Source organism: Acinetobacter sp. FDAARGOS_494 (assembly GCF_003812225.1).
Taxonomy (GTDB): Bacteria; Pseudomonadota; Gammaproteobacteria; order Pseudomonadales; family Moraxellaceae; genus Acinetobacter; species Acinetobacter baumannii.
In genome coordinates this window covers 57,672-173,014 of sequence record NZ_CP033866.1, presented here as the reverse complement: position 1 = coordinate 173,014, position 115,343 = coordinate 57,672, and the positions used below count along the sequence as shown (strand labels likewise).

Sequence of the window (115,343 nt, the reverse complement as noted above, 5' to 3'; positions counted from 1 at the left end):
TCATCAGGGATTCATCTTGTTTCATCATGTGCAAGCTTCATTGAGTTTTATAAAAAAATGTGACGGAGTGTTAATTTGCATCTAAAACCATGTATGATATTTTTAACGCTTGATTAAATGAAAAATCAATGGTTTTGAGTGAGTTTTGTCCTCATATTGGTGCGTTTATTAAAAAATAAGTTTAGAGTTTTTCATGCCTTCTAAAATTAAGTTTAAACAGTCAACTCTTTCTCACTCTATGCATTTAATCTTAAAAATGCAGAGTATACCTAAACTTATTTGTAGCAGCTTATTATTAAGTTTATGTGTTCCTCCTTGTTATGCTCAAAGTTCGGCTGAGACCGTTACACCAGAAGCAAACCAGACGGTAACAGATTCATTGGTACAACAAACTAATACAAATAACCCAAGTGATGTTCCAATTACCGATGTCGCTACTCTTGTAACTCAAGCACAGCAACAACAAGATAGCTTGGCTATATTGCAACAACAAGAACAATTTCCGAATCAGATTGAAGAATTTAAGCCAATTACGCTTGATAATCTTGAAGACTTACCGGTTATGCCTGTTGACCAGAATATGGCAAATGAAATTTATCGGGTAGCAGAAGAGGCAAAAAACGAGGCTCAAAACTTCCAAAATGGTACGCAAAAACAACCAGAAATGGTGGTGAATGACGCATCACAAGCAGAATTACATGAAATTAATCAGGCCCCTGTAAATATTGACCAGCTCATGCATGAGATTCAATCTGATAGTAAGATTGTGGTTGAAGCCAATGAAACAGGAAAAACTTTACCTGAGCTTACTGCTGCCGTTGAAGAGCCACCCGAAGAAAAAGGTTTCTTTAGACGTATATTCAATAAAATCCGTCCACCTCGGGTAATTCCAATGGAGCAGATACCCCGTATTACTGCTGAGGTTACGGGTGCGCCAGATGATTTAGCTAAAAATATCAAAGGTAAATTATCTACATTTACCCAAGAATCATTTGAAGATTTTAATGCAGCGCTACCGCAACTTAGGAGCTTAAGTAATCAGGCTGCTCAAGCTGTAGGTTATTACAATGCTGAGTTTCGTTTTGAAAAGTTAAGTGCCAGTCGCGTACGCGTTAATGTAACGCCAAATGAACCAGTACGGATTAATGAACAAAACATTGAATTTACTGGTGCTGGTGCAAAACAGCCACAATTTCAGGTCATTCGTTTAGTTCCTGATCAAGATGTAGGTGATATTTTTAATCATGGCCTTTACGAAACCACAAAAAGCCGAATTGTCGATGCTGCATCGGATAATGGTTATTTTGATGCGTATTGGCGTTTACATGACGTAAAAGTGAGCCAACCTGAAAATAAAGCGGATATTAATCTCAAGTATGAGACTGGTGAGCGTTATAAGCTTGGTAAGGTTGAGTTTCGCATGAGCGATCCATCAAAACCATTACCTTTAAATATGAATATTCTTGAAAGCATGGCACCGTGGAAAGAGGGTGATGACTATGCTTTTTGGCGTGTAAATGTTTTAGCAAATAACCTGACTAACTCACGTTATTTTAACTATACCTTGGTCGATTCAATTAAACCCGACCCAATTGAAAAACCACTTGAGTTACCACCCGATTTACAAGCGTTGGTCGATCAGCAGAATGTTGATATTGACGAATCGAAGCTACTTCCTTTAGAGCAACAACAACTTGCCAAAGCACGCCAGTTGGCTTCCTCAAGTAAAGAAGTAACACAAAATGTGGTAGATGAAAAACAATTTGCCGGGACTGAAAGTGTACAAGCCGCACCCGCATCTTTAAAAGCTGCGACTGTACAGCATGAAGAACAAGAGTCTGAACAAGACCGTTTACAGGCTCAAGCTCGGGAAGAAAAACGTATACCAGTGATTGTGACGTTAAATGCCGATAAACTAAATAGTCTGGAAACAGGTATTGGTTACGGTACCGACACTGGCGCCCGTTTACGTAGTCAATATAGACGTTCGATTGTAAATAAATACGGTCATTCATTTGATGCAAACTTGGAGCTTTCCCAAATTCGTCAATCTATAGATGGGCGCTATAGTATTCCTTATAAACATCCTTTAAATGATTACTTTAATATTGTGGGTGGTTACGAACGTGAGACGAGAGATGATATTGGTCCGGATGTAAGCTTACTTACAGAATCGGCAGTTTTAGGGGGTGAGCGAGTTATTAAAAAACCACTCGGAAACTGGCAACATACTATTGGGGTACGTTATCGTCTCGACCGCCTAACTCAAAAGGGGAATGTAGATATCTCTGAGCTACCAGATGCATTTAAAACTGCTGCATCAGAGCAAGAAGCATTATTATTTAGTTATGAGACCTCTAAAACCTCAAGTAATACACGCTTAAACCCAACCAAAGCTTTTAAGCAAACTTATAAATTAGAATTAGGTAGCGAAAGTTTACTTTCAGATGCCAATATGGCGATTGCAACAGCCGGTTGGAGATTTATTTATTCTTTAGGTGAAAATGATGACCATCAGTTTGTTGGGCGGTCCGATTTTAGTTATATTTTTACCGATGAGTTTGATAAAGTTCCATACAATTTAAGATTCTTTACTGGTGGTGACCAGACAATTCGTGGTTTTGATTATAAAAGTCTTTCACCAGAAGATAATGGATATAAGATTGGTGGACAGGCTCTAGCAGTAGGCTCTTTAGAATATAACTATCAATTCAAAGAGGGTTGGCGAGCAGCTGTTTTTTCTGATTTTGGTAATGCTTACGATAAGAGTTTTAGTAATCCGACGGCCTATAGTGTGGGTGTTGGTATTCGTTGGAAGTCCCCAATTGGACCAATTCGTTTAGACGTGGCTTCTGGTATTTCTGATGATAACCATCCGATTCGTTTGCATTTCTTTATTGGTCCACAACTTTAAAAATAAAATTTTATTAGGTTTATTTTATGGCGGAAGTAGAACAGCAGCCCACTTCGGCACCTAGCTCTCCTAAGAAGCGACGTATTTTGCGTAGCTTCTTGCTGACAATCTTGATCATACTTTTATTACTTGTTGCTTCCATCATTATTATGATGTCGACTGACCGTGGAAGTCGTTTTTTATTAGATCGTGTTTTACAAGCTCAGCAAGTCATTAAATACGAGTATGAGGGGGGTAATTTACTCAGGGGAATTATTCTTAAAAATATTATTGTTCAGTTAAAAGAAGTTGACGTTACTTTAGATAGAGCTGATGTCCGTTTAGGGTGGCGTTCTTTAATATTAGAAAAAGAAGTGCATTTGAGCAATGCAGATGTCCGTAACTTAGTTATTATTAACAAAGCTCCGCCATCGGATAAGCCATTTGAGTTTAAACCCATTAAATTACCATTTGTGCTTCGTGTAGATGTTGGAGATGTTGATCATTTAGAAATTAAAAATTCAGGTTCTGTCGTAAATTTCCATGATGTTCATTTAAATGATGCTTTGTGGTCAGAGACAAAACTGAAATTTGAAAATTCAAGTATGGATATGGGGTATCTTTCTGTTCATAACGCAACAGGAAATATGGACTTTAGCGGCAAATACCCACTGAATGCGACTGCAGATTTAAGAATTCCTTCTTTAAAAAGTTTAAACATCCAAAATATTAAGGTGGCAGCGCGGGGTAGTTTAGATACCTTGCAAGCCGGTGTAGCAACGACAACACCAGATTTATTAACAGGTTGGGTTGTTTTACATCCTGTTCGTCATGAAGTGCCTATGCAAGGTGCATTGTTACTCAAAAATTATCACTTGCCTTTACTGGTTGAGCAAAAATTATTTGCTAAAAACGGTGTAATTAAATTTCAGGGTGATATTAAGCAACTCAACTTAGCACTTGAGACAGATTTAAAAGGGGAGAATTTACCTGAAGGCCAGTACAACGCCTTAATGAATACTGATCTGGTTCATCAGTTGAATATTACTGATTTTAACGGGCAGGTCATGAAGGGTGCAGTTAATCTTAAAGGATTAGTGAACTGGAAAGATCATGTCACTTGGGACATCAAAGGTCGCCTAGATCATGTTAATCCTAAAGACAAAGCTATTCCACAGGTCGTTCAGGATTTCTTGCCGCCAAGTCTAGATGCAGCCGTTTCTTCAACTGGTTCTTTGGAAAAAGGTACGGAAGTATTTGCCAATGTAGACTTTGACCGCTATGAATCTTGGAAACTTAAACTAAACCAAGCACCTGAAAAGAATAAGAAGCCACAACCTATGTTTATGAATGTGGCTTGGGCAAATATAGATCGTGCTATGCCATATATAGGTTGGTTAAGTAGTGATAGTGGTCAAGTTGATTTGACTTTGCGAGATGGTCAGCAAGATATTAAAGTTTCGACAAAAGTATATCAGCATGAACAGACCTTATTACCGGCTGGACAATATTTAGCAACTTTGAATGTTAAAGATAATATTCTTAATGTTCCTAGTTTTAGTTTTGCGGCTCAAAAGGGTAGCCTCACAGGTCAGGCCAAAGTCTTATTACCAAGTGAAAAACGTCAGCTGGCATGGAATGCATTATTAAATGCAAAAGACTTTAATCCACAAAGTATACATACAGCGGCGCCAGTTAACTTGCTCAACGGATCAATTAAAGCCAGCGGTTTTGCAAAGCCAAATCAACAAATTATTCAGCTTGAAAAAATTGATTTAAAAGGTCGCTTGGCTCAAGCAGGTCAAGAAATGGTTGCGCTAGCTGGAAAAAGTACAGCAGCTTTATTATTTAATGATGTTAAAGCTGGTGGCGGTTTTAAAGGCTTTGCGGTCAATTATGACGGATCTTTAAAAGCGCTTAATCAAGCTAATGGACTATTAAAGTTTTCTATTGCAGGTACCCCAGAATTTATCCGAATTAGTCAGTTACAACATGATGGTGTTGCTGGGAAAATCTATGCGACTGGGGCATTAAATTTAAAAGACCGTATTGCTTGGGATATTAATAGCTCGTTAGTACGCTTTAAACCTCAATATTTTGCCTCTAGTGTAAAAGGCGAAATTTCAGGAAATGTAAAAACACAAGGCATCTGGTCTGACAAGTTAAAGCGTATTGATATTCAACAATTGAACCTTGCGGGTTATTTGAATAATAAGCCAGTCAGAGGTAAAGGTAACTTATCCATACTTATGGATTCGAACCAAAAAGGTTTTTTACCTCAGCAATTTGAGGCAAATAATCTATTTTTAGTTTATGCACAAAACCAGTTGCAGGCGACTGGTAATGCACAGAATTTAAAAATTAAGCTGAATGCACCTGCGCTTTATGAGTTGTATCCGGGTTTAAGTGGACGTGCATATGGAGACTTGAGTGTCCAATCTCAACCGCGTTTGAAAGCTACGGCTAATATTGCGGTTGATAATTTTGCATTTAATACATTAGTCAGTATTAAAAAACTTCGTATCCAGGGTGAATTGCCTACTTCCGAAACAACACCAACTCAGTTAACAGCAAAATTAGACAATTTACGTAGTGGTAGCCGTCAAATTCAGTCTGCTGAGGTGAATTTAACAGGAACAAGAAAAGCACATTTATTAAAAGTGCAAGGAAATAATAATGTTTCTAAATTCTATGTTCAGTTAGCAGGTGGATTTAATGCGAAGAATGATTGGTTAGGGCAAATTCAAAAAGGAAGTTTTGATTCACGCCGAATTCGTCTAGCACAAAATCAAAATGCACCAGTTGTTTTCTCATCGGCACGTTCTGAATTATATGTTGGACAACATTGCTGGCAAAGTACAAATAGCCAGTTGTGTCTTGACCAGCCTGTGCGTGTGAGTAAAGCGCAAGGCAATATTTCATTTGTTACTCAGAATCTAGATTTAGGCGATTTTGCTGCGTTCATGCCGGAAGGTTTGGCTATGACTGGTCAACTTAATGGTTATGCTAAAGCTTCTTGGGTAAATGGTGGGCATCCTAAGCTTGATGCACGCTTAGTGACAAGAAAAGGTGAACTGGGCTTAGCAGCGGAAGACCCGCAAGATCCACCGACTACTTTGGCTTATGATGAACTGAGTGTAATTGCGAAAAGTATTTCAGAAGGCTTATTGTTCCGTGTCGATGTAAAAACACCTGATATTGGTACAGGATATGCGAATGTTATTATTAATCCTTACCAATCATCTATGCCGATGCATGGAGAGGTAGCTTTTAACGATGTACAGTTAAAAGTGTTAAAACCATTCATTCAAGATGTACGTTCAATGAGTGGTACCTTAGCCTTAGCTGGCAAAGTGAATGGTACTTTGACCCAGCCACAGTTTACGGGCGAAATGCGTTTGAAAAACGGGGCAATCAGTATGATTTCCCTGCCGGTTAATTTAACCAATGTACAGGTGTATTCATCTATTCATCAGGACATGGCAACAATTGATGGTGCATTCAATAGTGGACAAGGTGTAGGGTTACTTAAAGGTAGTTTTGACTGGAAAAATGCACCGCGTCTACAGTTAAACTTAAAAGGTGATAACTTACTTGTACGTCAAGCTCCATTAATTACGGCCATTGCAAATCCGAATTTGACACTTGATATGTATCCTTTTGATAAGCGTTTAAGCTTGAAAGGATCAGTAGATGTTCCTCGTGCACGTATTTCAATGCCTGAAACAACTGCACCAGTGGTTAACACATCTTCAGATGTTCGTATTGTTCGCCAAGGTCAGGACCCACTTGCAATTTTACGTGCGGCAAAACCGTGGGATATCCGTGCAGATATTTCGGTAAATATTGGCAATCAAGTCATCTTCCAAGGCTTTAACAGTAATATTCCTTTAGTGGGGCGTTTGAATTTAACCCAACGCGGTTATGAAACAGCAATGCGAGCAATGGGTGCTATTGGTGTAAGTCAAAAAGTGAAAATTGAGGCCTATGGTCAAAGCCTAGATTTAAACCGTGCAATTGCCCGTTTTAATGGCCCATTGGCAGACCCGACGTTAGATATTGATGCGAATAAAAATGTTCAGGGTAGTATGGTTGGGGTTCGTGTCACTGGTACTGCTTCATCACCAAACATTCAAGTTTATAATGATGCAGGCCTTTCTGAACAAGAGGCATTAAATGCACTCGTGACAGGGCGTATTAATGAAGGTGCCAGTGGTTTAAGTAATGCAGAAGGCTTTAAATCTGATGTGAACAATACAATTGCTGCTGCCGGTATTAGTATGGGCTTGGGTGGTACTCGTGCTTTAACGAATCAAATTGGTCGTACTTTTGGTTTGAGTGGTCTTGCATTAGATGCTCAAGGTACAGGAGATGATACTCAAGTAAGTTTAACTGGTTACATTACACCTGATTTATTTATTCGTTATGGTGTGGGTGTGTTTACTCCAGTCAATAAACTGACGTTGCGTTATCAAATGAACCGCCGTTTGTATTTGGAAGCAAGTCAATCTTTAGAACGAGCAATAGATTTATTCTATAACTGGCGATTCTAAACGCTTTAAGAACACTAAAAACCGAGATGAAAACATCTCGGTTTTTTATTGAAGTTGGGCAAAAATAAAGACATATAAGTAGAATTTTTGCAAAGTCTGCCAGATTCAGTATGATGTGGGCAGCATAGTCTGTGTAGAGTAATGATGAAAAAAGTTTTATTTGTTTTAATGGGCATGTTAATAGTCGGCTGTACAGAAAAAAAGCCTTTAACACCTGAAGAGCAATGGCATGGCTATTGTACAAGTGTGGGGAATGCAGCAAGAAGTATTCTGTTTGATCGTCAGCAAGCAATTGAAAAGTCTCAAGCCATTGAGCATGCTAATAAAATTGAAGACGAAATTACGAAAAAATTCATCTTTAATATTATTGAAAAAGTTTACGCCATTCCACAAGACGAATTAAAAACGAATCCAGAAGCCTTGCAAGAAAAGATTAGAAAACAAATGACAGATGAGTGTTTGGTTACCCCACATGACAAAATGCCAAACTACAAAAAATTCTAAGTGTATAAGACATCGTCAAACACTCCACTAAGGTGGAGTGTTCTTTTAACTTAAAATACCGCATGATAAATCCATCATTAAGATCATTATTTATACACGGGTATTTAGTTACAAAATAATGGGCATCACGGAGAAACACCCCGCGCTCATTAACTTTTGGCTTGAACTCTAGTAAAATTTTGTAGTCCATATTACTTGTGAAGCTTTGTGAAAGCTGGAATTTACAAGTAATTTTTTAAAAAAAGAGGAATGAACACCGTGCTAGAAGCTTACCGCCAACACGTTGCTGAACGTGCCGCACTCGGAGTCCCACCGAAGCCACTTGATGATGCTCAAACTGCTCAACTTGTTGAGTTATTAAAAAACCCACCGGCAGGTGAAGAAGCATTCTTGGTTGATTTGCTTGAAAACCGTGTTCCTGCAGGTGTTGACCAAGCAGCTTACGTAAAAGCAGCTTTCTTGGCAGCGATTGCAAAAGGCGAAGCGACATCTCCGCTAGTTTCTAAAGAACGTGCAGTTTATTTACTAGGTACGATGCTTGGTGGCTATAACGTAGCGCCTTTAGTTGAGCTTCTGGATGATGCTGAATTAGGTAGCTTAGCTGCTGAAGCTTTGAAAAAAACATTACTTGTATTTGATGCGTTCCATGACGTAGCTGATAAAGCTAAAGCTGGCAATGCAAATGCAAAAGCTGTTTTACAATCTTGGGCTGATGCTGAATGGTTCACTAGTCGTAAAGATGTACCAGAAGAAATCAAAATCACTGTGTTCAAAGTAACAGGTGAAACAAACACTGATGACTTGTCTCCAGCTCAAGACGCATGGAGCCGTCCAGACATCCCATTGCATGCAAATGCAATGTTGAAAAATGAGCGTGATGGTATCAACCCTGAAAAACCAGGTGAAGTTGGTCCATTAAGCCAAATTAAAGAACTCATTGCTAAAGGCAACCAAGTTGCTTATGTTGGTGACGTTGTTGGTACAGGTTCATCTCGTAAATCTGCAACAAACTCTGTTCTTTGGTTCTTTGGTGATGAAATCGCTCACATTCCAAACAAAAAAGACGGTGGTGTGTGCTTAGGCGGTAAAATTGCTCCGATCTTCTTTAACACAATGGAAGATGCTGGTGCATTACCAGTAGAGATCGATGTTTCTAACATGAACATGGGTGACGAAGTTACTCTTAAAATCGATCATGCTGCTGCAAAAGTAACTGCGTTCAAAAATGGCGAACAAATCGCTGAGTCTGAACTTAAAACTCCAGTACTTTTAGATGAAGTACGTGCTGGTGGTCGTATTAACTTGATCATTGGTCGTGGCTTAACTGCTAAAGCGCGTGAAGCTTTAGGTTTAGCTCCATCTACATTATTCCGTACTCCAGTACAACCAGCTGACACTGGCAAAGGTTTCACTTTAGCTCAGAAGATGGTTGGTCGCGCATGTGGTCTCCCAGAAGGTCAAGGTATCCGTCCAGGTACTTACTGTGAACCTAAAATGACTACAGTGGGTTCTCAAGATACAACTGGTCCTATGACTCGTGATGAGTTAAAAGACCTAGCTTGCTTGGGCTTCTCTGCTGACTTAGTAATGCAGTCTTTCTGTCACACTGCTGCTTATCCAAAGCCAGTTGACGTACAAATGCAACATACACTTCCAGACTTCATCATGAACCGTGGTGGTGTATCTTTACGTCCAGGTGACGGTATTATCCACTCTTGGTTAAACCGTATGCTTCTTCCAGATACAGTAGGTACTGGTGGTGACTCGCATACTCGTTTCCCAATTGGTATTTCATTCCCAGCAGGTTCTGGTCTTGTAGCTTTCGCTGCTGCAACTGGTGTAATGCCACTTGATATGCCTGAATCAGTTCTTGTTAAGTTTAAAGGTAAAATGCAGCCTGGTATCACTTTACGTGACCTTGTACATGCGATTCCTTACTATGCAATCAAAGAAGGCGATCTTACTGTTGAGAAAAAAGGTAAGAAAAACATCTTCTCTGGTCGTATCTTAGAAATCGACTTAACAGAAATGGAAACTGACTTAACAGTTGAGCAAGCATTCGAACTTTCTGATGCTTCTGCTGAACGTTCAGCTGCTGGTTGTGCAATCACACTTTCAGAAGAGAAAGTTGCTGAGTACTTACGTTCTAACATCACAATGCTTAAGTGGATGATTTCACAAGGCTATGGTGATGCACGTACGATGGCTCGCCGTGTTGAAAACATGGAAAAATGGTTAGCAAACCCAAGCTTACTTAAAGCTGATGCTGATGCTGAATACACTAAAGTGTATGAAATTGACTTGTCAGAAATCAAAGAACCTATCCTTTGCTGCCCGAACGATCCAGATGATGCGAAACTTCTTTCTGACGTTCAAGGCGACAAAATTGATGAAGTATTCATCGGTTCTTGTATGACTAACATTGGTCACTTCCGTGCTGCTGGTCAGTTACTTGAGAAAGTACCAAGCGGTTCATTAACAACTCGTTTATGGTTGGCTCCACCAACACGTATGGACGAACATCAGTTAATGGAAGAAGGCTTCTATAACACTTATGGCCGTGCTGGTGCGCGTACAGAAATGCCTGGTTGTTCATTATGTATGGGTAACCAAGCACGTGTTGCGCCGAACACAACTGTTGTTTCGACTTCTACACGTAACTTCCCTAACCGTTTAGGCCAAGGTTCTAACGTTTACTTAGCATCTGCTGAGCTTGCATCTGTTGCTGCTGTACTTGGTAAATTACCAACTCCAGAAGAATACCAACAATATGCAGCTCAAATTGACAGTATGTCTGCTGACATCTACAAATATTTGAATTTCGACCAAATGGGCGAATATACAAATGCTGCTGATAAAGTAGATACTAAGAAAATTGCTGCTGCTCAGTTGACTTAATAGGTCGATTTAGTACAAAAAAGGAGCTGATTATTCAGCTCCTTTTTATTTTAATGAGAATTGGTACATATTTTAATTATTAAAATAATAAATTAATCATGTTTTATTCTAATAAAATGTAAAAATAAATATAACGCTAGATATTAAAGAAGATTTTGTTTTAAAATATTTGTATGAACTTAAAAATAATTAAAAAGAACATGGGTATTTTATATATGGAATTTAAAAATGCTAAAGACAATTGTTGAATTTAAATTTGATGATTATCAGCTATATGATCAAAATTTATCAGCAGAAGACGGGAATACTTTAGTACAGAAAACTGAAGATATTGCACAATATATTTATAGTATATTAAAAAATAGATATCACTTAAATATTGAGTTAAATGCTGAGCGTTGGGGCTGGGAAATAGAAGTGCCATTACCTGAGATTACGATGTATATCGGTATTAGCGTTTATGAAGAATACAGTAATGGTTTTGCAATATTCATTTCACCAAATACACCAATTTTAAGAAGATTTCTTTTTAGAAAGTTAGATATTACTCACCATATTATGTTGCTACAAAATTATATTAATGTCATTTTGAAGTCCCATGCCGGTATATATGATGTGCAATGGTGGGAGGAAAATGAGTTTAGATATGTTGCAGCGCATTAAAATATAATTAGTAAATATGAAATATTATTTATGATTGTTTAGCTAATACAATTAATAAAATATTTTATTGGCTGCTATAGTGGTGAATTTACGTATGTGAGCTTAATATATGTTCAATATAACGTGGTTCAGATCCGTATGCGAATTTTAGCATGGAAGACAGTACGTCGGTTCTTCTATAACAACCTTCATAATCATGATTACGAAACGACAGTAAGTAGATGTATTAACTACTTTTTAGTTTTCTTAATTATTGGGAATGTAGTTGCTGTATTACTAGAAACAGTAAATGATCTGTATTACAGCTACCGTATATGGTTTGACTACTTTGAAAATGTTTCAATTGCAATTTTCAGTGTTGAATATCTCTTACGGCTCTGGAGTATAGTCGAGCGTGATTCGACACAAGCTGCATGGAAGCAACGTTTCGCATGGATGAAAAGTGGTGAAGCACTGATTGACCTCATGGCAATTTTGCCTGCGTATCTAAATTTCTTTGTACGAATAGATCTTCGTATGTTAAGAATTTTACGATTACTTCGACTATTAAAATTAACTCGTTATTTCATCTCATTGCAAATATTGTTATGTGTGATTAAGCGAGAAAAGGGTTCTTTTCAGGCAGTGATTTTTATTTTAATCATTATGATTATTATGACTGCCTCTGGTATTTATGTCGTTGAGAATAAAGCGCAACCGGAAGCTTTTAGCTCTATTCCTAAAGCAATGTGGTGGGCGGTTGTGACTTTAACTACAGTCGGATATGGCGATGTCACACCAGTAACTAGTTTAGGAAAGCTATTGGGAGCCTTAATTACAATTCTAGGGGTAGGGATTGCTGCTTTACCGGCTGGTATTTTAGCTTCTGGTTTGGCCAATGAACTTAACCAGCGTAATCAGCGCCTTGAACAAGAGTTCCGTGAGTTACTTCAAGTGCGTGGTATTGATATCATGCATGATGAAGTTGAAATAGAACGTATTCGACAAAAAGTAGGGCTACCAAAAGAACAAGCGCATAATCTGATTATTCAAATTATGCGCGAAAAAGTATTAGAAGAGAAAGAAGCTGTTAGAGAGAAGAAATGTTATTGCCCGCACTGTGGTGAAAAGTTAACAGATTAGAGATTCAACGAAAGCCTGATCATACTCAGGCTTTTTGAGTTGCTTTTTCTACAGCAAATGCAATAAGTAAGATAATAAGGCCACCAAGGCTCAGTACAAAACCTACCCAGATTGGTGCAATCCAACCCATCTGATGGCTCAGTACCCAACCACCTAAAAAAGCGCCTAATGCATTAGCAAGATTAAAGGCGGAGTGGTTAAGTGAAGCTGCTAGCGTTTGTGCATCACCTGCAACATCCATGAGGCGTGTCTGTAAAGCCCCACCTAAACCCATAACGGTTAGGCCAATTAAGAATAAAGAGCCAATTGCGCTATAGATATTACTCATTAGAAAGCTTGCGACTACAAATGCGATCGCTGAGCTGATGAGTACGCCTACAATAGTTTTATTGAGGTTTTTATCTGCAAGCCAACCCGCAGCTAAACCACCAATCACCATCCCGATGCCCCACAGCGCTAATGCAATAGGAACAATCTGGATATTAACTTTGGTGTATTCAGTGAGAATTGGTGAGACATAGCTATATACCGAGAACATGCCCCCAAAACCAATTGCGCCGACTGCAAGGGTTAACCACATATTTATATTTTTAAGCCCCGCTAATTCTGTTTTTATGCTGGCAGTAGCTTGAACTGGAATATTCGGTACAAAGCAAGCTACAGCAATTAAAGTAAAGAATGCGATCGTTGCTGAAAATTCAAAACCTGCTCTCCAGCCAAAATGTTGACCTAACCATGTTGCTAAGGGTACGCCAATAACGGTAGCAACGGTTAGTCCCATCATCATTTGCGCAACTGCTGAAGCTCTTCGTGAAGGGCCTGCTAGTTCAGCCGCTACTAAAGCGCCGACACCAAAATATGCGCCATGAGGTAAACCTGCAATAAAACGAGAGACTAAAACGGTTTCTGGGGTATGTGCTAAAGCTGTACATGCATTGGCAATACCATAAAACAGCATGAGGCAAAGCAATAGGGTCTTTCTAGGCACTTTGGCACCCAAAATGGCAATAATAGGGGCACCAATAACAACACCTAATGCATAAGCACTAATAAAATGCCCAGCTTCAGGTACTGTAATCTTTAAATTGTGTGCAATTTCCTGAATAAGACCCATTGCGACAAATTCTGTAGTGCCAATACAGAAACCGCCTACTGCGAGAGAAAAAATTGCCAAGAAGAGTGAGTAATGTCGAGGGGAAGATGAAGGGGATTGGGGTGACGCCATAATAAATTAATAAAAGGAAACTCAAAAAAGAAAGTATAAGGGAAAAGAGACCAAAATAATAAAAAACTAGAATCTCGAGAGGAAGTTTGCATATTTAAAACCGGAATATTTTATCTTTATATTGAATAATTTATCGAATTCTTTTATCAAATTGGATATGATGAGCGCGTAATACTTTAAGCATTACAATAAGTTGTATAAATACTTAAGAAATAGAGAAGTTAAATCGTGAGAAAATTATGTATTGCCTGCCTTATTGGTATGGCTATGTTATCTATGTCTGGTTGTGCCGTATTTATGGCTGGTAATCAACCAAGTAAAAAAAATTTAAATGTTTTAAATCCGGGTAGCTCTCGTAATTATGTTATTGCAGAGTTTGGGGCACCTGTCTTGTCTGAGTACCGTGATGGGACAAGAGTTGAAATCTATACATTCCAGCAAGGTTATTCAAAGTGGGTAAAAGTAGGTCGTGCATTTGGGCATGGGGTTGCAGACGTTGCCTCAATAGGTTTATGGGAAGTATTTGGAACTCCAGCTGAAGCATACTTTAATGGTAAAGAAACAACTTATGAAGTGACTTATGGTGAAGATGATTTAGTAAAAAGTTATAAGCTCATTGACTTTAATCAAGCTTTTCCAAAAGTAAAAGAACAATGAGGTAATGAAAGAGGCCACTTGGCCTTTTTCTTTTTATATAAAAATCTTTAACTTAAATTTATTAATGATAATAAGAATTATTTTTATTTGTGTATAATACATTTGCTTATGATTTGTCTGTAAAAATTTAAATTTTCCTAATAAGGATCCAGAAATAATGAATAGATTATTAGTAACATCACTTATTTTTGTATGTAGTTACAGCCTTGCTCATGAACCTTATGTTGCGCCATTAGCGTATAAAACTGAGCAGACGCAAGTACCGGTCGTTGCTGGTTATGCTGAAGAAGCACTAAATAGTGAATACGCTTTAAAAGATGCCAAGCTTACCGTCATTACCCCTAAACAAGATCCTAAAGTTATTAATGCTGAAACTCTACATAAATCTGTAACTGTTTTCGATGTTCCTTTACCGGAAGACGGTACATATATTCTGCAAACTCAGGCAAGTTACCCTTTAAAATATGTATATGATCAAAAGGAGTGGCATTTATTTTTTGATTTACCAGCTGATAAAGCTCCGCCAAAAAAAGAGCGTGACTATCTAATTCCTGCTGATCTTAAAACTAAAAAAATTAAAACAGAGGAAGTAACAAGAGAATGGGTGTTACAAAGTTATCTTTCAAAAGGTAAAGTTTCAGATATTCAACTTCCAAATACACCAGTTAAAGTTAATTTTTCTGTTCATCCTAACCAGCTTAAAGTTACTCAAGCAGTTCAGCTAACCATAAGTGAAAAAGGCAAGAACCTACCTTATGCTGAAATTAATTTAAGAGAGAAAGGTGCAACTGATAAACAAGTACTACATTTTAAAGCTGATGATAAAGGACAAGTTGAACTTAAATTTCCAAAAGCTGGAGAATATTTAATGGAAGTCACAGCTCCAGTGGATTTAAAGTTAAAGCCTAAAAATCAAAATTATATGATTGTTAGCTTACAAGTGACCGAGTAAGAATATTTCATTTTATAAAAAATAGATCTGAATGGGTCTATTTTTTATTTGTTAGTAAAGTCCATATCTAATAAACAAAAACTTATGTTGAGACAAATTAATTAATTTTGTGATAAGATGAATAGTATTCATTGGTGATGATTTATCTCCGTAACTCTGTTTAGTAATAAACAAGAGATAACTTAAAAATTTATAGATAAATTTATGTATTCAGGCTTGTGCCCATGTTAGAAATTCGACACCTTAAAACTTTAGTTGCTTTACGTGAACATGGTTCACTGGTCGCTGCAGCTAATGACCTATGCTTAACGCCCTCGGCTATTTCTCACCAATTAAAAGAATTAGATCATTGGTATGGGGTAGAGGTGGTTAATCGCCGCAGTCGACCTGTTAGTTTTTCTAATGTAGGACAGCGCCTACTTAAGTTAGCTGATGATGTATTGCCGCAAATTCAGATTACTCAGAGTGATATTACACGTATTGTGCACGGACAAACGGGCAGAATTATTTTTTCATCTGAATGTCATAGCTGTTTTGACTGGCTAATGCCTTTACTCAATCAGTACCGTCAGCAATATCCAGATGTCGATTTAGACTTTGCTTCGGGGTTTGAAGCGAACCCACATGAACTTTTACAAAATGCTGAGTTTGATTTACTTATTACAGCCGATCCGATCGCGCTAAAAGGAATCGAATACTTCCCGATTTTTGAATATGAATCGCGTTTGGTTTTATCAAATACTCATCGATTGGTTCGTGCTGAAAATATTACTGTTCAGGATCTCGCAGAAGAGGTTCTTATTACTTACCCGGTTGATAAGCACCGTTTAGATATCATGTCGAAACTGTTTATACCTGCAAATATTCAACCAAAACAAATCCGAACAACAGACTTAACGCAAATGCTTATTCAACTTGTTGCGAGTGGCCGAGGTATTGCTGCTTTGCCAGATTGGGTAGTCAATGAATACGAACAAAAGGGATGGGTGACTAGCCGCCGTCTAGATTGTGTTTCTCCAACAGGTTTAAGACGTACATTGTATGCAGGTTATCGAACTGAAGAAAAAGAGAAGAGCTACTTTGAAGGTTTCTTAAAGCAGCTAGAAAAGTTTTCTTTAAAACGCACTTCTTACTATTCAGGCTAAAAGTACTTATTTAGCCTAAGCATTTATTAAAAGGTACCTTCGGGTGCCTTTTATTTACCTATAAATAAAGATAATAGACCTGCTGCAATCAGCGGGCCAACAGGTACACCACGGAGTAACGCTACACCTGCAACCGTACCAATAAGTAAGCCTGCCACAACATCAGGTTGGCTCGACATAAGTTTTACACCACGACCACCTAGCCACGCGACGAGCAGACCAATTGCAATAGCGACTAAAGATTTAAAACTAATAAAGGATTTTAAAATACTCTCTCCACTAAGCTTGCCACTTGCAATAGGGGTGAGTACGCCAATTGTTAGAATAAGTATGCCTAAGTTTAGTCCATGTGCCTGAATATAAGGAAAAAATTGATTTAATGGCGTAATTTTTATGACGATTAAAACGCCTGCTGCGATAGTTACAGCTGCATTTTGACTTAGTAAACCGCAGATAAGTAAAACTAATAAAACAACTAAATTAACATCAAATTGGGCAAGCATGAGAAGCGGCAAGAAAAGCAAATAATTTGAATTGTATAATAATTGAGAGCCAAAATGTCAGAGCTTTTAAGGTTAAAAAAGATCAAACAAAGGCTTTTTAGTGGAAATTTTCTTGTATATGACTCAATGATAAAGAGTTTTATCTGTGGTTACGCTTGGAAACAATGTTATATAAATTAACAACTTAAAAAGTATTCTTTTGAGAGAGTGTGATATAAAAATAATCACTACTCATGAGTACAGGATTAATCTTATGGATATTATAGATATCAAGATCAAAGACCAATTTGATCAAATTCATGATGCGAAAGCTCAATTAAAGAAGAATTTAGTTGAACATGAAAATGAGCCTTTAAAGCTAAGTCAGCGTATCGAACATATTATTGTAGATAATGAGGTGATCTTACCCACTACAGAATTGCTATTTGAAAGTGAACAAAACGAAAAAATTTATCGTGTTATTGAAGAATAATTCAAAGTTAATGAAGTTAAATGCGAAGATGATAAAGCAGAAGGTAATAAAACACTAAAATTACGTTAAAATAATGGTTTCGTTTTAAAGAGAAAGCTTTATGCTGCTGGAAAAAATTTTACAATCACAAGGGTTTGGTTCACGTAAATATTGTCAGCAGTTAATAAAAAATGGTTCAGTAAGTATTGATGGGGAGGTTGTGAGTGATCTCAAAAAGCAGTTCGCCCCAGAAAATTTTGAGTTTTCCGTTTTTGGTCAAAATTATCAATATAGAGAAAAAATTTATATTGCTCTAAGAAAACCTCAGGGTTTCGAGTGTTCTCATCATCCTCAGCATCATCAAAGTGTTTTTAGCCTACTGCCTGAGACCATGATTCATCGTGGTGTGCAGGCGGTTGGACGCTTGGATCAAGACACAACGGGGCTGCTTTTACTTACTGATGATGGTAAATATCTACAAGCTTTAACTCATCCTCGTAAACATGTACCAAAGGTTTATCACGTTACAACTTACGACCCCGTAACCCCTGAGCAAATTGAAATGCTTATTCAGGGAGTTAATTTACACCAAGAAAAAGGGGTATTTGCTGCCACAGATGTAGCACTACTAGAAACTCATCAATTAACGATGACTATTCATCAAGGTGTTTATCATCAAGTCAAAAGAATGATTGCAGCCGTAGGCAATAAAGTCGAGAAATTACATCGACATCAAATTGGTCAATTGGTTCTACCTGAAATTGAGGACGGGGATTGGGTATATTTGTCGGAGCAGGAAAAACAACTCGCTCAAAATATTATTTAAGAAAACAATGAAATGTCTGGAACTCACTGTCTCTAATAAACCCCATTTTTTCATAGAGGCGGTGAGATTCATGATTATTCGATTGGGTTTCTAGGCTAATACGTAAAGCATTTTCTTGTTTTGCAAATAAAATCGCTGTATCAATGAGCTGTTTTGCTGAGCCTTGACGACGGAATAGGGGAGTAACATATACATCATCTAAGATGTAGTAAGTTGAACAAGCAACTGAAGAAAAACCTAAATAAAGCAATACGAACCCAGTAATTTTTTCGTCCTTAATATGGATGAAAAATACGCTCTCTTTATTCTCAAAACGTTGTTTTAAGAAATGATGGGATTCTTCGAGATTAGAAGATGCACCATAAAATTGACGGTATTCATCAAATAGGACAGCGAGTTGGCTTAGATCTTCATAGGTCGCTCGTCTTACAATCATTAGGCGCTCCTTGTATTTATGTTTATATTTTTACAAAGAGAGCATAACTAAAAAAGAAGCGAATTGACGTTAAAAGTTGTTTAAAAATGCAACACCGTTAAGTTTTGTCACTTTCACCTAATAGTGCATTTAACTCTTCAAATAAATCTTCATGGTCATCATCTTCATTTAAAGTTGAAGCGTTCTGATTTAATGAAGATGCTTTTGCTTTTCTCAGTTTTAATAATTGTTCCATATTAATATTCTGGTTTTCGATCGCAAAAGGAATAGATTTGGTTAAGACGACTTGTTTAAAGAACAGTCGTACTGCTTGGGCAGGGGTAATCCCCAATTGTTTAAAAACAGCAAAAGCCTGTTTTTTCTCTTGGGAGTCAAGTCGAACCTGATAAACTTCTGTTTTTCGCATGAATAACAAAACCAAATGATTTTTAATTTTTAGGGATTTATTTTAAACCATCGGAATGTAATTTCAATGTCTTTCAGCATAAAAAATAATCTTTTTGTCATTACGATGCGATTACAGTGTCAATTCAAGCTGTGAATTGAAAACCATTTCCTGTTTTGTTAGCGGGTCTATAAAAGAAATTTGCTTAGCTAGAAGCTGTAAGGGCTGAGAAAAATCATCATCGGCTTTATGTTGAACTATTGGATAAAACGGATCATTTTTAATCGGAATTCCCAAATGATTTAAATGGACGCGGAGTTGATGCTGTTTTCCGGTGGTTGGCGTTAAACAATATTTAGCCCATGAGTGATTATGTTCAATCAGCTCAATTTTAGTTTCGGTATTGGTTTTTGTATGTGCAATCACCTGCATTGTATAAAAGGGTGTACCTTTATCTAAATACAGTTTTAAATTCTGAGGAAATTTTAATTCAGCTTTATATGCAGCGATTGCATGGTAAATCTTATTGACTTGACGATCTGCAAATAACTGTTGGTAAATTCCACGTGACTGTGGTCGTTTGCAAAATAAAACGACACCGGCAGTTTCACGGTCTAATCGATGGATCGGGGTTAAAAACTCATTGCCAGTTTGCTTTTTTAATCGGACTAATAAAGTTTCTTGTACATATTGCCCTGTTGGGCTAATCGTTAAAAAATGGGGTTTATCTACAACAAGCAAGTCATCATTTTCAAATAAAATCTGATGCTCAAAGGGAACATGTACTTCGTTAGCAAGGAATCGGTAATAAAAAATATGCGTGTTTGCTATATAAGGGCTGTTTAATGTTAATTTTTCGCCATTTGCCGCGTAAATAAGCCCATCTTGAAAACGCTGCTGCCACTCTGTTGCTTTTATATGTGGAAAATTTTCGCAAAGAAATTGATAGATGGTTTGTGCTGTCGTTTGTGGAGGAAGATAGACTTGGCTTGCGCTTACGCCATCAATCATAGGTGGGAAAAATTCAATCGGACTAGACATAAAAGTGTGTCAATAGTTAATAAATGTGATGTAAAAAAAAGCCAACTTTAAGCACTTAAGTAGGCTTTAAAGCAGGGCAATGGTATCATATCGATTATTTTGAATCATGTTATGTGTGTTATGTCGTATTCATTGAAAATGGTCTTAAATCATGAAGAAGATACCCAGCGTTTAGCTCAGGCATTGGCGCAGCATGTTCAAGCTGGCGTGATTTATCTGATTGGAGATTTGGGCGCCGGTAAAACGACATTGACCCGTTATTTTTTGCAAGCTCTAGGGCATAAAGGCTCGGTTAAAAGTCCGACGTATACGTTGGTTGAACCATATAAAATCAATAATAAAGAAATTTTTCATTTTGACTTATATCGTCTCAATGATCCGTACGAACTTGAATTAATGGGAATCCGTGATTATCTAGATATTCAGGATGCACTATTTTTATTTGAGTGGCCATCGAAAGGTGGAGACGAAATCCCTGAAGCAGATATCGTCATTGATATTCAAAAATCAGATGATGAACTCAATCGTTTCGTCACCTTAACTTTACCAACAGAGCATTTATACCAGACTTTGCAGGAACAGCTTCATGACTGATGAAAAGCTAACACAACGTCGTATTCATACATTAGACGCCGCGTTAGCGAACCAGATTGCTGCCGGTGAGGTGATTGAACGTCCTTCATCGGTCGTAAAAGAATTATTAGAAAACTCAATTGATGCAGGTGCAACCGAATTAATTGTGCGGATTGCACAAGGCGGCTCAACATTAATCGAGATTATTGACAATGGACATGGGATTCATCCTGATGATTTACCATTGGCAGTGATGCGCCATGCAACCAGTAAAATTAAAACAGCAGAAGATTTACATGCCATTGTTAGCTTAGGTTTCCGTGGTGAAGCACTTGCTTCTATTGCAGCAGTTTCACGATTGACTTTAACCAGTAGCCAAGATGAAAGCGGAATTGGTCATCAGGTTGAGGTGAATGGTACCGCCTTTGATCATCAACAAGTCCAAGCTGTTGCTGCACAAAAGGGCACCCATATTCGAGTTCAGGACTTGTTTTTTAATGTGCCCGCTCGCCGTAAATTTTTAAAAAAACCAACCACTGAATTTGGGCATATTGAAGAAATTGTACGCCGTTTAGCTTTAACGCATTTTGATATACGTTTTGTACTTGAGCATAACGATAATATTCGAATTAATTTACCAATAGCAGATAGCGGTGAATTAAGATTTCAGCGTGTACAGCAATTATTGGGTCAACAGTTTGTTCAAAATGCTTACTGGATCGATGCCGAAAGTATTAACATGCGTTTGTCAGGTTGGCTAGGGCATCCTTCAGATGCACGTGCCCAAGCAGACTTACAATATGTGTATGTAAATGGCCGAATTGTGAAAGATAAAACCATTTCACATGCTTTAAGAATGGCATATGACGGTATTTTACATGGCCATCAGCATTCATCTTATTTACTTTTCTTAGAAGTTGATCCTGAAAATATTGATGTTAACGTTCACCCGACGAAACATGAGATTCGTTTTCTAAATCAACGTGAAGTACATGAGTTTGTAAGACATTATGCTAAAGAAACGTTAGCACAATTTCAGACAGCTAGTGCTGATTTAGCACAAGCCATGAAAGTGGATGATACTCAAAATCTTTCGGTACAACCTCAGCCTAAATACCAAGAACAATTTACATTGCACCGTACAGCGCAAGCCGCTGATACAGCAGTAGACAAGCCAAATGGTTATCAGCCTTCTACTGAGCTTTTAACTGATTTTAATAATAGTCGTCCCCAATCTGTTCATTATGCGGAACAAACTCCAAAATATAATGGTTCTGCGCAGTTAAATAATGCATTAAAGACTTACTTGGCACCATTACGTGATCAACCTGCTAATTTTTCAGTTGATGAAAGTATTGAGCCTGTCGCTAAGGTAGATGAATTTCCACTAGGTATCGCAATTGCCCAGCTTCATGGAATTTATATTTTGGCGCAAAATACTGAAGGCTTGATTATTGTTGATATGCATGCAGCACATGAGCGTATTTTGCTGCAACAAATGAAAAATGCTTGGGATAAACCTGAGTTTTGGACATCTCAACAGTTGCTTATCCCTAAAGTGATCTCAATTAGTCGTATGCAAGCTGTTCGTGTTGAGGATTTAAAACCTCAGCTTGAACGCTTAGGGTTAGAGATTGATTTATATGGCGATGAGCAAGTCATTGTGCGTGGTGTGCCGGCTATTTTGCAAAAAGCGGATTTTGAAAATCTTATTCCCGAACTTCTCAATGACTTAGATCCAAATGATGAAGCACAAGGTTTATTGCAAAAGCGTGATGAACTGTTAGCTGGTATGGCGTGTCATGGTGCAGTACGTGCTCATCGACAACTTAGTCTCTCAGAAATGAATGCTTTACTTCGCCAAATGGAACAAACCGAATTTGCGAGCCAATGTAACCATGGTCGCCCAACTTGGCGTGCATTTCCATTATCTCAACTAGATAAATTATTTGCTCGAGGAGAGTAGTTTTACATGTCAAACCAATTGCCCGTCATCAATTTAATGGGACCGACTGCAAGCGGAAAAACCGCTTTGGCATGTGAACTCTATGAACGTGGAAATTTTGAATTAATTTCAGTTGATTCTGCACTTGTATATAAAGATATGGATATTGGTACGGCTAAGCCAACGCGTGAAGAGCAGGAGCTATATCCGCATCATTTAATTGATATTATTACTCCACTTGAGGTCTATTCGGCTGCTCAGTTTGTTGAAGACGCTTGTGCTTTAATTGATGAGATGCATTCACGTGGTAAAACTCCTATTTTGGTAGGAGGAACCATGCTGTATTTCAAAGCTCTTTTAGAAGGATTATCAAGTAACTTGCCAAGTGCAGATGCAAATGTTCGCGCAGCAATTGAAGAAAAAGCAGCAAATGAAGGGTGGCAAGCTGTTTATGATGAGCTGGTAGCAGTAGATCCGGCGGCTGGAGTGAAGTTTAAGGTTTCTGATAAACAAAGAATTATTCGGGCGTTGGAAGTTTACCGTATTACAGGTCAACCAATTACCAAATTGCAGGCAGAACAACCAAAAAATGTACCATATCGATACACATTTCATAACTACGCTTTACTTCCAGATCGGTTAGAATTACATCAACGCATTGAGCAAAGATTAAGCAAAATGTGGGATATCGGTTTTTTGAGTGAAGTCGAGTCTCTAATTGAAAAATACGATTTAGATGAAAATTTACCCTCTATGCGTTCTGTTGGTTATCGACAAGCTCTAGAATTTCTATTAAAAAGTGATATGAGTCTCAAAAAAAAGCAGGAAATGGAGGATAAAGCCTTATTTGCAACACGACAACTTGCCAAACGTCAATATACGTGGTTACGTTCTTTGCAAGAAATACACGATTTTAAAACTTACTTGACGATAAAGCAGGCGAAAGAAGACTTGCGAAACTCTTATGGATAAAGCAAAATTTGCACACTGTCTTTTTATAATTTTTAGTTGAAAAATAAAGATAGTTTTTTTGCGCTGATTTAAAAATTTTTTTTTGGAGTTAAAAATGTCTAAAGGTCAAACTTTACAAGATCCGTTCTTAAATTCTCTCCGTAAAGAACGCATCCCAGTTTCTATTTTCCTTGTTAACGGTATTAAATTACAAGGTCATATTGAATCTTTTGACCAATATGTTGTTTTATTAAAAAATACTGTAAGTCAAATGGTTTACAAACACGCAATTTCTACAGTTGTTCCAGCTCGCAACCCACGTCCAGCAGGTGCACAAGGTGCAGGTTTCCCAGCTCAGGGTGGTAGTCAAGGTGGCTTCGGTGGTCAAGGCGCTGGCTTTGGTGGTGCTCAAGGTGCTGGCTTCGGTGGTCAAGGTGGCTTTGGTGGTCAAGGCGGCTTCGGTGGTCAAGGTGGCTTCGGTGGTCAAGGTGGCTTCGGTGGTCAAGGTGGCTTCGGTGGTCAAGGCGGCTTTGGTGGTCAAGGCGGCTTCGGCGGACATCAAGGCGGTTTTGATAACGATTCTAAATTTGAAGATGGTCAAGACGACGAAAACAATCGTTAATTGATTAGCTTGAAAAAAACCAGTCAGTGATGACTGGTTTTTTTATGGCTTTAAAAATATAAAAAAGCATATTAAAGCTACCTGCGGTCCATCTCTGTTTCATAAAATTTAGATTAATAGGTTCTTTGCAAATGGTATTAATATTTGCTGCAGCATTGTGCAGTGTTCTGGTTTCTGTACTACTTAAAAATTTAAAGAAAAAGGGATATCAACCCATGCAAATGATTGCATGGAATTACGCAAGTGCCAGCTTGCTATGTTATCTGTGGTTTAAGCCAGATATTCAGCATATTTCTATACAACATACACCTTGGTGGCTAATAGCGGCTTTAGGCGTCATTCTACCGAGTATCTTTTTATGCCTTGCTAAATCTTTAGAGTACGCAGGTATTGTCAAAACCGAAATTGCTCAGCGGTTGTCCGTGGTACTTTCTTTATTGGCAGCTTATTTCTTTTTCCAAGAGCAGTTTAATTCACTTAAATTATTAGGGATAGGTTTGGGAATTTTTGCTGTTCTCTTAATTTTATTAGGTCATTTCAACGAGTCTTCCGGATCTCAATCAAAAAAAGCAATTTTTGCTTTGATGAGTGTCTGGTTTGGATATGCCGCTGTAGATATCTTGTTAAAATATACGAGTAGCTTAGGCCTACAGTTTACTTTGACTTTAAATCTAATTTTTATAACGGCCTTTGTTTTATCGATTATTTATTTAATATTTCAAAAAAATTCAGCATGGCATTTTAAAAATACTTTTGCTGGGTTAATGCTAGGTGTACTAAATTTTTCAAACATTGCCCTATACGTTAAAGCGCATATTTTACTCAAAGATTCTCCGGCCATTGTCTTTGCGAGTATGAATATTTTGGTTGTGTTACTTGGAATAGTTTGTGGCGTAGTTTTATATAAAGAAAAATTAAAACTCCCAACGATTTTAGGAACGATTTTGGGAATAAGTGGATTGGTTTGTTTAGCCTTAGCTATGAAATAGGAGTTCAAAAGACTGTTCTTTTGAACTCCACTAAATTCTTATAAATGTGTAAAAATCACTTCATCCGGCAGACGAGATTTTGGCAATTTCGCATTGAAGTCATTTTCGCTTCTATAACCCAGTGAAACAATTACAGAGCTACGCAAACCTTTTTCTTTTAAGCCAAATTCTTCATTTAAAACATCTTCGTCAAAGCCACCCATTGGAGTTGCATCTATGCCTTCAAGACCAGCTGCAAACAGTAGTTGTCCTAAAGCGATAAAAGTTTGATTTTCCATCCAGCCGAATAAGTTCTTTTGCTCATTACGGTAAAACTCAACATAGCCATGACGAGTATCCTTTTGACCGAGTTTGGCTTTCTCATCTTTAAAACGACCACTTAAATCATCTTGTTCAAGTAACTGGTTTAAATATTCGGGTGAAATATCTGTTCTTGTACAAAATACAAGGGTGTGTGATGACTCAAGAACCTTGGGTGCATTGTAGGCATATCGTCCTGTTAAGGCTTTGGCAATGCGTTCTTTAGCAGTAGGATTGTCTGCAACCAAGAAATGCCAAGGTTGAATATTCACTGAAGAAGGGGTAAAGCGTAAAATTTCTAATAACTTATTGAATTTTTCTTGAGGAATTTTTTTCTCGGGATCGTACGCTTTGGTAGTGTAGCGACTTTTAACCGTATTTAATAAATCCATACTTTACTCCATATCAATCTTATTACAATGGAAGGGTTCTAATCTTTGGCATCATACGCGATTTTAGAGAAAAACATCTGCATTTTAATGTGATAAAGAAATATAATACTTATATAAATTTTTTACTAATTTATTGAAAATGTTTGAATTAATACCAATTAATCGAAAAAGTAAGCTGCGAGAAATTAGAATTATTAAAGCCTTTCTAATTTCTGCATTTGTATTGTGTCTTTTAATTTTATATATCGAATATCAAAAGTATGCACATATAAACTGGAAATTTGTATTCATTAGTTGTCTATGTATGATTTGGGATTTTGATTTAAATAGAAAAATTAAAGAATTGAAAGTTCAAATAAAAAGTGATTAATTTCTAGCTAATAATTCCAGACAATCAATTCGAGCTGTTGCGTATTTGAAGATGGATCAATTTCCAAAATATAAGCCTGATCTTCACGCCAATCGCCAAGAACAATCCGCTGTTTATGTTGTAATTGATGAATTGCTGGACGGTGAGTGTGTCCATGAATAAGTATATCTACATCTGTTAGGGCAGAGAGAACAGCTTGTTCATTTACATCCATAATTTCATAACTTTTTTGCTGTTTGTCTGAATGACTTCTTTTGCGAAAACCATTGACCAGTTTTGTACGGAAACTCAAGGGGGTACGGCGTAAAAAAGCAACTAGGAAGGGGTTTCGGATAATTTTTTTAAATTTTTGATAGGAAATATCATCAGTACATAACGCATCGCCATGTTCCAAACGGTATTGGTGACCTGCAATGTTGAGATAATAAATATCAGGAAGTAATACACCATTAAACTTATCTAGGAAAACCTGATTTAAAGCAAAGTCTCGGTTACCCACTTGGAAATAAACGCGATTACCTTTTTGGTTAAATACTTTTAAAGCCTCGACAATTTCGTCGAGCCAAGGCGCTGAATAGTCATCACCAATCCAAGCATTAAACCAATCACCTAAAATATAAAGCTGTGTTTGTTTATTTTGATAATGTACCAACAAATCTAAAAACCCTCGAACGAGTCGAGGGTGTTCAGGTGACAAGTGTAAATCTGAAATAAACAGATAAGTCACAGCTTTATCCTAAAATTATTCAGAAATAATTTTAGCAGATTCGATAACAACGTTTTCTAAAGGAACGTCAGCGTGATAACCACGGTTACCTGTACGTACGCCTTTGATTGCTTCTACAACGTCCATACCTTCAACAACTTTACCGAATACAGCATAACCCCAACCTTGTGCAGTTTTTGAAGTATGGTTCAGGAAAGAGTTGTTTTTTACGTTGATGAAGAATTGTGCAGAAGCAGAGTGTGGAGCTTGAGTACGTGCCATTGCAATGGTACCTACATCGTTGCTTAAACCATTGTCAGCTTCATTTTCAATCGCATCACGAGTTGCTTTTTCTTTGAAGTTTTCGTCAAAGCCACCACCTTGGATCATGAAACCGTCAATAACGCGGTGGAAAATCACGCCATCATAGAAACCGTCACGTACGTATTCTAGAAAATTAGCAGCCGTTTTCGGTGCTTTTTCAGTGTTAAGCTCAAGAACAATACGACCTTTGTTGGTGTTTAATTCGACTTGAGGAAAACTCATTACATTAATCTCCTAAACATGGGCAAATTGACCATGGGTTTTTGGTTGAGAGAAGCATAAGCAAACTGTAAACTACAAGGCAAGTAAAAAACGTTAAAATCTTTGTGAAAAATGAAGATAGCGTTTATTTTTTCGAAATTTTATCTACAAAGAAGTGATTGATACACTATGAAGCCTAATGATGTTGTCTCGAACCTGCCAAACAACCCGACACCGAATACTCATGCCTCTGTCGATTCTGCGCAGCAAGAACAACAGGCTGGATTAGATTTTGTTCGCCAAGTCATTACCGATGATTTAGCTGCCGGACGTGCCAAACAAATCGTAACGCGTTTCCCGCCAGAACCAAATGGTTATTTACATATTGGTCACGTAAAAGCAATTTGCCTCAACTTTGGCGTTGCTGAAGAGTTTAATGGTCTTTGTAATTTACGTTTTGACGATACTAACCCCGATGCGGAAGAACAAGAGTATGTTGATGGGATCGCCAATGATGTGAAATGGCTTGGATTTAGCTGGAATGGCGAACCACGTTATGCTTCCGGTTATTTTGATCAGCTTTATGCTTGGGCAATTCAGTTGATTGAACAAGGCGATGCATATGTTGATTTGCAGTCTCCAGAAGAAATCAAATTAAATCGTGGTAGCTTTGTTGAGCCAGGTAAAAATTCGCCATATCGTGATGCTTCTGTTGAAGAAAACCTTGCTCGTTTTGAAAAAATGCGCAATGGTGAACTTAAAGAGGGTGAAGCTGTTTTACGCGCCAAAATTGATATGGCAAGCCCGAATGTACATATGCGTGACCCAATTTTGTATCGTGTTTTACATTCAGAGCATCACCAAACAGGCGATAAGTGGAAAATCTACCCAATGTATGACTATGCTCATCCATTGTCTGATGCAATCGAAGGAATCACACATTCACTTTGTACATTAGAGTTCCAAGACCACCGTCCGTTTTATGACTGGATTGTTGAAAAAGTTAAGTCTAAAGCTGTGCCGCACCAGTATGAATCTTCTCGCTTAAACGTAGATTACACCATTACGTCTAAACGTAAATTACGTAAATTGGTTGAAGGCGGTTATGTGAATGGATGGGATGATCCTCGTATGCCAACGGTTGTGGGTATGCGTCGCCGTGGTTTCACACCAGAAGGCCTACGTGATTTCTGTAAACGTGTAGGTGTGTCTAAAACTGACGGTATTGTAGATGTCGCAATGCTTGAGTTCTGTATTCGTCAATCTTTAGAGAATACGGCAGCGCGCGGTATGGCAGTGTTAAATCCATTAAAAGTAACACTTACGAACTTATCGGAAGATTTAGACCTTACCCATGCTCGTCATCCTAATGTCGATATGGGTGAGCGCGTGATTCCATTAACTAAAGAAATCTATATTGACCGTAAAGATTTCGAAGAAGTACCGCCAAAAGGCTTTAAACGTTTAATTCCTGATGGTGAAGTTCGTTTACGCCATGCATATGTGATTAAGTGTGATGAAGTCATTAAAGATGCAAACGGTGAAGTCGTTGAGCTGAAGTGTTCGATCGATCCGGATACTTTAGGTAAAAATCCTGAAGGCCGCAAAGTAAAAGGCGTAATTCACTGGGTATCTGCAACTAAAGGTATTCCTGCTGAAGTACGTATTTATGATCGATTGTTTACAGAAGCTGACCCTGAAACTGGTGATGATTTCTTAGCAAACTTAAATCCAGATTCCTTGAAAGTGGTTCAAGCTGTGATCGAACCTGCTTTAGCTCAAGCGAAGCCAGAAGATCGCTTCCAGTTTGAACGCGAAGGTTATTTCGTTGCTGATCAATACGATCATACTCCTGAGAAGCCTGTGTTTAACCGTGTTCTTGACTTAAAAGATAGCTTCAAGCCTGAGAAAAAGTAAGAGATTGATTATCTCTTACTTTTTCTCAAGACGAATATCATGTGGTGAGTAAACAGAAAATATAAAAAGCCCAACTGTAAAGTTGGGCTTTTTATTCAGGTGTCTTCTCATATTTTCTTTTTCTTTATGATTAACGTCCTTGGCAAAGTAGCTTAGGCCGGGTTAATCACATAAAAATAAAGAACTAAGATGATGAGGAGAACGCATGAAAGCAATAAATAAGTATTGACCGTATTAAAGCTTTTAATAAATTTCCAGATATCCATAGTAATTCAGCGTATATTTTATGTTACAAATTAATAATACACTGAAAATTTTAAGAAATGTTTCCAAAGATAGAATATAAACTTTCCTTTGCTTGAAAAATAAACAATTAATACCAAATGGTAAACTCTAACCTTTGTAGATATTAGAAAATTTCTAATTTAACCACTATATCCGATTCGTTTTAGAAACTTTTGAATAACTTCAAATGCAGCATGTTCAAGTGCTTGAGCATATTGTAAGTTTTCTACTCGTAGTTTCGGAATTGAAATTTTGGCATTACGAAGTTCACATGTATGGCCAATTAACCATTTCTCAAAATTTTCTTCTGTTGTTTCAATATGAAACTGCAAGGCAAGAATATTATTTCCAACTTCAAATGCCTGATTAGTATAAATCTCTGAACTAGCTAATAACACTGCGTTTTCAGGCAAGTCAAAAGTGTCGCCATGCCAGTGTAAAACATGCACATTATTAAGCAAAGGCGATAATACCTGATTAGGACGTAAACTTAAGCTTAAGGCTCCCCAGCCAATTTCTTTTTGATGGCCTGCATATACTTTGGCGCCAAGTGCATGCGCAATAAGCTGTGCGCCTAGGCAAATACCAAGTGTAGGTTTATCTGCTGCCAAGCGTTGTTTAAGTAAAGCGATTTCATCTTTTAAAAACGGATAATCTTCGGTTTCATAAACTCCGATTGGGCCGCCTAAAATAATAGTTAAACCGTCATGTGTAAAAGCAGGGGTTAAATCATCCACACCTGCTTCAAAATAGCGGACACGAAACCCAAGTTGATAAAAAACATCTTCTAATGAACCTAGGTCTTCGAAAGCAAGATGCTGAATGGCATAAATAGTTTTAGGGAAGGCGTTTGTTGTGTTCATACAAATGATTTAGAGAAGATCAATAGGTGGAGTATAGCGATAAATATAAAGAAGAAAATATCCATACAAATCGTCAATACCTGAAAATTGCTATTTTTCGTTAAGATAATCTTGTTACGCATAAATATTTTGTAGGGAAGAAATATCTACGCGTAACTGCTATTTAAAATAAAAGCTTTGCGTTTTCATTATGGTCGATATTTGAAAGTTGATGTTCATCTTTTAAATTCACTCCTGAAAAGCCAAGCTGTTTCGATTTTCTCATTAATGCCATTAAACGTTGTACAGCAACCGGAATACTTAAACCTGCTGAGCGAACATTTGAAATACAGTTGCGTTTGGAATCGAGACAGCCTGAATATGCATTCCATGTGTAGTAAATCCCCATACTGTCAGGAGAGCTTAAACCAGGGCGTTCTCCAATCAGCATGACTAACATGGATGCTTTAAAAATTTCTGCAACTTCATCGCCTAAAGCAACTCTGCTTCCTGTTGCAAGTACAATTGGGGCAAGGCTCCAATTTTCTTGCTGAATATGTTCACTTAGCGCTGCAATAAATGCGATAGCATTTGCTTCAATCGCTCTTGCAGAGAGACCGTCACCTACCACAATACAAACATCATACTGTTGCGGGTTTTCTGCATACTTCTTAATTAAGGTATCTTTTGATGGATTTGAAAGTTGGCGCCCCAAATCTGGACGTTTAAGATAAATTTCTTTATTAGGTGCATTACTTTGTATATGAAAACTTTGCAGCTGCTGCTGTGCTAATTGCTCCGAGAGGTAGGAAACATCCATCTCTTGATAAACTGCATCTTTTGCTTGCGCATGAGACAACTGAAACTCAAGTAAGGCGCGTGTTGGGATACTACAACCTGCACGACCCAGAGCAATACGGGCATCGGTAAACTGTTTGAGCTTTTCCCACTGATCCTGATGGGTAGAGGATGGATATTGAATATCACGATTAAGTTTCATAGTGTTCTCCCTAATTCATGAGCAGACGAGAGAATTGGTCAGGCATATGGTCTGCCCAACAAATTTGAGAGTTTTGCTGTTTAAAAATCCCTTGTTGTTCAAGCCAAGCGGAGAACTCAGGAGCGGGTTTTAAACCTAAGAGTTGTCTTAAATAGAGAGCATCATGAAAGGAAGTGGTTTGATAGTTGAGCATGACATCGTCTGAACCAGGAATCCCCATAATAAAGTTAATGCCTGCGGCGCCAAATAGAGTAAGAAGTACATCCATATCATTTTGGTCGGCATCGGCATGGTTGGTATAACAAATGTCGCAGCCCATTGGCACGCCAAGTAACTTACCGCAGAAGTGATCTTCCAGTCCTGCACGTATAATTTGTTTACCGTTAAAGAGATATTCGGGGCCAATAAAACCAACGACTGTATTCACTAAAAGCGGATTGTATTTACGGGCCACCGCATAGGCACGAGTTTCTAATGTTTGTTGGTCAACGCCGTGATGAGCATTGCTTGATAGGGCACTACCTTGACCCGTTTCAAAGTACATGACGTTTTGTCCAATGGTTCCGCGTTTAAGTGCGAGGGTGGCTTCATATCCTTCTTGTAGTAAATCAAGTGAAATTCCAAAACCTTCATTAGCCAGTTGGGTGCCGGCAATTGATTGGAACATTAAATCAATCGGTACATTTTTTTCAGCCAGTTGAATGCCTGAGCTGATATGCGTAAGTACACAAGATTGCGTTGGAATTTGATATTCCTGAATGACATGATCAAGCAATTTCAGTAGCTCTGACAAATTATGCAGGTTATCCGTGGCAGGGTTAATGCCAATTACGGCATCACCATTGCCATACATCAACCCATCTAAAATACTGGCTGAAATACCGAGCACATCATCGGTAGGGTGGTTCGGTTGTAAACGGGTAGAAAGATGTCCTTTTAAACCAATTGTGTTGCGAAATTGGGTGACCACTTCACATTTGCTAGCGACATAAATCAAATCTTGATTGCGCATAATTTTGCTGACAGCAGCCACCATTTCTGGGGTTAAACCCGATGCTAATGCTTTTAAGCTTTCTGGAGTGGCATCTTCTCCAAGTAGCCAATTTCTAAAATCGCCTACTGTAAAGTGTGAAATAGGGGCAAAGGCTGCCAGATCATGTTCATCAATAATCAGTCGTGTAATTTCATCAGTATCGTAATCAACCACAACTTCATTTAAAAAGGTTTTTAATGGCACATCAGCCAAAGTCATTTGTGCCGCAACATGTTCGGTTGCATCTCTGGCAGCTACACCGGCTAACTCATCGCCTGAACGTAACGGTGTAGCTTTGGCCATTAACGTTTTTAGGTCAGCAAAGTGATACTGTTGATTGGCGACAATATTGCGATAACTCATAGTTACATCCTTTTATTTATAGTTCTTGTTCTGCGGCTTTAATATTTGCAAACTCTTCTTCTGGTGTTCCTTTCACTAAATGATAGCGGCTGTAGAACAAAAAGTAAGCAATAAATACGACATAGATACCGGCAGCAATAAACCACACTTTCGGATTAACAACAAAACCTGCGACCACAGCAGCGACTGCTAAAACTAGTGCAATGCTTGAAGTGATGATTCCTCCTGGAGTTTTATAAGGACGAGGCATGTCGGGTTTAGATAAGCGCAGTTTGATGTGGGATAAAAGAATCAGCACATAAGAAATAGTTGCACCAAAAACCGCGATTAAAATGAGTGAATCGCCTTCTTTTGTGAGTGAAAGTAAGAACCCGATAATGCCCGGAATAATAATTGCAAGATAAGGAGCTTTATTTTTATTGGTTAAAGAGAGTGACGTCGGTAAGTAACCAGCTCGTGACAATGCAAAGATTTGACGCGAATAGGCATAGATAATTGAGAAGAAACTTGCGATTAAACCAGCTAAACCCACAAAGTTTACGAATGTCGCAAGCCAAGTGTTGGTGCCATAAACTTTAACCAAAGCATCTACCAGAGGGGCGCCTGAGTTTTGTAAAGTACTTGCACCTGCTGCGCCTGCACCCAAGAACAAAATAAGCATGGCAAATGCTGTTAAGATGAGCATTGCACCGATTAAACCGCGTGGCAGAGATTTGGCTGGATCTTTTGCTTCTTCTGCTGCTAACGGAACACCTTCTACTGCAAGAAAAAACCAGATAGCAAAAGGAACCGCGGCCCAGATGCCCAAGTAGCCATGAGGTAAAAAAAGACTTGCGCCAACACCTGTACTAACTGGAATATCAAATAAATTTTGTGCATTAAAGTGTGGAATCATTGCCCCAATAAACACGACAAGGGCAACAGCGGCGACAAGTGTAATCGCAAACATGATTTTTAAAGCTTCGCCAGCACCTTTGAGATGTATACCCATAAAAATGGCGTAACAGGCGAGGTAAATCATCCAGCCATTAATACCAAATAGAGATTCGCAATAACCACCAATAAATACGGCAATAGCAGCAGGCGCAATTGCGTATTCAATTAAAATCGCTGTGCCTGTTAAATAACCACCAAAAGGCCCAAAGGCAGCACGGGCAAAACTATAACCGCCACCTGCTGTCGGCATCATGGTGGACATTTCTGACATAGAAAGACATAGACATAAGTACATAAGCGCAGCAAGAGCAGTGGCAATAAACATACCACCCCAACCACCTTGAGCAATACCAAAGTTCCAGCCGGCAAAATCACCTGAGATCACATAAGCTACGCCTAAACCAATCAGGAGTAACCAACCCACGGTACCTTGTTTAAGTTGGCGCTGAGCAAAATATTCTGCTGATGAGACTTCTGCACTTGAAGAAATAACGGAAGCTGTTTCTGGTTGATTCATACAATACTCCTGCGAGTTGGTTTGTATGAATGAATGCAAAAGCAATGCCTAAATGACGTGCTTTAAATATTAGATGACGCTTTTTTATTCCGGATAGTAAAAATCTGAGAGCTGACTGTACTAAATAAAAAAGCCAGCAATTTAAATTACCGGCTTCTTATATAATTAATGAGCTTGTTTCCTTCTAGCGTTGATAGTTTGGTATCAACTTGGTGCGAAACTTAGAAGAAGCCCATTGGTTTGGTTGAATAACTCACCAACAAGTTTTTGGTTTGTTGATAGTGATCCAGCATCATCTTATGGTTTTCACGACCAATACCAGACTTCTTGTAACCACCAAATGCAGCATGAGCAGGGTAGATGTTATAGCAGTTTGTCCAGACACGACCCGCCTCAATAGCACGACCAGCACGGTAAGAAATATGTGCTGAACGTGACCAAACACCTGCACCTAAACCATACATGGTGTCGTTGGCAATTTTGATTGCATCGTCAAAGTCTTTAAATGTTGTCACAGCCAGTACAGGTCCAAAAATTTCTTCTTGGAAAACTTGCATGCTATTGTGGCCTTTAAAAATAGTCGGATCAACATAGAAACCATCACCTACTTCTTTACGGCCACTACCACCAAGTAAGAGTTCTGCACCTTCTTCTCGGCCCGTATTAATACAACGTAAGATTTTCTCTTGTTGTTGCAAAGATGCTTGAGCACCAATCATGGTTTCAGTATCGAGAGGATGACCAGTTTTAATACGTTTTACACGTTCGACGGCCAACTCTAAGAATTGATCAGCAATACTTTCTTGTACTAAAGCACGAGAAGGGCAAGTACATACTTCACCTTGGTTTAAGGCAAACATGGCAAAACCTTCCAGCGTTTTTTCTAAGAAGTCATCTTCTTTATCCATGATGTCTTCAAAGAAAAGGTTCGGTGACTTGCCGCCAAGCTCTAGCGTGACTGGAATAATATTTTCGGTCGCATATTGCATCACCATTTGCCCAGTTTGAGTTGAACCTGTGAACGCAATTTTTGCAATACGTGGGTTTGTCGCTAACGGACGGCCAACTTCTGCACCGAAACCATTCACAATATTAAGTACGCCCGGCGGTAAGATATCTTGGATGAGTTCGGCAACCAACAAAATACCTACCGGAGTTTGCTCAGCTGGCTTAATCACCACACAGTTACCAGCCGCCAAAGCGGGAGCGAGCTTCCATGCAGCCATTAAAATCGGGAAGTTCCATGGAATGATTTGACCAACCACACCTAGTGGTTCATGGAAATGGTAGGCAATGGTATCTTCATCAATTTCAGAGATGCCGCCTTCTTGAGCACGAATACATCCTGCGAAATAACGGAAATGGTCGATTGCAAGTGGAAGGTCAGCTGCTAAAGTTTCACGAACTGCTTTACCGTTGTCCCAAGTTTCTGCAACCGCAAGCATTTCAAGATTTGCTTCTAAACGATCAGCAATTTTTAAAAGTATATTAGAACGTGTAGTCGGTGAAGATTTATTCCATGAAGCTTTCGCTTTGTGTGCTGCATCTAAAGCAAGTTCAATATCTTCAGCACTAGAGCGTGGAATGCGTGTGAAAGCTTTTCCATCCACTGGTGACACATTATCAAAATATTCACCCTTTAGAGGTGCAACCCATTCACCGCCAATAAAATTTTCATATTGTGATTTAAATTGAACTTTTGAACCTGGTTGATTTGGATCGATATAGCGCATATAAATATTCCTTTGCTTTTTTAGGACTAAAGACTAACAAGAACCCTGTCAGTAAGTACTTTCGTACTTTGTATAATTAGGATATAAAGAAGAAGGTTGGAGAAAGGTTGGAATAGAAATGTGAATATATAAGGAATTTACAAATGTTCACAAAAAAGGATTTATTGCAGCAACGGATGTTGATTGATCAACTGCGCACGCAAAATAGTCTCTCTCCTCAGAACGCTGCCAAACTCGGCCAAAGTATTGCGAGCTCGTGGGAACGATCAGCTTCTGCTGCGATTCCTAAAGAACGATTTGCAGCACCTCTACTTGAAAGAAAATCTGCTTCACAAAATGCTTTAGATCTGGCACTAAGCCAGTGTGCTGATGACTTACGTCATATTGCAGAGCAGTCTTCTATGGTTATTGCTGTGGGTGACATCGGTAGTACCATTATCTGGACAGCCTCAAGTGCTCAAATGCAGAGCGCTGCTGAACGTGTACATTTTGTACAAGGTGGTCAATGGCGTGAAGAATTTGTAGGTACGAATGCATTGGCGTTATCTTTAAAAACTCAACAATCAAGCTGTGTTTTTTCCAATGAACATTATATGGAGTCGATTCACGATTGGGTTTGTTATGCGGCACCCATTATCGATCCCTACTCAAAGCAAACCTTGGGCGTGGTAGATTTATCAACCACATGGAAAAACCATAATACCTTGGGTATTTTGGCCGCTGAGCGTTGTGCCTCCATTATTCAATCTGCTTTGTTAGAACAACAGCGCCAGCACTTACACATCCGGGCATTTTCGACGCCGCAAGTTAAATTTAACGGGAAAAGTTTATTATTGACGCCGCGTCAAATTGAAATTTTAACGATATTGGCACTATGTCCGCATGGTTTAACCTTAGAGCATCTCTATCAGGCACTTTATGGTGAGCGTAAAGTAAGCATGGGTACGCTTAAAGCTGAAATGTCTCAATTGCGAGATATATTGGGAGGTTTGCTTGGTTCACGTCCATATCGGTTACTTGTGCATGTTGAGGCCGATTTTTTACAAGCTGAACAAGCGCTTGATGCTGGATATGTCGCCTCTGCATTGCAGCTTTATACAGGCGTATTTCTGGCAAAAACCGAAAGTCCGTTTCTGTGTGCATGGCGTGACTGCCTTGAGTCGCGCTTAAGTGATGCGATTTTTAAAACACAAGAAACAGATTTATTACTTAAGCATTTAGCTCATTTTCCCGAAGCAATCGATGCGGTAGAACGTCTTATGGAGTTATTACCGAGTGAACATCCTGCGCATCAATTGCTGGTGAAATATATTGACTCACCTAAGCTAAGTTAGGTGACTTTTTGATCCAGCCATTGGAATAGTTGCTGATAGACTTGTTCCCGTACTGGCTGGGCCGAAAGGACTAAATCGTGTAAACCATTGTGAATAGAGACTACAGAGACATCGCCTTTCATTTTTTTCCCAAATTTAGCAATGTCTTTAACGTCTAAAATGACATCGCTTTGAGTTGCATCGGGTCCCCATTTGCGTGGGTTTTTAGTTTGGTGCGAATGCATAATCAGGGCTGGAATATTCAATTTAACACCGCGGTGAATTTCTTTTTGCGCAGTATGAATTGCATGTACAAAGCTGAGTTGAACTGTAGGGGCAGAGGTTGGTTTCCAATCGAGGTTGAAATCCCATTCACCTTTAAGCTGCTTATGAAGACTGGTGGTGTACCATTTGTTCAGTTGGCTTGGAAATTTAACTTTTGGCAGATATTTTCCTACTCGACTGAGCATTGGAATACCAAACTTCTTTTCGACTAAGCTTAAATTAAAATCGTAAAACGGACTATTCGCCCAGAGTGCTTTAATGAGGGGATGATCAGGATGATGCGCAGCATAAAGCGTTGCCGTTAAGCCGCCTGTTGAGTGACCTGCAAGTAAAACTTGTGTATGTTTTTCTTGGCCAATAATCTCTAATGCTTGAGTAATTTCGGCATCATATTCATTTAAATCGAGCACATTATAGAAAATTTGATGAGGCAGTTTTGAGCGGCCATATTTTCTTAAATCGAGTGCATAGAAGTCATAACCATGGGCATTAAATTGCTCGGCCATTTCGGTTTGAAAGAAATAATCTAAAAAACCATGAATATAAAGTACCGCTTTTTGAGTTGGTTGAGTGGCTTTTTTACGAACTAAGGTGGCTACAACTTTACCTTCATAATCATCTGGAAAGTTGAGCGTTAGCTGCTCATAGCCGGCACCTAAAATATCTGGGGCATAATTGTGTTTAGCTATAGATGTATTCATTTTTATCGAGCTATTGTCATTAAGTCATGTTGAGTATCCTTCAATGAAATGGGCAAATTGTCAATCAGGTTTAGAGAAGGTTGGAGTATAGGTTTTAAAAAAAGGGAATACCGCTGGAGCTAAGTATTCCCCAAAAAGTAAGTCAACGGTCGGAGGGATTTGACTTACTACAGGAACATAGCGTTACATCAGTATTAAAGTGCTGCTTTGAAAATCTCCACAACTTGTGCATGGTTTGCTTTACGTGGGTTGGTGAGCATACATGCGTCTTTTTGAGCGTTTTCGGCCATCACCGCAAGGTCTTCGGTTTTTACGCCAAGTTCTGTTAAGCCAGATGGGATACCAATTGAAGAAGACAGTTTACGAATGGCATCAATTGCAGCATACGCAGCTTCTGTTACGGTGAGACCGTGCGTATTTACACCCATTAATTCTGCGATTTTTGCATAACGATCTGGACAAGCAATTAAGTTAAATTCACATACATGTGGTAGCAAGATTGCGTTACATACACCATGAGGTAGGTTGTAGAACCCGCCCAACTGGTGTGCCATTGCATGAACATAACCTAAAGATGCATTGTTAAATGCCATCCCAGCCAAGTACTGCGCATAGCTCATCGCATCACGCGCTTCGATGTTTTCGCCATTTGCGACAGCAGGTTGTAACCATTGACTAATCATGGTGATGGCTTTTTCAGCACAAGCATCGGTAATTGGGTTTGCCGCCGTAGATACATATGCTTCAACTGCATGGGTTAATGCATCCATACCTGTTGCAGCGGTTAAACCAGCCGGTTTTGCAATCATAAGTTTCGGGTCATCGATCGCAATGAGAGGGGTACAACGCCAGTCCACGATAGCCATTTTTACGTGAGTATCGGTATTGGTAATAATACAGAAACGAGTCATTTCAGATGCCGTACCAGCCGTTGTATTCACTGCAATCAATGGCGTCATTGGGACTTTACTTTTATCGATGCCTTCGTAGTCACGAATATGACCACCACCCGCAGTTACTAAGCCAATCCCTTTTGCACAGTCATGAGATGAGCCACCGCCTAACGACACAATAAAGTCACAGCCATTTTCGTTATAGGCATTCACACCGTTGTGGACATTAATATCGGTTGGGTTAGGTTCCGCGCCCGGGAAAATATGGCTCGCTACGCCTGCTTCGGTTAAATAGCTTGCGATAAGATCTGCAACGCCAAATTTAAATAGCCCTTCATCGGTCACAATTAATGCTTTTTTTGCGCCGAGGTTCTGCGCCTTTGTTCCAATTTCTTTGGCACATCCTGGTCCAAAGAGTGATACGCAAGGAATATAAAAACCGTTTGTTTGATCTGCAATATTTTTAAAAGCCATGGAGTGATTCCTTTTTCCATAAATCCATTGTTTGTTATTACAGGTGAGCCTCACCATGGCCTTAGTATTGTGATGTGTAGATTATTTTCCTACCTACCAAAAACCTACCAAATACCAACTTGATATTAGTTATTGATTTATATTGTTTTTATAGAAAATTTGGCTCATTCATTTAAATTTTTCGGGAAAATCGTTAAGCTATGGGCTGTTGAAGATGTACATATGAGATTATGAAACAGGAAACTGCACTTAAACTGCTAAAAGCAGGTGAAAATGTTTTTTTAACCGGTTCGGCTGGTGCAGGGAAAACCTATACACTCAATCAGTACATCCATTACCTAAAAGCGCGTAAAGTACCTGTAGCGATTACAGCGTCTACCGGTATTGCTGCAACGCATATGAATGGCATGACCATTCATACATGGGCTGGTATTGGCATCAAAGATCATCTAACTGACGATGACTTGAAACGCATGAAAGAGCGTAAATATCTCAAGGAACACCTTGAAAACGCGCAAGTTCTTGTGATTGATGAAATCTCAATGCTCCATGCGAAGCAACTTAATCTGGTCAATCAGGTTTTAAAATATTTTAAAGAAAGTGATGAAGCATTCGGTGGCATTCAAGTGATTGTAGCTGGTGATTTCTTCCAGTTGCCACCCGTAGGCCGTAATGGTGAAGCCAATCGTGACAAGTTCTGTTTTATGTCTGATGCATGGGTCGAAGCCAAATTTCGGGTATGTTATTTAACAGAACAACACCGCCAAGATGATGAAATTCTGAATCAGATATTAAATGCGATTCGTGCGCAAAGTATTCAAACCGAGCATTTGCAAGCTTTGCATCAATCCCGTACTCATGACATTGGCGAAACCTTTACTCGTCTTTATACGCATAACATGGATGTCGACAATATCAATTATCAGCACTTAAACGAAATTGATAATGAAGGGCATCAATTTAATGCCGTTTTAGACGGTAATGAAAAATTATTAGAAACTTTAAAGTCTTCAGTTCGTGCTCCGGAAGAACTCACACTTAAAAAACATGCCAAAGTGATGTTTGTAAAAAACAACTTTGATATGGGTTATATCAACGGAAGTTTAGGTGAGGTGATCGGTTTTGAAGAAGATGACGAAAATGGGTTATTGCCAAAAGTAAAATTAACTGACGGTACAACTTTGCTGGTAGCACCTGAAACATGGTCAATTGAAAATGAAGCAGGAAAAGTCATTGCAAGTTTCCAGCAAATTCCACTTCGTTTGGCGTGGGCGATTACCATTCATAAAAGCCAAGGTATGACTTTGGAAGCTGCTGAAATTAACCTGATGCATACCTTTGAAAAAGGGCAAGGTTATGTTGCGCTCTCACGTTTGAAGTCTTTAACAGGGTTAAAATTATTAGGTTTTAATGAACAAGCTTTGGAGTTAGATAGTCTGGCGGTAAAAGCTGATCGCCGTTTTCAAGAACTTTCTAAAGAAGCCGAAGATAATTTTGCTGACGTCGATTTAACGGCTCAACATAAAGCCTTTATTCGTCATTGTGGTGGAACCTTAAATGAAACTGAAATTTCAAGAAATGAGAAAAAACTAGCGAGAGGCGAGAAGCAAAATTACGCCTCAGCGACTTTGGACGAAACTCGTGCATTGTTTGAAGAAGGCTACGAAATTGAAGATATTGCACATGAACGTGGTCTAACACCTGCAACCATTATTAATCACTTGGCTCGACTGCATAAAGAACAAAAGCTAGATATTTCGGTTGCCCATCCTGGTGAAGAAGTGGTCGAAGAAGTGCGTAAAATTTATAAGAAGTTGAAAAAACGCCAAAATCCGGATCATTTTTCTGATGATGGTTCGATCAAACTAAGACCAATTGTTGAAGCAACCAGCCCTCGAATGGGATATGATCAGGTTCGATTAGCTTTATTATTTATTGAATAAAGTTTAATTGGCTTAATGACTTATTATATAAATTGAGGTGGCTATGCCGCACGTTGTAGTTGATTATTCAGATAACTTAACTGGACTAAATGCAAAACAATTACTTGAAGAAATTAATACCACGCTCATTGAAACAGAGTTGTTTAGTCCAGAAGACATTAAAAGTCGTGCGCGTAGAGATGAGGTTTTTCTGATTGGCTTAGGGGTTGATCAAGCCTATATCCATGTAAAAGCCTATATTTTGTCGGGAAGAACTGCTGAACAAAAACAGCTTGTGGGTGAGCAATTATTAGCGGCGCTCAGCAACAAAAAATATCTACCACAAGAGTTTAATAAAGAAATTCAATTGTGTGTTGAGCTTATCGACATGCCAAGAGACGATTATTTTAAGCAAGTTGTATAACTCTAAAAAACGCAATTTCGATCAAGAATAGCAATGAGCACTATGTAAAAGTAGTGCTATCGAATGAACAGACATAAATGTATGGCTGTATATACTCAAAAGCTGCAACTGGTTTGCGATTATATTCAAAGACATTTAGATGAAGACCTAGATGTCGATCGGTTGAGCCAGATTGCGGCCTTATCTAAGTTTCATTTTCATCGTATTTTTGCCATTCACGTTGGTTTAAATGTGATGAAGTTTATCCAACTTTCTCGTTTAAAGCGGGCCTCTTTTCAATTGGCTTTTGAACCCGATCTCAAAATTATTGAGATTGCCTTGCAAGCAGGGTTTGACAGTCCCGAGGCATTTACTCGTGCATTTAAGCGTTCATTTGATCAAACTCCTCGGGCTTTTAGAGATAAACCAGACTGGGAATCTTGGCACCAGAAGTTTGTTTTTACGATTCCAAAAAGTGAGCTAAAAATGAATGTAAATATTGTTGAGCGACCTGCTGAAAAGATTGCCTATCTATCACATTTAGGAAGTCCCGATAAAGTTTTGGAAACTGCTGCGCAGTTTATTGCTTGGCGTAAAGAAACTGGCTTATCGCCTGTAACTAAGTCTAAAACTTATGGTATTCCTTTTGCTGACCCCGATCAGACACCAGCTGACGAGTTTCGGTTTGATATAGCAGGTTCAATTGAAAAGGCGGTACCTGAAAATAGTTACGGCGTACAAACAGGTGAAATTCCTGCGGGGCGTTATGCAACCGTAAGACATTTTGGTAGCCATGACCAGATTAAAGATAGCGTCTATTACATCTTTAGAAACTGGTTACCTGAGCAACCAGAAGAAGCAGGGGATTATCCGGTTTTCTTTCACTATCACAACTTTGTGCATGAAGTGAACGAGTGCGACCTTATTACCGACATTTACTTACTTTTAAAGTGAGTCTAGGGTGATACAGACATAGCTTAGGTTATGCCTGTATGTTTAAAAGTTTGATATCTGCATATTGTTCAATCAGGTTGTCATCTAACATATGGATATAATCCATAAAGATGCTACTAAAGCTTCCCATAGTTTGCGCCTGATTTGCTGCAAGTTTACCTGCAATTGCAAAATGAACATGAGCTGAAAGAGCCGCAATGGTTGGTGTTGCCACAGCGCTATATGCTGCAATTAATGCACCCAAAGCACAGCCTGTTGCAGTAATTTTAGGTTGTAAAGGACTTCCGCCGTTTACTTGAATCACAGCATCTATTTCATTAGACAATATATAATCTGACTCACCTGAAATAGCGATACAGTCTGCATGTGCTAATAGTGCATAAGCCTGTTGATAGGCCTGATCACTACTTAAGGTACTATCCACACCTTTAGATTGAACTTGATTGCCTGCAAGCGTACTGATTTCTGAAGCATTACCACGAATAACACTTGGCTTGAATTGTAAAAGCTCGTCTGTCATTTGACTGCGCCAAGCTAAAATTGGGCCATAGCCTACCGGATCAAGTACCCAAGGAATATTGTTAAGCTGTGCTGTTTTGGCAGAGATTTGCATGGCTTGCATTTGCTCTGAAGTCGGTGTACCCAAATTAATGCTTAAAGCCGATGAAATTTTGGTAAAGCTTTCTGCTTCATAAGGATTATCAATCATGGCAGGTGAAGCACCGGAAGCAAGTAATACATTGGCTGTATAGTTGGCAGCAACGCTGTTGGTAATACATTGTACCAGCGGCGTTTTTGCCTGCATGTTTTGCCAAGCTTCAATCACCTGTTCAATGAGGTTGGATGTCGAAGTCATCTGATAATCCTTATTAAGCCAGAGATAAGAAAGTTAACGGGTAAAATAGTGATCTTGATGTTTGCAATTTTGGCAAATCAACGACACATAATCTGCTGCATCATAGTCAACACTTAGATCATTTGAACCACAGTACATACAACGTTTAACCGAGTAAAAGTTTAAACGAGGTTCGATTTTTCGCCATGCTTTCCATACAGGTTGTACAAATATCTGTTCGTCATAACCTAAAAAGCGGTTAAATAATATATGGCTCATTTTACTGTAAGGAATATTGTAAGGGCGGGGCAACATCGAAGTTTCCCACTTTTCAGTCAAAGCTCGTTCCCGATATTGCTCTAAAGTTTTCTTTAATAGATTGGTATTAATAAACTTTTCATTTCGTGGCTGTAGTGCCTTTTGTTTATAAAGATATTCAAGTGCAGTCTGAATAAGATAATAAATTTGACCAATCGCCAATGAGTCCATTAAACGGTAGCAAAAGGCTTGAAAATTAGAGCTTCCTGCAATTTGGATACCCCAAGTTCGGCAATAGAACTGAGAGAACTGAATAATTTCTTGATAGAGCACCTGAAACAGCACGTCTTTCACTTCATCGGCACTACGAAATGGAATACCAAGACTTAGGTTTTCATAGAACCAGTGGCGTAGTTGCTGAGCTACACTAAATAAACTCGGGTCGCTATAACCATCTAGACGAATATTTAAATAAAAGCACTGTGGTTCATCGGTTTGATCTTGTGCATTTAAAATCCCATCTTTATGAAGCTGTTTAATGAGATGGTTCTGGAACATCCAGTTAGGGGTAATCGGCTGATATTTTATCTGGTCCCAATGAATGTATTCATCATGTGCAATGTCATCACGAGCATAGTCATCAAGTAGGCTGAGTAAAAAAAGTTTATGTAAAAAACTTAGTTGTTCCAGACTGCGCTGAGGTTGGTCTTTTGACTTAAACTGGCGTTGTTCTTGTAAACGAGTTTGTTGTAAAAGTTTTTTCCGTTGTTTAGTGCATGTTTCACAATGACAAGTCATTTTTGTGTCTTTAAATACACGGTGTTGGCAATGGCTACATTCATGAAATTGAACGTCTTGCTCAAATTGTTCGGCATCTACCCAGTACATCGACGCTTGGCAGAGAGGGCAATGGCTACTTTCATCTAGCTGTTTTTGTAGAATTTGTAAGGCCATTTCGCTCCGAACGTTTGAATTAATCATGACTGACCTATTATACACAGCCGCATTGCCGATAGATGAGATTGTCTTTTTGTTTGATGCAAAAATAGAAAACCTAAAGTCTTTGTTTTGACTTTAGGTTTTTATAAGAGGTTAAAAGTTAAGATTAAACAGGGCACGGCAAGGTCTCATCATTTTGTCCAAGTTTTTTGGCATTGATCAGTGCCTGCACTTTTTTATTTGGTAATTTCACTTTACCTAAGGCGTCATACGTATTAACGATAGTGGTTACCTCCTGAGCAGTCATTGAAATACCTTCGGCAGACAAGAACACGGCAATTACATGGTGGTTGAGTCCTGCTGCATCTAGATCATGAATCGCTTTAATGTTTTCTAGTCGATGTAAATAAGCTTTTAATTCCATAGTGAGTTCCTCTTGTTCTGATTGAAATACTTATACTGGTATATTGGATAAGGCAAGAACCATGCCCAAAATGTAAGCAGCTCCTCAAAAATGTTAAAAGCGAAAGGAGTTTTATTTTTATTGTATAGATTGATTATATAAACAGCGATTATCGTAATTTTGGTCTAATCTGTGCTAATAAAAGACGATTCTAATTTGAAATGTATAAATGAAGTCCCATTAATTTTATAAAGGTAAACAAACACAGTATGTATGAATGTGTATGATCAAGTTCATAAAATTCGTACTACGGTTTCCAAAAGTATATAAGGAATAAAGATGAATATTGCGGCGCAGCCTCCAGTTCAGGCAGATCAAACAGTTTATTTAAAAGATTATCAAAAACCTGCGTTCTTGGTTGAATCAATTAATCTTGATATTCAAGTCTATGACGATAAAACAATTGTTGATTCAACATTGGTCATGAAGCGTCAAACTGCTGGAGACTTAGTGCTACTGGGCCGTGATCTTGAGTTGCAATCTATTCAGCTCAATGGCCAAGATCTTACTCCTGCACAATATTCACTCGATAGTGAACAACTGGTGATCACTGATGCACCAGATGAAGTCATTTTACAAACTCAAGTGATTATTCACCCTGAAACCAACACTCAGCTTGAAGGTTTATATAAAGCTGGCGACTTATTTGTAACGCAAAATGAGCCTGAAGGTTTCCGTAAAATTACGTTCTATCCAGACCGTCCAGACGTACTTTCAGTTTTTACTACACGTGTAGAAGCAGACAAAAAATATCCGGTTTTACTTGCGAATGGTAACTTGCTTGAAACAGGTGAAGTTGGTGAAAACCGTCACTTTGCGATCTGGCAAGATCCAACTAAAAAGCCAAGCTATTTGTTTGCTTGTGTGATTGGTGATTTAGCTGTATTGAAAGACCGCTATACGACTTCGGAAGGACGTGATGTTGCTTTAGAAATCTATGCCATTGAGAAAGACATTCCAAAATGCCATATCGCAATGGAAGCTTTAAAACATTCTATGCGCTGGGATGAAGAGCACTATGGCCGTGCCTATGATCTCGACAACTATATGATTGTTGCGGTGAGCCAGTTCAACATGGGTGCCATGGAAAATAAAGGTTTAAATATCTTTAACACCTCATGCGTACTTGCCGATGAAGAATACACAACTGACGCAGCGATTATGCGTGTACAGTCTGTGATTGCCCATGAATATTTCCATAACTGGACAGGGAACCGTATTACTTGTCGTGACTGGTTCCAGTTGTGCTTAAAAGAAGGCTTAACGGTATTCCGTGATCAATCTTTCTCGGAAGATTTACAATCTGCTGCGGTTCAACGTATTGACGATGTCGCTGTTCTTAAATCGCATCAATTCCCAGAAGATGCAGGTCCATTGTCGCACCCTCCACGCCCAGACCACTTTGTCGAAATTAATAACTTCTATACAGCGACTGTTTATGAAAAAGGTGCGGAAATTAACCGCATGATGTCGACATTACTGGGTAAAGAAAAATTCCGTCAGGGAACGGATGAATATTTCCGTCGTCATGATGGACAAGCCGTAACTGTTGAAGACTGGGTTGCTGCACTCTCTGCGGGTTCAGGTGTTGATTTATCTGCATTCTTAACTTGGTATAACCAACCAGGCACACCAAAGCTTGAAGCGAAAGGTGAATATGATGCAGCAGCGCAAACTTATCGTCTAAGCTTTAAACAAAGCCTAAAAGCGCATCCGAAATATCCAAACTTAAAAGCTGTCCCAATTCCTGTAGCGTTGGCATTATTTAATGCTAAAACAGGTGAACAATATACGCTCCAAAACGAAAGCCTATTTGTAAATGGTGTTAAAGATGGTGTGTACTTATTTGATCAAGATGAAGCAACTATTGAGTTTACAGGGGTAACTGAGCAACCTGTTGTTTCACTACTACGTAATTTCTCTGCACCTGTAAATCTGGTATTTGATTACAGTGATGAAGAATTAGCATTCTTAATTCAACATGAAACAAATGGTTTTAACCAATGGCAAGCAACACAAACCTTGCTTGAACGTATTTTGTTAGAAGATCACTCTGCGGATACCTATATTCAAGCTATTCAAAGTACATTGCCTGAATTAGTTGGTCGTGATCCACTTTTAGCATCGCGTTTGTTTGATGTACCGACTGAAGGTTATTTGGGTAGCCGTATTGATCAAAACTATGCACCAGCCGATATTCATGTAAAACGTGAAGCCTTACTCAATCGTTTGGCACAAGAGTTGGGTTCGTTCTGGAAAGATACGTACCTTACATTGGACCCTGACTTGCAAAAAGAATTTTCTTTAGCGATGGGTGTACGTGCATTAAAGAACATTATGCTCATGATGATGGCGCGTCAGGGTGATCAAAGTGCATTTGAATTGGCTTACGATCAATATCAAAGCACAGGGAATATGTCTGAACGTTTAGGCGCGCTGCGTGTACTAGTGTGGCAAAGTGCGCCTCAAGCACAAGAAGCCCTAGCTGATTTCTATAACCGCTTTAAAGACGAAGCATTGTCTTTGGACCAATGGTTTATGATACAGGCAGCAAACCCAAATGCCACAGTTGAGACAATTGAATATCTAACTCAGCATCCTGATTATGAATTAACCACACCAAACCGTATTCGCGCCGTGAGTGGTGGTTTGTCAAATAACCCTGAAAATACATGGGGCTTTGGTGTAGCTCACTTTATTAATCTTGCAGAATATCTGGACGAGAAAAACCCGATTTTAGGTTCACGCTTATTACAGGTGTTATCTCGCTGGTATACACTTGCCGAACCTCAGCGCACTCAAGTGCAACAGGCTTTACAAGCGTTGCAGCCTAAAGTGAAATCTAAAAACGTTTCTGAAACTTTAAATAGTATGCTGAGCGTTTAATTAGATTTTCTGAATTATTCATGTTTTCAAAGCGCTATTTCTTTAAAAGGGGTAGCGCTTTTTTTTTATATTTTGAAACTTGGTCGTCATCAAAAATAGTTTGACTTAAAAAGACATTCTGTATATTTAATAATTAGTTCCAAAAAGGAACTGAGAGCAAAACAGGCAATTAAAAATAAAGGTGAATAAATGTCGGATATTATTTTGCATCAATGGGAAATTTCTCCATTTTGCCAAAAAGTTGCAAGAGCTTTGAAATTTAAGGGAATCCCATACGAAACGATTAATTACAACGGCATTCTTGGAGCGAAAGTTCCTTTGCTCAGTAAAGTGGGCAAAGTACCTGTTATTGACCATAAAGGGCAGCGTATACAAGACAGTACCCGTATCGCTCGCTACCTAGACGAAACTTTTCCGGATACACCTCGACTTTATCCCGAAGACGCAAATCAAAAAGCACTTGCAGAACTTTGGGAAGACTGGGCAGATGAATCACTCTATTTTTATGAAGTATATTTAAGAGTAAATGATTCGGAAGCTTTAGAAGAAGCAATTCGTATTAGCAGTATTGGCCGTCCTGCATATGAAAAACCTATGGTGAAGGGTTTTATTTTAGCTGAACTAAAAACACAGCTTTTCTTTCAAGGCTTGGGCAGAATGAAGGCTGAAAATGTTGAAGAAGAATTTATACGACACCTCGACCGTGTTGAGCAGGTTTTATCACAAAGTGAATGGTTAGTGGGTGAGAATCAAACGATTGCAGACATAGCTGTAGTTGCTCAACTTGGTGAAGTCATTCGTACAAGTAAGAAGTTTGGTAAGGAAATCTTGGATCGTCCATTTATGGCAGAATGGTATAAAAAACAAACAGGTTGAGACGACTATGGCATCAGCAACACCAGATAAAATACGAGATTGTGCAGTTGTTATTGGCGTTGGGGCATCACAGGGCATCGGTGCTGCTGTCTGTCATCGCTTTGCAAAAGAGGGCTTAAAAGTTTACGTTGCTGGACGTACTTTCCAAAAAATTGAAACAGTAGCTGCCAAAATCCATGCCAATGCAGGTGAAGCTGTGGCATTTCGTCTAGATGCAGAAGATATCAATCAAGTACAGGCATTGTTTGACACCATCATAAGTCAGAATGAACGCATTACTGCAGTTATTCATAATGTTGGGGGGAATATTCCCTCAATTTTTTTACGCAGTCCGTTATCGTTTTTTACTCAAATGTGGCAATCCACTTTTTTATCAGCCTATTTAGTTTCTCAAAGCTGTTTAAAAATATTTAAAGAACAAAACCACGGTACGCTTATTTTTACCGGAGCCAGTGCTTCGTTGCGTGGAAAGCCTTTTTTTGCAGCTTTCACTATGGGGAAATCTGCCTTGCGGACTTATGCATTAAACTTAGCTCAAATTTATAAAACTCAAGGCATTCATATTGCTCATGTCATTATTGATGGAATGGTGGATGGCGACAGAATTAATAAAGCTTTATTTGGTCTAGGACGTTTCATTCGACTCACACGGGGAACGGGTGGACTCAATATTAATGCCATAGCCGACAACTATTGGATGCTCTACCAGCAAAGCCCTGAGCTTTGGACACACGAGCTAGATTTACGCCCATACCAAGAAAAATTTTGAGAGACTCATATGCTAAAAACAATATTTCAGAAGTTTCAAAAAAAGCAGGGCTGTGTAGTTATTGCAGGTCATGATATAGAACTACTTGACCAGAACTTTGTAATTTTAGACAAAAATGAGCAATCTCCATTGCATGTCTATCAAGCTGTGCATGATTCTAGCGTTCAGAATATACAAGTAAACCGTGGAAATGATGGCATAACGAGTGTCCGTTTAAACTTGGTGAATACTGAGCATTTAAAAAGCTTACTAAAATATATTGCCAGCCATAGTCATAACATTGAGTTATGCGTGTTTCAGCCAAATTTTTCATCTGCGCCAAATATTGAAGCTTTATCTTTAGAAGAAATTGAGCACAGTTGGCAAACAACGGGTTTAAGCGCAGTGAGCGTGTCACAAGCAGTGATTAAACCAATGCTAAAGCAGCAGCGAGGCACTGTTATTTTTCTTGGAGCGCCATCTAATAACTCGGCTCACTACGATGTGTTAAGCCAAAGCATGTTTGCGAGTATTCGAGCGTTATCACAGTCATTGGCAAGAGAGTTTCAGCCTAAAGGAATACACGTGACATATTGCATGGTGGAAAAATGGGATGGGCAAAACCAGCACTTTATTTCATCTGTTAAACAAGTCTGTCAGCACATCTATCAACAACCTAACACTGCATGGAGTCAAGAGCTTAGCGTGTCTTGAGATTTTACTTTCGAGTGTTCTTAAAATAGAGTACTGCTTTGGAATGACAACAGAACAATAATTTTGAAGGTACTTAAATGTTAAATATTAAGAATATTCAACAAACGGTTAAAGTAGCGACTACAGTGGCAGCTTTGATGTGCTTTTCTTCACTGGCACAAGCATATCAATATGAGCAAACCGCGCGCTTAATTAACGAACGTTTATCTTATATGAAAGATGTTGCAGGCTATAAGGCAGAGCAGCATTTACCGATTGAAGATTTAACACAAGAAAAGAAAGTACTCGATCAATCGCTTTCTGAAGCTGACTCTTTTGGGCTTAACAGCGAAACAGTAAAGCCATTTATAGTGGTGCAAATGGATGTGGCTAAAGCAATCCAGTACCGTTATCGCGCCGACTGGTTGTCGAGTCCGGAAACCAACTGGAAGCCTCAAGACTTAAGTGAAGTACGCTTAAAAATTAGCGCTTTAAACACAGAGCTGCTAAAAAATATCGCCTATGAACTTAAGAAAAATAATAACAAAGCGCCTCATGGCTGTAGCTATATGTGGCCTGTTCAGCATCCTCAACTTAAAGAAGCTGACAAGAGGGCTTTATGTGTAACATTGAATAAAATCAAATTAAAACAATGAACCACCCAAAGCCCTCCCTATAAGTAAATTATTCAATCAACATTAAATCGGCAGTATTGGCAGATTTAAGTGGTCGTAAAGCAAAGGTTGAACGCGTGTGGCGGATTCCTTTAATCGAGTAGAGCTTTTTACGTAAAAAACGTTCGTAATGCTCGGCATCTTTTACGGCCACTTTCACCAAATAATCATAGTCGCCCGTAACTAAATGCGCTTCGACCACTTCTGGAATGTCTGCCAAAGCCTCGCTAAAGTTTTCTAACATTTCATCATCGTGGCGTTCTAGGGTAATTTCAATAAAAAACAACTCATGAATGCCAATCGCTTTGGGGTTTACGTTTACGGTATAGCCTTCAATAATTTTTAGACTTTCTAAACGTTTGAGTCGAGTCCAGCAAGGCGAAGATGAAAGCCCGACTTCTTCGGCGAGCTGTGCAACCGTTAAACGGCCATTTCTACGTAGGGCAGATAATATTTTCCGATCTATGCGATCTAGTGCGTATTCTGTGCTGTTCAAAATATAAACCAAAGAAGATTCTTCTGTTAATTTTAAATATACGTGATTTTTATGCTGATATCATTTAAAAAAACTGAAAATTCAGTAAACATTTTGAGCGACACAGCCATACACTATTTCTATGCATCGGACTCTACTGGATAGGAGTTGTGATGAAGCAAAGAGCACTGTTTCAGTAAGGGTGACTAAACAGTGCTCTTTGCGGATTTTACCCAAAAATCAAATATTAGGAATTTTTGATTCATACTTTAGAATCATCAAATATTGGTTCAATAATAATCATAAATATATTCTTATTGGTCATAGCGCTCATCTTTCCAAAAATCTTATTAAATATCCTAAATGGCTAAATATTATTATTGAAATTTATAAAAGCACATACTTTAATCCCTAACCAAAGTACTAATTTAACAATTAAATAGGGAAGTAAAATAAAGATTATTTATTTGTTAAAACTTAATCACCTAATTTTAATAAGGTGATTAAATATTCGAAAGAGAAGAAGGTTATCCTATTTTCTTTATTATTAATAGACACTTAGTGATAATTATTATTTAATACGCCCGCAATATTATGACTAATACTTTTAATAACTTTGTCGGGGAAATAATGCGTAATTTTTTAGTAACGATTTTCACTTTATTAGTAGGAACATCAATTTATGCGAGTCAAGAATCTAGAAATCTTCTAGAGCAAACACAATGCGAAAAAGCAGTAGAGCTTCATGGTTTTTTAAGCCGAGCTCAACTTGACTGTAACTATCACTATTATTCAGAAGAGTTAAAAGAGGCTGCCGCAAAATGTACTAAACATGATCTCGGCGAAAAATATGGTAGAGAGGTTATGAAATTTGGGATGAAGGAATTTGAAGAGCGGAAGAAAGAGGATACACAAGGCCACTTTTGTCATAAGGTTTTAAAAGAATTTCCAAAATATATTAAACAATAAAAAATAAGGTATTAAAAACCTCTTCTAGCAAGCCGATAAGATGGATTTAATTATTCATTTTATCGGTCTATAAATTTACTAGTTAAATTAGAAAATAATTCTTAAAAAATTAGCTAATATAAAACTTCACCTTGTTTTAGATCTAACAACAATCATTTTTTAGTTTGAATCCCTTATTGTAACCATAAAAATAACATTTCCTTCCTTGGATTAGCCGTTCGTTATGTATTATGGAGGAAAAATAAGCATAAGTCGGCATTCAAAGTCTTAATTAATATAGCGGAGTACATTTTAAGTTTACTTATATTTTTAAATTTCAAAAATAAAAGATTCTAGAATGGATGACTAAATCTTAAGTAAAGTTATTTTATAGAGTTTTTAAAGCTTTATTTCTAGCCAATATCACATTGACACCTAAAACCCCTCCGATTATCCTTTGCCTGCTGGCCTACATTGCCAGTTGGTTTTAGCAGACCATTAGCCAAAGAACACGAAAAAGTAATCACTTTTTTGTGGGAATCCCTGCGTGCCCCCTCTGCGGCGGAACGGGAGGGGGACACCTTCGGGTGTGCTGGATTCTTTGGCTCCAGTCTGCTAACCCTCTTTCGTTTCGCCACCATTATTTAGCAGTAATGTGGTGAAACTTCTTTATAGCCAAAGGAGTTCGCTATGCGTACTAATTCTTCTCATTTATTGGTTTTTGCCAAAGTCTTTCTGTCTATACCACTTAAACAGTCTATAAAGCGGTTGAATCGACTTTAGGTTTTTGCACCTTAAAAATCGTTACGACTCAAAAATCATAGCAACAATAAACCCGAGATAGGCGAGCACATCTTTATTGTGCGGCTTTTGCATGTCTGTTTTTAGCGCTCAATTTAAGAGTGACGGCATGTCTATCTCTTTTATATACAACAAAAAATTATTTTAAGCGGTATAACTATGCCAAATTTAGAAGCTTCATTTAGAGCACTTAGAGTGCTTCACACAGCAAGAGATTTATTTAAACAATACGGATTTCACAAGGTTGGTGTCGACCGAATTATTGCTGAGTCTAAAATTACCAAAGCCACCTTTTACAACTATTTCCACTCTAAAGAAAGACTCATTGAAATGTGCTTAACCTTTCAAAAGGACGGGCTAAAAGAAGAAGTATTTTCTATTATTTATTCATACCGTGAACTTATGGTATTTGATAAGCTCAAGAAAATCTTTTTTCTGCATGCCAACCTCGAAGGGCTGTACCGTTTACCTTTACAGGCCATTTTTGAAATCGAAAAGTTTTATCCAACTGCCTACAAGGTGGTGGTTGATTATAGAAACTGGTTGGTGATCCAAATACATCAATTACTTTTAACCATTAAAGCCACAGCTACACTCGAAGATGCCTATATGTTTTTGTTTGTGATTGATGGGGCAATGGTCCAGCTTTTGAGTAAAGATAGAATAGATGAACGAGATAAATTATTAGATTATTTTTTAATAATGATGTCCTAGACTAAAAATAAAAGCCCCGATAATGGGGCTTTTATAATGTTAGTTACTAACTAAAATCTCAATTACCACTTATGGCTATAAGTCACTTTTAACGTCACACCATTTGCAACTAAGTGACTGGTATTATCGCTTGTTCTTAATAATTGGCTATATAGAGGATAGTACTTGCGGTTAAACATATTCTCTAAACCAATCGTCATGGTGTCTTTTTTATTAAGTGCAAAGCTACTGATTAAATCTGCTGTTGTATAAGATTTTACATCGTAGCGACCAAAACTATTCTTGCCGTTTAGGCGGTAATCTTCTGAACCGAAGTAAGTGGCTTGTAAACGGTTTGTCCAAGTTTCTGTTGGGCTATAAGAAATATAACCTGTGAGTTTTAATGGCGGAATACGGAAGCCTGTCATGTCTTGCTCAGCACCATTTTGCGGTTTTTCACGGCCTTTCATCCACGTAACGCTACCACCAGTTCCCCAAACATTGGCATCGTCAAGATAGTCAAAAGTTGCTTCAAGACCAGTGACTTTCTCTTTGGTTCTAGTAAGTGCCAGACCATTGCTGAAAGACTGCACAGCGCCTAGATCAGAAGTAGAGTGGAAGACTGCTAAGCTTGATGAAAAGTTATTGAAGTTCCCTTTCCAGCCCAACTCATAGTTATCAACTTTTACAGGTTCTAAAAATGAAGATGATAATTCATAATTTTTTTCCTTATCAGTATTATCTGCATTACGAATAATTACACCAACATCGGGTAATTGAAAACCTTGGTTAAACGATGCATAAATCGAGTGCTGGTCATTTGGAGAGAAAGTTACATTAGCATTGTACAACCATGCATCAGCTTTTACTTTTCCACCTTGATATACATAAGGGTTTGGCTTATATGATTGTGTCTTAGGATCAAATTGTGATAATGGAATAAAACTATCAATTTGGGCATAGCTATCTTCATAGCGTGTACCTGCTTCAGCCGACCATTGGTCATTAAAGCGATGTTTTAGCTGTACAAAGCCACCAACACTTTGTGTGGTAAGTTCAGGTAAATAAATGAGCTTACCAGTTTTTACAAAATCTAGGCCACCAGATTGGTCATAAATATCAGGATTGAAAGTATCTAAAGGCATTTCGCTTTTTTCACGGCTAAAGTCACCACCCCAAACCAGTGAGGTGTCACCTAAAAACTCAAGCGGTGTGGTAACAGTTAAACGGCTACCGAGTATGTTATTTTCTTGATAGATCTGGTCTACGTTTCCACCCCGATTCGGATTTTTACGTGCATCAAATGGTGAAAAACGGGTAAAGAAGTCGCGGTAATAAATTTGAGCATCAACCTTATTGCCAAAAAAGTCTTTATGGTTATAGGTTAAATTGTAGATCTGGTTTTCGTTTTTATTTTGGTCTTTGAGCTTTAAGCCTTTAATGGCTTTGGCTGGTACGGTTCCGGCAGGGGCATTCTTCACACTTGGGTCAGATGCATAATCTGAATCTTGCTCGGCATTATAGTAGTTTGCAGCAAACTGGACATATTGGTTGTCATCAATATGATAACCAAGCTTACCGCCGATGCTATAGCCGTCAGAATCATATAAATCGCCCTGACTTGGTTCTGGAGCAACACGGTCGCCACTTGCATCGTACGGGCTACCAATACGCTGATAACCAAAGTCGAGTGCATAGTCAAAAGCGTTAAAGCTGCCTGTGAAATATTGATGAATATCGCCACTTAAAGCATTAGAACGGAAATTTGTTAAAGGTGTTTGAAGTCCAACGACTGTTTTAGCTGTAGGTTCGCTACCAGCCGCTTTTGTGGTAATTGAAATAATACCGCCAGAAGCGCCACCGCCATAAATTGCGTTACTACCGCGAATGACTTCAATGTTAGCAATACTTTCAGGGTCGATAGCTGAAAGACCTCTTGATGTGTCACGTGTCAGGTTCATTGGAACACCATCGACCAAGATGAGGGCATTACGGCCCCGTAAAGTTTGACCATAATCGGTAATGGTTCGGCTTGAGTCGGAAAGGCCCGGTACGGCTTTAGCTAAAACAGTTGCAATATTTCCAGATGAACCATTTCTTAAAAGTTCAATTTGTTTTTCATCTAGCTTGGTCACTTGTTTGGCAGATGTAGAAAGTTCATCTGCACGTGAAGCGTTGATTGTAATTGTAGGGAGTGCTTCAGGCTTTTTTTCAGCATCTGTTGTCTCAGAAGGCGAGGCTGCAAAGGCCGAGTTTGAGAGAAAGATGGCTCCACCAAGTGATAGAAGTGGAATGATATTTTTTGCTTCAGACTTCCTAGTAAAAAGTTTATTACTTTTTATCTTATTTCCCATTTTCTCGCCCTGAGAGTGATTGTAAATTCGTCGAATTATAAATGAGAATGATTTTAATTAATAATATTATTAATCTATATAATAGAAGTATTTGTGGCTCTTAAATAAACATAAATAACAAAGATCTTCTAAGAGAGTTAAGAGTTTTGATTAATTTAATATATTTGAAAAGCCTTAAACTTTTTCATATGCAGCATTCTTAAGGAGTCAAAATCTTTTTTTATATAGGTACAAAGAGAAGCAGTGACTTGAGATAAATATTTTTCCACCTATTCCATACTTATTAATCTATTTATTGTCTAGTCGAATAGTAGTGATCAGGTTTTATCTAAATTTACGATTGAATATTACTTCCTTGTTGTATTTATGACGACATATGTAAACAAGTCTTAATCTATAACACATGAACACTTTAAAATTATTGAAAATAAAGTTTTAAGGTGTAGGTTTTGGATTTTTTTAATTTTTATCGTGATCTTCAAGCTGAGTTAAGCAACTATCCTTGGCTAGAAATGCTAGTTTCGCTCACACTTTTGATCCTTTTTGCTGCATTAGCAAATTTCATTGCCAAAAGAATTATTGTTCGGGGAATACGTCATTTAGTGACTAAAATTAAGTCACTCAACCAGTCAGTTTTTGCCCAGCATAGTGTCATTAAGCGATTTGCCAATATTGTGCCGGCCATTGTTATTATGAATGGTATTACTACCGTTCCGCATTTGTCGGAAAAAGCGGTTGCTTTGGTACAGATGGGCGCACAAGCATTCATTTTCCTCACGATTGCGCTCACCATTAGTGAATTATTAAATATATTTAATTTAATCTATCAGCGTAATCCAAAATCTAGAAACAAGCCGATTAAAGGTTATTTGCAACTCGTTAAACTCATTATTTTTGTTGTTTGCGGATTAATGATTTTGGGTACATTCCTGAAAAAGGATGTATTTACGTTGTTGGCTGGCTTCGGTGCAATGGCAGCCGTATTAATGTTAGTTTTCCAAAATACGATTTTGTCATTGGTCGCGAGTGTACAAATTGCCTCTTATGACATGGTACGTATTGGGGACTGGATTGAAATGCCATCGCTCAATGCTGATGGTGATGTCATTGATATTTCATTGCACACGGTGACCGTTCAAAACTTTGATAAAACATACACCACGATTCCAACCAATAAACTAGTGACAGACACTTTTAAAAACTGGCGTGGTATGAGTAATGCGGGCTGTCGCCGTATGAAGCGTTCTCTTTATATCGATCAAACTAGCGTGCACTTCATGACCGAAGAAGAGCAACAAAAACTCAAAGATTTTTTATTGCTAGATCAATACCTCAATGCCAAGCAATCTGAGATTGACGAATTTAATAAGCATTTAGGTAGTCAGTCACGTTATAACAAAAGACGCTTAACCAATATTGGAACATTTAGAGCATATGTTGAATTCTATTTGCGCCAGCATAAGGGGATTGCTCAAAATCAAACGCTTATTGTTCGCCAACTACAACCAACGAGTGAAGGTCTACCATTAGAAATCTATGCATTTACCAATACCACTGCATGGGTTTCTTATGAAGCAATTCAGTCCGATATTTTTGATCATCTGATTGCGATTTTGCCTGAGTTTGGCTTAAGAGTGTATCAGGCACCTTCAGGCCATGATTTTCAGAAATTAACAGTAGAATAAACAACTGTTAGCGTGCTATCTATTTTATTTTCAAATAGATAGCATCTTTTTAATAATTTTATACATTAATTTATAACTATTCTTAGAAAATTATTATTAAATAGCTGTATAAGTTGACTTTGAAAGCTACATGCACATTGTAGCTTAAAAGATTTTAAGCAAACTCAATCTAAAACTTGCAGGAGTAAGGCTTAAGTAACAAATTTGACACTTTGAACAAAGAAAATACTAAATGTTTAAAAATAACAAACAATAAAGTTGCTTTACTAAGATTTGTTAGGTGAGTTGGAGTGTTTGAATGGCTACAGCAATTGAGAACAGAGCTAGACAACTTAAAAACGCTAAACGTGGAGGATATGCGCCAACCATTGCCAAAGACGTAAACAAACATAAAGTACAAAAAATAAGGAGAGCTCTAGACGAAGCCCGGCGATATGTGAGTGAACTAAATGACGAAACGGTTATCTTTGACGATCAGGACGCAAGGCAAAAGGCAGAAGGAGCCAAAGCAATTATTGAAATGTTTGAAGCAGCTTTAAGCGGTGCGTGAGCAGCATCAAACTAAAACATAATCATAAAAGACCTTGCTGAAACACGGTTAACGTTCTAGCCCCTTGACTAGGCAACTTGGTTATTCAGCAAGGCAGTAAAATAAAAATAATTCAAATATTTCTATATTCTATTTTTTACTCAAAAAAACCAAAAAAATACCGGTCAAATAATATTATTGATGAGCTTAATTTTTTTAGAAAATTATTACTAACTATAAAAATTTTTCGGAGTTAAAATGTGATGGATTTTACATTTTTATTCATTGCTGTGGTTCGTTATGGAAGTCAGTTTCAGAACACTCTTATAGATTACATTTGGTATTTCAACACTTACATATTGCAATAATATATTCATCATACTTCCCTAAAAGTCTGATCAATCGCGATGGTCAATATAAGAGGGAAGGAAATATGCCAAAATTTCTAATAATTGCCGAGAAGGTTTATAAAAAACTAGAAGAAGATAAATTGTTTTCAGATAACCTGATCGAACAACTAAATAACTTGGTCAGTATTATTCGTAAAGAGATAAAGGGAACTCCCTGTAAACTCAAATACAATTTTATCGATTTTGAAGAATGCCTAAGTAAACCCTTAAGTGAATGCACGATTAAACTCGACATGAGTTTAATGCCTAAATATAAGAATAAGGGTGAATATATTATGTGGCTAGCGAGCTTTATTGAAAGAATCACGGTTGGCGGGCAGCCAAAATTACCACCACTTTCAAGTATTGTGCCAGCCGACTTTAACGTAAAAAAAGAAGCTCAGACGATAGTTGAAAATAAAAAATCAGTATCGGAAGAAAATGCAAAGATGATTGTGAATTATTTTAATTCTGAAGAATATCAGAAAAATAATAAAAAAATAAATCTGGTTTAAAACCATATAAAAGTGTGTGTCCACCGCACTTTTATAATCGCTGGAAAATTTCAGCAACCGCCTTCTGGGGCGGTTTTCTTTTGCCATATACATACTTAAACAATTACATCATAAAAAATTCCATAACTTATCTGTATAGCATGTTAAGTTTTTCTACACATCTATAAAAATTACGGAAGGGTTTAAACATGAAATGTTCATATCAAGATCTAGATGGAAATATAGTCGAATTAACATGTGAAAGTTATATACATATACCGTCAGGTGCCAGTGGAAATAAATTGGGAATAGATAATAGGGCAGAAGACTTAATACATATCACTGAAGATTTTAGTTTTTTTAAGAAAACAGAGGCAGATTCAATACCACTCTATCGATTCGCTGTAGATGCTAATTACAATGTTTTTAATAGTGATGAGCTACCGGCTTTGGCCCAAATTGGAACCGATTGGAAAGTGCTTAATGAATAACTTTGCGATTGTTAGGTAGCCTATAAGCTAGAGCTTTAATATTTTGTAAAATTTATCGAATAGTAAATATTTAACTTATCTTAATACAGGTATTATAAATAGCGAACTGAAAATATAGTCTAAATATTTATAGGCAGTTTTAGACTAGATGTTGATTATATAGAGAGAAAGAACATGAAGCGCCTTATTATATTATTTCTATTAGCTTATGCTACAAGCTCCTTTGCTCAAGTGCCATTCGAAGTCAGTAAAAGTTGTTTTGTAGTGAATGGTAGAAATATTACTGAGCCTTGCTTACTTTCTTCTACAAATAACTCGACATCTAACTTTGAAAGATTAACTTTTGCTAATACAAAAGTTTTTATTAAAGAATCAAATATTTGTTCAAATAACGATTCATGTGTTTCTGTAGGAAGTAATTTGTCGAATTTAAAAGATGCGACTATTTATTATCGTGATTTAAAGACTAAAAAAATTATTGAAAAACCGGAAAAAGATTCATGGACCTGTTTTAAGCAACCAATTGATAAATTAGACTTTTGTATTTCTTATAATTAATAAAATCTAATTTTAATAAAGAAAATTCTAAATTAGTCTTGGGCATTAAATGCTTCATGGTAGCTTACATCACCTTTAGGAACATAATTTTGAAAACTTAAGGCTTGGAAGTATTCAGGGGGCACTCCAGGTAGTTTTAGGTCAGGGTATGCCTTAAAACCAAAGCGACTGTAATACTTTGGATCACCTAATAAAACACAACCTTTTGCGCCTGATTTTTTTAATTTTTCTAAAGAGCTATTCATAAGCAATGATCCAATGCCTTGTCCTTGCTTATTCGGCGCGACAGAAATAGGTCCTAAGCCATACCAATTCTTTTCACCTGATGAAATTTGCACTGGTGAAATTGCCACATGCCCAACAATAGTATTATCTTCAACCGCAACTAAAGAGACTGTAAGTTGTTTGTGCTTTCTTAAACTATTAACAATAAAGTGTTCAGTATGGCTCGTATGTTCAGCATTTAGAAATGCCGCTTTAGTCAATTCTTCAATTTCTTTAATATCTTCTTCTCGCTCATCGCGAATAAAAATATTCATCTTAAGTTTGATCCGTTTTTCTCAGCTACTCTTTTATTTTTAGCATCAATAGGCTTAGTTAGGAATAAATTTCAATCATAAAAACTTGTATAATTCATAAATAAAATAAATGAAAGTAATATTGATAATCAGTATCAAATGATAATTATTCTTTGTATTATTCATGTAATTTTTTAAAGCTACTTAAAGATTATGCAAAGGACTACGAAACACTTTCAAATTAATGCATTAGCACTTGCTATAGCAATGAGCACAATTTCAGCGCATGCAGAGACTGATCAGCAGACTTCGGAATATGGAACTCTTCCTACCATTAAAGTAAAAGCTGGAAGTGGCCAAGAAAATGAAAAAAGTTATATAGCAGGGAAAACAGATACAGCGGTTCCACTGGGTTTATCTGTTCGTGAGGTTCCACAATCTGTTTCTGTCATTACTCAACAGCGTTTACAAGACCAGCAATTGTCAACTTTAGTTGAGGTCGCCGAAAATGTTACAGGGGTAAGTGTCAACCGTTATGAAACCAACCGAGGTGGAATCTATTCACGTGGTTTTGTAGTAGATAACTATATTATTGATGGTATTCCCACCACATATAGCTTGCCTTGGTCTTCAGGTGAAATTTTCTCAAGTATGGCCTTATATGATCATATTGATGTAGTTCGAGGGGCAACAGGTCTTACATTTGGTGCTGGAAATCCATCTGCTGCAATTAATATGGTTCGTAAGCGTGCTACGAGTACAGAGCCAACAGCTAACGTAGAAGTGAGTGCAGGTAGTTGGGATAATTACCGTGTTATGGGCGATATTGCCAACTCCCTTAATCAATCAGGAACAGTACGTGGACGAGCAGTGGCCCAATATGAACAAGGCGACAGCTATACCGACTTGTTGTCTAAAGAAAAGCTATCTTTATTGTTAAGTGCTGAAGCAGATTTATCTGAAAATACCCTTTTATCGGGTGGGGTAACTTATCAGGAAGATGATCCGCGTGGACCAATGTGGGGAGGTTTACCTGTCTGGTTTAGTGATGGCACAAAAACGAACTGGTCTAAAAATATCACTACAAGTGCTGACTGGACACGCTGGAATGTTAAATATACCAACCTATTTGCAGATTTAACTCATAAATTTAATGACAACTGGTCAGCTAAACTGTCTTATTCTCATGGTAAGCGTGATGCTAATTCTAAGCTTTTATATGTTTCAGGTAGTGTAGATAAAAATACTGGTCTAGGGCTATCTCCTTATGCATCAGCGTATGACCTTGAGGTAGAGCAAGATAATGCTTCTTTGCAGCTCAATGGTAGTTTTGATTTGTGGGGCTTAGAGCAAAAGGTTGTTTTGGGTTATCAATATTCCAATCAGGACTTTACAGCGTATGCTCGTTCAACTGATACAAAAATGGAAATTGGCAATTTCTTTGAATGGAACGGCAGCATGCCTGAGCCAGTGTGGAATGCACCTACACTCAATGAAAAATATAATATTGAACAAAATGCACTATTCGCTGCGACTTATTTAAATCCGATTGAGCCTCTAAAATTTATTTTAGGTGGGCGTTTTACAAATTATGAAAAGAATATATATGGTCGTAGTTCATCCATAAAATATGACCACGAATTTGTTCCTTATGCAGGTATTATCTATGATTTCAATGATGTCTATACTGCATATGCAAGTTATACCAGTATTTTTCAGCCCCAAGATAAAAAAGACTTTGATGGTAACTATTTAGACCCGGTTGAAGGAAACAGTACTGAAGTAGGCCTAAAATCCGCATGGTTTGATGGACGTTTGAATGGTACTTTAGCACTTTATCATATTAAGCAAGATAATTTAGCTCAGGAAGCAGGGGACGTCACTCGTAACGGGGTAAAAGAAATCTATTATCGGGCAGCAAAAGGTGCGACGAGTGAAGGTTTTGAAGTTGAAGTAAGTGGACAAATCACACCAGACTGGAATATTACAGCAGGTTATAGCCAGTTCTCTGCCAAAGATACAAATGATGTCGATGTTAATACCCAACTTCCTCGCAAGATGATTCAGACATTTACCACCTATAAATTATCGGGCAAATTAGAAAACATAACCGTGGGTGGCGGGGTGAATTGGCAAAGCAGTACCTATATTAATGCCGAAAATCCCAAAGAAGTTATTGAGAAAGTCGAGCAAGGAGATTATGCACTTGTAAACCTTATGGCTCGTTATCAAATTACAAAAGATTTTTCGGCTCAGCTTAATATTAATAACGTATTTGATAAAAAATATTACGGTGTTTTCCCGGCGTATGGCCAAATTACTTTAGGTGCCCCTCGAAATGCGGCGCTAACACTACAATATAAGTTTTAATGAAGTTATTTTTTAAGAGCACCTACGGGTGCTTTTTTTATAATTCTAAAAAAGAGCTAAGTATCAAAATAGCACTGGTTTTCACCTCTATTTTTTACCATTTGATAAAATTTTTTTAACTAAAATTTTACCGTTCGTCTGCTAATTAAGATAACTAAGTCATGAATTTATATATAAAAATGTGATGGATTTAACTTAAATTTATTTGCTTAAAAATTATACTAATTGATAAAAAATATAACTTGGCTATATTCCAAGAACATATTGCAGAGTTAGCAATATGCATTTCTAGGATGGAATAAAAATGAAAATAAAATTATCGAAAATAGTAATAGCCAGCTCATTATTGATATTTACAAATATGAGTTATGCAGAGGGAGTAAAACGGTTTTCTGTCTCGGCAGGTTGGTTACATGTAATGCCTCAAGGTAAAGCTAATCCATTTAATATCAATACAAGTGTTAAAAATGGAACAGTTGCTAAAGTTGGAAGCATTTCGCCGACCAGTTTCTTAAACTCCGTTGATCCTAATGCTACAGAGGTAGATGTAGGCGGTGAACCTTTTAATCAAAAAGAGTTTCTTGAACTCGCTTTAAATGATGACTTTTTAAAAGGGCTCTTACTTGATGAAGAAGGCAATATAAAACCTGAGGTAGCAGGTGAGGCAACGATTCAAGGGTTAGAGCAGTGGCATCAAAATGATGCTGGCCTTGAAGTAGATGACACAGACACATTAGGGCTTATGTTTAACTATTACCTCAATGACAATGTGTCTTTACAATTTATTGGAGGCATTCCCCCTAAAGTCGATATTAAAGGCCAAGGTGAAATCTTGGCACCATTAAGCGGTGTCGCGTTGTCACCACATGAATTAGTTAAAATTCTTTTTCCGAACGGCATTACCTTAGGTCAAGCAGTCCCGATTACCAATTTAGGCAATAAACCTAAAGCAGCTAGTGTTCGTGCCTGGACCCCTGCAATTGAAGCACAATATCAATTTGGGAAGAGTGGGGTGAACAAGTTTAGACCTTATTTAGGTGTGGGTTTAATGTATGCTCATTTTAATGATATTAAGCTAAATGACGAAATTCGTTCTGACCTGATCTCTGCAGGTCATATGATTCAAAATGTGTTAGATGGTAAGGCTGGGGCTGCCTTGGATCGTAAAGAGTCGAGTGGAAATATGGTGGTTAAAGTAGATGCAGATGATGCGATTGCACCTATATTTACTGCCGGCTTTACTTATGATTTTAATGATTCTTGGTATACAGTTGCCTCAGTATCTTATGCAAAACTAAATAATCGAACAAAAATTGATGTCATTAACCAAAATACGGGCGCTCGCTTAATTCATGGGTCAACTAAAGTTGATATTGATCCGATCATTACATATTTAGGGGTGGGCTACAGATTTTAATTTTTTAATCATTTGAAGCAGTATCCTGAAGATGAATTCAATAAACTAAAATCTTTGGGATACTTTTTCATTTTACATTTCTTTGTGAACACTACAAAAAAGTCTATAAATCTATGCTGATCGTAATATTGATAGCCAGTATTTATAAGCTAATCAATTAAAACTGTATGAGGTGAGATATGACTAAAATTATCGCTACCCTAGGTTTAGCAGCAATCGTTTCGCTTTCTGTAGCGGCTTGCCAAGGTGAGAATGATACTAAACAGCAAGATAAAACCACGACTCCACACTCAATGGATAAAGACTCCTAATTCTTATAAATTTTAAAGCCTATCGTTAGATGGGCTTTAAAATAACTTTGCTGTGTCTTGCTATTCCTAGCTATTGTTAGGGATCAAACTAATCTTGCGTTAATAAGACAGCCCTACAGAAAAAATATGAATCTTCTTTTATATGTGCCAGTTGGTTTCCATAACTTGCATTGAATTAAATACGGTTTTTATAGGACATGTACTTAAAGCCACTTTGATAAAATGACTCATTATGGCCATTACCATAAATTTCGGTTGTAAAATTTAAAGGCTGATAAGTTAATTTTAATGACACTCATTTTTGAATAGCGATGAAATAACTTACAAATCCAAACGCTACTCATCAAATCTATACATAAAGTTAAATTTAATAAAAATTATCTTTCTTATAATAATTTAAAAATAATTTTGAGGACTAAAAATGAAAAAAAGCATTAAAATTTTATTATTATCTAGTTTGATTTCATCTATACCATTATCTGTAATTGCTAAAAATGTTGAGACTAAAGTAAGCTTTTTAAAAGGTTCTTCTCAAACTACATTAACCGGAAAGTTTCAAGGTTATGATGATGTAAGATATCGAGTTTTTGCAAAAAGTGGACAGATTTTAAAATTTAATATTAATAGTTATGGTAATTTAGCTTATATTAATATTTTCGCTCCAGGTCAAAAGCCTGGTAAAGATAAGCCATTATTCGTGGGTTCGACTGTAGGTTTTTCAGGTGAAGTAACGCTACCTGTCGATGGTGATTATATTGTTCAAGTTTATCAAATGAAAAAAAGCGCACAAAGAAATAGAGCAGTTTCTTTTAATCTAGATCTACAAATATTAGATAATAAAAAATAAAATGATAATTAAAAGATTTATATAAAAGCTCTAATAGTTAGAGCTTTTATATAGGCATAAAAATAGCGTAGTGTTAATTTAAATAAATTGAATCAACAATCCCGCATTTTTCAACAAAACTTAAATCATGTGAAACTAATAGCACAGAACCTTCATAACTAGAAATAGCATTTGCAAATAACTCTCTTGACTCGATATCTAAGTGGTTTTCTGGTTCATCAAGTAATAAAAGTTCAGGCATAGGCTGAGCATGGCTCAAACCTAGTAAAGCAACTTTTAACTTCTCACCACCACTGAGTTGAGCTAAGGGATATGTGCTTTTATCACCACGAATCCGAAGTTGACCTAATAAATTTCTCCACTCTAACTCAGAAATATTTGGGTTAATATTTCTTAAGTTTTCAACAGCAGAGAGATGGTCTAATAAAAAGCTAAAGTTCTGATCGAGATAGAAGCAATTTGCAAACAGTTTAATTTCATCTGTAGCAGTTACAGCAGATTGATCAATCTGTTTCAGCAAAGTTGATTTCCCAATACCATTTCGGCCAACCAAATGAATCTTTTGACAAGCTCTTAACGCGAGATGAATTGGTTGTTGTGTCCCATAGTTGAGTTTTAAGTTATCAATTCTAAGAATTTCTCCTGTTCTTTTGTTAAAAGAGGGAAATATAAATTGTTGGGGCTTAACAGTTTCTAGAAGTACTTTTTTACTATTAAAGTCTTGCTGGCTTTGATCGATTTGACGCTGATGTTGAGAATGAATTGCTCCTAGGCTTTGCCCAGCCTGTTCTTTTTTAAAATCGAGCAAAATTTTAGCTTGCGAGTTTGAGTCACGAAGTTTGTTGCCAGCACGCTCACGTTTTTGAGCTTTCATTAAAACTTCATGCTGCTTTTGCTTCATGTGCTTAACTTCACGTTGATGCTGATGTACTGACTGTTCTAAAGCCTCGATTTGGGACTGATATTGCGCATAAAATTTTTCATAATTTCCTGTAGTGTGCTGTAGGCCATGCTCATTTAAGTGATAAATATGGTCGACTTCATTTAACAAAGTCAGATCATGACTAATAATAAGAGCGCCTACTGGATGTTTCTTTAACTGAGCAATTAACCACTGTCTAGCTTCTTGATCAAGATGGTTGCTTGGCTCATCAAGTAATAGGTAATGATCAGTTTTTAAAAATAATGCGGATAAGGCTAACTTGGTTTTTTGGCCTTCGCTCAACTGCTTAACAGGAAAGTCTAAATCGGTTGGTAGCTGAGCAGATCGTAGTAAAGCTTCCCAAATATTAGGAAGATCCCAATGTCCTTCTAACAAATCATAATCATCGTATCGAGCTTCACCTTGTTCCACTCTTTGAAAAGCGTTGTAAAGATGGTTGACCTCTAAAGCTTCTGCAATTGTGTCTGATTGGAGACGAGTGAGCTGAGATAAATATGCATGGTTTGTTTGCCAGTTTATTTGACCACTTATATGCATTTCTGTAGTGGGTGAAATCTTGTGAAGCAATTGCATAAGTAAAGACTTACCTTGACCATTGCGGCCAATTAAGGCTGATACTTGATGATGCTCAAGTGAGAAATTCAATTCTTTAAACATCACTTTTGAAGGAAACTCCAAAGTGAGTTGTGATATTACACATGCCTGCTGAGTCATAAGAACCTCATAAATACAGGATGTACAAAATAGGAGTTTAAAGCTTTAAATAAAGACGCTAAGTCACTAAAGAATAGTCTATTTTGCACATCAAAAAAGAGAAAATTGATGAGAAAAAAGACTTACTTCATTGGCGTGACTCACAAAATAGAGGGAAAGAGAACAATAGTGTATAACGGTTTTTAAGCTGTGTAAAACTTATGCATTTTTTATGATAAAAAGCCTAATCAATGGATTAGGCTTTTAGTCGACTCAGCAATTATTCTTTTACCACCAAAACTTGGATTTTAGTGCTGTTTAGAACATCTTGCGCAAAACTACCCAAAATAAGTTTTTGGAAACCTTTACGACCATGTGAACCAATAACAATCAGGTCTGAACCCAACTCTTCTACAGCTTTAAGGATGCCATCAGATGAGATTTCACCTTGAATAATTTGTGTTTCAATATCAACACCTTCTTCAGCACATAGGGCTTTTACTTTCGCAAGTGTTTTTTCTGCATTAGCACGCGCTTCAACAAAATAATCTTTTACAACAGGAGAGATGTAATAGAAATCAACACCACTAAACGGGTCCACTGCAACTAGACTAATTGCTGTAAGTTTACTACCAAAAGCTTTAGCGATATGGGCGGCTTGTCGTGCTGCTGCCAAAGAAATCTCAGAACCATCTACAGGTACAATAATATGTCGGTAATTCATAATGTTATTCCTCTTATTTACAAGTTGTTATATGTATGAAGCTTTTCTTACTTAAAGATTAACACATTTGTTTAAAGGTAGAAATCAATTCAATTCACTTGTAGTTAAATTAAATGGTATTTAATTATATATTTGATTTTTAATGATTTTATTAGAGGTTGTTTAAGAGGGAGTTGAGACTATGCCAAATTTAATTTTTTAGAAGAACTTTACAATAAATTACCTTTCATATTTTTGTCACACAGAAATCGTATAACCGAATCATATGTAAGGGGGAAGTAGTAAAATATGGCCGATTTAACAGCAAAGAAAGTCAGTAAACTTATCGAGGAATTTCGCCAAACTGGTAAAGAGCCGGAAAAGCTAGTAATTGGATATAAAACTTATGCAAGACTCATGGCAGATGATAAGTTTGCAGAAAAAGTTGTTCCTTCGTTAGAAAACTCAAAAGATCGATTATATAAAAATCTAAAAATAAAACTTATTACTGAAAAACATTATTTTGAAGTTAAATAAAATATAAATGTGATATTTATCACATTTATATTTTTGTTGTTTACATTTAGTAGGAATTATTAACATATTGTTTTTAAGTTGATACAAATATGGGGTGTAATCAACATTTGAAAACAGCATTCCTTTACAGACTCGATAGAATAAATTGCTTTTATTTTTAAGTAGTGGAATAAATTGAATGCCAAGTATTAGTGTAATTTTATTTTATATTTTAGCTATTTTAGGCTTTTGCTCTGCTGTGGGAGGATTATTAAGTTTAAGCATGTTTTTAATCATCATCGGTATTGGGCTTATTTGTGCAGCTTTTTTGCTAAAAAAAGAATTTAAAATTGATGTTTTATTCTGGAAATAATCATTGGTTATAAATGATTAAATTAATAAATATAATTAGTTCTCACCTCATACAAATGAGGTGTAATTTAAATATTTTAATATGATATATATTATTTTAACTTAAATTGATCTGGCTTTTATTTTGCAAAAATCTTATTACAATTCTAAATAAAACCGGAAATTAAAAAATACATTAAGTATTTAAAAATAAAAAGATTTCAATTACGATGAAAGACCAATAAATTAGTTACTGTGGCATTAGGTAAAAAATAACAAAAGCGAGGTGAACACATGACCTATAAATATGAATATGCAGGGTTTTGGTTAAGATTTGGCGCAATGATCATTGATACTCTTATTCTTTTTTTAGCAATTATTCCAGCCGCATGGATCTTTTATCATGGAGATTACGATCTGATATTTGCTACAGGTATGAGTAGTAAACCGCAAAACTATTGGTTTGATATGATCGTAAATTATGCATTTCCATTTTTATATACTGTTTTGTGTTGGATCTACTTTGCAGGGACACCAGGAAAACGTCTAATGCGTTTAAAAGTTCTCGATGAAAAGACAGGTAATAAGTTAACTTTCATACAATCTCTCATTCGCTATATCGGATATATTCCATCTATTTTAGTGTTTTGTATTGGTCTTATTTGGGTCGCATTTGATGCTAAAAAACAAGGATGGCATGACAAGATGGCGAAAACAGTGGTGGTTAGAGAACTATGAGTTATAGTCACTGATGAATTAATAAAAAATTACAAAAAAAATCTTGTGCCTTGTAGAGTAAAACCTATACTTGCCGCGAGTTTATTTAACGGAGATCCTAAATGGGTAGTTGTTCGAGGTTCGAGTTTAATTATCAATTAAACCAAAGCCAATACTGAGCAAGGTAACCTTTAGGAGAGGCTATCTTGCAATGAGATAGCTTTGTTAAAAATTAGATTAAACCTATACAAATTACTTGATTTGTAATCATTCACTTCAGCATTTATCTGTTTAGTTTCTCGCTAGAAATGGGGAGAAGCCAATGTTTTTATACGCTTCCATACACGACCGTTATATCTACCAGATTTTAATCTTGGTAAACAATTCGTCTCATGCGATTCAAAGCATTCGGACCATGTTCAGTTATGTGACATTCCGTCAACGTTGGTCTGGCTTTGGGCTAATTTTCTCTTCTTCATCGTAAGTCTACGATCTCCTATTCCTTTCTAAATTAAAAAATTTAAAAGACTTTATTTTCAATAAGGTCGAGAGCTTTGTACGCCTAAAAAATGGAGGATTTCGTGATGAAATTCTGGCAACGACTCTTCACATCATTTTTACAAAGATTTCATTTGATGCGTTTTTTCGGTCGTAATCGATCTTTTAAAGAGCTACATCAATCTAGTTATGCTCAAGAAATTAGCAAAAATTTATCTAAACGTTTGCTTAATGCATCAAGGGCTCAAACGAATGATCTATTAAAACAATTCGATACTCATTTGACGGGGCTTACAGAAGAGCAAGCGCATACCCAACAAATGACGGTGGGGCTTAATGAAGTTACTCATGAAAAGCCATTAACTTGGTGGCAACACCTTTGGTATTGCTACCGTAATCCGTTCAATATTTTACTTAGCCTGTTGGCATTGATTGCTTTCTTTACCGATGATCTAACGGGTTCAACCATTATTAGTGTGATGGTAATTCTTTCAACACTACTTCGTTACTGGCAAGAAGCAAAGTCAAATCAAGCTGCGGATGCCTTAAAGGTAATGGTGAGTAATACTGCTACTGTATTGCGCCATCAAGTCAGTGCAGAAGATTTAGAACTTATGCATGAGCGTTATGGCATTGATACTAAAAACCAAACCACTCACCAATTTGAAATACCAATTCAGTATTTAGTGCCGGGTGATGTGATTTTATTATCTGCGGGTGACATGATTCCTGCGGATTGTAGAATTTTGTCTGCTAAAGATTTGTTTGTCTCTCAAGCTGCAATGACTGGTGAATCAATGCCTGTCGAGAAATTTCCGTTGCAGAAAAATCTTGAAGAAACCAGCGCTTTAGAGCTAGATAATATTGTATTCATGGGGACCAATATTGTTTCTGGTTCAGCTCAGGCAGTGGTTTTAAGTACGGGTATTCAAACATATTTCGGTGCATTGGCTCATCGAGTTACGGCTACTGATCGGAGCACGACTGCATTTCAAATGGGTGTCAACAAAGTAAGTTGGTTGCTCATTCGCTTTATGTTGGTGATGGCACCTGTTGTACTTTTCATTAATGGCTTCACCAAAGGCGATTGGGCCGAAGCATTTTTATTCGCATTATCTGTAGCTGTCGGTCTTACTCCAGAAATGCTACCGATGATTGTGACTTCAACTTTGGCAAAGGGCGCGGTTTTCTTATCTAAAAAGAAAGTGATTGTTAAACGTCTAGATGCGATACAGAACTTTGGTGCCATGGATGTTCTATGTACCGATAAAACTGGAACTCTGACTCAAGACAAAATCTTTTTATCCCAACATATTGATGTTCAAGGCGGGAAATCAGACTTTGTACTCATGCAGGCATTTTTAAATAGTTATTATCAAACAGGCCTAAAAAATTTGCTTGATGTGGCTGTTTTAGAAGCTGTTGATGATCAGATCAAAATACAGAAGTTACGTTACAAGAAGTTAGATGAAGTTCCTTTTGATTTTGATCGCCGCCGTATGTCAGTCGTGGTACAAACGCCTCAACAAAAAGCCCGTATGATTACCAAAGGCGCAGTTGAGGAAATGTTAAAGGTTTGCCGTTATGTCGAGGTAAATGGCAAAGTAGAGCCTTTAACAAAGCAATGTGAAGTAGCAATTGAGGCATTAACTCAACGCTATAACCGAGATGGTTTAAGAGTGGTGGCAGTAGCGTATCGTGAGTTTAAAAATCATCAGGAAAATTATTCAGTTGTTGACGAAAGTGATCTGATTTTAATAGGTTATATTACTTTTCTTGATCCGCCTAAAGAGTCTGCCAAAGAAGCTGTACAGAGTTTACATGCCCATGGTGTAACGGTAAAAGTGCTGACTGGGGATAATGAGTTTGTCACCCAAAAAGTGTGCCGAGAAATTAGCCTGAATTATGATCAAGTTTTATTGGGCGGTGTAATTGAAACCTTAACTGATCAACAACTCAAAAGAGCAGTAGAGCAATACCACATTTTTGCGAAATTAAGTCCGGTTCACAAAGAACGTATTGTTGAGCAGTTAAAAGCAAATGGTCACGTGGTTGGTTTCTTAGGAGACGGTATTAACGATGCCGCTGCTATACGTGCTGCCGATATTGGTATTTCAGTAGATACCGCAGTAGATATCGCTAAAGAGTCTGCAGATTTAATCTTGCTTGAAAAAAGCCTGATGGTTCTTGAAAAAGGTGTGATTGAAGGCCGTAGAACTTTTGCCAATATGCTGAAATATATCAAAATGACAGCGAGTTCAAATTTTGGTAACGTTTTTTCGGTACTTATTGCGAGTGCTTTTATTCCATTTTTACCAATGCTGCCTATTCACTTACTCATTCAAAACTTACTTTATGATGTTTCACAAATTGTGATTCCTTTTGACAATGTGGATGAAGAGTTAATTGCAAAACCACAGCGTTGGCAACCTGAAGAAGTTGGCCGCTTTATGGTGGTGTTTGGACCGATTAGCTCCATTTTTGACATGATTACTTTTGGGTTAATGTGGTTTGTATTTTCAGCAAATACTCCTGAACATCAGACGCTATTCCAATCAGGCTGGTTTATGGTGGGTTTACTTACCCAGACATTAATTGTCCATATGATCCGTACAGCTCAAATTCCATTTATTCAGAGTCGTGCCGCGACTCCATTATTAATAATGACAGCGGTGATTATGTGTATCGGGATTTTCTTACCAATGGGTCCTTTAGCAAGCTATTTAAAACTACAAGCTTTACCTTTAAGTTATTTCTTATATTTACCTGTAATTTTAGGTGCTTATATGTGTGTTACTCAATGGGTAAAGAAAATCTATATCCGCCGTTATGGCTGGCAATAAAACAATAGGTGCAAAATGAAATTGCAATTTCTACAACATACAGACTTATCAAATATTATTGATACTTTAATTAGTCTCTCGGCTGCTTTTATTTTAGGGGCGTTAATTGGGTTCGAACGTCAGTATAGGCAACGTACAGCTGGTCTTCGAACAAATGTTCTAGTTGCGGTAGGTGCAGCAATTTTTGTAGATATTGCAATTAATCTTACTGGAGCAGATGGAGCTGTTCGGGTAATTGCCTATGTTGTTTCGGGTATTGGTTTTTTGGGTGCGGGTGTCATTATGCGCCAAGAAGGCAACATCCACGGTTTAAATACCGCAGCGACTTTATGGTGTTCTGCGGCAGTAGGTGCTGCCGCAGGTGCTGATTTAATTATTGAAGCAATATTGGCGACAGCCTTTATTTTATCTGCCAATACACTATTAAGACCGATTGTCCATATCATTGACCGTCGTCCGTTAGACGATGACACAGAAGTTTTACATGTAATTTACATTATATGTGACCGAAGTCAGAGCAAGGTCGTTATGGATGAATTAAACCTAACCTTAAAGCATCATAATTATCCTGCTAAAGATATTGATGTCACACCTTTTGGAGAAAAAGAGGTTGAGATAGAAGTAACGCTAATTGCAACTTCAATTGAAGCAGAAGAAGCACAACACATCATTAATCACTTAAATGCAATGCCGCAAATACGGCAAGCATTTTGGGATAAAAACACAATTAATTAATTTAACGAGAGTTTGCGCTTAATTTTTTATGAATTTCTCTAAATGATGAAGCGCAAACTCTTTCGTTTAAGCCTTATTTTTTAGCTTTAAATTTAAGGACTATAAATACAACAATACCGACAATCAGTCCCCAGAAAGCTGAACCAACACCGAAAAATTGGATACCTGATGCACTACATAAAAAAGTAAATAATGCCGCTTCGCGGTCTTCAACTGGACCAAACGCTAGTGCAATGTTATGGCTAATGGTACCAAGTAAGGCAATGCCTGCTAACGCTACAATAAAAATATGAGGAAAAGACATCAGCAAGCTTGTGAGGGTTGCAGCAAATAGCCCCATCAACACATAAAAAAAGCCACAGCTTATACCCGCAATATAACGTTTGCTTGGATCAGGATGAACTTGGTCATCTAAGCTTACGGCAGCACTTATCGCAGCAATATTAACGCTGTAACATCCAAAAGGTGCGAGCACAACTTGAGTTAAACCAGTCCAACCAATCAGTTGATTAACATGTGGTTTATAGCCATAACTCTTGATCATGGCTATACCAGGTAAATATTGCGACACCATGCTAATCACAAAAAGTGGTAATGCTAAGCCTAAAAGTGCTGACCAGCTAAATTCAGGACTAATCCAAACGGGTTTAGCCAAGGACCACTCAAGAGTAGGCATATGAAAGTTTAAAAAGACAGGGCAGAGGGCAATACCTGCCAAGGCGGTAAATACAATGCTGTAACGCGGCCATAATCTTTTTGTAATGACATAAATAGCGAGTAAAGATAAAACAAATATCCAATCATTTTGCAAGCTCGCGAAAAGCGAAATCCCAAACTTAAGCAAAACTCCGGCAAGCATGGCACTGGTTAAGCTTTGTGGTATATAGGAAAGCGCTTTTTGGAATATACCTGAAAAGCCTAAAATCGCAGTAAGTAAACCACCTACTAAAAAAGCGCCAATTGCTTCATTTAAACTATAGCCACTACCTGTTGCCATAATTAAAGCGAGGCCCGCAGTTGACCAAGCTGTTGCTACGGGATATTTAAATTTCCGAGAAAGGATGAGTCCTGATAAACCAATACCTAAGCCTAAAGCCCAAAACCATGAGGTGATTTGTTCAGATGACGCACCTAAAGCTTGAGCAGCCTGAATCACTAAAATAGCTGAAACACTAATACCAATAAGAAAGGTAATAAAACCAGCAAATACGGCTGGTATTGAGAAATCTTGAAGAATCTTTTGCATAGCTAAATGTTCTAAGTCCCTGAAAAATTAATATGTTTCTGCCTATGTTTTCAGCTAGGTAAATCTAACAATTTTTTTTAAGAAGGTGCTTTCTATTTTTGACTTTAAAATGAAAGAATATTTTTTAAATAGCCATTAATGATATTATTTATTTCATAACAAACGGTGAATTTGGGATATTGTTTTATGGATGAGCAGGCTGAAAATTTAACACCTCTTGAATTGAAAATTATGCGCTGTTTACAAGAGAATGGACGTTTAAGTAATGCTGAACTGGCAAAACTTGTTGGCATTAGTACTTCGTCATGTTGGAACCATACTCAGCGTCTTTTTAAGATTGGGGCCATCTTGGATGTGCGTGCTCGAATTAATCCGGGTATGGTGCAACGTGAGACTATTGTTTTGGTCGGAGTAGTGCTGGATCGCTCGACACCTGATAGCTTTCAGGCATTTGAACAAGCAGCAGGTGATTTGGAGAATGTTCTAGAATGTTACTTGGTTGCTGGAGAAGTCGATTACTTTCTAAAAATTCGTGTTAAAGATTTGGCTGCTTTTAACCGTTTTCATAGTGAAAAAATTATTGCCTTACCTGGGGTAAGACAGGTAAGAACATTTTTTGTGCTCAATGAAGTTAAAACAGATGGCATGCTGGCATTTTAACAACCTAATAGATTCTGACTTCCTTGACTCGGCAGCTTACATTGTTGAAGTTGCCAGCTTTAAACCAAATCCGAAAAATAAAATGCCAACTAAGAAAATTCCGCTTGCTGCAATTTTATGGTTTTGTTTGAAAAAAGTTGAAAGTTTAATTCCAGAGAAAATAAGCGCAGTTAAATAACTAAAGCTAATAATTTGTAAAATCACCGCTAAAATTAAAAAGCTTAAAGCTGGATAGGCATAATCCGGTTCAACGAACTGCACAAAGAAAGACAGGAAAAATAAAATCGCTTTAGGGTTGAGTAAACTAATACTTAAGGCTGTTTTATAAGGGTGAACTTTATCTAAAGCAGGTAAATCAGCCATTTCTGCTTGGGGTTGATTACGTAATTTCCAGCGCTGAATGCTGCCTTGTAAAAGCTTAAAACCTAAATAAGACAAGTAAAGTGCGCCGACGAGTTTGAGTACGATAAAAACCCAAGGGAATGCTTTTAGTAAAGAAGCCGCACCAAGTACAGTACAGAGCATTAAAATTAAGTCACCAGTAAAAATACCAAGTGCACCCATATATCCGGTTTTAATACCATAGCGTGAAGCAATAGACATCACATAAAGAGAATTGGGCCCTGGCAATAACACAATTAGGAATGTACCAATAATATATGTTGTTAAGTCTGTTATGCCGAACACGATAAACCCAATAAAAAACCGATTTTTGTCATGATAACAAAAATCGGTAATTTTGTATGAAAAGTGCAGTTTTTAAGATTTAATTTCTGCATCAATTCCAAAAGATTGACGTAATAAAAGACTTAATTGATCTCGCGCTTTAATAAAGCCATCAACACCACCTTGTAAAAGTTGGAATGCCATTAAGTCATGGTTAAGTTCATCTTTAAAACTTTGCTCATCTTGAGCTGGTCTAACAATCGCTTCTGCCTGTTTTGCTTTGTTTGCATCAAGTGCTGCATCGACTGTACGCGTATCTTGTTCAAGCTGCGTTAGCAAGCTTGGAGAGATCGTAAGCAAATCACATCCTGCAAGGCCAAGCACCTGGTCGATGCTACGGAAGCTCGCACCCATGACTTGAGTTGGAATATTTTGCTGCTTGTAATAAGTGTAGATTTTCTTAACTGAAACCACACCTGGATCTTTCTCGATTGGGTAAGAATCTACACCTTCAGCTTTTTTGTACCAGTCTAAAATACGGCCTACAAAAGGTGAGATTAAAGTAACTTTGGCATCTGCACACGCTTGGGCTTGATGTAAACCGAAAAGGAGAGTGAGGTTACAAGCAATACCTTCAGCTTCTAACACTTTAGCCGCTTGAATACCTTCCCAAGTCGATGCAATTTTAATCAGAATACGTGACTGATCAATCCCATAACCTTTATAAAGCTCACATAATTCATGTGCTTTTTGAATGGTCGCTTCGGTGTCATATGAAAGTGCAGCATCGACTTCTGTAGAAACACGGCCTTCAATGAGTTTTAAAATTTCTACACCAAATTTTACGGTTAAAATATCAATGGTTCTTTCAATCAGTTCATCATTTTTATAGCCTTCTTCTTTGGCTTGATAATAAGCATCTTCAATGAGCTCTTTACTTTCTGGTTGCTCTGCTGCAGCGGTAATTAACGAAGGATTCGTCGTAGCATCTAAGGGACGAAATTTACGAATTGCTTCAAGGTCGCTACTGTCAGCAACAACGGTCGTTAATGTTTTTAATTGGTCAAGTGCTGTATGAGTCATTGATATTCAACATCTTCAATAAAAAATCTTATGTTTTCTTTATAGCACAAACTCTATCCATACTGTCGATATATCAATTGTTATGTTTCAAAGAAAAACGTTTAGGTTCTGCATCTAAATTGAAATGATTTTAGGGAGTCGGTTGCATTCGCTTATTACGAATATAGTCAATCAAAAACCGTGCAGCAGCACCGAGTTCACTTTCGCGGCTCCAGACCAAATCAACGTAATATTCAAATCGAGGTGTAAAATCAAATACATCTAATGCTTTAAGTTTATTGTTTAACTCAGGATTTTCTTTAAACATCTCTTGCGGAAGTACGCCCCAACCTAAATTACGTAAAATCATTAAGCAAGCAGAGTGGTGGTTGTCTGTACGCCAGTAATGTTTTGAAAATAATAATTCGGGTTTTAATGTTTCATCTCGACTTGCCACCACAATTTGTCTTGTACCTAAAATCTGCTCATATGAAACATGCTCTTGGCTTGCGAGCGGATGGGTTTTTGAAATAACAGGAATTAAGGCTTCACGTTTGAGTTCAACAAACTGTTCTCTATTGTCTAAATGCTCACGTTCAAACATAAGGGCCAGTTGGGCAGATCCATCTAACAACATTTGAAGCGCATCTTCTTGAGGGGCAGACACAATATTAATTTGTAGATCGGGAAAGCGACTTTCTAGCAGGCAAACATAGTCGGTCCAATTGGTATGTAGCAGCTCAGACACCACAACAATAGTAAGATTAGGTTCCAGCCCAGTACTTAATGCATGCGCGTGCTGTTTCCATTGATTCATTTCAATCAATAGTTGCGCCGTTTTTTCATATAGCACTCTTGCTTCGGCTGTTGGGGTAGGTTCACGGCCTTTACGCTCAAATAAAGTCAGGTTCAAATCGATTTCTAAATTAGCAATCGACATACTCACAGCAGAGGGGACTTTACCGAGTTTCCTTGCTGCTGCTGAAAATGAACCTGTTTCCATAACGGCTTGGAACATGAGTAGTTGTTCTTGATTAATATTCATCTGTCAAAAAAAATGAAAGAACCTGATTGGATTAATCAAAATTATAAAAATAAAATGCACATTATCCAAGTTATTATTGAGTATTTAAAAATGTTGATTTCCAAGAGAAGACTCATTCATGCAATCAGTTATGAAGGAATTTTGTTGGTCATCATTGCGATTGCATTAAGTTTTATTTTTGACATGCCGATGGAAGTGACCGGAACACTTGGTGTGTTTATGGCAGTGGTTTCAGTTTTCTGGAATATGATTTTTAACCACTATTTCGAAAAAGTAGAACATAAATTTAATTGGGAAAGAACGATCTCTGTGCGGATTTTACATGCGATTGGTTTTGAGGGTGGTTTGCTGATTGCGACTGTTCCAATGATTGCATATATGATGCAGATGACAGTGATTGATGCATTTATTTTAGATATAGGTTTGACCTTATGTATTTTGGTTTATACCTTTATTTTCCAGTGGTGCTATGACCATATTGAAGATAAGTTTTTCCCAAATGCTAAAGCAGCATCACTTCATTAATTCACATAGATTGAAATGAAATAAGCACCCAGATGGGTGCTTATTTTTTGGTCGATAAATAGAAATTATTTTTCTACAATCGCAACCACACCTTCACCGCCTGCTGTACAGATCGAGATTAATGCGCGGCCTGAACCTTTTTCATTAATTAATTTAGCTGCAGTAGCCAAGATACGACCACCAGTTGCAGCAAATGGGTGACCTGCACCTAAAGATGAACCATTTACGTTCAGTTTAGAGCGGTCAATTGAACCCAATGGTGCATCTAAGCCAAGACGTTCTTTACAGAATTTTTCATCTTCCCAAGCTTTTAAGGTAGAGAGTACTTGAGATGCAAATGCTTCATGGATTTCGTAGAAATCGAAGTCTTGAAGCTTAAGGTTAGCACGCTTAAGCATACGAGGTACTGCATAAGCAGGAGCCATCAATAAGCCTTCTTTAGGCCCGCTCTTACCAATGAAGTCAACAGCTGCTGTTTCAGAGAAAGAAAGATAAGCTAAAACTTCATGTCCGTTTTCTTTTGCCCATTCTTCAGAAGCAAGCAATACCACAGAAGCACCATCAGTCAACGGAGTTGAGTTACCCGCTGTCATTGTTGCAGTTTCGCCTTTACCGAAAACTGGTTTTAACTTAGCAAGTTTTTCAACTGTACTGTCAGGACGTAAGTTGTTGTCACGGTTAAGACCTAAGAATGGAGTCATTAAGTCATCAAAAAAACCACGCTCATAAGCAGCAGCAAGTTTTTGATGGCTGCTTGCAGCTAGCTCGTCTTGTGCTTCACGAGTGATACCCCATTCTAATGCAGTGATTGCTTGGTGCTCACCCATTGAAAGGCCAGTACGTGGTTCACCATTGCTTGGTGCATCAAGAAGCTTTTTAAAATCAATCTTTGTTAGAGCTTTAAGACGGTCTTTACCTGTTTTAGCAACATTAAGCTCAAGTAAAACTTTACGTAAACCATCACCTACAGCAATCGGTGCGTCAGAAGTTGTATCTACGCCACCTGCAATACCTACGTCGATTTGACCAAGCGCAATTTTGTTAGCAACAACAAATGCTGCTTGTAAACCTGTACCACATGCAATTTGGATGTCGTAAGCAGGAGTTTCAGGAGCAAGATCTGTGCTCAATACAACTTCACGAGTCATGTTGAAGTCACGGCTATGTTTTAAAACAGCGCCCGCAACAACTTCGCCAATACGTTTACCTTGTAAGTTAAAGCGCTCAACCAAACCATTCAATGCTGCTGTCAGCATGTCAGAATTAGACGCTTTAAAGTAGGCAGTATTTGAACGTGCAAATGGAATACGGTTGCCACCAAGGATTGCAACGCGGCGAACAGTGTTTTGACTCATGGTTTTATCCTGTTGAACAGAAGTTTTGGTTTTTGTTGCTTTTGGTGCTGCAGCTACATTTGAAGATGTAGACGGGGTTGCTGAAGCAGCGCTCTTACTACGAGGGCTACGTGCAGGTGCAGTCGTTGAACGAGTACGTGTCGTTTTTGGTGTATTAGTTGCTGCTTTAGGAGTAGTGCTGTTATGCTTAGCCGTGTTAGAAGCCGACTTTGATGTATTTGACACTTTTTCCTGAGCAGAATTCTCGACTGCTGGATTTTCTTGAGTTGTTTTGCTCATAAGGCTTTTCCAAGCATAATAACGATATTCTTGTTAGCTACCTTAACACAATTCAAATAGACCTGTATTGACTAGAATGACATTGTAGATAGCATTCAGGTCAAGACATCCAAAGATGAACTCAAGTATGATTTGGAGTAACTCTAATGAACGACTGCTTTCATATTGTTTCTATCCATCTCATAACATAATGAAGCCTGTCGTAGAAAATTCATTTCTTTGAGAGATAATAATCATGACTGATCAATACCAAGCATTTACGCAATCTCCTATTGGTAAATTCGTTGTTAAAAATCTGGGTTTACCTTCGCCTGTTGTATTAGAGCGTTTTGAAAGTGCTCAGCCAGTAGTGAAAGGTGCAGTATTGGTTGGCGCGGCGCCATCAAGCGTTTTGTCTGGTGCGATTGCACAAGTACTTAGCAATATTCATACAGATAGCTATGTAGGCAATAATGTTGCATTACAACAAGAAGCTGCAAAAGTTGGTTTAAATTTACGTCCATTCAATGCAGGCGATAAAGAATCAAAATTTAAGGCTGTTGTATTTGATGCATCTGGTATTCAAAACTCAGAACAGTTAAACGAACTTTATAAATTCTTTAATCCGATTGCACGTCAAGTTGCGACTTCTGGTCGAGTGATTGTTATTGGTACAACGCCTGAAACTGCGAAAACTGTAAAACAAGCGATTGCTCAGCGTGCACTTGAAGGTTTTATCAAATCTGTAGGTAAAGAATTTAAAAAGGGTATTACTGCTCAAGTTGTGTATGTAGACGAAGGTGCTGCTGCAAACCTTGAATCAACATTACGTTTCTTGCTTTCTCCACGTTCAGCTTATGTATCTGGTCAAGTGATTCGTGTTTCTAAAGCAGATGTGGTTGATGTTGATTGGGCAAAACCACTTGCTGGAAAAACTGCATTAGTAACTGGTGCAAGCCGTGGTATTGGTGAGGCAATTGCACATGTATTGGCTCGAGACGGCGCGCATGTTATTTGTTTAGACGTACCACAACAACAAGCTGACCTTGACCGTGTAGCAGCTGACATTGGCGGTTCTACATTGGCAATTGACATTACAGCTGCTGATGCGGGCGAAAAAATTAAAGCTGCTGCGGCAAAACAAGGCGGTTTAGATATTATTGTTCATAACGCAGGTATTACACGCGACAAAACTTTGGCAAACATGAAGCCAGAGCTTTGGGACTTGGTAATTAACATTAACTTGTCTGCTGCTGAACGCGTAAACGACTACTTGTTAGAAAACGATGGTCTAAATGCAAATGGCCGCATTGTTTGTGTATCATCAATTAGTGGTATTGCTGGTAACCTTGGTCAAACCAACTATGCTGCATCTAAAGCAGGTGTAATTGGTCTAGTGAAATTTACTGCGCCTATTCTAAAAAATGGTATTACCATTAACGCAGTAGCACCTGGCTTTATCGAGACCCAAATGACTGCTGCGATTCCATTTGCGATTCGTGAAGCTGGTCGCCGTATGAACTCAATGCAACAAGGTGGTTTACCTGTTGATGTAGCAGAAACGATTGCATGGTTTGCATCAACTGCTTCTACAGGTGTAAATGGCAACGTTGTACGCGTGTGCGGTCAAAGCTTGTTGGGCGCTTAAGCACTTTTAGCTAAATAGGGGTGCTTGTGCATCCCTTTTTTATTCAAGAATTTATAAATTATAAAAGGTTAGGTATGAATACTCGTCATTTTAGCCAGCTACCAAAAGCGGCATTGGCTTATCCAAAAGTAGTGCAAGGTTTAATTTTTAAAAAACCTAAAGGCCCAAAAATCTTACCGCAAGTTGAATATGTGGTAGATACTTTAGAAATTGATCAGAACCATCTCAAAGCTTATAACGAAGTATGTGGCTTTCAAAATAATGGCTTTGTACCAGCAATTTATTTGGCTGTGCTTTCTCAAAGCTTGCAAATGCACATGATGACAGCAGAAGCCTTTCCATTTCCAATTTTAGGTTTAGTGCATATCCGTAACCAGATTAAACAGACCAGACCGATTGGCGTAACTGAAAAACTCACTCTGTCATGTAAATTTGGGGAACTAAAACCACATGATAAAGGTGTTCAGTTTGACTTTATTACCACGGCAAAAGTTGGCAACGAAGTGGTGATGGAAGGCTTAACAACTTATTTATCTCGCCAAAAAGTTGAGAAAAGAGTAGGTGAGAAAGCCAAAGAAGAACAAGCGCCATCTTATGTTCCAAAGGCAGAGTGGAATATTTTAGAAAACACAGGCCGCCGTTATGCGAAAGTGTCTGGTGATTTTAACTTAATTCACATTCATGCCATTACTGCAAAAGCATTTGGTTTTAAGCAAGCCATTGCGCATGGCATGTGGAGCAAAGCAAAAGCTTTAGCGAACCTTGAGTTGCCAAATGCTTATGAAGCAGATGTGTGGTTTAAGCTACCAATGTTCTTGCCATCAAAAGTTGAGTTTTTAACTGCAAATGCAGATAAAAAGACAGATTTCTTGATTCGTAATGCCAAATCACAAAAACCGCATGTTGCAGGAACTGTAAAAGCATTATAAAAATAGCAGCAGCCTGAACAGAGGTTTGGGCTGCTTTTGAGCAAAATAACAAAAAATGCAAGGAACTTCATGTGATTAAAGAAATTTTACTGGCCGATACCCATAACTATCACGGTATTTTAGATGAACGTTTTATTGATTTAGCTCACCAGTTCAGCCGTCTTCAAGATGCTAGAACTGGACAAGGTGGAGCTGCATTAGCGGTTTATTTTAGAGGCCAGAAAGTTGTAGATATTTATACAGGTCTCAAATCACAAACTGAAGCTTGGCAACCCGATACTTTGGCAGTTTGCTATTCTACAGGTAAAGGCGTACTTGCAACCTTAGCGCATATTTTAGTAAGTGAAGGTTTTTTAGAATACGATAAACCGATTGCGACTTATTGGCCTGAATTTGCTCAAAATGGTAAAGAGCAAATGACTTTACGTCATGTGCTAAGTCATCAAAGTGGTATGTTTGATGTTCGAAATATTATCGAAAGTGCGAGGGAAATGTTCGACTGGTCACATATGTTAAATGTGATTGCAGCGACTAAGCCTAGATTCCTTGCCGGAGAGGGCAATGCTTATCAAGCTTTAACATTTGGCTGGCTTGTCGGTGGAGTACTTGAAAAAGCAACTGGTCAATCTTTAGATCAGCTCATGCAAAAATATCTCGTTGAGCCTTTGCAGTTAGACGGTGCTTATTTTGGTACACCTGCAAGTGAGCTAGACCGTGTAGCACGTTTAATTATTCAACCAAAACCTGAAAAACCAGCGGCTCCCCAAGTTGAAAAACCTAAAAAGCCTCAAGCACGCAAGAGTTCACTCTCTGAAAAAATGATTACGTGGACTGGACAAGACCCGCAAGATTTTCAGGATGCCATGATTCCAAAAGGAATGAAGCATTTTAGTTTCTTTAGTGATGAAGGGTTACAAGCAGTCATTCCGGCAGCGAACGGGACATTTACTGCAAATAGCCTTGCTAAAATTTATGCGATGCTAGCAAATCAAGGTGAATGGGATGGACAGCAATTGATTCGCCCAGAAATATTTAAAGAACTTAGTACTATTCAAAGTTATGCACGTGATCGTGTCATGCCAATACCGATGAATTGGCGCTTAGGATATCACCGCATTATTACTATGGGTAAACGTGCAAAAAATGGCTTTGGACATATTGGTTACAATGGTTCAGGAGCGTGGTGTGATCCTGAGCGTGACCTCAGCTTTGCTTATACTCATAACTTCCAGATTGGTTCAATCACAGGCGATTATCGTTTGTGGGGGCTGACCCAAGAAGCTTTACGTTGCACAGACCAAATTTTAAAAGGCCGTAAAGGCTGGTTCTAATTTTAGTATTTTAAAGCTGGTATTTTTAAGCAATGCCAGCTCAACATTTATAATAATTCTAGGCGAATAATTGCTTCGGTATGACGCTTAAAATCTTCTTCAACTAAACCTTGTAAACCAAGTTTATAAATCCCTTCTAATCCACACACAAAGGCAATGAGTCGCCACGCAATATCTGTGGAATTAGACCTATTTTTAAATTCGCCTTCTTTTTGACCGCATTCAATCGATTGCACAATAGCTTGATGCCAACTTTGCATGGCGAGGTTATACGCTTTTTGTATTTCAATATCTTGTTCAATTAAGAGTTCAGCTTCATTCCATAAACGTAAGTAGGGCTGAAGCCTGTCTATATTTTCTGCACCTAATAAGATGAAGAGTCTTTGAAATTGGCTAGTTGTTTGGAGAGTTTGTTCAATTTCATCAAGCTGTTCCATCAGCTTTAAAAAAGCTTCAGCTTTTAAATGAGATGCCGAAGAAAAATGATGATGGACTTGTCCGGTAGAGGTTTGTGCTTCTGTTGCGATTCGACGTACCGTCATGGCTGTAAAACCTTCAGCCAAAGCAATTTGCATGGCAGCTTGCAGAATCATTTCTCTGCGTTGATCGCGATTAAGATAGGCCATGTTTCTTACACCTGACTGAATTCGACACAAACTACATTAAAATTTAAAGTTGGACAAGTGTCCAATTGTGTATATAATAACCGCAATTTGAACACATGTCCAAGTTTTGGATATCGAAGAGCGTTATGCAAAAAAAATGGTTAATCCTCACAATTATCGTCCTCATTTATTTACCTGTTACGATTGATGCAACGGTGATGCATGTTGCAACACCATCTTTAAGTGCAGCATTGAATTTAACTGCCAATCAGCTTTTATGGATTATTGATATTTATTCGCTGATTATGGCGGGTTTGATTTTACCGATGGGTGCACTCGGTGATCGTATTGGCTTTAAAAAATTATTATTTATTGGAACCGCAGTTTTTGGTGTTGGTTCTTTAGCTGCGGCTTTTTCTCCAACTGCCTATGCCTTAATTGCTTCTCGTGCTGTCTTAGGTCTAGGGGCAGCTATGCTTATTCCTGCCACTTTATCAGGTATCCGTAATGCTTTTACCGAAGAAAAACAGAGAAATTTTGCACTTGGTCTTTGGTCTACAGTAGGTGGAGGTGGAGCAGCTTTTGGTCCACTAGTTGGTGGTTTTGTATTAGAGCATTTCCACTGGGGAGCTGTATTCCTCATTAATATCCCGATCATTTTAGTGGTTCTAGTTATGATCGTGATGATCATTCCTAAACAACAAGAGAAAACTGATCAGCCAATTAACTTAGGGCAAGCTTTAGTTTTGGTTGTAGCAATTTTAAGCCTCATCTATTCAATCAAATCGGCTATGTATAACTTCTCGGTGCTCACGGTTGTGATGTTTGTGGTGGGTATAAGCACATTAATTCACTTCATTCGAAGCCAAAAAAGAGCTACGACACCAATGATTGATCTGGAATTGTTTAAACATCCTGTGATTTCTACCAGTATTGTTATGGCAGTTGTGTCCATGATTGCTTTGGTTGGCTTTGAATTATTACTGTCTCAAGAGTTGCAGTTTGTACACGGGTTTTCTCCATTACAGGCGGCGATGTTTATTATTCCATTTATGATTGCAATTAGTTTAGGTGGTCCATTAGCAGGTATTTGTTTAAATAAATGGGGTTTACGTAGAGTATCGAGCCTAGGTATTTTAGTGAGCGCGCTCAGTTTATGGGGGCTTGCTCAGCTCAACTTTTCAACCGACCACTTTTTAGCATGGACGTGTATGGTCTTTTTGGGCTTTAGTATTGAGATTGCCTTACTGGCCTCAACTGCTGCCATTATGTCATCTGTGCCCCCTCAAAAGGCGAGTGCAGCAGGTGCTATTGAGGGAATGGCCTATGAACTTGGCGCTGGTTTGGGCGTTGCTATATTTGGGTTAATGTTGTCTTGGTTTTATAGCCGCTCAATTATTTTGCCAGCCGAGCTTCCGTCAAACTTAATTGAAAAAGCGAGTATCTCGATTGGAGAAACCATGCAATTAGCCTCTAATCTTGAAAATCCTTTAGGAGGGCAATTAGTTGTAGTGGCGCAGCAAGCTTTTAGCTATGCACATAGTTGGGTACTTACCATCTCAGCGATCTGTTTCTTCCTTTTAACTGTATTTGTCTGGTTTAGTTTTCCGAAGAAAGTAAATTAATATTTTTCACAGTATTTAAAGTTTCGGTAGAAAACTTTTTCTTCGAAACTTTAAAATTCACTGATAGTCCAGACAAATGATGTAGTTCGCAGTTTATCTGTACGGATATGAGCTTTATACGTTCACACTCTTTTAAAAACAAAGTATGCTTATGCCTGTAACAAGGAGCATACATGTATCAAGTACTTGCTAGAAAATACCGTCCACGTAATTTCAATGAGTTAGTGGGACAAAACCATGTTTCTCGTGCATTAAGTAGTGCATTGGAACGCGGTCGTCTTCACCATGCTTATTTATTTACAGGAACGCGTGGTGTAGGTAAAACTACAATTGCACGTATTTTAGCCAAGTGTTTGAACTGTGAAACAGGTGTGACTTCTACGCCATGTGAAGTTTGTGCCACTTGTAAGGCGGTAAATGAAGGCCGTTTTATTGACCTAATCGAAATCGATGCTGCTTCAAGAACAAAAGTAGAAGATACGCGTGAACTTTTAGACAACGTTCCTTATGCACCAACGCAAGGTCGTTTTAAAGTTTATCTGATTGATGAAGTACATATGCTCTCTACGCATTCTTTTAATGCGTTATTAAAAACACTAGAAGAACCACCAGAACACGTTAAGTTTTTGTTTGCAACGACAGACCCACAAAAGCTACCGATTACGGTTATTTCACGTTGTTTGCAATTTACTCTAAGACCTTTAGCTGTAGATGAAATTACCAAGCACCTCGGTGCTATTCTTGAAAAAGAACAGATCGCTGCTGACCAAGATGCAATCTGGCAAATTGCTGAATCTGCTCAAGGTTCATTACGTGATGCATTATCTTTAACTGACCAAGCGATTGCTTATGGGCAGGGTGCTGTACATCATCAAGATGTTAAAGAAATGCTTGGCTTGATTGACCGTACGATCATATATGATTTGATTTTAGCGGTTCATCAAAACCAACGTGAAAAAGTGAGCCAGTTATTACTCCAATTTAGATATCAAGCCTTAGATGTCTCGTTAGTACTGGATCAGCTCATTTCAACATTGCATGAGTTGGCTTTATTACAATATTTACCAGAGCTCGGCTTAAAGTATAGTGAAGAAATTAATGCCAAAATTCTTCAGCTTTCTAAACTGATTTCTGCTCAAGATTTGCAGCTTTACTACCAAATCGCATGTAAAGGCCGTTCAGACTTGCAGCTTGCCGTAACGCAAGAGCAAGGTTTTGAAATGTGCGTTTTACGATTATTGGCATTCCGTCCTTTAGCACCAAATGAAATTTTAGTTTCAGAGCCTGTTCAACAAAATGGGCAAGCAGAAGTAGGCCTAAATTCACAAGCTCAAACAGCCCAAGTGATTGCTCCTGTAAGTGCTGTTCAGCCTGTTGAAGTTATTAGCCAACCCGCTATGGTTGAACCTGAACCTGAACCTGAACCTGAACCTGAACCTGAACCTGAACCTGAACCTGAACCTGAACCTGAACCTGAACCTGAACCTGAACCTGAACCTGAACCTGAACCTGAACCTGAACCTGAACCTGAACCTGAACCTGATCAGGACTTAATGGTATTTGACCCAAATCATCATGAGTTGATTGGACTTGAGTCAGCAGTTGTTCAAGAGACTGTTAGTGTTCTTGAGGAAGATTTCATTCCGGTACCAGAACAAAAGTTAGTACAAGTTCAGGCTGAAACCCAAGTCAAACAAATCGAACCTGAACCAGCTTCTACTGCTGAGCCTATAGGTTTATTTGAAGCATCGAGTGCTGAATTTTCACTTGCTCAAGATACGTCAGCTTATGACTTGGTTTCTGAACCTGTTATTGAACAACAGTCATTGGTGCAAGTTGAAATTGTTGAAACAGTTGTGGTGGTAAAAGAGCCTAACGCAACAGATAACAGCCAGCTGATGCCACAAGATATTTTAAAGTTGCCATCACAAACTTTGGAAGGTGAGTGGACACTTGAAAAGTGGGAGTTTTGGTTTAGAAATAGCCAGCTTTCTCCAGCCGTTCAAGAACTTGCTCAACATGGTGTGATGACTGGGGAAATTGGTGGCAACACGGTTTTCCATATTCCTCAAGAATATGAAAATATGTTGACTCAGCTACAACAAGCCTTAATTGAAGCTTTAAAGCAGCAGTGGCCAAATACACAATTTACGGTCGAGTATGGTGCAGTCAATACTGCTACACCGTATGTTATGCAAAGCGTTCGTAAAGAAAAAGCTTTCCATCGGGCTACAGAACTATTACAGCAACAACCCGTTATTAAAAGCCTCATAGAGACTTTTGATGGTGAGCTGCAAAATATTCAATTAAAACCTTAAGTTCAATTGAGTTTTGATCTGGTGAGAAACTTGAAAAAATAGAATTTTCATAGTTTTCACTGGATTGAAATATTCAGGTCACGCCACTGTCATTGTACTTTTCTATGTTAGCCATTTTAGATTTTAAATGGACTATATATCGTCATGAAAAGGCAATGCACAGGAACAACTTCCTTTAAATATTCTTATTTTTTATTAATCGGCGCCATTCTGCTGAGTGGCTGTAACGACTCGGCAAATGATAATTCGAATACACCCGACACAGGTAAAAAGCCTGTCATGCGCTGTGCTCCATAAACTTAAATAATAAAAAGAATTTGATCATGATTACACGTCGTAAATTTTTAAATTACTCTTTAAATATGGGCTTTGGCGCTGCAGCGTTAGCGGCTTTCCCATCGAGTATTCAAAAAGCTCTAGCAATTCCTGCAAATAATAAAACGGGCACTATTCAGGATGTTGAACATGTCATCATCTTAATGCAGGAAAACCGATCTTTTGACCATTATTTTGGTACGTTAAAGGGCGTTCGAGGCTTTGCTGACCGTTTTACAATCCCTCTGCCAAATGGTCGCCGTGTCTGGGAACAGCTGAGAAGTAATGGTCAGGTTTTAACCCCATTTCACTTAGATGGAACAGCCAATAATGCACAGCGTGCAGATGGCACGCCTCATACGTGGGATGACAGTCAGTTGGCGTGGGACAATGGACGTATGGCAAACTGGCCAACTCATAAAACCGATATATCTATGGGCTATTTTAAAGAAAAAGAAATCCCATATCAGTTTGCACTTGCCAATGCCTTTACGATTTGTGATGCCTACCATTGTTCTATGCACACCGGAACAGATGCGAACCGCTCTTTTCATTTAACTGGTACCAATGGTGCAACACCGACCAAGCGTTCATTTGTAAATAATGAATGGGACTGGATTGATGGTAACCCAGCAACGGCAGACCGTGGTTACACTTGGAAAACCTATGCCGAAAGATTAGAAGAAGCAGGGATAAGCTGGATTTGTTATCAGAATATGCCAGATGAATGGGGCGATAATATGTTGGGTGCATTCCGTTCTTTTAGAAAGGCCAACATTGCATCCGGTTATCCCGTTTCAAGCGGTGGAGAGCCGAATAAACCGTATGCCGATACGGGTCAAAAACTACCGTATAAAGCCTATGATGCGGCTACTGATAATGCCAAAAATCCACTCTATAAAGGCATTGCAAATACGCTACCGGGCAATAAACCAGAAGAGTATCTCGACGCTTTTAAAAGAGACATTCGTGAAGGGAAGTTACCTCAAGTTTCTTGGATTAACGCGCCATCGATATACTGCGAACATCCAGACCCTTCAAGTCCGGTTCAAGGAGCTTGGTTTATTCAAGAAATTATTGATGCATTAACTGCTGTGCCAGAGGTGTGGAGTAAAACGGCTCTGCTCATCAACTTTGATGAAAATGATGGTTACTTTGACCATATGCCATCGCCATCAGCACCATCTCGACTCAAAAATGGCCAGTACGCAGGTAAATCGACACTAAGCAATGCTGATATGCAAGATGAATATTTTGATCATGCTGCACCTGAGGGGAGCCATTCACAGCCTACACCTGATGGACGAGTTTATGGTCCGGGTCCTCGTGTTCCTTTATATGTGATTTCTCCATGGAGTCGTGGCGGTTGGGTCAACTCACAAGTGTTTGACCATACTTCCGTGCTCATGTTTTTAGAAAAACGTTTTGGTGTAAAAGAGCCGAATATCAGTCCATACCGCCGTGCAGTGTGTGGTGATTTAACAAGTGCATTTAACTTTAAAACACCAAATGCAGATGTTTTACCGCAGCTGAGTGGTAAACAAACACGTCTGCAGGCAGATGCGCTAAGGGAAAACCAAGAAGCTTTGCCAGCTGTTCCTGTACCCACGGATATTAAGTTACCCATTCAGCAAAGTGGGATCCGTCTATCACGGGCGCTACCTTATGAGTTGCATACCAGTGCGCGTTGTAAAGCAGATGGTAAGGTGCAATTGATTTTTTCTAATACGGGTAAGCAGGCAGCGGTTTTCCATGTATATGACAAGCTCAATTTAGACCGTATTCCAAAGCGTTATATTGTCGAGCCGAATAAAACTTTAGATGATGAGTGGGATGCTTTAAACGATAACTTAGGCCGTTATGACCTATGGGTACTTGGTCCAAATGGCTACCATCGTCATTTTAAAGGGGATGCTCAACGTATTATCGATAGTGGTGTTAAACCTGAAATTCGAGTGTGCTATGACATTGCTAATGGTGATGTTTATGTCGAACTCATGAATGAGGGAACCAAGGATACAATATTGACAGTAAAACCTTGTGCATATCGACAAGATGCGCCATTGCAACTGACCGTAAAAGCGGGACAAGTTGTTAAGCAACATTGGTCGTTGGCTGATGTTGGGCATTGGTATGATTTTGAAGTTACGAGCGAGAGTGATCCGTATTATTACCGACGTTTTGCTGGCCGAGTCGAAACAGGTGAGGACTCCTTTAGTGATCCTGCAATGATCTAAGTTAGGATGAGGCAAAAAGAGGAACTTATTTTCTTTTTGCCTCATTTTTTATAATAAAAAATTCTCTAAAACTTCACGGACTGACTCGGATATTGGAACAGTCTTGCGTGTTTCACGGTCAACAAACACATGCACAAAATGTCCTTGAGCTGATGCTTGGTCTTGACCTTGTTTAAAGATTGCCAATTCATAGCGTAAAGATGTTGTACCAATTTTACCAATCGCAACACCTACCTGAATAACTTCTGGAAATGATAACTCTTGAAAAAAGCTACAAGCTGAGTCGACGACTAAACCAATTGATTTTGCTTCATGAATATCAAAACCTGTTTTCTGGATGAGCAAAGCATTGGCTGCCGTATCAAAATAGCTATAGTAAGTCACATTATTCACATGACCGTAAATATCGTTATCTGCCCAGCGAGTTTGAATATCTAAAAAGAACTTAAATTGATCACGAGTTTTTAAAACGGGTTTAGTCATTAATAAATCGCCTGATAAATTGCTAAAGCAGCTGCTTCTGTCATGTCACGTGGATTATTTTGCAGTAATCGAGTTTGCAACATGGCATCTTGAGCAAGTCTTGGTAAGCTAGACTCTTCAATACCCAAATCGCTAAGTTTTAAAGTCAAACCACTACGGTCTAAGTGATTTTGCATATGGTCAATAAACAGATCACATAACCCATCGGTGCTACCGTTACTATATGGGTCTAGCCATTGCATAAGTTCTGCATAGTATTGTTTGGCATAAGGCGCATTAAATTTCAGTACTTCAACGAGCACCAAAGCATTGGTATGTCCATGCGACAAATGAAAATGCCCACCCAATGGATAGGCTAAAGCATGCACGGCAGCAACAGGTGAGTTTGCAAATGCCTGACCCGCAAGCATTGAGCCGAACAGCATGTTCTGACGTGCCTCTAAATCATTACCGTTTTTAAGAACTTTCGGTAAGTTATGGTTTAGCAGCTTTAAAGCGTGCTTCGCTAAAATATCGGTATAAATATTTTTCTTATGTTTAGAGGTATATGCCTCAATGGCATGGACCATCGCATCAATACCTGTAGCAGCCGTAATATGGGCAGGTAGATTTTGAGTAAAAGTTGCATCAAGAATTGCTGTATCGGCATAGAGTACCGGAGAGACAATTCCCATTTTTGTCGTTTCACCTGTAGTCACTATTGATATGGGCGTCACTTCCGAGCCAGTACCGGCTGTAGTGGGAATTAAAATAAGTGGAAGTCGGGCTGTTTTGACCTGATTTACCCCATACATTTCTTGTAGGTTTTGAGTTTGGTTGGGATGTGCGAGTAAGGCAATCACTTTGGCTACATCTAAAGAACTTCCGCCTCCAAAGCCGACAATAACATCTACATTTTGCTGTTTAGCATAATTCGCTGCATCTAATACCACTTGCTCTGGTGGGTCGGCCTGAACATCAGCATAAATGACATGTTCAATTTTAAGAGTATCTAAAATTTGAAGAATAGGCAGGTGTAACTGATTTTTAATCATACCCGCATCAGTTACCAGTAATAACTTTCGGTAAGTTTTTGATGCCAACACATTCTGTAATTCTTGTATAGAACCGAGTCCTGAAATAATGTTGGGAACGGTCTGAAACTGAAAATGGCTCATATACATTATTTCCTTATTTTTGAAAATTATTATAGATGCATTCTATAGGATTCATTCTGCAAATTCTCTTAAAAGTAGCTGTGCTTTTAAGCTGCATTTAGTTAAAGAAAATTCACTTGAAAATTGGCATTTTATAAACTAATTTTCAAAATCATTAAATGAAATTAGATTGTGAATACCTTATTGGTAAATGCAAATAAGGTAAATTTTTTTAAGGATATGCATGTGAAAATAGATACTGATGTCAATACTGGATACGGCAAGGATACCGACAAAAATGGATATGCAAATATTAAGTATCGTGAGCTAATTCAAAAATTAACAGCAACATTATCATTGACGCTTTTGTCATTTGGATGGGGCTCTACAGTAAACGCAGCACAACAACAAATCGCTTTAGTAGGAACCTGGACATCTATCCCAGATGCACCGCTTGTGCAAAAACCAGAAAAAGCCAGTGAAGGTCTGTACCAGCTACAAGTTAATGCTGACGGGACCTTAACTCCTGTTAAGGTATTGCAAATGAAAAGTCCATCTTGGGTTGTAAAATCGAAAGATGGCCGTTTTGCATATACCACTAATGAAGAAAATGAAGGGGCGGTAACGGCATTATCGGTTCAAAACGGAAAGGTAGAGGTATTGAACACGGTAAATAGTCATGGCGGGCATCCAACACATGCATCCATCAGTTTAGATGGTAAATTCCTATTTGTGTCGAATTATTCTGCATTTGATAAAGGACGTGGCGGTGTCGCTGTTTTGCCAATTTTACCAAATGGACATTTGGGTGAAATGGTACAAAATATTGTTTTTGCGGAGGGTTCTGGTCATGTTAAAGGGCGTCAGGATAGTGGCCATGCCCATTCGACAACTTTTAGCCCAGATGGTAAGTATTTATATGCAAGTGATCTTGGAAATGACAAAGTCTATGCTTTTCGTTACAACCCAAGTAAGCCTCAACCACTTGAAGCGGATAAGAGCCGAGATGTGAGTTTTAAGCATGGTTCTGGTCCACGTCATATGGTCTTTTCACCAAATGGTAAACAGGCATACATTACCGCGGAAATGCGAAGTGAAATTGTGACGTTTAACGTACAAGATGGCCATTTGAAAAAAGTCGCTGAGCTAAAACTAGTTCACGAAGACAAAACACCTGAATTCAAGAGTGCAAGTGGAATTATTCTTAGTCCAAATGGTAAGTATGTGATCGCTGCAAATCGTGGTGCGGACAACAAACTTTTGGTATTTAAAATCCAACAGAATGGGCTGTTAGGTCAACCGCAAGTTTATAAGGCCAATGGAATTGAACCACGTGCTTTTTCATTTGATGAGTCAGGTAAATATCTGTATGTGACGAATGTTTATAGTAATAACATTAGCTTATTCCGTTTTGATACCAAAAATGGCTCATTAAAACCTTTAGGCGATGCAGCTAAAATATCGACTCCAACTGATATCAAATTCTTTTAATAATTTTTTCTCACACTGATCCTGCAATATTTATAAGCTATTAGATTTTTCAGTGTTCATTGCTACAGATACTCAATCTTGAAAGACAATCAAGATTGAGTTGAGGATTGAGTACATAGAAAATTCCTTTAAAATCTCTCATTTTACTTTTCAAGCCGCGTGAGTTTTGAGAAAATGAGAGCTTGTCACAATGGTCAATTCAAACCTGATAATAATGAATAATTTTGTCGGGTTTTTGCAGATTTTTGCGTGTAAAATACTTATTTATTTTTTAGTTTAAGTGGTTGGAATAAATTTCTAATGGAAGCACAGTATAAGGTGTTATGTGTCTGTTTAGGAAATATTTGCCGTTCTCCCACGGCTGAAGTGGTTTTTAGACATTATTGTGATCAGCATCAACTCAATATCATTGTCGATTCAGCTGGAACAAGTAACTATCATCCAAATAAAGCACCTGATCAGCGTAGCCAATTGCATGCAAAAAAAAGAGGCTATGACTTATCTTCTTTGCGGGCAAGACAACTTTCAACTCAAGACTTTTTAGATTTTGATTTGATTTTGGCAATGGATCATCAAAACTTTGATGATATCCACGACTTGCTACAAAGAGCTATCTTCCAATTTGGCAGTCATCAAATTCGAGCAAAAGTGGCATTAATGAGTGAACATGATCCTCAATATCCACAACAAGCTCTGCCTGACCCTTACTATGGTGGAGATGAGGGCTTTGAACGTGTACTCGACCAATGTGAATCAAGTGCGTTGGCGTGGATTAATATCCTAAAAAAACAATTGAATGTTTAAAAACAGGTTTTTCAATACAATGCAAATTCAAAATCAAGTACAGCTTAAGCCATTCAATACTTTAAGTTTAGATGTTACAGCTTCTCATTACACTAAGGTCAAATCTATTGAAGATATTGAAGAAGCTTTAGCTTTTGCTAAAGAGCATGAGCTAAATGTACTTGTATTATCTGGCGGTAGTAACATGCTATTACCGCAACAAATTAATGCTTTAGTTATTCATCTTGATATTCAGGGTATAGACGTTTTATCTGAAGATCAGGATTTTATTCGAGTTAAAGTCGGTGCAGGGCAGGTTTGGCACGATTTCGTTTTATATAGTACAAAGCAAAATTGGTTTGGCTTGCAGAACTTGGCACTTATTCCGGGCTTGGTTGGTGCTTCACCAGTGCAAAATATTGGTGCTTATGGTGTTGAGGTTGGTGAGTTTATTGAGTCGGTACAAGTCTATGACCGTCTATTAAAACAAACCGGATCAATTTCGGCAGCAGATTGTCATTTTTCTTATCGACATAGCATTTTTAAAGATGACCCAGCTCGTTACATCATTACTCATGTCACCTTTAAGCTGCTTAAACAAGCCAATCTAAAGCTAAATTACGGTGATTTAAAACAGGCAGTAGGAGATAACCTGACTGCTGAAAATTTACAAAATCAGGTCATTCATATTCGTCAAAGTAAATTACCTGATCCAAAAGAATATCCGAATGTAGGAAGTTTCTTTAAAAATCCGATTGTAAATACTCAAGAATTTGAACGATTAATCGCACAATTCTCAACAATTCCACATTATCCTCAAGCGAATGGTAACGTTAAAATTGCTGCTGGTTGGTTAATTGATCAGGCTGGATGGAAAGGTAAACAGCTTGGTGTAGTGGGAATGTTCCATAAGCAAGCCTTGGTTTTGGTGAATTATGCCAATGCATCTCTTGCGGATGTAAAGAAAACTTATCAAGCTGTACAACATGATGTTGAACAGCGTTTCCAAATTATGTTAGAACCAGAGCCTGTGCTTTATAACAATTTAGGTTTAATTGAAAATCATACGGAATAGTTTTATGCCAAAAGTACACTTGATGGTACGTTTTGTACAAGTAGTTACTGTACTATTTGTACTATTAGGCTGTTTCGTGATTTTTTTATATTCGCCGTTTTATTCAAAACTTATTGTAGCTGGACTTAACTATTTTGTTCCGGTAGATGTTAATGAAGTGGCTGCGGAAAGCCAGCGAAAAGCAGCATTAAGTGAACATGACAACTTAGAACCGGGGTCAAATTTATGGATTGCTCGTCAGGCTTATTTGAAGTTAACAGAAGATGCTTTACGTGAAAATAAGACTGCAGATTTGGGTTACATACAAGAAAACTATAAAGCTTTGCAGCAAATTATTCTTTTAGAAGAAAAAGAACAAGAACTACAGGAAGAGAAAGAAACGACAGCTGTGAGTGTTCCTTTGGTTGCGAAAAACTCTGAAATTGATGCGGCCGATGAAGCAAGTAGCCCTATCGATGCAGCACTTTCTATTAATAGTTCTGAAAATAAAGCCCTTACAGAGCAATATACGGAGTTTTTAGCAAGAAAACCTGTAGTGCCAGAGCATCAAAAAGCGGCGAGTGAGCCTGAGCAGAAAGTTGAATATGTTCGTAAAAACCCTCTGCCTGCTCAACCTAAAAAGTTATCAGAACCTTATGCGATTGTAGTATTGGGCGGTGGTTTAACTTTAGATAAAAATGGCAAAGATATTGTAGTTAACAGCTATACGCGGTTAAGACTAGAAAAAACCTTAGAAGTTGAAAAGAAAAACCATCTACCTATCGTACTAAGTGGAGTTGAAGCTCCTTATATGCAAGCATGGTTGAAAGCACGTGGAGTAGATGCAAAATTATTAGAAAAGCGCAGTATGAATACCTGTGAGAATACTCGCTTTAGTTCATTGTTACTTCAAAAGAAAGGTGGTGCGCCTACAGTTATGTTGGTCACAGATGAATATCATATGCCACGTACGCGCCGTTTATTTGCTTTAAATGGGATAGAAACTATTCCTGTTACTGCTCCAATGCCAACCCCGCTTACACGTTGGCAACCGAGTACACAAAACTACGATCATAGTCGTCGTGCAAATTATGAATTACTTGCGACAATTCGTGACATGTTATTTGGTTCAAGTGATTGTCGAGAGGTGCCTTAATGTCTGAGATTCCATTTCTCAATCCTGCCGTATTAAAACAATTAGATTTACCGGTTCCGAACCGTGAACTCACTCCGCAAGTTTTAAGCCCACTCAATTTAAATACCTTAGAAGAACCTTCTCGTGAGCTTTTAGCATACCGTAAATTATACGGTTTACATTTACTGGACTGTGAGCATTGGCAAGGCTATGTCCAAATGCCTTTATTTCGTCTGCATGTCCAAGTTTTTAAACCTAAATTAGACAAAATCCAAGGAACCGTATGTTTATTGCATGGTTATCTGGAGCATAGCGGAATTTATCAGCCCATTATTCGCGAAATACTTGAACAAGGCTTTAGTGTTATTACCTACGATTTACCTGGTCATGGTTTGAGTAATGGTTCACCTGCAAGTATTCAAAATTTTGACCATTATCAACAAGTTCTGATGGCGGTTTATCAATATGTCAAACATGCTGATCAATTACCGAAACCATGGGTAGGTATTGGTCAAAGTACGGGTGGGGCAATCTGGATGCATCACTTGCTTGAGTATGCAGAAAAAAGACAAGACCCAATCGTCGATAGGGTTTTATTGCTTTCACCATTAATTCGACCTGCTAAAACAGCATGGTGGCATAATCCGGTAGGTCTAGGCATTATTCGTCGTATTAAGCGTCAAGTGCCTCGACACTTTAGACGGAATAACCATAATCCTGAATTTTTAAGATTTATTCGTTTAAAAGATCCATTGCAGCCACGCATGATGGGCATGGATTGGATTTTGGCAATGTCAAAATGGATGCAGGAAATGGAAGAGCGACCTGCTTGTCGTATTCCTGTCTGGCTTGCACAAGGGGCATTAGATCAAACAGTAGACTGGCGTTACAACATCGAGTTTATTCGCCGTAAGTTTAGGCTTCAAACATTATTGATGCTAGAAGAGGGTTCTCATCAATTAATTAACGAACGTGCAGATATTCGTGCGGCTTTAACAGGTTTAATTCCAGCCTTTTTGCATGCAAAGCCGAAACATTTTTATTATTAAAGTTTGAAGCTGCCTCTATAGGCAGCTCCAGTTTTAACTATTTAAAAATGATTGGCGTCAGCCATATTCCACATACGATAATAGAAATTATCATCATCATTTTTCAGTTCAGATTGTAAAAGCTCACCTTCTTTTAAGAAGAAGTGTAATTGAGCATAGTTTTTAATTTCACGGTCATTAATCCGTTGAGCTAAATGATGAGCTTTAATATCCGATGGATGACGTAAACCTGCCGCAGCAATCATTTCTGATAATGCATGTAATGTATTTTTGTGGAAATTAAATACACGTTCTGCTTTGGTCGGTACATGGAGTGCTTTCTGGCGATCTTTATCTTGGGTTGCAACGCCTACAGGACATTGGTTTGTATGGCAACTTTGCGCTTGAATACATCCAACTGCAAACATAAAGCCACGTGCTGAGTTCACCCAATCTGCACCGAGAGCAAATGTGCTGGCAATATCAAATGCACTAATAATTTTACCGCTTGCACCAATTTTAACTTGATCTCTTAGGCCAGCACCTACAAGTGTGTTATGAACAAAACGTAGGCCTTCACGTAATGGTGTTCCGATATAGTCACTAAACTCAATAGGGGCTGCGCCAGTGCCACCTTCAGAACCATCAACTACAATAAAATCAGGCACAATTTTTGTTTCAAGCATTGCTTTTACAATACTCATAAATTGCCAAGGTTGACCAATACACAGTTTGAAACCTACCGGTTTACCACCAGATAAAGTCCGTAACTTCTGTAAGAAATGCATCATTTCAATTGGTGTCGAAAAGCTTGAATGCTTCGCAGGAGAGATACAATCATGGTCACGGGAAACACCACGGATCTCGGCAATTTCAGCAGTAATCTTATGTTTAGGTAAAATACCGCCATGGCCCGGTTTAGCCCCTTGCGAAAGCTTAAGCTCAATCATTTTGATTTGTGGCAATTGAGACTGCTTAGCAAACTTCTGTTCATCAAATTTTCCGTCTAAAGTTCGGCAGCCAAAATATCCACTGGCAATTTGCCAAACAATATCACCACCATTTTCTAAATGATAAGGGCTGAGACTACCTTCACCGGTATCGTGATAAAAACCGCCTAATTGTGCTCCTTTGTTTAATGCACGTATTGCATTCGCACTTAAACTACCAAAGCTCATGGCAGAGATATTCATAATGGATGCACTATAAGGTTGAAGGCATTGGGTATTACCAATTTGAATACGGAAACTCTTAGGATCCGCTGGTGGACATGGACTAATGGAATGAACAATAAAGCGATAATCTTCTTGATAGACATCAATAATTGATCCAAAAGGTTTATCTGCATTCTCATTTTTAGCACGTTGATAAACCAAACTTCTTTGCATACGCGAGAAAGGAAGGGCATCTTGATCCGCTTCAATAAAGTATTGGCGAATTTCAGGGCGTATATCTTCAAATAAAAAACGGAAATGGCCCATAATCGGGTAATTTCTTAAGATTGAATGTCTATTTTGTAAGACATCATATAGACCTAATAAGCTTAATGCGCCACTGACGACCCATAAACCGTTGAGTAAAGTATCCGAAATAAAATAATAAATACTATGAGGTGTATATACGGTTCTAAACCACGTGATTGTGAGTACAGTAAAAATACACAAGAACCAAATAGAGTGGCGTGAAAAGAATGTATTGAGAAATTTATGTCGAATGATTTGTGCCGGACTCGCCATATGTGAACAAATTCCTAATGTTTTACTGGCACATACCTTGCCAAGAAGCAGCCAAAACTACAAGTAGGGAATTGTTTAACCAGTATTTTATTCATTTAATCTTTTACCAACTGATCATCTCCCTAATACGAGAAGCTGATGAGTTGGCAAAGACCAGAGCTTTATTAAGCTTTAAGAGGGAGCTGTTTTTTTATGAGCAAAATAAATAAGGTGATGACTAAGCTAAATCCAAAAATAGGTAAACTCAGCCCTAGAATAGCAAGCATTAATGTCGTAATTATTCTTTGTTGTGTAGTTGCATGTTTCCATACGAACAAAGTTTGGTTAATAAAATGATGGGTCGTAAGCTTTACATTGGAGGTTTTAAACCAAGCTTTATACGCATAAACAATCATTATACATAGCCCGAGCGCATACAGAACCAGAATTAATTGATTGACCCAACCGAATAGTACCCCAATATGTGCATCAACTCCCCAGCGTGTAAGTTTTGCAACTAATGAATAATCTTTAAAAGCGAGTTTATCGATTACCTTGTGTTCATGCATATCAATCGCAATACTATCTGCTTGTGTGGGCCATTTGCGCTGTATTTCCGCAACAGTCCAAGCTTGGTTCGCAGCAACTGGCGGTTTGATTTGTATTTCTGTTGAATTAATCCCATTTGCTCGAGCAATTGCTAATACAGAATCGAATTCAGCTGGCATGATGTCTAAATTTGGCGTTTCCATGATCATTTCGTGATGTTCATGATGAGCCATTTCTGGCAATGAAATCTGATTTAGTGAGGTGGTCAATATTGGTGTTTGCCAGTTTAACCATTGACGGGCAATACGAATATTATCACCAGCCCATTGAGACCATGTAAGACCAGTAATCGCAATGAAGAATAAAAGTGGTAGTAAAGCTAACCCAATAGAACTATGCCATTTTAATAAGTGATTTTTATTTGTTTGTCTGTTTTTGAAGTTTGAGCGACGCTTCCACCAACTGTATAGCCCACTTAAAGTTAAAAAACCAAGCCAACTTGCAGCAAGTTCACTATAAAAACGTCCCCATTTTCCTAATAATAAATTGCTGTGTAATTGATCTAAGAATGTACGTAACGGTAATACGCCACTGGTTCCATACACAGCAAGTTGTCCTTTTACAGAAAGCGTATAAGGATCAATAAAAATGGCTTCATTATTTAGATGGTGTGTATGATCGGAAAAAATAACCCGCGTAGTTTGCACAGGGCTTGGTGATGGTCTGACTTCTGTAATTTTTGCAGTTGCAGGCATGACTTTTCTTGCGCTTTCAATCTGCTGGCTTAGAGGATATATCTGATTTAAAGGCTGAACATTTAATACATCTTTATAGATGAATTGCTCTAACTGAGGCGTAATTGCATATAGTAAGCCAGTAAATGCGGCAACAAATATAAATGGGGCAATAAAAATACCGGCATAAATATGTATGAGACGGAAGAGACTACGCCAAAAGCTAGAAGTAGGGGACATTTTAAAGTGATATCGAGCAAACTTTGTCGTGAAGTATATCTACTTTAAATTGTATTTTGAAATTGCACTTTTCATTGGTTAGCTTGATTGTAGATTTTCTAAAGTATCATTGTGCTGAATTACTAGCAATGCTGTTGCTTGGTGTTATGAAATATTTCGTAAATTTTGCTCTCTAAATACACAGCTCATATGATCAATACAATATTTAGTATAGATATTTATGAAAAAGCACTTTATAGAAAAATTTTTATTGTTAAGTTTGTTTTAAATATTATTCTTTTAATTTATCTAGAGAAACTAAATTATCTATGATTTATTTGTTAGTATTATAATTCCGTAATTTATTCTAGTACCAATAGATTTATGATGTTGGTTTGAATGAGTACAGCTAATGAGTAAGAACTCTTTTAGAGATATTAAGAGTGTATGTATAAGCTTTTTAATAAAATTTTATATTGTTACTAATTCTATTGGTTAATATTTTAAGAAAAATTATCTTATTAATTTTTATAATATTTAGTGCTTAATAAAATTTTTAAATGAAACTTCTAGACTAAAAAACAAAAGTATACTCACTTGCTTTTTAGTCTAGTATTTCAATATTATTAAATTAAATAGCGACTAATTCCTCAATTTTCTCAAGATCGATTATTTTTTTAATATAAGACCAAGTTTTTTCAGCATTAATTAAATTTTTATCAATTGTTCCATCATTAATAACCCCATCGAGGATATTAAGAAATAGATTGGTTAATGCAGCGGCGTCCTCTACCTGAATTTTAATTAAGATAGAAAAAACAAGCTCATAGAGCCATTCTCTATATTCATTAATAGGATTTTTAACGGATGGGTAAAGTTGTACTACTTCCATAGTTGCCTTTTTAAATAAGCATCCATTAAATTCTTCTGTGTAAATCCAGTCAATATACCAATTAAATAAGCTTCTGAGTTGAACTAAAGGTAGGTCATTGGTATTGATTCTTTCTAATATAGCAGACTGTATATCAGAATTCCTTTTGTAAAGGCATGATTCTATTAGCTTTTCCTTTGAAGGAAAATACTTGTAGAATGTCATCTTTGCAACATTAGATTCAGCAATAATTCTGTCCACTCCAATAGAGTTATAGCTTTTTTCATTAAAAAGGGCAGTTGCTGTTTTTATAATAGTGTCTCTTTTTGACATCGATTTCCCCGTAGTAAATCTTTTGAAATCCGTTTCTTTTTTAAGGCTAGTGCTCTGGCAAAAGTCAGTTTAATCATATTGAAAACGCTAATGTAATACAACATGTGAGAGCCTAAAAAAATAGTATTTTTCGATATTAATTGTTATGTGATTCATTAAAAAAATTCATTAAATTATCCATTGATTTGTAGTAATAATAAACCTAATATCAAATTGTTTAGGGATGAGTATACAATTTTATTTAGTAGCAAATGAATGCACGATTAAAATAATGGGGAACTCATAACCTAACTATAAGAATTAATTTGTTATTGAGAATGATTATGTCAAAAAAATTTGAAGATTTCGATAATCCAAGACAAAAGGCATTACTGGGGATGAAGAATAGTATTCCTACAGAACAGTGGGAAGAAAATCTAAAATTTCTCAAACAATTAAGAGCGAGAATTGCTGAATTACCAGTATGTAAACATCCGGCGATCGAAGTTTTAAATAATGGATTGCTTGATAAATTCACTTTAACAAGAATTCATTTAGAATATCGTCATGCGATTGTTCAGATCTTTACTGATGCCTTATTAATGGCCCAGTTCCAGACAAAACAATTGGAGCCTAAACTCCATTCTGGAGCTAAAATGTTTCCACGTGTTTTATTAAGTTTAAATGTACTTGATGAATTTGGTTTTAGACCCGGAACAGACCTGGACAATTATTATCTAGGTAATCCGGAGTATGCACATTATCCTTTATATGAAGATTTATTGAATGATTATGGTTTGAGTGAGAAGGACCGTAGAGGGTATCAACCTTCAAAAATTGCAGATCAGGTAAGAAATTTTCTAGAATCATCTTATGATAGTTATATTAAAGTAGTTGCTTTACTTGCAGTGGCCGAAGAAGAAGTGATTCTTTTTAGCCCACCACTTCGTGAAGCGACTAAGGCTATTGGTGTAGATGTTGAAGGTGGCGGCTATTACCATGTTCATGGGGTATCTACTGACGAAACCTCAGAAGCAGCAGATGATGATCATGAAGATGATCTCTGGTTTGCGTTAGCGCAAGCAATAACTAAAGAAGACTATGAGAGCTTAACAACGCTTTGTATGGATTATTGTGCTTTATGGAATGAGTTTTGGGATGCACAAATTGCTGATATTCACTACTTAGAAGCAAAGAAGTTAGCATAACTTGTATCCATAGTAAGACGAATAATTGATAAAAACTAAAAAGCCTATTCATATATATGAATAGGCTTTTTTAATACTTTAAATCCAGCCCATCTATAAACTAATAACCTGAAGTATTTCATTTAATACATTATTTGCATCTGTGGGAAATGATAGAATTACGAAAGTCAGTAAGTTGATATGTATGGGGCTTAAAAACATGCATCCTATAAGTGTGAGCAAATGAATACATTCATATACAGCTATCTGAAATTTTTAACCTATTGAAAGTACAAAGGTTTAAGTCTTGTTCCAACCATTTACAATCCAAACCAGATTAGGCGGATTCTACTTCTTTTATAATATACCTGTGGTTTTTGTATTTTTATTAAAGTAAATTAAAACAAGAACTTATAACCATAAAATGACGTATTTTATTGTTAACTAAAAACGCTTGTAGACTATTTGTAGACTGTTGAGAAACATGGTTAAATCAAAGTTCGCTAAAACAGGTTTAAGACATGAAACTCAACAAATCTACTGTTGATGCTATTCCATTAACTGAAAAAGGTCAAAAAATATATAGAGATGCAGAACTGATCGGTTTTGCTGTTCGGGTAACTAATAAAAGTAAAACCTATATTGTTGAAAGGAGGCATGAAGGTGAACTCTATCGAGTGACAATTGGCAAAACTACCGATATTCCTGCAACAAATGCTCGAGCAAAAGCTCAGATGATTCTGGCGAAAATTTCAAACAATGAATATGAAAAGCCTATCAAATTAAAGAAGGTTGCTAATCCTTTAGATATTACCGTGAATGAAGCTCTTCAAATTTATATTGATAGAAATGACTTTAGACCAAAAACAATTAGGCAGTACCGTAAGTATTTTGATTTATATTTGGGGTGGGGCAACAAAAAGCTTTTCCAGATATCTAAGCAAGAAGTACTGGATCGATTTATTGAGGTATCAGAAGTAAGTGAGTCGTCAGCAAATGGTGCTGTATCTCTTTTAGGTACCTTATGGAAGTATATTCATGTTCTTTATTCAACAGATGAGAACCCGATTCTTAAAAGTAATCCAGTTGACATTATTTCCGTAACAAGAGGTTGGAATAAAATAGAAAGTAGGGATAGACATCTCCATAAAGACATCATTCACAAATATTACAATGCAGTGCTTCATTATGAAGATGAGTTAAATCTGGAAAATACTGCTAGGTCTAACACGCATCGGGATATTGTATTGATGTGCATGTATACGGGATGCCGTAAACAGGAGGCATGTTGTTTAAAGTGGTCTGATGTAGATATTAAAAATGGTACCTTAACTTTTAGAGATACCAAAAATGGTTCAGATCATACTTTTCCTATTGGTGATCATCTACACAGTATTTTGCGTGAACGTTGGTTATTAAGAGAAAACGATTGGGTTTTCCCAGCTACTAAGATGCCTACTTCGTGGAATATGCATGCAACTAAGGTAGATACATTATTGAATAGAGTGGGTAAGGAAGTTGACTATTACGTTTCAATGCATGATTTCCGTCGTACATTTGCCACTATATGCAACCTTTTAAGATTTAATATTTATGTGACAAAAAGACTTCTTAATCACACGGCTAAACCAAGAATTGATGTGACAGGTGGTTATGTTCAAATTCCAGATGAGGAATTAAGAGCTTCAATGAACATGATTGAAGCGGTGTATCAAGGTAAGATTGATTGCTTTAATTACCAATCTGTATGGGCAGAAAGATTAAAAGAAATAAAGGCGGTCTAACCGCCTTAAACTGTTGCAAGCTGTGCTGTATTAAGCACAGTCTTGCTTTGCTCATACTTCAAAACGTCCTTCTTTTTATATGAAACACGTCTTCCAATTTTCGAGAAAGGCAGTGATGATTGATCACAACGCATTCTAGCTAATGTCCAAGGCGAGCAATCTAAATAAAGTGCCACAACCTCTTGAGGGAACTTCTGTTCTTCATTAGCCATTATGAAGCGATCCAAATATTCTTGTTGCTCTGCATCAGATAGATTTCTCAGATCTTTTAACATTTACTCCTCCTTACTTTCCGCTTTAACTTCTAATTGAGTACCCTCATAGGTGCCGTCACCCCCGCAATTCAGACAATGTGTATACATGCCTAAACCATCCCCATCAGGACAGAAGTTTTCAGGTAATGACCCGTCTAGAAATACAGTGCCGCCAATTGGCTTTGTGTGAATATGAGGGGCAAGGCCGTAATAGGGGAAAATGCATTCACCATTTCCATCATCACAAAAATCACATGTTTTAACTTTTACTTCACTCATCCATTAGCTCCTCAACTCATTACGTTCTTTCTTCAATTGACGCAAAAGGTTGTGAAGAGTAACGGTTACAGCTTTATCTAGACTTTTGGTTGAATGAAACTCTGCTAGTTGAGACAGTGCTAAACCAAAAATGTGATATGCAAAAACTTTTGCAGCTTCCGGATTGTTTTTGAGAAGCTCTTCAGTACTTGGACAAATGATTTTTTCAAAAATATGAACAGCTACCTGATCCGGAGTACCTTCAATACTGCTAGGGCTCAAATTAACTTCACCAATAACTTTGCTCATTGTTGAGAATCCTCACTTAAAATTTCCCATTCACCCCAATCGCCCAAATAACCAGATTTTGAAATGCTTGTTGTAATCACTTGACCATCATCACAAGTTACTTTCATTCGATTGGCATCTATGCGAACAGCTTTATAAACAACATCCATTTGTAAATTTGCTGGTAAAGGGCTGGGGCCATTTACAGACTTAATTCTTACTTCCATTTTTGAGCCCTCAAATATTCTTCTTTAGTCCACTCAACAAACTCTTTATAAAGCTGCTGAGCGGGTTTATTTAACCGGTTGTTGTAGTCTATTGTTATGCGGCGCCAAGCTACTGGTACGGCATAATGTTTCGTTAAAAGCATTGCTTGGTTTAACCCTTGCTGGACTATTACAAAGCCCAGCAAGTGCAAGTAATTAGTAAAACCAAGTAAGTGCTTGTTATTCACTTTCTTGAATTGGTCTTTCATTCTAGTAACCGTCCACTAATAGATAATCAGGATCAGCTTCAGGTTGGGTAGGTGTAGGATTCTCTAATTCATAGCGGCGTTTTCTCACATACCCCATTAGCTTCGGTTGAATCTGCGGATCTCGTGCAGCCACGTCTATTTCCAAAGCATCTAGCGTTGTAAGGTCTGGTGCGTTCTGGATCTGAACCATTAAAGAGGGTGGCTCATTCGCAGATGCCTGTTCTTTTTCTAGCTCTTCAAGACGTTTGTGAGTGGCGAGAAGGATAGGCTTCATTTGTTCGTCATCCCATTTGCGGGTATAACGATAAACCGCATTTACTTCTGCAGGTGTTTTTGACTCTTTTACACGCTGTAGAAGAGTATCTAGGGTTTGCTGATATTCTGGATCTACTTTAGGCTCGTTAGTTTCTGGAACTAATAGATCCTCGGATGATGAAACATAAGGCCCCTCAGTAACAACAATTGCACTATCGAGATCCTCTTTTAAATCTTTAGTAGGCTCTTCAATTACTGTTTTTTCAGTATTAACCTGAGGTGATTTCTCAACTTCATTTTCTAAAGGCTTTTCTTCTTCAACTTCATCAGTTGGCTTGTTCAGAAGTTTGAGCATATCTTCAGCAAACTCACCACCACTGACTTTAATAATCGCGCAGCAATGAGCAAAAGCATTATCAAAACTTGAGTGGACTTGGCCATGCTGAAGCATGCGTAATTGTCCTTTTGAACCATTCCACTTAAACTGCTGCACACCTAATTCAACAGTTGGACTTGGGTAAGAGCAAGTAGAACCTTTAGCAGGCGCTTCTTTTAATGGTTCAGGTACCTCAAATTCGCCAATAAAAATAGTTCTAGGCTTTAATTGAAATTCGAATTTATCAAAAACATCAAAGCCAAAGTCATAAGGGTTAAATGGCTCCCAGCCATTACGCTCAGTATTATTTACTAAAAGTAATTCACCGTTGGCCCAAGCAAGTTTAGCTTCAACTTTATTTAGTATTTTCATGCTGTCATCCCCGTTTTAGCTAATGTTTCAATGTCTTGTTTAACTGCTGGTAGTTTTGCCTCTTCAATTTGGATAAGGGCATCTATGCCGAAGTGTTCACAAACTGTTTTCACGTCTAGGCCGCGTTCAGCTATGAAGTTTTGAAGTTCATCTCTTTGTTGATCTGAGATACCGTTAAATTCTGGTGGACTAATCCAAGTGCCACGTTGCTTATCAAACGTGCAATTCAATGCTTTAGCTCTCATTAACATTGTTTGGCGCATGTTCTGGTAATACATGTGTTCTTTATCAAGCGACTCAGTTAATTGATTAAGGTCACCTGCATGCTCAGCTTCTTCACAGCTTTGTTTCCAGTTTTCTAGCTCTTCTTGGGCTTTAGCTGCTGCAAGTTGTGCAGGCGTTAAGGTGTTAATGTGATCTTTAGCTTGAGTAATCAGGTCAGCCAAGAAAGTAGGGTGTGCTTTAAGATCAGGCACCCATACTTCACCGGTTTCACCGCCTAAAGCACCTGAGTTTTTCGCATGATGTGTAGGCGAAGGTTTGAAATTAATAACGCGGGCATTTTTACCTTCACCAGTAGTAACAGTTGTTAGATAACCCATGACATCTGCAATACGGTAAAGCTCGTTACGGTTTTTACCACCTAGATCTGGTCGGTAAATAATTTGATCACCGTTTTGATCTTCTGATGCGTGTGCAATGAAAACAACATCTTTACCTAAACTGATCAAAGTATTGATGTATTGCTTAAAAGTTTGGTTCGCTAAACCTTGAGCCTTTAACTTTAAAGAGCCATCTTTTTGACGGTTATTAGCAGTTAGCAATAGATGGGTTTTAATGCATTCAAGCATTGCACCCACGGTATCAATGACTACGGTTTTATATGGTGCTAAGTCCTGCGGAGTAAGGTTTGCAACATCACTCCATTGTTGAACCTGTACAACCGCACCTCGACGTAATTCACCAGTACGGTGAGCACCACGGTCAAAGTCAAAAGAAATTGCTTTTTCCGCAGTAAAGCCCATCGATGATTTACCTAAACCCGGATCCGCGTATAGGTACACAATAATTGCTTGAACCAATAAAGTTTGGTCAGCAGTAATAATCGGTAGAGCCATTTTATTATCCTTATCTTGAGCCAGTGAAGCCGCGCTTAGTTTTATAAGCTTTGCGGTCACGTGTAGGGATGTTTGTTTCACGTAGCTTTATTGCGAGCTGCTTTCTGCGTTGGAAGTCGATTTCTTGTGTGAGTTCATTCCAAACTTTTGGATAGTCAGTTTGGAACTTTTCAACGTCCAAAGGTGTCTTAACTGAGTCCTTCACCTTGTAAAGAACTGAGCCATTAGCATTAGATGCGTACACTTGCCAGCCAATGCGGACAGAGTAGAGGCCCTTATCATCACGGCCTAAAAATGACATATAGCCGTCAGGGTGTTTTTTGAAATTAGTCATCTTTAAGCCTCCACCAACTTGTTACGTTCGATGAAGCCTTTTAGAAGGTCATTGATGTTGCGGATGTCTTCAAATTCGGTGAAATCGTTATATGACTTACCGTTAATGTCAGTGATTTCATTCACAGTGAGTTGGGTAATATCGACAGCGGTGAATTCAGAACCCGGAACGCCGTAGCTGTCTGGATGAGCTTCAAAATCAAAGCTAACGTTTAAACGGAAGCTATCTAATTTAATTACAGCAACGCCAGAATGTTTACCTGTTATTTTTGCGGTTAAAACCCCGTAAGTACTTGGTTGCGTTTTTGGAGTAAATAGAGAAGGAGCTTCTTTTGTTTGGAAAGCTGGTTGTAGCTGACAAGCAACTAAAGAACCACCTGAGATTGCAACAGCAGCCATGCTGACAAATGCAAATGAGTTGAATGAGTTAACTTTTACGTTCATAATTGATCTCGCAGTTTTGCAAAAGCACATCGGACCTGGGGAGGGGCGGTGTGCTTTTTTGTTGTCTGTGAGATAGATATTAGGTAAACCTAATTATTAAGTCAATAGGTATTCCTAATAAAATTAGAAATACCTAATTTTTGTGCTTTAATAGACAAAAGAAAACCCATCACAGGGATGGGTTGTTTGGAGTTTGTTATGATGACAGGAACAATAAAAAATTCATCACCACCATTAGTTATTGAGTCGATTGAAGCAGAAGGAACGGTTTGGATGTTGTCTTTTAATGGGTCGAATCCAGATGAAAATGACGCTATTGAATTGACCAAAGAACAGTGTTTTTGGTTATTCGATAAAATTATGAATATTGACCCCAATCTCTTTTATAAAACCAAGGAGATTTGCTGATGTTCCAGGTGATAAACTCACTGGGACAAAATTCCTCATCAATTACTTCTATATTTGATATTTGATTAGGCAATAGGCTCAAGGTATGAACCCTTGAATCACTTTCATAATCCCATAAATGAAATCGATCATCTTTATTGTGCGCTCGTCTACTTGGGCCAAAGTCCATAGGGGCGCATTTTCTAACTAATTCTCGATTATCTTCTTTTGAAAAAAAAGATAGTTTTACTTTCTTTTTTGAATCAATTGCTTGTTTAAAAACATTTTCTAATGTCATTTTATTCTCCACCCGATCTGTTGTTAAGACTGTGTCGGGTTCACAGTTTATTAATCTTTTATGTTATTAATTTTCTGACCTAGCTTTCCTTCTTTTACCAACTGCACGACCTGCTCATTAGTAAGCACAGGAATAAAGACTTTGTCGCCAATATCTTTAGAAAGAATCTTTACTTCTTCAGCAGTCAACACCAAAGCTTCACCATGTTTTGCAGCATCATTGATGCGAGCAATAATCTGGTTGATTGGTCGTTTTGAATTGTCCATAAGTCTTCCTGTGATTAATGCGAATAAGGATGTTCTTGTCTATGCTGACTTGGCGGCACGATATCTGTAATAGCGGTAATACTTTCAACTTCGTCCATTTCAAAGAAAAATCGCTCACCACCATTCACAGAAAGCAAACTTAAAACCCCACCATTGATGCCGACAAATTCTTTAATTGTGCATCTTCCATCCTTCAAGCACACCTGAACAAACTCATTCGGCACAAGATCTGCATCAGGGTCGCATACAACATACCAGCCATTACGAATTGCTGGAAACATTGAGTCGCCAGTTCCTTTAATGCCATAGGCTCTTGGTCCTGCTGAGTGAGTTGGAACATACCCATCTCCAGCATTGCCTTCATAACCCATATCTGTGAAATAGCCATCCATGCCCATCTTGGAGTAAGCCTTAACAGGAACCCAACGCTTAGATGATGGGATAAACGGTTTTTCGATAATTGTTGAAAATAAAAGAGCTTCATCACTATCACTAATGTTGTATTTCTTTTTGAACTCTTCGATATCCAGTTGTTTAAATTTATCTCTCGTGCTTGATTGAATCTCTCCCGTGCCAGATGCAAGCCATGAAGGATTTACATTCAAAAATTTTGAGGCACGTAATAAATTTTCACCTTCCATTGTTTTGGATTTTCCAGACAGCCAATCACTCACAGAAGGAGGTTTAACTCCTACTGCACGAGCAAGCTCAACACCTTTAATCTTTTTAGGTGGCAAAACTTCCATGGCATACCTAAGTCGTTCAGCAAGAGTATTCATACAACTATCCTCAGAATGTTAGGAAATCCTAACATAAATAAAATTAGGTATTCCTATTGATTTAATATAAGGAATGCCTAATAATTAAAGAAAAATTAGGAGCACGTTATGAATGACGCACAACTTATAGACAAGCTAGGTGGTGTCACAGCGGTAGCAAGACTTTTGGGGATTGCTCCGTCATCAGTTAGTGGATGGAAAGCTATCCCCCTTGATAGAAAAATCAGGCTAGCAGTTATTGCTGAAGATCTTGGTTTAACAACGCGAAAAGAGCTTTTCCCTGATAACTATCAAGATATTTGGATTGAACTTCGTCCCCAGACGACAAAAAGCAAAAACCTTGGATCATTAACCGCTTAGGAACTAAACCATGAGCAAAGTATTAAATGAATTGCCTGCAAGCGCTAGCAATAACGAATCGCTCATATTGCAAGCACTTAACGCTAGCAATCAAAGACAAGTAGCAGAGATGATAAATGTCGATGCAAGCATCCTTTCACGGATGAAAACAGAAAAGAAATCAAATGGATGGACTGAGATTGAGTTTATTAGCTTTTTGTTGACAGCCATTGGTTTGAAGGTTGTGCAAGAAAGTGATGTGTATTGCTCACCTGAAATTGCAGAAGCAACGCGAGTTTATTTAGCACATGCATTCACTTCACCTGAATACATGCGGATTTTATTCAAATAAAAAACCACTCCCCATCCAGGTAGAGAGTGGTTTATAGGCATTCAATTGAGGTGGATCAAATGAACACAAACAATTTATCAGAACAACCAATCGAACTCAACTCACCTGATTTTTTAATAGGTGACGTTGTAGTGCTTACTAAAGAGTGCCGTACTTTCAAATCAAATGATTTGTTTGAAGTTAAAAACAAAACTTTGACTAGTTTATGGACCATCAAATCAGAGAATCATTTGATTCTAGTTTCTTCAAAAGAAATCCGCACAGCAACAGTTGCTGAACTTAACGCCAAACGCCGACTAACAAGCGCTGAGCAAGCATTAGCGGAGGTGTCATGAACAGCTTTACACAGCAAATCAAAGATTCTCGCCAGCAAAGTGAAATCCAATCTTTCTATGAGCCTGCATTACGAGTACTTGGGCACCTATTTGAGGTGAAAAAGCAAAATTTACGTAACAAAGGTTATGACGAAAATAATGCAGCGGTAACAAAGATTGAATTTTCAGAGGCTATGGCTCGTCAATTTCGCATAACGCAGTGGTTAGCACAGCAGATTGTAACCAGCTTAACCAAGGCGTGTTTGGTTGATTCTTTTGGAGGCTATGTTAAGCCAAAGGGTGGTGAAAAGTGAGATATGCAGCAAGAAGAAAACAGGATATTTCCGTTTCCACCACACCGCTAGAGGTGGTAATTCCACTGGAGCAACCAGTAAAGATCTATACGGCTAAAGAATTAGCAGCCATGCCACTTTCAGTCATGAATGCCGCAATTGAGGCTCAGGAAAGATTTTATCAACTTGAAGAATTAACTCATATGGGGGGGGGCAGGCTATAGCAGTTCGCCGTCTCATGGAGGATGGGCACAAACTAATTCAGGTGAAAGAAAAGTCTCGTACTCGCTACAAAATCAACAACGAATTTATTCCTCCAAGAATTATTCGTCAGTTGGAAATGCGCGGTCTTGTAAAATTAGGAGCAGTCACTGATGTATAAATATCTCCACCATATCAGCGACTTTATGGTTGCTACAGCGCACCTTAGCCCAGTTGAAGAGTGCTTTTATCGCCGTGCTCTCGATTTCTATTATTTGAATGAAAAACCATTACCCAAAGAAACCCAGTCGGTTTTTCGTCGGTTACGTGCAAATACCCAAGAAGAAAGGGATGCAGTATTAATTGTGCTGCAAGAGTTTTTTGTGGAAGAGGAAGACGGGTTTCACAACAAACGTTGTGATTCAGAAATCGCCGCTTATCAAAAAGTAGGGGATAAAAATCGTGAAAATGGTAAGAAAGGTGGGCGTCCACGTAAGGAAAAACCAAAAGAAAACCAAAGTGAAGGCGACTCGGTTAATTCTGAAAACCCACAAAAACCCAGTGGGTTAATTTTGGGTTCTGAAAGTGAAAGCCAAAAAAACCTTAACCATAAACCGTTAACCGATAACCAATATATAGATAGTAGTAGTAATGCGCGTGAAGAAAATTCGCAATTTACACCAATCCAATTTGCTCAGTATCAGATCGATGATCACAAGCGTTACTCAATGCGTGAATTCATTTCTGAATACAGCGAGTTTCAATACGATTTCATCTCACTTGCTCAACAAAGATTTGTTTCTGTACCTGAAATCGACTTGAGAACCATGATTCAAAATTTCGGTGACTGGTACTTTGCAAACGAATCTAGTTCATTGAATACACCAAGCATCTGGTTGGTTAAGTGGTTCTCTTGGGTTCAAAACAACGAGAAACAAGTTGCTGCTAACCGCAAGAAACAAGAGCAAATCAATTCAGCTGGTCAAAAACCACAAGAGTCGGGTTACTTCGCTAATCTTTTTGAAGAACAGAGCGAATCTCAAATCGTGGATGTAACCCCAGCAAAAAAGTTTCCAATGATTGAGGAGGTAGGTCATGCATGAGATTACCTTGAACGAAGTGCGTCAATTAATCGCATCTCTTCGCACTGTTTACGCTGCTCAGTTCAATAAGCAATTTCCAGCAA

The 115,343-nt window shown here is 37.9% G+C and carries 112 protein-coding genes and 1 pseudogene (2 of these 113 cut by a window edge); 66 read left to right on the top strand and 47 right to left on the bottom strand.

Going from position 1 to position 115,343, the window contains the following annotated elements:
* On the bottom strand, positions 1-28 hold the start of the coding sequence (locus EG365_RS00905; protein ID WP_000977592.1) for an MFS transporter. Its footprint begins 1,295 nt before the window's first position; only the first 28 of its 1,323 coding nucleotides appear in the window; its start codon is at positions 26-28; its stop codon lies beyond the left edge, outside the window.
* A 165-nt stretch (positions 29-193) separates the two neighbouring features.
* Between EG365_RS00905 and EG365_RS00900 the strand changes: the two genes are divergently transcribed.
* The 6 genes from EG365_RS00900 (at position 194) to EG365_RS00870 (ending at position 12,633) form a co-directional block, all read left to right on the top strand.
* On the top strand, positions 194-2,914 hold the full coding sequence (locus tag EG365_RS00900; protein WP_001139427.1) for an autotransporter assembly complex protein TamA: 2,721 nt from the start codon (positions 194-196) through the stop codon (positions 2,912-2,914).
* A 26-nt stretch (positions 2,915-2,940) separates the two neighbouring features.
* Positions 2,941-7,446 carry a translocation/assembly module TamB domain-containing protein gene (locus EG365_RS00895; RefSeq protein ID WP_000852511.1) on the top strand — a complete coding sequence of 1,502 codons (4,506 nt, stop codon included), beginning with the start codon at positions 2,941-2,943 and terminating at the stop codon, positions 7,444-7,446.
* Positions 7,447-7,587: 141 nt separating this feature from the next.
* Positions 7,588-7,950 carry a hypothetical protein gene (locus tag EG365_RS00890; RefSeq protein ID WP_000976734.1) on the top strand — a complete coding sequence of 121 codons (363 nt, stop codon included), beginning with the start codon at positions 7,588-7,590 and terminating at the stop codon, positions 7,948-7,950.
* Between the two features lie 258 nt (positions 7,951-8,208).
* Positions 8,209-10,848: a bifunctional aconitate hydratase 2/2-methylisocitrate dehydratase gene (locus tag EG365_RS00880; protein ID WP_000888596.1), complete on the top strand. Its 2,640-nt coding sequence runs from the start codon at positions 8,209-8,211 to the stop codon at positions 10,846-10,848.
* A 228-nt stretch (positions 10,849-11,076) separates the two neighbouring features.
* Positions 11,077-11,511, top strand: a complete 435-nt coding sequence (locus EG365_RS00875) for a hypothetical protein (RefSeq protein WP_000920881.1) — start codon at positions 11,077-11,079, stop codon at positions 11,509-11,511.
* Between the two features lie 138 nt (positions 11,512-11,649).
* Positions 11,650-12,633, top strand: coding sequence for an ion transporter (locus tag EG365_RS00870; RefSeq protein ID WP_001221044.1), 984 nt, complete (start codon positions 11,650-11,652; stop codon positions 12,631-12,633).
* Between the two features lie 25 nt (positions 12,634-12,658).
* On the opposite strand, the gene EG365_RS00865 is transcribed toward EG365_RS00870, so the two are convergent.
* Complete coding sequence (locus tag EG365_RS00865) at positions 12,659-13,858, bottom strand: MFS transporter (RefSeq protein ID WP_002014361.1); 1,200 nt, start codon at positions 13,856-13,858, stop codon at positions 12,659-12,661.
* 228 nt (positions 13,859-14,086) lie between these two features.
* On the opposite strand from EG365_RS00865, the gene EG365_RS00860 reads away from it, so the two are divergent.
* The 3 genes from EG365_RS00860 to EG365_RS00850 all read left to right on the top strand — a co-directional run bounded on the left by EG365_RS00860 (position 14,087) and on the right by EG365_RS00850 (position 16,612).
* Positions 14,087-14,515 carry a membrane protein gene (locus EG365_RS00860; protein ID WP_001228338.1) on the top strand — a complete coding sequence of 143 codons (429 nt, stop codon included), beginning with the start codon at positions 14,087-14,089 and terminating at the stop codon, positions 14,513-14,515.
* 157 nt (positions 14,516-14,672) lie between these two features.
* A complete protein-coding gene (locus EG365_RS00855) occupies positions 14,673-15,467 on the top strand; it encodes a DUF4198 domain-containing protein (protein WP_001080980.1) in 795 nt (264 codons plus the stop codon).
* 224 nt (positions 15,468-15,691) lie between these two features.
* Positions 15,692-16,612, top strand: coding sequence for a LysR family transcriptional regulator (locus tag EG365_RS00850; RefSeq protein WP_000890089.1), 921 nt, complete (start codon positions 15,692-15,694; stop codon positions 16,610-16,612).
* A gap of 50 nt (positions 16,613-16,662) precedes the next feature.
* Here EG365_RS00850 and EG365_RS00845 read toward each other — a convergent pair whose 3' ends face one another.
* Positions 16,663-17,115, bottom strand: coding sequence for a DUF441 domain-containing protein (locus EG365_RS00845; protein ID WP_000880863.1), 453 nt, complete (start codon positions 17,113-17,115; stop codon positions 16,663-16,665).
* Between the two features lie 253 nt (positions 17,116-17,368).
* Here EG365_RS00845 and EG365_RS00840 point away from each other — a divergent pair, with 253 nt between their 5' ends.
* Complete coding sequence (locus tag EG365_RS00840; protein WP_000351255.1) at positions 17,369-17,587, top strand: hypothetical protein; 219 nt, start codon at positions 17,369-17,371, stop codon at positions 17,585-17,587.
* A gap of 100 nt (positions 17,588-17,687) precedes the next feature.
* On the top strand, positions 17,688-18,392 hold the full coding sequence (locus tag EG365_RS00835) for a pseudouridine synthase (protein ID WP_000923631.1): 705 nt from the start codon (positions 17,688-17,690) through the stop codon (positions 18,390-18,392).
* Here EG365_RS00835 and EG365_RS00830 read toward each other — a convergent pair.
* From EG365_RS00830 to EG365_RS00820, 3 genes are all read right to left on the bottom strand, one after another.
* Positions 18,385-18,828 (bottom strand): GNAT family N-acetyltransferase, encoded by a 444-nt coding sequence (locus EG365_RS00830; RefSeq protein ID WP_000637089.1) that lies wholly within the window; start codon positions 18,826-18,828, stop codon positions 18,385-18,387. The two genes, EG365_RS00835 and EG365_RS00830, sit on opposite strands and share 8 nt — an antisense overlap.
* 97 nt (positions 18,829-18,925) lie before the next feature.
* Positions 18,926-19,234, bottom strand: a complete 309-nt coding sequence (locus EG365_RS00825) for a type II toxin-antitoxin system RelB/DinJ family antitoxin (protein ID WP_001232531.1) — start codon at positions 19,232-19,234, stop codon at positions 18,926-18,928.
* Positions 19,235-19,345: 111 nt separating this feature from the next.
* Positions 19,346-20,254: a pseudouridine synthase gene (locus EG365_RS00820; protein ID WP_000097946.1), complete on the bottom strand. Its 909-nt coding sequence runs from the start codon at positions 20,252-20,254 to the stop codon at positions 19,346-19,348.
* A 120-nt stretch (positions 20,255-20,374) separates the two neighbouring features.
* Here EG365_RS00820 and tsaE point away from each other — a divergent pair, with 120 nt between their 5' ends.
* From tsaE to EG365_RS00795, 5 genes are all read left to right on the top strand, one after another.
* Positions 20,375-20,848 (top strand): tRNA (adenosine(37)-N6)-threonylcarbamoyltransferase complex ATPase subunit type 1 TsaE, encoded by a 474-nt coding sequence (tsaE, locus tag EG365_RS00815; protein WP_002049012.1) that lies wholly within the window; start codon positions 20,375-20,377, stop codon positions 20,846-20,848.
* Positions 20,841-22,793: a DNA mismatch repair endonuclease MutL gene (gene mutL, locus EG365_RS00810; RefSeq protein WP_000129009.1), complete on the top strand. Its 1,953-nt coding sequence runs from the start codon at positions 20,841-20,843 to the stop codon at positions 22,791-22,793. Before tsaE ends, mutL begins: the two co-directional genes overlap by 8 nt.
* Before the next feature lie 6 nt (positions 22,794-22,799).
* Positions 22,800-23,744: a tRNA (adenosine(37)-N6)-dimethylallyltransferase MiaA gene (gene miaA, locus EG365_RS00805; RefSeq protein WP_000070779.1), complete on the top strand. Its 945-nt coding sequence runs from the start codon at positions 22,800-22,802 to the stop codon at positions 23,742-23,744.
* A gap of 94 nt (positions 23,745-23,838) precedes the next feature.
* The gene (gene hfq / locus EG365_RS00800; protein WP_000033651.1) at positions 23,839-24,345 is read left to right on the top strand and encodes an RNA chaperone Hfq; all 507 of its coding nucleotides are present in this window, start codon (positions 23,839-23,841) and stop codon (positions 24,343-24,345) included.
* A 131-nt stretch (positions 24,346-24,476) separates the two neighbouring features.
* Positions 24,477-25,334, top strand: coding sequence for a DMT family transporter (locus EG365_RS00795; protein WP_000242910.1), 858 nt, complete (start codon positions 24,477-24,479; stop codon positions 25,332-25,334).
* A 38-nt stretch (positions 25,335-25,372) separates the two neighbouring features.
* On the opposite strand, the gene nfsB is transcribed toward EG365_RS00795, so the two are convergent.
* On the bottom strand, positions 25,373-26,026 hold the full coding sequence (gene nfsB, locus EG365_RS00790; RefSeq protein WP_000365034.1) for an oxygen-insensitive NAD(P)H nitroreductase: 654 nt from the start codon (positions 26,024-26,026) through the stop codon (positions 25,373-25,375).
* Positions 26,027-26,165: 139 nt separating this feature from the next.
* Here nfsB and EG365_RS00785 point away from each other — a divergent pair, with 139 nt between their 5' ends.
* On the top strand, positions 26,166-26,396 hold the full coding sequence (locus EG365_RS00785) for a hypothetical protein (RefSeq protein WP_000462405.1): 231 nt from the start codon (positions 26,166-26,168) through the stop codon (positions 26,394-26,396).
* Positions 26,397-26,403: 7 nt separating this feature from the next.
* Here EG365_RS00785 and EG365_RS00780 read toward each other — a convergent pair whose 3' ends face one another.
* On the bottom strand, positions 26,404-27,123 hold the full coding sequence (locus tag EG365_RS00780) for a UDP-2,3-diacylglucosamine diphosphatase (protein ID WP_000221666.1): 720 nt from the start codon (positions 27,121-27,123) through the stop codon (positions 26,404-26,406).
* A gap of 15 nt (positions 27,124-27,138) precedes the next feature.
* Positions 27,139-27,648 (bottom strand): peptidylprolyl isomerase, encoded by a 510-nt coding sequence (locus tag EG365_RS00775; RefSeq protein WP_000009660.1) that lies wholly within the window; start codon positions 27,646-27,648, stop codon positions 27,139-27,141.
* Positions 27,649-27,816: 168 nt separating this feature from the next.
* Between EG365_RS00775 and EG365_RS00770 the strand changes: the two genes are divergently transcribed.
* Positions 27,817-29,544, top strand: a complete 1,728-nt coding sequence (locus tag EG365_RS00770) for a glutamine--tRNA ligase/YqeY domain fusion protein (protein ID WP_000803945.1) — start codon at positions 27,817-27,819, stop codon at positions 29,542-29,544.
* Positions 29,545-29,969: 425 nt separating this feature from the next.
* On the opposite strand, the gene EG365_RS00765 is transcribed toward EG365_RS00770, so the two are convergent.
* From EG365_RS00765 to EG365_RS00745, 5 genes are all read right to left on the bottom strand, one after another.
* Positions 29,970-30,692, bottom strand: a complete 723-nt coding sequence (locus tag EG365_RS00765; RefSeq protein ID WP_001098472.1) for a glutamine amidotransferase — start codon at positions 30,690-30,692, stop codon at positions 29,970-29,972.
* A gap of 163 nt (positions 30,693-30,855) precedes the next feature.
* The gene (eutC, locus tag EG365_RS00760; protein ID WP_000774020.1) at positions 30,856-31,671 is read right to left on the bottom strand and encodes an ethanolamine ammonia-lyase subunit EutC; all 816 of its coding nucleotides are present in this window, start codon (positions 31,669-31,671) and stop codon (positions 30,856-30,858) included.
* A 10-nt stretch (positions 31,672-31,681) separates the two neighbouring features.
* Positions 31,682-33,067 carry an ethanolamine ammonia-lyase subunit EutB gene (locus EG365_RS00755; RefSeq protein ID WP_000122161.1) on the bottom strand — a complete coding sequence of 462 codons (1,386 nt, stop codon included), beginning with the start codon at positions 33,065-33,067 and terminating at the stop codon, positions 31,682-31,684.
* A gap of 16 nt (positions 33,068-33,083) precedes the next feature.
* Complete coding sequence (gene eat, locus EG365_RS00750; protein WP_001075435.1) at positions 33,084-34,520, bottom strand: ethanolamine permease; 1,437 nt, start codon at positions 34,518-34,520, stop codon at positions 33,084-33,086.
* 221 nt (positions 34,521-34,741) lie between these two features.
* Positions 34,742-36,253, bottom strand: a complete 1,512-nt coding sequence (locus EG365_RS00745) for an aldehyde dehydrogenase family protein (RefSeq protein ID WP_001269054.1) — start codon at positions 36,251-36,253, stop codon at positions 34,742-34,744.
* 143 nt (positions 36,254-36,396) lie between these two features.
* Here EG365_RS00745 and EG365_RS00740 point away from each other — a divergent pair, with 143 nt between their 5' ends.
* Positions 36,397-37,587 carry a helix-turn-helix domain-containing protein gene (locus tag EG365_RS00740; protein WP_000494374.1) on the top strand — a complete coding sequence of 397 codons (1,191 nt, stop codon included), beginning with the start codon at positions 36,397-36,399 and terminating at the stop codon, positions 37,585-37,587.
* Here the strand turns inward: EG365_RS00740 and EG365_RS00735 are convergent.
* Both EG365_RS00735 and mdh read right to left on the bottom strand, forming a co-directional pair.
* On the bottom strand, positions 37,584-38,552 hold the full coding sequence (locus tag EG365_RS00735) for an alpha/beta hydrolase (protein ID WP_001097902.1): 969 nt from the start codon (positions 38,550-38,552) through the stop codon (positions 37,584-37,586). The genes EG365_RS00740 and EG365_RS00735 overlap by 4 nt on opposite strands.
* 194 nt (positions 38,553-38,746) lie before the next feature.
* A complete protein-coding gene (mdh, locus tag EG365_RS00730; RefSeq protein WP_000874704.1) occupies positions 38,747-39,919 on the bottom strand; it encodes an iron-dependent methanol dehydrogenase in 1,173 nt (390 codons plus the stop codon).
* A 230-nt stretch (positions 39,920-40,149) separates the two neighbouring features.
* Here mdh and EG365_RS00725 point away from each other — a divergent pair, with 230 nt between their 5' ends.
* The 3 genes from EG365_RS00725 (at position 40,150) to EG365_RS00715 (ending at position 43,198) form a co-directional block, all read left to right on the top strand.
* Positions 40,150-41,862, top strand: a complete 1,713-nt coding sequence (locus EG365_RS00725) for an AAA family ATPase (protein ID WP_000808295.1) — start codon at positions 40,150-40,152, stop codon at positions 41,860-41,862.
* 43 nt (positions 41,863-41,905) lie between these two features.
* Complete coding sequence (locus EG365_RS00720; protein ID WP_001120984.1) at positions 41,906-42,265, top strand: 5-carboxymethyl-2-hydroxymuconate Delta-isomerase; 360 nt, start codon at positions 41,906-41,908, stop codon at positions 42,263-42,265.
* Positions 42,266-42,346: 81 nt separating this feature from the next.
* Positions 42,347-43,198, top strand: a complete 852-nt coding sequence (locus EG365_RS00715; protein WP_000312223.1) for an AraC family transcriptional regulator — start codon at positions 42,347-42,349, stop codon at positions 43,196-43,198.
* Between the two features lie 28 nt (positions 43,199-43,226).
* Here EG365_RS00715 and thiM read toward each other — a convergent pair whose 3' ends face one another.
* From thiM to EG365_RS00700, 3 genes are all read right to left on the bottom strand, one after another.
* The gene (thiM, locus tag EG365_RS00710) at positions 43,227-44,054 is read right to left on the bottom strand and encodes a hydroxyethylthiazole kinase (RefSeq protein WP_000204864.1); all 828 of its coding nucleotides are present in this window, start codon (positions 44,052-44,054) and stop codon (positions 43,227-43,229) included.
* Between the two features lie 33 nt (positions 44,055-44,087).
* On the bottom strand, positions 44,088-45,245 hold the full coding sequence (locus tag EG365_RS00705) for a hypothetical protein (RefSeq protein WP_001207863.1): 1,158 nt from the start codon (positions 45,243-45,245) through the stop codon (positions 44,088-44,090).
* Positions 45,246-45,396: 151 nt separating this feature from the next.
* Complete coding sequence (locus EG365_RS00700; protein WP_000420543.1) at positions 45,397-45,654, bottom strand: hypothetical protein; 258 nt, start codon at positions 45,652-45,654, stop codon at positions 45,397-45,399.
* 318 nt (positions 45,655-45,972) lie between these two features.
* On the opposite strand from EG365_RS00700, the gene pepN reads away from it, so the two are divergent.
* The 5 genes from pepN to EG365_RS00675 all read left to right on the top strand — a co-directional run bounded on the left by pepN (position 45,973) and on the right by EG365_RS00675 (position 51,552).
* Positions 45,973-48,579, top strand: a complete 2,607-nt coding sequence (gene pepN, locus EG365_RS00695; RefSeq protein ID WP_001017221.1) for an aminopeptidase N — start codon at positions 45,973-45,975, stop codon at positions 48,577-48,579.
* Positions 48,580-48,768: 189 nt separating this feature from the next.
* The gene (locus tag EG365_RS00690; RefSeq protein ID WP_001279997.1) at positions 48,769-49,455 is read left to right on the top strand and encodes a glutathione S-transferase family protein; all 687 of its coding nucleotides are present in this window, start codon (positions 48,769-48,771) and stop codon (positions 49,453-49,455) included.
* A gap of 7 nt (positions 49,456-49,462) precedes the next feature.
* A complete protein-coding gene (locus EG365_RS00685; RefSeq protein ID WP_000135434.1) occupies positions 49,463-50,224 on the top strand; it encodes an SDR family NAD(P)-dependent oxidoreductase in 762 nt (253 codons plus the stop codon).
* Positions 50,225-50,233: 9 nt separating this feature from the next.
* Positions 50,234-50,917: an SDR family NAD(P)-dependent oxidoreductase gene (locus EG365_RS00680; protein ID WP_000920697.1), complete on the top strand. Its 684-nt coding sequence runs from the start codon at positions 50,234-50,236 to the stop codon at positions 50,915-50,917.
* 77 nt (positions 50,918-50,994) lie between these two features.
* Positions 50,995-51,552 carry a chorismate mutase gene (locus tag EG365_RS00675; RefSeq protein ID WP_000932097.1) on the top strand — a complete coding sequence of 186 codons (558 nt, stop codon included), beginning with the start codon at positions 50,995-50,997 and terminating at the stop codon, positions 51,550-51,552.
* 28 nt (positions 51,553-51,580) lie between these two features.
* On the opposite strand, the gene EG365_RS00670 is transcribed toward EG365_RS00675, so the two are convergent.
* On the bottom strand, positions 51,581-52,066 hold the full coding sequence (locus EG365_RS00670) for an Lrp/AsnC family transcriptional regulator (protein WP_001089196.1): 486 nt from the start codon (positions 52,064-52,066) through the stop codon (positions 51,581-51,583).
* 609 nt (positions 52,067-52,675) lie between these two features.
* On the opposite strand from EG365_RS00670, the gene EG365_RS00660 reads away from it, so the two are divergent.
* Positions 52,676-53,014 carry a hypothetical protein gene (locus EG365_RS00660; RefSeq protein WP_001243511.1) on the top strand — a complete coding sequence of 113 codons (339 nt, stop codon included), beginning with the start codon at positions 52,676-52,678 and terminating at the stop codon, positions 53,012-53,014.
* Between the two features lie 939 nt (positions 53,015-53,953).
* Positions 53,954-54,508: a TetR/AcrR family transcriptional regulator gene (locus EG365_RS00655; RefSeq protein WP_001133110.1), complete on the top strand. Its 555-nt coding sequence runs from the start codon at positions 53,954-53,956 to the stop codon at positions 54,506-54,508.
* Between the two features lie 62 nt (positions 54,509-54,570).
* Here EG365_RS00655 and EG365_RS00650 read toward each other — a convergent pair whose 3' ends face one another.
* Positions 54,571-56,841, bottom strand: coding sequence for a TonB-dependent receptor (locus EG365_RS00650; RefSeq protein ID WP_000527017.1), 2,271 nt, complete (start codon positions 56,839-56,841; stop codon positions 54,571-54,573).
* A 449-nt stretch (positions 56,842-57,290) separates the two neighbouring features.
* Here EG365_RS00650 and EG365_RS00645 point away from each other — a divergent pair, with 449 nt between their 5' ends.
* The 5 genes from EG365_RS00645 (at position 57,291) to EG365_RS00625 (ending at position 60,987) form a co-directional block, all read left to right on the top strand.
* Positions 57,291-58,526: a mechanosensitive ion channel family protein gene (locus tag EG365_RS00645; RefSeq protein ID WP_000345328.1), complete on the top strand. Its 1,236-nt coding sequence runs from the start codon at positions 57,291-57,293 to the stop codon at positions 58,524-58,526.
* A 298-nt stretch (positions 58,527-58,824) separates the two neighbouring features.
* Positions 58,825-59,076, top strand: coding sequence for a hypothetical protein (locus EG365_RS00640; RefSeq protein WP_000179474.1), 252 nt, complete (start codon positions 58,825-58,827; stop codon positions 59,074-59,076).
* 412 nt (positions 59,077-59,488) lie between these two features.
* Positions 59,489-59,959, top strand: coding sequence for a hypothetical protein (locus EG365_RS00635; RefSeq protein WP_001123845.1), 471 nt, complete (start codon positions 59,489-59,491; stop codon positions 59,957-59,959).
* Between the two features lie 188 nt (positions 59,960-60,147).
* Positions 60,148-60,429 (top strand): hypothetical protein, encoded by a 282-nt coding sequence (locus EG365_RS00630; protein ID WP_000650375.1) that lies wholly within the window; start codon positions 60,148-60,150, stop codon positions 60,427-60,429.
* Between the two features lie 174 nt (positions 60,430-60,603).
* Positions 60,604-60,987, top strand: a complete 384-nt coding sequence (locus tag EG365_RS00625) for a hypothetical protein (RefSeq protein ID WP_000825559.1) — start codon at positions 60,604-60,606, stop codon at positions 60,985-60,987.
* A 32-nt stretch (positions 60,988-61,019) separates the two neighbouring features.
* On the opposite strand, the gene EG365_RS00620 is transcribed toward EG365_RS00625, so the two are convergent.
* Entirely contained in the window at positions 61,020-61,526 is a 507-nt protein-coding gene (locus EG365_RS00620) for a GNAT family N-acetyltransferase (RefSeq protein WP_001019957.1), read from the bottom strand.
* Positions 61,527-61,718: 192 nt separating this feature from the next.
* Between EG365_RS00620 and EG365_RS00615 the strand changes: the two genes are divergently transcribed.
* The 4 genes from EG365_RS00615 (at position 61,719) to EG365_RS00600 (ending at position 66,450) form a co-directional block, all read left to right on the top strand.
* Positions 61,719-63,875, top strand: coding sequence for a TonB-dependent siderophore receptor (locus EG365_RS00615; RefSeq protein WP_001189913.1), 2,157 nt, complete (start codon positions 61,719-61,721; stop codon positions 63,873-63,875).
* A 304-nt stretch (positions 63,876-64,179) separates the two neighbouring features.
* Positions 64,180-65,292 carry an OmpW/AlkL family protein gene (locus tag EG365_RS00610; RefSeq protein ID WP_001989301.1) on the top strand — a complete coding sequence of 371 codons (1,113 nt, stop codon included), beginning with the start codon at positions 64,180-64,182 and terminating at the stop codon, positions 65,290-65,292.
* A 179-nt stretch (positions 65,293-65,471) separates the two neighbouring features.
* The gene (locus tag EG365_RS00605; RefSeq protein ID WP_000161254.1) at positions 65,472-65,603 is read left to right on the top strand and encodes a hypothetical protein; all 132 of its coding nucleotides are present in this window, start codon (positions 65,472-65,474) and stop codon (positions 65,601-65,603) included.
* A gap of 421 nt (positions 65,604-66,024) precedes the next feature.
* Positions 66,025-66,450, top strand: coding sequence for a hypothetical protein (locus EG365_RS00600; RefSeq protein ID WP_000748214.1), 426 nt, complete (start codon positions 66,025-66,027; stop codon positions 66,448-66,450).
* A gap of 73 nt (positions 66,451-66,523) precedes the next feature.
* On the opposite strand, the gene EG365_RS00595 is transcribed toward EG365_RS00600, so the two are convergent.
* Positions 66,524-68,107: an ATP-binding cassette domain-containing protein gene (locus EG365_RS00595; protein WP_000193592.1), complete on the bottom strand. Its 1,584-nt coding sequence runs from the start codon at positions 68,105-68,107 to the stop codon at positions 66,524-66,526.
* Between the two features lie 259 nt (positions 68,108-68,366).
* The gene (locus EG365_RS00590) at positions 68,367-68,810 is read right to left on the bottom strand and encodes a universal stress protein (RefSeq protein WP_001109442.1); all 444 of its coding nucleotides are present in this window, start codon (positions 68,808-68,810) and stop codon (positions 68,367-68,369) included.
* A 288-nt stretch (positions 68,811-69,098) separates the two neighbouring features.
* Here EG365_RS00590 and EG365_RS00585 point away from each other — a divergent pair, with 288 nt between their 5' ends.
* The 6 genes from EG365_RS00585 (at position 69,099) to EG365_RS00570 (ending at position 74,449) form a co-directional block, all read left to right on the top strand.
* Complete coding sequence (locus EG365_RS00585) at positions 69,099-69,326, top strand: hypothetical protein (RefSeq protein WP_000774578.1); 228 nt, start codon at positions 69,099-69,101, stop codon at positions 69,324-69,326.
* A 178-nt stretch (positions 69,327-69,504) separates the two neighbouring features.
* On the top strand, positions 69,505-69,678 hold the full coding sequence (locus tag EG365_RS19250) for a hypothetical protein (RefSeq protein WP_001139332.1): 174 nt from the start codon (positions 69,505-69,507) through the stop codon (positions 69,676-69,678).
* Between the two features lie 272 nt (positions 69,679-69,950).
* On the top strand, positions 69,951-70,394 hold the full coding sequence (locus EG365_RS00580; RefSeq protein WP_000221474.1) for an RDD family protein: 444 nt from the start codon (positions 69,951-69,953) through the stop codon (positions 70,392-70,394).
* Between the two features lie 301 nt (positions 70,395-70,695).
* Complete coding sequence (locus tag EG365_RS19245) at positions 70,696-70,857, top strand: hypothetical protein (RefSeq protein WP_001983688.1); 162 nt, start codon at positions 70,696-70,698, stop codon at positions 70,855-70,857.
* Positions 70,858-70,957: 100 nt separating this feature from the next.
* Positions 70,958-73,714, top strand: a complete 2,757-nt coding sequence (mgtA, locus tag EG365_RS00575) for a magnesium-translocating P-type ATPase (RefSeq protein ID WP_000675125.1) — start codon at positions 70,958-70,960, stop codon at positions 73,712-73,714.
* Between the two features lie 15 nt (positions 73,715-73,729).
* The gene (locus tag EG365_RS00570) at positions 73,730-74,449 is read left to right on the top strand and encodes an MgtC/SapB family protein (RefSeq protein WP_000775740.1); all 720 of its coding nucleotides are present in this window, start codon (positions 73,730-73,732) and stop codon (positions 74,447-74,449) included.
* A 73-nt stretch (positions 74,450-74,522) separates the two neighbouring features.
* Here EG365_RS00570 and EG365_RS00565 read toward each other — a convergent pair whose 3' ends face one another.
* Positions 74,523-75,695 carry a benzoate/H(+) symporter BenE family transporter gene (locus EG365_RS00565; RefSeq protein ID WP_001169529.1) on the bottom strand — a complete coding sequence of 391 codons (1,173 nt, stop codon included), beginning with the start codon at positions 75,693-75,695 and terminating at the stop codon, positions 74,523-74,525.
* A gap of 186 nt (positions 75,696-75,881) precedes the next feature.
* Here EG365_RS00565 and EG365_RS00560 point away from each other — a divergent pair, with 186 nt between their 5' ends.
* Complete coding sequence (locus tag EG365_RS00560; RefSeq protein ID WP_000344223.1) at positions 75,882-76,355, top strand: Lrp/AsnC family transcriptional regulator; 474 nt, start codon at positions 75,882-75,884, stop codon at positions 76,353-76,355.
* A gap of 36 nt (positions 76,356-76,391) precedes the next feature.
* Here the strand turns inward: EG365_RS00560 and leuE are convergent, their stop codons facing one another.
* From leuE to EG365_RS00545, 3 genes are all read right to left on the bottom strand, one after another.
* Complete coding sequence (gene leuE, locus EG365_RS00555; protein WP_000467074.1) at positions 76,392-77,042, bottom strand: leucine efflux protein LeuE; 651 nt, start codon at positions 77,040-77,042, stop codon at positions 76,392-76,394.
* Positions 77,043-77,114: 72 nt separating this feature from the next.
* Positions 77,115-78,104, bottom strand: a complete 990-nt coding sequence (tal, locus tag EG365_RS00550) for a transaldolase (protein WP_000149851.1) — start codon at positions 78,102-78,104, stop codon at positions 77,115-77,117.
* A 130-nt stretch (positions 78,105-78,234) separates the two neighbouring features.
* The gene (locus EG365_RS00545) at positions 78,235-79,128 is read right to left on the bottom strand and encodes a LysR family transcriptional regulator (protein ID WP_001024734.1); all 894 of its coding nucleotides are present in this window, start codon (positions 79,126-79,128) and stop codon (positions 78,235-78,237) included.
* Positions 79,129-79,218: 90 nt separating this feature from the next.
* Between EG365_RS00545 and aceI the strand changes: the two genes are divergently transcribed.
* A complete protein-coding gene (aceI, locus tag EG365_RS00540; protein ID WP_002156326.1) occupies positions 79,219-79,653 on the top strand; it encodes a chlorhexidine efflux PACE transporter AceI in 435 nt (144 codons plus the stop codon).
* Between the two features lie 65 nt (positions 79,654-79,718).
* Here aceI and EG365_RS00535 read toward each other — a convergent pair whose 3' ends face one another.
* Positions 79,719-81,287, bottom strand: coding sequence for an acetyl-CoA C-acetyltransferase (locus tag EG365_RS00535; protein WP_000047932.1), 1,569 nt, complete (start codon positions 81,285-81,287; stop codon positions 79,719-79,721).
* A gap of 235 nt (positions 81,288-81,522) precedes the next feature.
* On the opposite strand from EG365_RS00535, the gene EG365_RS00530 reads away from it, so the two are divergent.
* From EG365_RS00530 to EG365_RS00520, 3 genes are all read left to right on the top strand, one after another.
* Entirely contained in the window at positions 81,523-82,914 is a 1,392-nt protein-coding gene (locus EG365_RS00530) for a 3-oxoacyl-ACP reductase (protein WP_000132121.1), read from the top strand.
* Between the two features lie 74 nt (positions 82,915-82,988).
* The gene (locus EG365_RS00525; RefSeq protein ID WP_001097352.1) at positions 82,989-83,843 is read left to right on the top strand and encodes a MaoC family dehydratase; all 855 of its coding nucleotides are present in this window, start codon (positions 82,989-82,991) and stop codon (positions 83,841-83,843) included.
* 71 nt (positions 83,844-83,914) lie between these two features.
* Complete coding sequence (locus tag EG365_RS00520) at positions 83,915-85,174, top strand: serine hydrolase domain-containing protein (RefSeq protein ID WP_000588774.1); 1,260 nt, start codon at positions 83,915-83,917, stop codon at positions 85,172-85,174.
* A 47-nt stretch (positions 85,175-85,221) separates the two neighbouring features.
* Here EG365_RS00520 and EG365_RS00515 read toward each other — a convergent pair whose 3' ends face one another.
* The gene (locus tag EG365_RS00515; protein WP_000323808.1) at positions 85,222-85,800 is read right to left on the bottom strand and encodes a TetR family transcriptional regulator; all 579 of its coding nucleotides are present in this window, start codon (positions 85,798-85,800) and stop codon (positions 85,222-85,224) included.
* A 125-nt stretch (positions 85,801-85,925) separates the two neighbouring features.
* On the opposite strand from EG365_RS00515, the gene amvA reads away from it, so the two are divergent.
* The 3 genes from amvA to EG365_RS00500 all read left to right on the top strand — a co-directional run bounded on the left by amvA (position 85,926) and on the right by EG365_RS00500 (position 92,274).
* Complete coding sequence (gene amvA, locus EG365_RS00510; protein ID WP_001170321.1) at positions 85,926-87,404, top strand: multidrug efflux MFS transporter AmvA; 1,479 nt, start codon at positions 85,926-85,928, stop codon at positions 87,402-87,404.
* 173 nt (positions 87,405-87,577) lie between these two features.
* The gene (locus tag EG365_RS00505; protein ID WP_000285268.1) at positions 87,578-89,722 is read left to right on the top strand and encodes a DNA polymerase III subunit gamma/tau; all 2,145 of its coding nucleotides are present in this window, start codon (positions 87,578-87,580) and stop codon (positions 89,720-89,722) included.
* Positions 89,723-90,045: 323 nt separating this feature from the next.
* Positions 90,046-92,274 carry a phosphocholine-specific phospholipase C gene (locus EG365_RS00500; RefSeq protein WP_000632986.1) on the top strand — a complete coding sequence of 743 codons (2,229 nt, stop codon included), beginning with the start codon at positions 90,046-90,048 and terminating at the stop codon, positions 92,272-92,274.
* Between the two features lie 48 nt (positions 92,275-92,322).
* Here the strand turns inward: EG365_RS00500 and EG365_RS00495 are convergent, their stop codons facing one another.
* Positions 92,323-92,757 (bottom strand): acyl-CoA thioesterase, encoded by a 435-nt coding sequence (locus EG365_RS00495; protein WP_000165801.1) that lies wholly within the window; start codon positions 92,755-92,757, stop codon positions 92,323-92,325.
* Positions 92,757-93,914, bottom strand: coding sequence for an iron-containing alcohol dehydrogenase (locus tag EG365_RS00490; protein WP_000017862.1), 1,158 nt, complete (start codon positions 93,912-93,914; stop codon positions 92,757-92,759). Before EG365_RS00490 ends, EG365_RS00495 begins: the two co-directional genes overlap by 1 nt.
* Positions 93,915-94,139: 225 nt before the next feature.
* On the opposite strand from EG365_RS00490, the gene EG365_RS00485 reads away from it, so the two are divergent.
* The 5 genes from EG365_RS00485 (at position 94,140) to EG365_RS00465 (ending at position 99,405) form a co-directional block, all read left to right on the top strand.
* Positions 94,140-95,384, top strand: a complete 1,245-nt coding sequence (locus tag EG365_RS00485) for a lactonase family protein (RefSeq protein ID WP_002017010.1) — start codon at positions 94,140-94,142, stop codon at positions 95,382-95,384.
* Positions 95,385-95,684: 300 nt separating this feature from the next.
* Positions 95,685-96,188, top strand: coding sequence for a low molecular weight protein-tyrosine-phosphatase (locus tag EG365_RS00480; protein ID WP_000388070.1), 504 nt, complete (start codon positions 95,685-95,687; stop codon positions 96,186-96,188).
* 19 nt (positions 96,189-96,207) lie between these two features.
* Positions 96,208-97,242, top strand: a complete 1,035-nt coding sequence (gene murB / locus EG365_RS00475) for a UDP-N-acetylmuramate dehydrogenase (protein ID WP_001166918.1) — start codon at positions 96,208-96,210, stop codon at positions 97,240-97,242.
* Positions 97,243-97,246: 4 nt separating this feature from the next.
* The gene (locus tag EG365_RS00470) at positions 97,247-98,377 is read left to right on the top strand and encodes a YdcF family protein (RefSeq protein WP_001127152.1); all 1,131 of its coding nucleotides are present in this window, start codon (positions 97,247-97,249) and stop codon (positions 98,375-98,377) included.
* Positions 98,377-99,405 carry an alpha/beta hydrolase gene (locus tag EG365_RS00465; RefSeq protein WP_001290023.1) on the top strand — a complete coding sequence of 343 codons (1,029 nt, stop codon included), beginning with the start codon at positions 98,377-98,379 and terminating at the stop codon, positions 99,403-99,405. Before EG365_RS00470 ends, EG365_RS00465 begins: the two co-directional genes overlap by 1 nt.
* Positions 99,406-99,446: 41 nt before the next feature.
* On the opposite strand, the gene EG365_RS00460 is transcribed toward EG365_RS00465, so the two are convergent.
* The 3 genes from EG365_RS00460 to EG365_RS00450 form a co-directional block, all read right to left on the bottom strand.
* Positions 99,447-101,120: an FMN-binding glutamate synthase family protein gene (locus tag EG365_RS00460; RefSeq protein ID WP_000157985.1), complete on the bottom strand. Its 1,674-nt coding sequence runs from the start codon at positions 101,118-101,120 to the stop codon at positions 99,447-99,449.
* A gap of 164 nt (positions 101,121-101,284) precedes the next feature.
* Positions 101,285-102,622: a PepSY-associated TM helix domain-containing protein gene (locus tag EG365_RS00455; protein WP_000075462.1), complete on the bottom strand. Its 1,338-nt coding sequence runs from the start codon at positions 102,620-102,622 to the stop codon at positions 101,285-101,287.
* 610 nt (positions 102,623-103,232) lie between these two features.
* Entirely contained in the window at positions 103,233-103,805 is a 573-nt protein-coding gene (locus tag EG365_RS00450) for a TetR/AcrR family transcriptional regulator (RefSeq protein WP_000043929.1), read from the bottom strand.
* Between the two features lie 323 nt (positions 103,806-104,128).
* Here EG365_RS00450 and EG365_RS00445 point away from each other — a divergent pair, with 323 nt between their 5' ends.
* Both EG365_RS00445 and EG365_RS00440 read left to right on the top strand, forming a co-directional pair.
* Positions 104,129-104,992 carry an iron-containing redox enzyme family protein gene (locus EG365_RS00445; protein WP_000037351.1) on the top strand — a complete coding sequence of 288 codons (864 nt, stop codon included), beginning with the start codon at positions 104,129-104,131 and terminating at the stop codon, positions 104,990-104,992.
* Between the two features lie 500 nt (positions 104,993-105,492).
* Positions 105,493-106,755, top strand: a complete 1,263-nt coding sequence (locus tag EG365_RS00440) for a tyrosine-type recombinase/integrase (RefSeq protein WP_000773619.1) — start codon at positions 105,493-105,495, stop codon at positions 106,753-106,755.
* 5 nt (positions 106,756-106,760) lie between these two features.
* Here EG365_RS00440 and EG365_RS00435 read toward each other — a convergent pair whose 3' ends face one another.
* The 12 genes from EG365_RS00435 to EG365_RS00380 form a co-directional block, all read right to left on the bottom strand.
* Complete coding sequence (locus EG365_RS00435) at positions 106,761-107,030, bottom strand: hypothetical protein (protein ID WP_000910238.1); 270 nt, start codon at positions 107,028-107,030, stop codon at positions 106,761-106,763.
* Entirely contained in the window at positions 107,031-107,288 is a 258-nt protein-coding gene (locus EG365_RS00430) for a hypothetical protein (protein ID WP_000005650.1), read from the bottom strand. It lies immediately after the preceding gene.
* Between the two features lie 3 nt (positions 107,289-107,291).
* A complete protein-coding gene (locus EG365_RS00425) occupies positions 107,292-107,576 on the bottom strand; it encodes a hypothetical protein (RefSeq protein WP_000048755.1) in 285 nt (94 codons plus the stop codon).
* Positions 107,573-107,782 (bottom strand): hypothetical protein, encoded by a 210-nt coding sequence (locus EG365_RS00420; RefSeq protein WP_000453807.1) that lies wholly within the window; start codon positions 107,780-107,782, stop codon positions 107,573-107,575. Before EG365_RS00420 ends, EG365_RS00425 begins: the two co-directional genes overlap by 4 nt.
* Positions 107,773-108,030 (bottom strand): hypothetical protein, encoded by a 258-nt coding sequence (locus EG365_RS00415; RefSeq protein ID WP_000654796.1) that lies wholly within the window; start codon positions 108,028-108,030, stop codon positions 107,773-107,775. The genes EG365_RS00420 and EG365_RS00415 overlap by 10 nt, the downstream gene beginning before the upstream one ends.
* 1 nt (position 108,031) lies before the next feature.
* Positions 108,032-109,033 (bottom strand): hypothetical protein, encoded by a 1,002-nt coding sequence (locus EG365_RS00410; RefSeq protein ID WP_000698524.1) that lies wholly within the window; start codon positions 109,031-109,033, stop codon positions 108,032-108,034.
* The gene (locus EG365_RS00405) at positions 109,030-110,151 is read right to left on the bottom strand and encodes an ATP-binding protein (protein ID WP_001207480.1); all 1,122 of its coding nucleotides are present in this window, start codon (positions 110,149-110,151) and stop codon (positions 109,030-109,032) included. The genes EG365_RS00410 and EG365_RS00405 overlap by 4 nt, the downstream gene beginning before the upstream one ends.
* A gap of 10 nt (positions 110,152-110,161) precedes the next feature.
* The gene (locus EG365_RS00400) at positions 110,162-110,485 is read right to left on the bottom strand and encodes a hypothetical protein (protein ID WP_000181049.1); all 324 of its coding nucleotides are present in this window, start codon (positions 110,483-110,485) and stop codon (positions 110,162-110,164) included.
* 2 nt (positions 110,486-110,487) lie between these two features.
* The gene (locus EG365_RS00395; RefSeq protein ID WP_001101463.1) at positions 110,488-110,928 is read right to left on the bottom strand and encodes a hypothetical protein; all 441 of its coding nucleotides are present in this window, start codon (positions 110,926-110,928) and stop codon (positions 110,488-110,490) included.
* Between the two features lie 358 nt (positions 110,929-111,286).
* Positions 111,287-111,613 carry a hypothetical protein gene (locus EG365_RS00390; RefSeq protein ID WP_000171519.1) on the bottom strand — a complete coding sequence of 109 codons (327 nt, stop codon included), beginning with the start codon at positions 111,611-111,613 and terminating at the stop codon, positions 111,287-111,289.
* Between the two features lie 50 nt (positions 111,614-111,663).
* A complete protein-coding gene (locus EG365_RS00385) occupies positions 111,664-111,879 on the bottom strand; it encodes a hypothetical protein (protein WP_000370484.1) in 216 nt (71 codons plus the stop codon).
* A 14-nt stretch (positions 111,880-111,893) separates the two neighbouring features.
* Positions 111,894-112,658 (bottom strand): LexA family transcriptional regulator, encoded by a 765-nt coding sequence (locus tag EG365_RS00380; RefSeq protein WP_001093658.1) that lies wholly within the window; start codon positions 112,656-112,658, stop codon positions 111,894-111,896.
* 108 nt (positions 112,659-112,766) lie between these two features.
* Between EG365_RS00380 and EG365_RS00375 the strand changes: the two genes are divergently transcribed.
* The 7 genes and pseudogenes from EG365_RS00375 to EG365_RS00345 all read left to right on the top strand — a co-directional run.
* Positions 112,767-113,018, top strand: a complete 252-nt coding sequence (locus EG365_RS00375) for a Cro/CI family transcriptional regulator (RefSeq protein WP_000996060.1) — start codon at positions 112,767-112,769, stop codon at positions 113,016-113,018.
* Between the two features lie 10 nt (positions 113,019-113,028).
* On the top strand, positions 113,029-113,349 hold the full coding sequence (locus EG365_RS00370; RefSeq protein ID WP_000048916.1) for a hypothetical protein: 321 nt from the start codon (positions 113,029-113,031) through the stop codon (positions 113,347-113,349).
* A 59-nt stretch (positions 113,350-113,408) separates the two neighbouring features.
* Entirely contained in the window at positions 113,409-113,684 is a 276-nt protein-coding gene (locus EG365_RS00365) for a hypothetical protein (protein WP_001095601.1), read from the top strand.
* The gene (locus EG365_RS00360) at positions 113,681-113,977 is read left to right on the top strand and encodes a hypothetical protein (protein ID WP_001084140.1); all 297 of its coding nucleotides are present in this window, start codon (positions 113,681-113,683) and stop codon (positions 113,975-113,977) included. The genes EG365_RS00365 and EG365_RS00360 overlap by 4 nt, the downstream gene beginning before the upstream one ends.
* Positions 113,974-114,338, top strand: a pseudogene (locus tag EG365_RS19570) (hypothetical protein). The gene EG365_RS00360 and the pseudogene EG365_RS19570 overlap by 4 nt, the downstream one beginning before the upstream one ends.
* Entirely contained in the window at positions 114,331-115,260 is a 930-nt protein-coding gene (locus tag EG365_RS00350) for a YdaU family protein (protein WP_000280079.1), read from the top strand. Before EG365_RS19570 ends, EG365_RS00350 begins: the two are co-directional and overlap by 8 nt.
* Positions 115,253-115,343, top strand: partial view of a hypothetical protein gene (locus EG365_RS00345; RefSeq protein WP_000544510.1) — the start only. The gene runs 659 nt beyond the window's last position; the window shows 91 of its 750 coding nt (coding positions 1-91); its start codon is at positions 115,253-115,255; the stop codon falls past the right edge of the window. The genes EG365_RS00350 and EG365_RS00345 overlap by 8 nt, the downstream gene beginning before the upstream one ends.

Excerpts from the sequence above, each read along its gene's own strand:
- EG365_RS00745 (WP_001269054.1), bottom strand. The coding sequence starts at position 36,253 with ATGCGCTATATCGATCCAAATCAACCAGGTTCAAAAGTTCAATTTAAA.
- EG365_RS00585 (WP_000774578.1), top strand. The coding sequence starts at position 69,099 with ATGGCCGATTTAACAGCAAAGAAAGTCAGTAAACTTATCGAGGAATTT.
- tsaE (WP_002049012.1), top strand. The coding sequence starts at position 20,375 with ATGTCGTATTCATTGAAAATGGTCTTAAATCATGAAGAAGATACCCAG.
- EG365_RS00565 (WP_001169529.1), bottom strand. The coding sequence starts at position 75,695 with ATGCAAAAGATTCTTCAAGATTTCTCAATACCAGCCGTATTTGCTGGT.
- EG365_RS00440 (WP_000773619.1), top strand. The coding sequence starts at position 105,493 with ATGAAACTCAACAAATCTACTGTTGATGCTATTCCATTAACTGAAAAA.
- EG365_RS00350 (WP_000280079.1), top strand. The coding sequence starts at position 114,331 with ATGTATAAATATCTCCACCATATCAGCGACTTTATGGTTGCTACAGCG.
- thiM (WP_000204864.1), bottom strand. The coding sequence starts at position 44,054 with ATGACTTCGACATCCAACCTCATTGAACAGGTGATTGAAGCTTGGCAA.
- EG365_RS00500 (WP_000632986.1), top strand. The coding sequence starts at position 90,046 with ATGATTACACGTCGTAAATTTTTAAATTACTCTTTAAATATGGGCTTT.
- EG365_RS00615 (WP_001189913.1), top strand. The coding sequence starts at position 61,719 with ATGCAAAGGACTACGAAACACTTTCAAATTAATGCATTAGCACTTGCT.
- EG365_RS00685 (WP_000135434.1), top strand. The coding sequence starts at position 49,463 with ATGGCATCAGCAACACCAGATAAAATACGAGATTGTGCAGTTGTTATT.
- EG365_RS00630 (WP_000650375.1), top strand. The coding sequence starts at position 60,148 with ATGAAATGTTCATATCAAGATCTAGATGGAAATATAGTCGAATTAACA.
- EG365_RS00755 (WP_000122161.1), bottom strand. The coding sequence starts at position 33,067 with ATGAGTTATCGCAATATTGTCGCCAATCAACAGTATCACTTTGCTGAC.
- EG365_RS00390 (WP_000171519.1), bottom strand. The coding sequence starts at position 111,613 with ATGACATTAGAAAATGTTTTTAAACAAGCAATTGATTCAAAAAAGAAA.
- EG365_RS00820 (WP_000097946.1), bottom strand. The coding sequence starts at position 20,254 with ATGTCTAGTCCGATTGAATTTTTCCCACCTATGATTGATGGCGTAAGC.
- EG365_RS00640 (WP_000179474.1), top strand. The coding sequence starts at position 58,825 with ATGGCTACAGCAATTGAGAACAGAGCTAGACAACTTAAAAACGCTAAA.
- EG365_RS00655 (WP_001133110.1), top strand. The coding sequence starts at position 53,954 with ATGCCAAATTTAGAAGCTTCATTTAGAGCACTTAGAGTGCTTCACACA.
- EG365_RS00855 (WP_001080980.1), top strand. The coding sequence starts at position 14,673 with ATGAATAGATTATTAGTAACATCACTTATTTTTGTATGTAGTTACAGC.
- EG365_RS00450 (WP_000043929.1), bottom strand. The coding sequence starts at position 103,805 with ATGTCAAAAAGAGACACTATTATAAAAACAGCAACTGCCCTTTTTAAT.
- EG365_RS19245 (WP_001983688.1), top strand. The coding sequence starts at position 70,696 with ATGTTTTTATACGCTTCCATACACGACCGTTATATCTACCAGATTTTA.
- EG365_RS00775 (WP_000009660.1), bottom strand. The coding sequence starts at position 27,648 with ATGAGTTTTCCTCAAGTCGAATTAAACACCAACAAAGGTCGTATTGTT.
- EG365_RS00610 (WP_001989301.1), top strand. The coding sequence starts at position 64,180 with ATGAAAATAAAATTATCGAAAATAGTAATAGCCAGCTCATTATTGATA.
- EG365_RS00600 (WP_000748214.1), top strand. The coding sequence starts at position 66,025 with ATGAAAAAAAGCATTAAAATTTTATTATTATCTAGTTTGATTTCATCT.
- EG365_RS00900 (WP_001139427.1), top strand. The coding sequence starts at position 194 with ATGCCTTCTAAAATTAAGTTTAAACAGTCAACTCTTTCTCACTCTATG.
- EG365_RS00690 (WP_001279997.1), top strand. The coding sequence starts at position 48,769 with ATGTCGGATATTATTTTGCATCAATGGGAAATTTCTCCATTTTGCCAA.
- EG365_RS00680 (WP_000920697.1), top strand. The coding sequence starts at position 50,234 with ATGCTAAAAACAATATTTCAGAAGTTTCAAAAAAAGCAGGGCTGTGTA.
- EG365_RS00725 (WP_000808295.1), top strand. The coding sequence starts at position 40,150 with ATGAAACAGGAAACTGCACTTAAACTGCTAAAAGCAGGTGAAAATGTT.
- EG365_RS00420 (WP_000453807.1), bottom strand. The coding sequence starts at position 107,782 with ATGGAAGTAAGAATTAAGTCTGTAAATGGCCCCAGCCCTTTACCAGCA.
- EG365_RS00635 (WP_001123845.1), top strand. The coding sequence starts at position 59,489 with ATGCCAAAATTTCTAATAATTGCCGAGAAGGTTTATAAAAAACTAGAA.
- EG365_RS00740 (WP_000494374.1), top strand. The coding sequence starts at position 36,397 with ATGTTCACAAAAAAGGATTTATTGCAGCAACGGATGTTGATTGATCAA.
- EG365_RS00890 (WP_000976734.1), top strand. The coding sequence starts at position 7,588 with ATGATGAAAAAAGTTTTATTTGTTTTAATGGGCATGTTAATAGTCGGC.
- EG365_RS00705 (WP_001207863.1), bottom strand. The coding sequence starts at position 45,245 with ATGGCCTTACAAATTCTACAAAAACAGCTAGATGAAAGTAGCCATTGC.
- EG365_RS00385 (WP_000370484.1), bottom strand. The coding sequence starts at position 111,879 with ATGGACAATTCAAAACGACCAATCAACCAGATTATTGCTCGCATCAAT.
- EG365_RS00395 (WP_001101463.1), bottom strand. The coding sequence starts at position 110,928 with ATGAACGTAAAAGTTAACTCATTCAACTCATTTGCATTTGTCAGCATG.
- EG365_RS00425 (WP_000048755.1), bottom strand. The coding sequence starts at position 107,576 with ATGAGCAAAGTTATTGGTGAAGTTAATTTGAGCCCTAGCAGTATTGAA.
- EG365_RS00620 (WP_001019957.1), bottom strand. The coding sequence starts at position 61,526 with ATGAATATTTTTATTCGCGATGAGCGAGAAGAAGATATTAAAGAAATT.
- EG365_RS00360 (WP_001084140.1), top strand. The coding sequence starts at position 113,681 with ATGAACAGCTTTACACAGCAAATCAAAGATTCTCGCCAGCAAAGTGAA.
- EG365_RS00675 (WP_000932097.1), top strand. The coding sequence starts at position 50,995 with ATGTTAAATATTAAGAATATTCAACAAACGGTTAAAGTAGCGACTACA.
- EG365_RS00795 (WP_000242910.1), top strand. The coding sequence starts at position 24,477 with ATGGTATTAATATTTGCTGCAGCATTGTGCAGTGTTCTGGTTTCTGTA.
- EG365_RS00445 (WP_000037351.1), top strand. The coding sequence starts at position 104,129 with ATGTCAAAAAAATTTGAAGATTTCGATAATCCAAGACAAAAGGCATTA.
- EG365_RS00660 (WP_001243511.1), top strand. The coding sequence starts at position 52,676 with ATGCGTAATTTTTTAGTAACGATTTTCACTTTATTAGTAGGAACATCA.
- EG365_RS00490 (WP_000017862.1), bottom strand. The coding sequence starts at position 93,914 with ATGAGCCATTTTCAGTTTCAGACCGTTCCCAACATTATTTCAGGACTC.
- mdh (WP_000874704.1), bottom strand. The coding sequence starts at position 39,919 with ATGGCTTTTAAAAATATTGCAGATCAAACAAACGGTTTTTATATTCCT.
- EG365_RS00525 (WP_001097352.1), top strand. The coding sequence starts at position 82,989 with ATGAATACTCGTCATTTTAGCCAGCTACCAAAAGCGGCATTGGCTTAT.
- EG365_RS00375 (WP_000996060.1), top strand. The coding sequence starts at position 112,767 with ATGAATGACGCACAACTTATAGACAAGCTAGGTGGTGTCACAGCGGTA.
- EG365_RS00875 (WP_000920881.1), top strand. The coding sequence starts at position 11,077 with ATGCTAAAGACAATTGTTGAATTTAAATTTGATGATTATCAGCTATAT.
- hfq (WP_000033651.1), top strand. The coding sequence starts at position 23,839 with ATGTCTAAAGGTCAAACTTTACAAGATCCGTTCTTAAATTCTCTCCGT.
- EG365_RS00530 (WP_000132121.1), top strand. The coding sequence starts at position 81,523 with ATGACTGATCAATACCAAGCATTTACGCAATCTCCTATTGGTAAATTC.
- EG365_RS00605 (WP_000161254.1), top strand. The coding sequence starts at position 65,472 with ATGACTAAAATTATCGCTACCCTAGGTTTAGCAGCAATCGTTTCGCTT.
- EG365_RS00865 (WP_002014361.1), bottom strand. The coding sequence starts at position 13,858 with ATGGCGTCACCCCAATCCCCTTCATCTTCCCCTCGACATTACTCACTC.
- EG365_RS00650 (WP_000527017.1), bottom strand. The coding sequence starts at position 56,841 with ATGGGAAATAAGATAAAAAGTAATAAACTTTTTACTAGGAAGTCTGAA.
- EG365_RS00455 (WP_000075462.1), bottom strand. The coding sequence starts at position 102,622 with ATGTCCCCTACTTCTAGCTTTTGGCGTAGTCTCTTCCGTCTCATACAT.
- EG365_RS00850 (WP_000890089.1), top strand. The coding sequence starts at position 15,692 with ATGTTAGAAATTCGACACCTTAAAACTTTAGTTGCTTTACGTGAACAT.
- miaA (WP_000070779.1), top strand. The coding sequence starts at position 22,800 with ATGTCAAACCAATTGCCCGTCATCAATTTAATGGGACCGACTGCAAGC.
- EG365_RS00365 (WP_001095601.1), top strand. The coding sequence starts at position 113,409 with ATGAACACAAACAATTTATCAGAACAACCAATCGAACTCAACTCACCT.
- mutL (WP_000129009.1), top strand. The coding sequence starts at position 20,841 with ATGACTGATGAAAAGCTAACACAACGTCGTATTCATACATTAGACGCC.
- EG365_RS00535 (WP_000047932.1), bottom strand. The coding sequence starts at position 81,287 with ATGAGCAAAACAACTCAAGAAAATCCAGCAGTCGAGAATTCTGCTCAG.
- EG365_RS00380 (WP_001093658.1), bottom strand. The coding sequence starts at position 112,658 with ATGAATACTCTTGCTGAACGACTTAGGTATGCCATGGAAGTTTTGCCA.
- eutC (WP_000774020.1), bottom strand. The coding sequence starts at position 31,671 with ATGAAACTTAATCGTGATATTCAATATCCATCCTCTACCCATCAGGAT.
- EG365_RS00830 (WP_000637089.1), bottom strand. The coding sequence starts at position 18,828 with ATGATTGTAAGACGAGCGACCTATGAAGATCTAAGCCAACTCGCTGTC.
- eat (WP_001075435.1), bottom strand. The coding sequence starts at position 34,520 with ATGAATCAACCAGAAACAGCTTCCGTTATTTCTTCAAGTGCAGAAGTC.
- EG365_RS00435 (WP_000910238.1), bottom strand. The coding sequence starts at position 107,030 with ATGTTAAAAGATCTGAGAAATCTATCTGATGCAGAGCAACAAGAATAT.
- EG365_RS00430 (WP_000005650.1), bottom strand. The coding sequence starts at position 107,288 with ATGAGTGAAGTAAAAGTTAAAACATGTGATTTTTGTGATGATGGAAAT.
- EG365_RS00495 (WP_000165801.1), bottom strand. The coding sequence starts at position 92,757 with ATGACTAAACCCGTTTTAAAAACTCGTGATCAATTTAAGTTCTTTTTA.
- EG365_RS00700 (WP_000420543.1), bottom strand. The coding sequence starts at position 45,654 with ATGGAATTAAAAGCTTATTTACATCGACTAGAAAACATTAAAGCGATT.
- EG365_RS00405 (WP_001207480.1), bottom strand. The coding sequence starts at position 110,151 with ATGGCTCTACCGATTATTACTGCTGACCAAACTTTATTGGTTCAAGCA.
- EG365_RS00580 (WP_000221474.1), top strand. The coding sequence starts at position 69,951 with ATGACCTATAAATATGAATATGCAGGGTTTTGGTTAAGATTTGGCGCA.
- pepN (WP_001017221.1), top strand. The coding sequence starts at position 45,973 with ATGAATATTGCGGCGCAGCCTCCAGTTCAGGCAGATCAAACAGTTTAT.
- EG365_RS00825 (WP_001232531.1), bottom strand. The coding sequence starts at position 19,234 with ATGCGAAAAACAGAAGTTTATCAGGTTCGACTTGACTCCCAAGAGAAA.
- EG365_RS00470 (WP_001127152.1), top strand. The coding sequence starts at position 97,247 with ATGCCAAAAGTACACTTGATGGTACGTTTTGTACAAGTAGTTACTGTA.
- EG365_RS00465 (WP_001290023.1), top strand. The coding sequence starts at position 98,377 with ATGTCTGAGATTCCATTTCTCAATCCTGCCGTATTAAAACAATTAGAT.
- EG365_RS00570 (WP_000775740.1), top strand. The coding sequence starts at position 73,730 with ATGAAATTGCAATTTCTACAACATACAGACTTATCAAATATTATTGAT.
- EG365_RS00505 (WP_000285268.1), top strand. The coding sequence starts at position 87,578 with ATGTATCAAGTACTTGCTAGAAAATACCGTCCACGTAATTTCAATGAG.
- EG365_RS00460 (WP_000157985.1), bottom strand. The coding sequence starts at position 101,120 with ATGGCGAGTCCGGCACAAATCATTCGACATAAATTTCTCAATACATTC.
- EG365_RS00625 (WP_000825559.1), top strand. The coding sequence starts at position 60,604 with ATGAAGCGCCTTATTATATTATTTCTATTAGCTTATGCTACAAGCTCC.
- aceI (WP_002156326.1), top strand. The coding sequence starts at position 79,219 with ATGTTGATTTCCAAGAGAAGACTCATTCATGCAATCAGTTATGAAGGA.
- EG365_RS00545 (WP_001024734.1), bottom strand. The coding sequence starts at position 79,128 with ATGAATATTAATCAAGAACAACTACTCATGTTCCAAGCCGTTATGGAA.
- EG365_RS00415 (WP_000654796.1), bottom strand. The coding sequence starts at position 108,030 with ATGAAAGACCAATTCAAGAAAGTGAATAACAAGCACTTACTTGGTTTT.
- EG365_RS00895 (WP_000852511.1), top strand. The coding sequence starts at position 2,941 with ATGGCGGAAGTAGAACAGCAGCCCACTTCGGCACCTAGCTCTCCTAAG.
- EG365_RS00870 (WP_001221044.1), top strand. The coding sequence starts at position 11,650 with ATGCGAATTTTAGCATGGAAGACAGTACGTCGGTTCTTCTATAACAAC.
- EG365_RS00785 (WP_000462405.1), top strand. The coding sequence starts at position 26,166 with ATGTTTGAATTAATACCAATTAATCGAAAAAGTAAGCTGCGAGAAATT.
- EG365_RS00410 (WP_000698524.1), bottom strand. The coding sequence starts at position 109,033 with ATGAAAATACTAAATAAAGTTGAAGCTAAACTTGCTTGGGCCAACGGT.
- EG365_RS00560 (WP_000344223.1), top strand. The coding sequence starts at position 75,882 with ATGGATGAGCAGGCTGAAAATTTAACACCTCTTGAATTGAAAATTATG.
- amvA (WP_001170321.1), top strand. The coding sequence starts at position 85,926 with ATGCAAAAAAAATGGTTAATCCTCACAATTATCGTCCTCATTTATTTA.
- tal (WP_000149851.1), bottom strand. The coding sequence starts at position 78,104 with ATGACTCATACAGCACTTGACCAATTAAAAACATTAACGACCGTTGTT.
- EG365_RS00735 (WP_001097902.1), bottom strand. The coding sequence starts at position 38,552 with ATGAATACATCTATAGCTAAACACAATTATGCCCCAGATATTTTAGGT.
- EG365_RS00400 (WP_000181049.1), bottom strand. The coding sequence starts at position 110,485 with ATGACTAATTTCAAAAAACACCCTGACGGCTATATGTCATTTTTAGGC.
- EG365_RS00770 (WP_000803945.1), top strand. The coding sequence starts at position 27,817 with ATGAAGCCTAATGATGTTGTCTCGAACCTGCCAAACAACCCGACACCG.
- murB (WP_001166918.1), top strand. The coding sequence starts at position 96,208 with ATGCAAATTCAAAATCAAGTACAGCTTAAGCCATTCAATACTTTAAGT.
- EG365_RS00715 (WP_000312223.1), top strand. The coding sequence starts at position 42,347 with ATGGCTGTATATACTCAAAAGCTGCAACTGGTTTGCGATTATATTCAA.
- EG365_RS00835 (WP_000923631.1), top strand. The coding sequence starts at position 17,688 with ATGCTGCTGGAAAAAATTTTACAATCACAAGGGTTTGGTTCACGTAAA.
- EG365_RS00590 (WP_001109442.1), bottom strand. The coding sequence starts at position 68,810 with ATGAATTACCGACATATTATTGTACCTGTAGATGGTTCTGAGATTTCT.
- EG365_RS19250 (WP_001139332.1), top strand. The coding sequence starts at position 69,505 with ATGCCAAGTATTAGTGTAATTTTATTTTATATTTTAGCTATTTTAGGC.
- nfsB (WP_000365034.1), bottom strand. The coding sequence starts at position 26,026 with ATGGATTTATTAAATACGGTTAAAAGTCGCTACACTACCAAAGCGTAC.
- EG365_RS00845 (WP_000880863.1), bottom strand. The coding sequence starts at position 17,115 with ATGCTTGCCCAATTTGATGTTAATTTAGTTGTTTTATTAGTTTTACTT.
- EG365_RS00765 (WP_001098472.1), bottom strand. The coding sequence starts at position 30,692 with ATGAACACAACAAACGCCTTCCCTAAAACTATTTATGCCATTCAGCAT.
- EG365_RS00370 (WP_000048916.1), top strand. The coding sequence starts at position 113,029 with ATGAGCAAAGTATTAAATGAATTGCCTGCAAGCGCTAGCAATAACGAA.
- EG365_RS00720 (WP_001120984.1), top strand. The coding sequence starts at position 41,906 with ATGCCGCACGTTGTAGTTGATTATTCAGATAACTTAACTGGACTAAAT.
- EG365_RS00595 (WP_000193592.1), bottom strand. The coding sequence starts at position 68,107 with ATGACTCAGCAGGCATGTGTAATATCACAACTCACTTTGGAGTTTCCT.
- EG365_RS00840 (WP_000351255.1), top strand. The coding sequence starts at position 17,369 with ATGGATATTATAGATATCAAGATCAAAGACCAATTTGATCAAATTCAT.
- EG365_RS00515 (WP_000323808.1), bottom strand. The coding sequence starts at position 85,800 with ATGGCCTATCTTAATCGCGATCAACGCAGAGAAATGATTCTGCAAGCT.
- EG365_RS00480 (WP_000388070.1), top strand. The coding sequence starts at position 95,685 with ATGGAAGCACAGTATAAGGTGTTATGTGTCTGTTTAGGAAATATTTGC.
- mgtA (WP_000675125.1), top strand. The coding sequence starts at position 70,958 with ATGAAATTCTGGCAACGACTCTTCACATCATTTTTACAAAGATTTCAT.